Consider the following 97,493-nt stretch of genomic DNA (forward strand, 5'->3'; position numbering starts at 1 on the left):
CTACCGACTGAGCTAACGACCCATCTAAATCATTTTTTTTACAAACTGGTGGTCGTTACTGGGATCGAACCAGTGACCCCCTCCTTGTAAGGGAGGTGCTCTCCCAGCTGAGCTAAACGACCTGGGATTCTGGAAATGATGGTGGGTCGTGCTGGATTCGAACCAGCGACCAATTGATTAAAAGTCAACTGCTCTACCGACTGAGCTAACGACCCATCTAAATCATTTTTTTTACAAACTGGTGGTCGTTACTGGGATCGAACCAGTGACCCCCTCCTTGTAAGGGAGGTGCTCTCCCAGCTGAGCTAAACGACCTGGGAATTCTGGAAATGATGGTGGGTCGTGCTGGATTCGAACCAGCGACCAATTGATTAAAAGTCAACTGCTCTACCGACTGAGCTAACGACCCATCTAAATCATTTTTTTACAAACTGGTGGTCGTTACTGGGATCGAACCAGTGACCCCCTCCTTGTAAGGGAGGTGCTCTCCCAGCTGAGCTAAACGACCTGGGAATGCTTGTTGCCAAACTGGTGGGTCGTGCTGGGTTCGAACCAGCGACCAATTGATTAAGAGTCAACTGCTCTACCAACTGAGCTAACGACCCCCACCTTTGCCTGGCACTGTTCGCCTTCGGCAAACAGTTTCAACTCTACTCACAAAACTGGTGGTCGTTACTGGGATCGAACCAGTGACCCCCTCCTTGTAAGGGAGGTGCTCTCCCAGCTGAGCTAAACGACCTGGGAATTCTGTCTCCACCTAGTGGAGAAATGGTGGGTCGTGCTGGATTCGAACCAGCGACCAATTGATTAAAAGTCAACTGCTCTACCGACTGAGCTAACGACCCTCACCACGACCAGGACCGGCTGCAATACTGCTCCGGCTCTGACGGCGGCCTATATTACGGATTTATCATCCTGGCGCAATAGAAAATTCTTAAATTAAATCTGTTTGTTCACTGCGCATACAAAGCAGGGCCGTATTTACAAGATTGTTACGAAAACAGTGACCTACGGCAATGTTACAACTTGCTCAGACTCTGCTTGGCCAATTGGGCCGGCGAGGTATTGGGGTAGCCCTTGATCACCTGCTCATAGAAGGTTTTGGCTTCCGCTTTCTTGCCATCGAGTTGTGCCAGCATACCCAGTTTCAGCAGGGCATCGGCCCGCTTGGGAGACTTGCTGAACTTGTTCGCTACCGTGGAGAACTGCGCCGCGGCACCGGTCCTGTCCCCCTTGTTGAACAGCAGTTGACCGAGCCAGTAGTGGGCATTCGGCACATAGCTCGAACTCGGGTACTGCTTGATGAACCCTTCGAAGGCGGGAATGGCCTTGTCGTAGTTTTTGTCCTTGAGCACCATGTTCACGGCCGCATCGTAGGCCTGGTTCTCATCCAGATTGGCAGAGTAGTTTGCCGCAGGGGCTGCACTCGCACCGGCCGCAGGCGTGGCGGGGGCAGCAGCAGGCTTGCTGTTGGCCACCTTGTCCAGCTCTTGATAGAGCTGACGCTGACGCTCTTGCGACTGTTCCATCTGGTAGGTTTGCTGCTCCAGCTGGCCACGCAGTTCAGAGACCTCCCCTTGCAGGGAATCCACCTGTTGCTGCAATTCGGCCTGCAGACGCAGACGGGCATTGAGGGTGCGTTCCAGCAAGGCAACCCTGTCTTCCAGGCTGCCTGTGGGCATGATGGCGCCATTGTTGCCGCTGAGGGCCACGCCACCACCGCCATTGCCACTGAGGTCGCTCACAGGCGCAGCCGCCTGAGCACTCAGTGCAAATAAGACGGCCATCACAATAGTCGCTTGCTTATACACGAGCTTCATTCGGAATAAACCTTAGCGTTTAGTGCAAATAAAACGGCCATCGAAATGGCCGCTTGCTTATATACGAATTAAATTCGGATCAAACCTTAGTAAACCAGAACCGCACGGCGGTTTTTGGCAAAGGCATCCTCGGTGTGAGACAGATCCAGCGGCTTCTCTTCGCCATAGCTGACGATGGAGAGCTGCTCAGCCTGCACACCCAGGGTTTGCAGATACTTGGCAACAGCCTTGGCACGACGCTCGCCCAACGCGATGTTGTATTCCGGAGTACCGCGCTCATCGGCGTGGCCTTCGATCAACACCTTGACGGACGGACGCTCACGCAGGTAGCTGGCGTGTGCATCCAGCAGGTCGGCGTACTGACCCTGAATGTCATAACCATCAAACGGGAAGTAGATCACATTGTCACGTTGCAGTGCTTCAAACTTCTGACGCATCTGCTCTTCCGGGGACAACATACCGTTGGCGCCACCGGTTTGTACACCGCCCATGCCGTCGGTCATACCTGACTCGGCGCCAGCGGCGTCAGAATCAGAAGAGGAGCTACAAGCGGCCAGGGTGAACAGTGGCAGTGCGATGGCCAAACCCTTGAGCAGTTTATTGAGTTGCATGCTATTTCCTTAAACCTTTATAACAAAACAAAAAACAATCGAATTTTTATCAATTCAAAAAGGGCGACCAAGCTGGTGCACGAATTTCACCGCTACTGGTCGGAAGGACCGCCTTGAAACGACCATCGGTCGATACCAACGCCAGGCTCTTGCGACCTTGATAGATGGTGGCATAAATGATCATGCTGCCATTGGGAGCCACACTTGGCGACTCATCCAGAGCACTCTGGGTCAATACCAACATTGCTCCGCTTTCCATATCTTGACGAGCGATGCGATATTGTCCCTGAACCCGGGTCACCATCACCATGGACTTGCCGTCCGGCGTGACAGAGGCACCCTGGTTGGATTCTCCTTCCCAGGTCATCCGGCGAGTGACGCCAGTCGCCAAATTTACGCTATAAATCTGGGGTTTGCCACCACGTTCAGAGGTGAAAATCAAAGTTTGCCCGTCAGGCATCCAGGCCGGTTCAGTATCGATCACCCGGGTATTTGTCACCCTTGTCAGCTGCTTGCTTGCAACATCAATGACATAGATATCGGGCTGACCATCTTTGGACAGCACGATAGCCAATCGACGACCATCAGGAGACCACTTTGGCGCCCCGTTGATGCCGCGGAAACTGGAGATCAGGCTGCGCTGCTGGTTGTAGATGTCCTGCACATAGATTTCAGACTTCTGGTTCTCGAAACTCACGTAAGCCAGCTTGCTGCCATCCGGCGACCAGGCTGGCGACATCAGCGGCTCACGGGAGCGCAGCAGTGTTTTCTCGTTGTAACCGTCGTAATCGGCAATGCGCAGCTGATACGGGAATTGGGTACCATGCTCTATGGAGACATAGGCAATCCGCGTCAGGAAGGCACCACGCTCGCCCGTCAGACGCTCATAGACGATGTCGGAGATACGGTGAGCAAACTGGCGCATCTGGGCACCCGGTATGGTCGCCATCCGGCTATCCAGGATGTAACCGTTGCTCTCCCCGCCCTGAGTCTTGGCCAGCTGGCCCTTCAGTACGTCGACCAGCTCGAAGTTGATCTTGTAAGTACCGTCGCCGACCGCAGCAATGGAACCGACCACGACGGCCTCAACCCCCTGGGACGCCCAGGGTGCGAAGTTGATCTCGCCACTTGAGCTAGGGGTTTGCGGCATCTGGCCACGTGCCAGCGGTTTGAACTTGCCACTGCGCATCAGGTCGTTGGAGACCACTTCCGCGATATCCTGCGGCAACTGGCCATTGCCTTCCCACTTGAAGGGGGCAATGGCAATGGGTCGCGCACTGTCGATACCGCCAGTGATAACGATGTCCAAGGCCGCCTGAGCACTCTGGCTCAGCAACAAGCAGCCAACCAAAGCAAAAAACACTTTTCTTATCATGGCTTAAACTCTCAGTTCCAATTTGAGACTCAGTTCTCTGATCAACAACCCTTGCCAATCAAAGCAGAAACACTTTCTTAAATCATTGGCGCTAGCTGAAGGCGCAGATCCTTCATCAACTCGAACGCTGCCGGATCTTTCGGCACCGGCAACTGGTTTGCCTTCAATACGGCCGCTTTGCCGGAACGACATACTGCCGGGTCACCCTGGCCGTTATCTACCGAGATGACAAAACCAGTGCTGGCAAGCCGTACGCCGATAGTACATGTTTTGCCCCGCATGGTGGGGTCCAAAATCATATAACGCTCAACAGTGGCCTTGATGAGAGACGCATATTTGTCGACCTCACCTTGCGCTGCTGCCGATGCCGCCTGACTGCGAGCATTGGCCTCAGCCGCCAGCTGCTGCTGCATCATGTCTTCCATCTCTTTTTGCAACTTGGCTTGCTCGGCTGCTTTACGCTTGCGCTCGGCCGCTATCTTGGCCTGCTTGTCGGCTTCAGCCTTGGCTTTCTTCTCTGCGTCAGCTTTTGCCTTCTTGGCAGCTTCTTCCTTGGCCTCCTTGGCTTTCTTGTCCGCTTCCGCCTTGGCCTTTTTCTCGGCCTCTGCTTTGGCTTTCTTGTCCGCTTCGGCCTTGGCTTTCTGCTCGGCTTCCTGCTTGGCCTTCTTGTCCGCTTCTGCTTTCTTGGCAGCCTCAGCCTTGGCTTGCTTCTCCTCGGCCTCTTTCTTCTCTTGTTCCTTTTTCTTCTTCAGCGCCAGCGCCTTGCTCTCGGCTTCTGCCGCCTTGCGTTCAGCCTCGGCTTGCTTGGTTTTCTGCTCTTCCAGCTTGCGGGTTTCCTCGGCTTTCTGCGCCTTCTCTTCCGCCAGCTTCTGCTCGGCGACTTTTTTCTGCTTCTCAGCCTCGGCCTTGCGGGTCGCCTCTTCGGCTTCCTTGCGCTTGGTCTCGGCGATACGCAGCCGCTCCTGCTGCTGGGCCAGCTCACGCTTGGCGAGGTCCGTGTCTTCCTTATCCTGCTCTTTCTCTACCTTCTGGGGCTTGGGCTGAGACTTCTGCTGCTGGATCTGCTTGGCCTGTTCGTTGAGGAAGTTCTCGTCAAGCATGACGGCATTGATGATCTGCCCCTTGGACTCTGGCCGCTTCGGTTTGCTGAAGTCGACCCCGACCAGCAAAATGATGCCGACGATCAGGTGCAGCAGCAGCGACGCGATGAGATAACCGGAAATACCACGCTTCACATCCATCTCCGTCAGTTCACCGGATCTGTCATCAGGCCAACCTGAGGCACGCCCGCATTCTTGAGGGCCACCATCAGCAGTATCACCTCTTCGTAGCGCACGGACTTGTCACCCGCCACCACGACGGGGGCGTTCTGGTTGATGGCCAGATAGCCCATGGCCTTTTCGGTGATGTATTGCTGCATCGCCTCGGGCGTCCCGGCCGGCACCGGCTCATCGTCGGCCTCACCGGCCTTGATGACGTACTCGCCTTCGGTATTGACGCTGACAATGAAGGGGGGCTTGGCATCTTCCGGCAACTGCTCGGATTCTGCTTGCGGCAGGTCAACCTTGACCCCTTGCGTGATCACCGGCGTCACCGCCATGAAGATGATAAGCAGCACCAGCATGACGTCGATATAGGGAACCACGTTGATCTCGCACACCTTCTTGCGCCGGATCCGCTGATAGGTTTGCATTACTGATCACCCTGCTGCTGTGCAATTTGACGGTTCAGTATGGTGGTGAACTCGTCCATGAAGTTGGCGTAGGCGTTCTCCAGCTTCTCTACCTTGTTGGTAAACCGGTTATAGAAAATAACCGCAGGAATGGCGGCAAACAGGCCCATGGCGGTCGCGATCAGCGCTTCCGCGATACCTGGAGCCACCATCTGCAAAGTAGCCTGCTGTACCTGGCCCAGGGCGATAAAGGCGTTCATGATGCCCCATACGGTACCAAACAGGCCGATATAGGGGCTGATGGAGCCGACGGTTGCCAGCACTGGCAGGTTGGATTCCAGCTCGTCCACCGCGCGGGAAAGCGATACCCGCATGGCACGATAGGTACCGTCCATCACCGCATCCTGGCCACGGGCGCCCGCCTTGAGCAGGCGAGCATACTCCTTGAAGCCGGAATAGAAGATGTCTTCCATGCCTTCGATATCATCGCGGCGGGAGGAAGACTCCTGATAGAGGCGGTTGAGATCGACCCCGGACCAGAAGCGGTCTTCAAACTGCTCGGATGCCAGATTGGCCGCCTTGATGACCTTGGAGCGTTGAAAGATCAGCGCCCAGGAGACAACCGACATCCCCATCAGGGTCATCATGACCAGTTTTACCAACAGGCTGGCTTGCCAAAACAGGCCAATAAACGAAATTTCAGCGTGCACTTAACAGCACTCCCTTCACATTTTCTGGTATTGCAACAGGTTTCATATGCGGATGACTGACACAGGCTATCTGTACCATGGCCTGGGTGATCAGTCGTCCATCAGCCGCCAGGATCTGCTGTGAGAAGCGCATGGATGCACGTTTCACTTCAGTCACTTGCGTTATTACGGTCAACAATTCATTAAAACGGGCCGCCGAGCGGAAATCGATCTCTGTTCGACTCACCACAAACGCGAATCCGGCTTGCAGCAAGACATCCTGTTCGATGCCGCCGCTGCGCAGAAACTCGGTGCGAGCACGTTCCATAAACTTGAGATAATTGGCGTTGTAGACGATGCCCCCGGCGTCAGTGTCTTCGTAGTAGACACGTACCGGAAACTCAGAGACTTCCCCCATAAAAATCTGTGATCCATTCGACAGTCAGATGGGGGGCTATCATAGCGCAGGGCTGAATAGGAAAGAAGCAGGGGGAGACAGGGAAATCCTGCCTCCCCCCGTTTTTTATGAAAGGAAATAGCCTTGGGTCAACCAGAGCCCATACAACAAACTGGGCAAGGCGAGCCAGGGGCAAAACAGCACTCGGCCAATGAGGCTGCGGGGATGAAATCCCAGCCCGTGCATGACGCCGCAACAGACCGCCCACATCAGCCAGGGAGCGAGCAACAGCCCATGCTCACTGGTGTTGGCGGCCACCAGGTTGGGGGCCTGTAAAATAGCGACGGCCAACAGGGCCGCCGCTACCAACATCAACCCCTGCCAGGGTTGGCGCTCCAGAGGAGCGGCCAACCGGGCGAGCCGATCACTTGTCTTCATCGATCTGACGATCCATGTTCTCGCTGTGTTCCAGCCAGAGCGCATTGATGATGCCAAATGAACACGCCAGCAACAGACCCAGGATCCAGGTGAAATACCACATATCAGGGCACCTTCTTAGTAGAGCGATTGTTGGTTGTCTTCGATGTGCTTGCTGGTCACCCGACCAAACATCTTGACGTAGGTCCAGATGGTATAAGCCAGCACAATCGGTACCAAGATAGCTGCCGCCACCGTCATCACCTTCAGGGTGTTGAACGATGCGGTGGCATCCCACATGGTCAGGCTCAGTGACGGCTCGAGGCTCGAGGGCATCACGAACGGGAACATGGAGAAGCCTGCGGTCAGGATTACGCCGGCAACCGCCAATGAAGAACAGGTAAACGCCACCCAGCCTTTATTCAGCTTGGCAAACAGCGCAGTGAGCAGGCTCATGGAGAGGCCAAGTAACGGCGCGGCTATCATCCAGGGATAGAGGGCATAGTTGTTCATCCAGGCACCGGCCTGGCGCACCACTTCCTTGTTCATGGGATTGGAGACCGCATCGGTCGCAGCCGCCTTGACGACCACGTAGCCGTCCATGCCACTCACCCACCAGCCAGCCAGGCCGAACAGTACCAGAGTCAGCAGGGAGCAGATCATGGCAGCAGTGCGGGAACGCGCCAGCACCTCACCATCGGTCTTCATCATCAGCCAGGTCGCACCCTGAGTGACCAGCATGAACAGACTCACCAGACCGGCCAGAATGCCGAACGGATTGAGCAGGCCGAAGAAGTTGCCGTGATAGGTCAGCATCATGAACTGGTTGAATTCGAACGGCACGCCCTGCAGCAGGTTGCCAAAGGCCACCCCGAACACTATGGGGGGAACCGCACTACCAGCGAACAGTGCCCAGTCCCAGTTGCTGCGCCACTTGGCGTCTTCACGCAGGGAGCGATACTTGAAACCGACCGGACGGAAGAAGAGCGCCATCAGGGTCAGGATCATGGCGATGTAGAAGCCCGAGAAGGCCGCCGCATAGACCATGGGCCAGGCCGCGAACAGGGCACCGCCCGCCGTGACCAGCCATACCTGGTTGCCTTCCCAGTGCGGGCCCATGGTGTTGAGCATCACCCGACGCTCCACATCCTTCTTGCCGACGAAGGGGAGCAGTGCGCCCACCCCCATATCGAAACCGTCGGTGATGGCGAAGCCGATCAGCAAGACGCCAACCAGTACCCACCAGACCAGACGCAACATTTCGTAATCAAACATGGGTTACTCTCCTTATACCTTGCTCTGTTCGAAGTGGTACTTGCCCGTCTTCAGGCTGCTTGGGCCCAGACGCGCATACTTGAACATCAGGTACATCTCGATGATCAGCAGTACGGTATAGAACAGGAAGATCCCGATCAGGGAGAACCAGATCTCGGACGCAGGCACGTTGGATGCAGAGAGCGAGGTCGGCAGCACTTCGGCTATGGTCCAGGGTTGACGGCCATACTCGGCGACAAACCAGCCCGCCTCGATGGCGATCCAAGGCAGCGGAATACCCCACAGCAGGGCTTTGAGCAGCCACTTTCGCTCACCGATACGGTGACGAGCACTGTCATAGAAGGCCAGACCGATCAGTACCAGCATCAGCATGCCGCAGGCAACCATGATGCGGAAAGCGAAGAACAGCGGCAGAACCTGCGGGATGGAGTCATCCACGGCGGCCTTGATCTGTTCGTCGGTCGCGTCTGTCACATTGCTGGTGTAACGCTTGAGCAGCAGACCGTAGCCGAGATCCTGTTTCACTTCATCGAAGCGTGCCAGGGTATCTTCGGACTTGTCGCCGGATTGCAGCTTGGTCAGCAGATCGTAAGCGTTCATGCCGTTACGCACACGCAGCTCGTGCTCGCTCTTCAGATCCTTGAGGCCGGTCACCTGGCCGTCCAGAGAGCGGGTAGCAATGATGCCGAGCGCATAGGGGATCTTGATGGCGTAATCGGTACGCATCTCTTCCTGATTCGGAATGCCGAACAGGGTAAATGCAGCCGGTGCAGGTTCTGTGTCCCACTCGGCTTCGATGGCCGCCAACTTCACCTTCTGCACTTCACCTGTCTCGTAGCCGGACTCGTCACCCAGGATCAGCACAGAGAGGATGGAGGCCATACCGAAGGCAGCTGCGATGGCGAAGGAGCGACGGGCGAAGGCCACATCACGATTCTTCAGCAGGTAGTAAGAAGAGATACCCAGCACGAACATGGCGCCCGTGGTGTAGCCAGCCGCGACCGTATGGACAAACTTGACCTGAGCGACCGGGTTGAAGACCAACTCGGCGAAGCTCACCATCTCCATCCGCATGGACTCGAAGTTGAACTCGGCACCGACCGGGTTCTGCATCCAGCCGTTGGCCACCAGGATCCAGAGGGCGGAAAGGTTGGTCCCCAGCGCCATCAACCAGGTTGCAGCCAGATGCTGACGCTTGGTCAGGCGGTCCCAACCAAAGAAGAACATGCCGACAAAGGTGGATTCCAGGAAGAACGCCATCAGCCCTTCGATGGCCAGCGGGGCCCCGAAGATATCACCGACATAGTGGGAGTAGTAGGCCCAGTTGGTACCGAACTGAAACTCCATGGTCAGCCCTGTGGTAACCCCGAGGGCGAAGTTAATACCAAACAACTTGCCCCAGAACTTGGTCATGTCCCGGTAGACAGTGTTGTTGGTCATCACATAGACAGATTCCATGATCGCCAGAATGAAGGCCATTCCGAGCGTCAGGGGCACAAACAGGAAGTGATAAAGGGCCGTCGCAGCAAATTGGAACCGCGATAGGTCTACCACATGCTCAGCAATCATGATGTTTCCTCACCGATTATTGGCACGGCTATTTTAAGTTTTAAGGACAAAGCTTCCGTTGGAAGTCCCCGAATGATCGGTCATGTTCCAGTTTGCACTGACGACCGGTTTCGACTGCTACCAGCATTAACAACAAGGCAATATCGAGGAACAAAAAAAGCTAATGTTTAACAATTGCAAAACAATCTAGCTTGCTTTATTCCTGCCCATAATGACCGGTGTTTTATATCACCTTTATTTGATTGAAATCAATGTAAAACCACCATGAATACATGCCTTTTAAAGGCATTTTCACGCTCAATTCCATTTAATTTGGAGAGCTGTGTCACAAAAAACTGAAAATCACAAATCATTGATTTAAATCAATTTTATTATCTCGATCAATAAGTGGCAGTTCTGTTAAAAAATGACTTCCAACGTGAATTTCATTATGTTTCCCCCGCCTGCCAGCGCTGCCAACCAACTCAATTTAAAACCAGTAAAAACGCATTTTCATGCTAATTGAACAGACCAGATAAATGATTAGTTAATCTAATCTGACATGCTCAATTTTTCTTGTTTGTCCGAGTCAGACAGAGCCCCTACAATGCGCCTCGCAGTGAGGGCATCCCCTTGGATACAGGCCGGTCAATCCGGGTTCCCGGCACGTATTCGATGAACATTTCGAACCTGTCTATTGGAATTTAAGATGAAAAAGTTTGTTGCTAAAACCATCCGTTACTACAAGCTTTCGTTCGTTCAGCTCTATCAAATGAACCGACTCTGAGGCCTCGCGACGGCTCCTCTGTTTTTTCCGGTCTGTGTCCAGACGCACTCACTGTCTGTGAACATCCATCCTGAATTGTCTTTGCCCACCGCCTGTGCCGTGGGCTTTTTTATGTCCGGATAACAAAAAACCGCCCTTGATGGCGGTTTTTTTGTTCAAACAGCTGTTTTCACCTTTCATCTGGCCGTTGCAGGCCAAAATGTGCATAAGCTCTTGGTGTCGCCATCCGCCCTCTGGGTGTACGTTGCAGGTAGCCCTGCTGGATCAAATAAGGTTCCAGTACATCCTCGATAGTATCTTTTTCTTCACCTATGGCAGCCGCCAGGTTATCGAGACCCACAGGGCCCCCCATAAACTTGTCTATGACAGCCAACAATAGCTTGCGGTCCATGAAGTCGAAACCTTCATTGTCCACGTCCAGCATGTCCATGGCACGGGCCGCTATGGGTCCATCGATCCGGCCATCAGACTTGACCTGGGCAAAGTCGCGCACCCGGCGCAACAAGCGGTTAGCAATACGCGGCGTACCGCGAGAGCGACGGGCCAACTCCAGGGCGCCGTCACCTGTCATCTCCAGTCCCAGACAGCGGGCACTGCGAGAGACGATATCGGTCAGATCCTTGACGTTGTAAAACTCCAGCCGCTGGACGATGCCGAAACGATCCCGCAGCGGGCTGGTCAGGGAGCCGGCCCGGGTGGTGGCCCCGATCAGAGTAAAGGGTGGCAAGTCGAGCTTGATGGAGCGAGCGGCAGGGCCCTCCCCTATCATGATGTCGAGCTGGTAATCCTCCATCGCCGGATAGAGTACCTCCTCCACCACAGGGCTGAGACGGTGGATCTCATCGATGAACAAGACGTCGTTCGGTTCGAGGTTGGTGAGCAGAGCCGCCAGATCACCGGCTTTCTCCAGCACAGGGCCCGAGGTGGTCTTGATGTTGACCCCCATCTCGTTGGCGACTATGTTCGCAAGCGTTGTCTTGCCCAGACCCGGCGGGCCGAAGATCAACAGGTGATCGAGTGCCTCACCACGCTGGCGGGCCGCCTCGATGAAGATCTCCATCTGCTCGCAGACGGGATCCTGACCTGTGTAATCGGCCAGCATCTTTGGCCGTATGGCCCTATCGATGATCTCATCCTCACGCACGCCAGTGGCGGAAATGAGACGGTCCGCTTCAATCATTGCCTACCTCACACCAGACTACGCAGGGATTCACGGATGATATCTTCAACCGACATTCCCTCTTTGGCTATCTTGCTGACGATCTGGCTGGCCTGCTGCGGCTTGTAGCCAAGCGCCACCAGTGCACTGGCCGCCTCTTCGCTCGAATCCGGGGCACGCAGGACGCTCTCCCTGGCTGGCAGGCTGATCTCGGCCGGCGAGAAGAGATCGTGGCTGACCCAGCCCTTGAGCCTGTCCTTCATCTCCACCACCAGCCGCTCGGCGGTCTTCTTGCCCACGCCTGGCAACTTGATCAGGGAGCTTATCTCCTCACGCTCGACACTCAGCACAAACTGGGTGGCGGTCATGCCGGAGAGAATGGCCAGCGCCAGCTTGGGGCCGACGCCATTGGTTTTGATCAGCTCGCGAAACAGCGCCCGCTCCTGCTTGTGATTGAAGCCATACAGCAGCTGGGCATCTTCACGCACCACGAAGTGAGTGTGGATGGTCACTTCCTTGCCGATCTCGGGCAGATCATAGAAGCAGCTCATGGGCATCTGTACTTCATAACCCAGGCCCCCGACTTCCAGCAGCACCTCGGGGGGTTGTTTCTCAATGACTACGCCTCTCAAGCGACCAATCACGGCTCTCTCCTCGCCAAACCATCTATCTGTAAATTGGGTCATAGCATAAAGAATAACTGGATAAGTATCCAGCATAGGGCGGTGACGGATGACAGAGGATTCTCGGCATTCTGGCGCTTTCGGAGCCATGCTTGGATCGGATCTGGGCAGTAACTTTATTTTCCACCGGGAATGGCGAATCTTGGCCATTGATAGAACACTGAATTGGGTTTGTTCGGAACCAGGGAAGGTCCTGCATCATGAAAATTGTCACTACATCGAATCTTGGGCTGACTATCCTGCTCGGTTGCACACTGGGCATGGGCGCGATCGGCTGGTATGGCAGCCAGCGGCTAGCCGACTTGCTCTCCTATGTATTGGGCGCCGCCTGGCAAACCGCCGATGGCGCCATGGAGGGATCCATCGAGCTGGGCAACCAGTCTCTGTATATCCAGAAAATGCTCAGAGGCATGCCCCTTGACGAGCCCGAGCTGCAGCGAGCCAAACAGGCAGCCACCGAGGCCCTGCAACGGGTTGAGGAAGGCAAGCTCATCGATACGACGGCTATCAGTACCATGAACCAGCATGAGCAGACGTATCAGCAACAGCAGGAAAAACTGCTGACGCTCTACCGCACCTTTACCGGTATCGATCAGGCACTGCGCGCCAGTTCGGAGCGCATGTCACGCCTCTCAACCCAGCTGGAGGTGATCGGTGATGGCGCGGTCGAGAGCCTCACCCAGTCACCTGATCAGGCCATCAGCTGGAACGGCGGCCTCTCCACCCGCTGGCAGGCGGCCGACGGCGGCATGGAGGCCAACATAGGTTTCCTGCGTCAGCTCTATGCCCTGGAGAAGATGCAGAGTGAAGGCCCCACCCCCGCCATCCAGGCCGAACTGACTGAGGCAAACCGCTTCTATCAGGAAGCGGTGGACGGCATGCTGGCGACCGGCCTGTTCGATGTGCCCGGTGAAGGGGAGTTTGCCGGCCAGTCGCTTTCCACTCAGTATCGCGCCCTGCTGGCCGACAGCACGCGGCTGACAAGTGAGTGGATCGCGGCCCTGACTGATTACCAGCGTCAGCTGGCTCTTTACGAGAGCAGTGCCGAACAACTCAAACAGGCGCTGGTCGAGGTCGAGGCCCAGGGCGATGCGACAGTCGAGGATCAGGTGAACCAGCTCAATACCATCATCGGTTATACCAAAAACCTGATCCTGGGCGGTCTGGTGCTGAGCCTGCTGATTGTCACTCTGTGTGGCTTCTGGCTGGTGCGCACCATAGTCAAACCCCTGCTGCAAGTTGACCAGCGCATGCAGGATATAGCCGCGGGCGACGGGGATCTCAATGCTCGCATCAACCTCAAGCGGGACGATGAACTAGGCTCGCTGGCGGGCAGCGTGGATCGCTTCATCGAAAAGCTGCAAAAAATGATCAGCTCCACCATGGACAACAATCAGCACATCAGCGACCACGTGCACACCTCGGTCAACCGGGTCGAGGCCATCAGCCAGAGCAGCCGTCAGACCGCCGAACACGCCCAGGCGCTGCATCACGACAGCGAGCAGATGGTACAGGTCGCCACCTCCATCTCGGATAACTGCAGTCTGGCCGCACAAAATGCCAATCAGGTCCGTCAGCTGACAACGGAGAGCAGTCAGTATGTGGCCTCTGCCAGCGCAGGCATGCAGCGAGTGGTGGTGGAAGTGGGGGAATGTGCCAATGCCATCAACGCCCTCAAGGAGCAGGCCAGCCAGATTGGCCAGATCATCTCCACCATCAGCAGTATCTCGGAGCAAACCAACCTGCTGGCCCTCAACGCCGCCATCGAGGCAGCCCGGGCCGGCGAAATGGGCCGGGGCTTTGCCGTGGTGGCGGACGAGGTACGCACCCTGGCCAACCGCACCGCCGCCTCCAGCGCCGAGATAACCGAGGTGATCAACAGCATTCAGCAGCAAACCGAGAAGGCTTATTTGATGATGCAGCGCAACCTGAAAACCGTGGAATCGGGGATGGAGGACTCCGACAACACCAAGCAAATCCTGTTCAAGGTGGAGGAGGCCATCGACCATCTGGCCGACATGGTACAGCAGGTGGCGGATGCCACAGGTCAGCTCTCCCACACTCTGAGCCACACCTCGGACAAGGTCTCCGGCATCAGCCTGCAGGCCCAGACAGGGGAGCAGGAGGCGCAGGAGTGCCTGCAGCTCGCCTCCTCCCTCCATCAGGCCAGCCTGCTGCAACAGCGACTGCTGTCGCAATTTCGGGTCTGACACGGGCGGGGGCACCGCCCCCGCTTTCTCCCGCTGCGCTAAATTTAGCCCTTGGGCCACAGGGCCCTCCCTGTTAAAATTCCGCTCTTGAATTTATCCAGGGCCCCGCGGCCCGTCTTATCTAAGGTCACGAGCGATGCGTACCAGCCAATACCTGCTTTCCACTCTCAAGGAAACCCCGTCCGACGCCGAAGTCGTCAGTCATCAGCTGATGCTGCGCGCCGGCATGATCCGCAAACTGGCCTCCGGCATGTATGCCTGGCTGCCGTCCGGCCTGCGGGTACTGAAAAAGATCGAGAACATTGTTCGCGAAGAGATGAACAATGCTGGCGCCATCGAAGTCTCCATGCCGGTGGTACAACCCGCCGAGCTGTGGCAGGAGTCAGGCCGCTGGGACGACTACGGCCCCGAGCTGTGCCGCCTGACCGACCGCCACAACCGCCCCTTCGTACTGGGTCCGACCCACGAAGAGGTGATCACCTCCCTGGTCCGTTACGAGGTGAACAGCTACAAGCAGCTGCCGCTCAACCTCTACCAGATCCAGACCAAGTTCCGCGATGAAGTGCGTCCCCGTTTCGGCGTGATGCGCGGTCGCGAGTTCCTGATGAAGGACGCCTACTCCTTCCACATCGACAAGGCCTCGCTGATCGAGACCTACGAGCGGATGCACGCCGCCTACTGCGCCGCCTTTACCCGCATGGGGCTGAACTTCCGTCCTGTGCAGGCCGATACCGGCTCCATCGGCGGCACCGGCTCCCATGAATTCCAGGTACTGGCCGAGAGCGGTGAAGACTTGATTGCCTTCTCCGATACCTCAGATTACGCCGCCAACATAGAGATGGCTGAAGCGCTGGCACCCGTTGGCGCGCGTCCTGCCGCCACCGCAGCCCTGAGCAAGGTGGCCACTCCGAATGTCCACACCATCGACGAAGTAGCTGCTTTCCTGAGCGTGGCACCGACCGCCATCGCCAAGACCCTGTTGGTACTGGCCGAAGCGGATGAGCACGGCAAGCAGGCCGTCATCGCCCTGGTGCTGCGTGGCGACCACGAACTGAACGAAATTAAAGCCGAGAAGCTGGCTGGTGTCGCCAACCCGCTGACCTTCGCCAACGACGAACAGATCAAGGCTGCCGCCGGTTGCGATACGGGCTCCATCGGTCCGGTCGGCTTTGCCGGTCGCATCATTGCCGATCGCAGCGCCGCCCATCTGGCGGACTTCGTCTGCGGCGCCAACGAAACCGGCTTCCACCTGACCGGTGCCAACTGGGATCGCGATATCGCCACCTTTGACGTTGCCGACCTGCGCAACGTGGTGGAAGGCGACCCGAGCCCGTGCGGCCAGGGCAAGCTGCTGCTCAAGCGCGGTATCGAAGTGGGCCATATCTTCCAGCTGGGTACCAAGTACTCCGAAGCCATGAAGGCGAGCGTGCTGAACGAAGGCGGCAAGTCCGTCACCATGGAGATGGGTTGCTACGGTATCGGGGTTTCCCGTCTGGTGGCTGCGGCCATCGAGCAGAACAACGACCAGTACGGCATCATCTGGCCAGACGCCATAGCGCCGTTCGAAGTGGCAATCGTGCCGATGAACATGCACAAATCCGAGCGAGTGGCCGAACAGGCACAGCAGTTCTACGCCGAGCTGAAAGCGGCTGGTGTGGACGTGCTGTTCGACGACCGTAAAGAGCGCCCGGGCGTGATGTTCGCCGACATGGAGCTGCTGGGTGTGCCGCACGCCATCGTCATCGGCGATCGCGGTCTGGACAACGGCGTGGTGGAGTACAAGTGCCGCCGCTCCGGCGAGAAGCAGGAAGTGGCGATCACAGAGATCGTTGCCATGCTCAAGGCCAAGCTGGGTCGTTAATCCCACGCCGCCGCTGCTGGTATAAAAAAGCGCGCCAATCGGCGCGCTTTTTGTTTTCTGCTGGCCCTGAGCCTGACAGGCCGAAGGGCCATCAGCTCCCCCTACGACTCAGGCTCGCAGGGCCGTCATCAGCTGGGTGACGACGCCATCGAGCAGGGCGTGGTCGGGGCGACACTGGGCAAAGGTGACCAGACCCTGAATGTTGATCAGCAGGAAGGCGGTCAGGGTCGGGATATCGCGGTCGGCCATCAGCTCGCCGCGCTGCTGGGCGAGACTCAGGATATGCGCCAGATCGGCGTCCAGCTCGGCATAGATGGCCTTGAGCCGCAAGTGCAGCTCTTCGTCCTGCTCCGCCAACTCCATCAGAGTACGCGTCACCAGACAGGTGCCGCACAGGGCATCGTTCACTATCTGGCTGAGGTAGGCCTGCACCCCCGCCAGCGGACTCTGGCCGGCAAAGAAGCCACGGCGCAGCGCACTTTTTTCCTGCACATAGTGATCGACCGCCGCCAGCAGCAGGCCGCGTTTATTGCCAAACGCCGCGTAGAGGCTGCCCGGATGCAACCCGGTCGCAGCCACCAGCTCCTGCATGGTGGTCTTGGCGTAACCCTTGGCCCGAAATGCCTCCATGGCATTTCGCAAGACGTCGTCCCGGTTGAACTCGGCGCTGCGCATGGTTTCTCCGTTGAAAAAGCGATCACCGGCGCAGAGCCGATGAGGGGGAACAAAAAGGGCGGCAAGTTTACCCCAGCAGGCAGGCAAGACCAACCCATGTTGAATGCTCGTTCAAAAAAGACTTGCACACAAAACAAAAAACGTCTTGAATGCACGTTCAAGAATCAATCCCTCAGGACAGACGATCATGAATACCCTGTTTCAGCCCTATCGCCTCAACGACACCCTCACTCTCGCGAATCGCTTCATGATGGCACCGCTTACCCGTTGCATGGCCGGCCCGGGCCTGGTGCCCACCGAACAGATGGCCGCCTATTACGCCCGTCGTGCCGATATCGGCCTCATCATCTCCGAAGCCACCATCATTCGCCCAGATGGCCAGGGCTATCCCAATACCCCCGGACTCTACAGCCCGGAGCAGATCGAAGGCTGGAAAAAAGTCACCAGCGCCGTACACGCCAATGGCGGCAAAATCTTCGCCCAACTGTGGCACGTGGGTCGCCTCTCCCATCCTTTCTTCCATCATGGCGAAGTGCTGGCACCGTCTGCCGTCGCCCATGAGGGCACGGTACCGCGCATGCGCGAGCTGGAGTATCAGGTCCCCCGTCCCCTGACAGTGGCCGAGATAGGCCAGCTGGCCGAGGATTACGCCCAGGCCGCTGCCAACGCCATTGAAGCAGGTTTTGACGGGGTGGAGATCCACGGTGCCAACGGCTACCTCATCGATCAGTTCCTGCACCATTCGAGCAACCTGCGTACCGATCAGTACGGCGGCAGCCCGGAAAACATGAGTCGCTTCGCACTGGAAGTGGTGGATGCGGTCAACGCCCGCATCGGATCTGAGCGGGTGGGCCTGCGGCTCTCCCCCGGTGCCTATGTGCATCTGGAAGGTGACAAGCGGGATCGCGCCGTGTTCGATTATCTGCTGGCCGAGCTGAACCAGCGCGCCCTGGCCTATGTGCATCTGGGCATCTTCGATGACAGCCTCACCTTTGACTATCTGGATGGCCACGCCTCCGACTATCTGCGCGCCCACTACGACGGCCATCTGGTCGGAGTTGGCAACTACAGCGCCGACACAGCTCTGGATGCCATCAAAGCCAACCGGTTCGACCTCATCGCCATTGGCCGCCCGCTGATCGCCAACCCGGACTATCTCGCCAAAGTGCAGAAGGGCGAGGCACTGACCCCTTATGCCGACGCCATGCTGACAGAGCTGGTGTAAACACGCCGGTTCATGACCAACCAAGGATGGGATCCGCGCCCCCGGGCGCGGGTTTCCAATGTTTGGGCCCCTTTCGGGCCCTTTTTTATGTCCGGCCTCTCCTTGTCCGCCTCATGATCCACCACTCCCCCCCATAAAAAAGTTGCTAGATACAACTAGTTAGTTATATTGGTTGTTGAAGACAACCAAATAGGAAGCCCTGATATGGATCCCCGTCCCCTGCGCGCCCTGTCGCGCGATCTGGTTCGCGAACTCGGCATGCTCTCCCAGCAGTGTGGCGAGCTGGCGCTCACCCCGCTCGAAGCACATCTGCTAATCGAACTGGAGAGCGGCCCCGCCACCAACCAGCAACTGGCCGAGCGGCTGCGCATCGACAAGTCCAATGCCAGCCGCCCGCTGGCCCGCCTCGCCGAACGGGAGCTCATCAGCTGGCACCCCCATCCGTCCGATGGACGCAGCAAGGAGGCGCGCCTCACCATCGCCGGCCAGGCCCAACTACTGGTGCTGCATCAGGAGATGGACAGCGCCATGGAAGAGACCCTGGCCCAGCTCACCCTGAGCGAACGTGAGCAGTTGTGGGCCGGCCTGCGTCTCTACCGCAGCGCCCTCTCCCGTGCCCGCCGTCAGCAGGGCTACCGCATCCGTTCCATCACTGCCGCCGACAATCCCCATATCGCCGCTGTGGTGCGCGCCGTCTCCGCCGAATACGGCCTCACCGCCGACAAGGGCTACGGGGTGGCCGACCCTGACCTCGATCGACTGCACGAGACCTATCTGGGGGAGATGAGCCGCTACTGGGTGATCGAAGGGCCTGATGGCACCATCCTCGGCGGCGGCGGCATAGCGCCGCTGGCGGGGGAAGAGGATCAGGTCTGCGAGCTGCAGAAGATGTACTTCATGCCCTCCCTGCGCGGGTTGGGGCTGGGTCGACGGCTGGTGCTGCTGGCACTGGACGAGGCACGCACCCTCGGTTACCAGCGCTGCTATCTGGAAACCACAGAGGTGTTGCGCGAGGCGACCACGCTCTACGAATCCCTCGGCTTCGAACATCTGCCTGGGCCGCTCGGCTGTACCGGCCACGATGCCTGCGAGATCTGCATGGTGCTGGAGCTGATGCCGGCAGAGTAAATGTGAGCTCCTATCCCCCTCATCCCCAGCCCTTCTCCCGCGAGGGGAGAAGGGAGCAAACAAGTTGCCTATAAACGGTGCCCTCTGCCTCACCTAAACCCGTTGGGTGTAGTGATCAAAGGCGATGACCTTCTGATATCCCTCTGATTCGTAGAGCGATTTCGCGGGATGATTGGATACGGCTGTGGCCAGCTTTACAGTCAGCGCATCTGTCTCTTTGGCAAAACTTGCCACCCGTTTTAACAGGGCTCGCGCCACTCCCTGCTGGCGGGCTGACTCGATGACAAAGAGATCGTTGAGATACCACATCCGCTTCATGGCAATGGAAGAGAATGCCGGGTAAAGCTGGGTAAAACCGATGCTTTCACCCATCTCATTGCGAGCAAGAAAGATAACTGAATCGGCATCCTCGAGGCGATCGGCGATAAACCCGGTTGCGGCACTCTGATCCGGCGCCTGCCCATAAAACTGCCGATAGGCATCAAACAGGCAACTGATTTCTTCAAGATGATCCGGGGTGGCCTGGATAATGTGCATTCAATGTCCTTATTGCAGTTTTTCCGAAATCCCATAACCAAGAGGAACCATATATTGGCGCCGTATGGAGAAATAGTTAGATATTCGTATCAAGAGGGGAAATAGAACCAGGCTGTCTGGATAAGGCCGTCCTTCACCTCGAACACCGCCACGCTCTCGATGGGCTCAGGGGAGAGACCATAAATCAGCTCGTGATCGAACACCTTGTTGCCGAGCAGGGTTCTGGAAAGCAGCTCGGCCCGCAAGGCCGGGTTGTTGAATCTGTGCTCGGCATAGAAGCTACGGAGCGCCCCCTTGCCGACTGTGCTCGGGGTCTCGGTCGGCATGCGATAGCCTTTGAAATCCTCGGCGAAACAGGCCAGGAAGGCGTCGAGGTCGTGGGCATTGTAGGCGGCAAACTGCGCCTCGACAGGCAGAGTGACGGACATATTCATCTCCATTAATGAAATTTAAATCACTTATCCGTTATTTTTATTCACACATCAAGCCCCGGATGGGGATAGCCTCCCGAAAGCGCACATAACAAAAGACCCCGCCGAAGCGGGGTCTCTCTTGTCATCAGCCACCCGCAGGGCGCGGGCGGGGTGATCAATGCTCGCGAGTCTGGCGGAAGTGAACGTCCGGATGACGTTCCTGAGACAGACGCAGGTTGACCATGGTCGGGGCTATGTAGGTGAGGTTGTCACCGCCATCCAGCGCCAGGTTCAGCTCGTTCTTGCGCTTGAACTCTTCGAACTTCTTGGCGTCAGTCCCTTCCACCCAGCGGGCGGTGGAGACGTTGACCGCCTCGTACAGGGCTTCGACGTTGTACTCGCTCTTCAGACGCGACACCACAACGTCAAACTGCAGCACACCGACCGCACCGACGATGAGATCGTTGCTGATGAGTGGACGGAACACCTGCACAGCGCCCTCTTCGGAGAGCTGGACCAGCCCCTTGAGCAGCTGCTTCTGCTTGAGCGGGTCGCGCAAGCGGATGCGGCGGAACAGCTCGGGCGCAAAGTTCGGGATGCCGGTGAACTTGAGATCCTCACCCTGGGTGAAGGTGTCGCCTATCTGTATGGTGCCGTGGTTGTGCAGACCTATGATATCGCCCGCGACGGCCTCGATGGCCTGCTCCCGATCACCGGCCATGAAGGTGACGGCGTCTGAGATGTTCACGTCCTTGCCGATGCGCACGTGGCGCATCTTCATGCCCTTGCTGTAAGTGCCGGACACCACGCGCATGAAGGCGATACGGTCGCGGTGTTTCGGATCCATGTTCGCCTGGATCTTGAATACGAAGCCGGAGAACTTCTCCTCGGTCGCTTCAACGATGCGGCTCTCGGCCTTGCGCGGCATGGGGGCCGGCGCCCAGTCGGTCAGGCCGTCCAGCATGTGGTCGACACCGAAGTTACCCAACGCAGTACCGAAGAAGACTGGCGTCATCTCGCCCGCGATGAAGGCCTCGTGATCGAACTCGGGAGAGGCGCCCTGCACCAGCTCCAGTTCACCACGCAGCTGGGCTGCCAGATCTTCACCGATGGCGGCGTCTAGATCCGGGTTGTGCAGGCCCTTGACCACCCGCTTCTCCTGGATGGTATGGCCCTGACCGGTCTGATACAGGTAGGTCTCATCCTTATAGAGGTGATAGACACCCTTGAAGGATTTGCCGCAGCCGATGGGCCAGGTGATGGGGGCACACATGATCTTCAGCTCGCGTTCCACCTCGTCCATCACTTCCATGGGATCGCGCACTTCGCGGTCCAGCTTGTTCATGAAGGTGAGGATGGGGGTATCGCGCAGCCGGGTCACTTCCATCAGCTTGCGAGTCCGGTCTTCGACACCCTTGGCGGCATCGATGACCATCAGGCAGCAGTCGACCGCCGTCAGAGTACGGTAGGTATCTTCGGAGAAGTCCTCGTGACCCGGGGTATCGAGCAGGTTGACCAGGCAATCGGCATAGGGAAACTGCATCACAGAGGTGGTGATGGAGATACCACGCTGCTTCTCCATCTCCATCCAGTCGGATTTGGCGTGCTGGCCTGAGCCACGGCCCTTGACGGTACCGGCGCGCTGAATGGCATGTCCGAACAGCAGGACCTTTTCAGTGATGGTGGTTTTACCCGCATCCGGGTGCGAGATAATCGCAAAAGTGCGTCTCTTGGAGACTTCACTCAGAAATTCAGCTGACATAATTCAACGTTCTTCTATTGGGCGGCGGCCTTGGCCACCGTGGGAATAAATACGGGATGCCGCTCACGGCACATGTATACGCAACGAAAGCCACGCCAGCTGGCGTTTTGCCAACCCGGTGGAGAGAGGGAGGAGGGCTGCGTTACATGGGTCTTCTCGCCTGAGTCAAAGCAAAATTGCGCGACATTATACCCGCGCGAGTGAAAAATACCCAGCCCGGCTTAGAGCCGTTCGCGAAGGGTGCCAGATCGCCCTATTCGGCCCGCATTACCTGGTTGCGACCGGCCTGCTTGGCTCTGTACATGGCCTCATCGGCCCGCTTGATCAGATCCCCCAGAGTCTCATCGAGCAGGCTGCATTCGGCACAGCCGATGCTGACATGCACCGGATGGCCCTCCGGCATCTCCTCTATGTGCAACCGGGAGACCTCATGACGGATCCGCTCAGCCACCTCGAGTGCCTCCTCCATACGGGTATCAGGCAGCAGCACCAGAAACTCTTCGCCACCGTGCCGCCCGACTCTGTCCAGATGACGCATCTGGGCGCCGATGCACCTGGCCACGGCAGTCAGCACCCTGTCTCCCATGTGGTGACCCAGGGTGTCATTGACCTGCTTGAAGTGGTCTATGTCCAGGATCAGCACGCACAGTGGCTTGCCATTGTCTCTGGCCTGCCTGAACCACACCTCTCCCTTGGCCTGGATCTGGCGACGATTGTGGATGCCGGTCAGCTCGTCGGTCATGGCAAGCTGACGCAGCTTGCGGGAGCGATTTAACAGGTAGAGCGCCAGCATCCCCATGACGACCAGCAACAGTACCACCACGATATATTGCCACTGGCGCCGCTCCTGCAACTGCTTCAAACGCTCGGCCTGAACCAGCTGCCGGGTCTTGAGGGTCTGGTTCTCCAACTCCTTGCGCGCCAGATCGAATTCCAAGCGGATCTGGGCCGAACGCTGTTCGTTCAGCAAGCGATCCAGCTCGCTCTTTATCTGCACATACTGCTGGAGCGCCGCCAGCGCACCATTGACCTGACCCTGCTGCTCAAGAATTCTGGCCCTGGCCTGATAGATCCAGGCGAGAAAGCGCTGGTTCTGCTCCTGACTGAAGATGGACTCGGCCCTGGCCAGATAGTGCAGGGCCTTGTCCCACTCCTTTTTGGCATCCAGCGTCAATCCCATCACCAGTTGCCAGAGCCCCAGCGTCGCCTCGTCCGTATCTTTTTCATGTCGATACAGGACAGGTTTCGCCTGCTCCAGCTTGGTCAGCGCCTCGTCAACCCGTTTCAGATTCAACAGGCACCAGGACAACTCGACCCTGAGCCAGGCAAGATCCATCTCTCTCTGCTGCTGACGGTAATAACGCTCACCCGCTTCTAGCAGGGGCAGGGCTTGCTCGTAACGGCCCTGATCGGTATAGAGGATGGCCAGCTGGGTACCGACATCGATCAGGTTGCTCTGATCGTGCCGTTGCAGATAGGCCTGCATCAGCTCTTCAAAATACTCATGGGCTCGCGCGTATATCCCCATTCGCCGGTAGGTGTTGGCAATCTGGGCCAACACCTGCAGCCTCATCCCCTCCAGTTCCAGCGCAACATAACCGTCATAGGCGGCGAGCAGGTCTATCAAGCCCTGTGCCAATGCCCCCTGATAGGCAAACATATCGCCCCGATAACTGAGTGCATCGCTCTTCAGACGAGGATCCTCGAGAGCCTCAGCCAGTACCAGGGCGGCATCATAATCCGCCTTGGCCTGGGTCATATTGCCCAGCATCTGCTGATTGAAGCCCCGGCAGATAAAGAGCCCGGCCTCCGTCTCTCTGTCCTGCTGCTTGCGAGCCGACGCCAGCTGCTCACTGGCAAACGCAATGGTCGCCTCATATTCGCTGGTACGCTCGGAATCGCGCGCCCAGCACTGCAACCGGGCGATGCGTCCCTGCAACTGTGGTGAGTAGCTCTCCCTGTGGGCCGCCAAGGCGGCAACTCGCAGCCGGAAGACGCGAGGGGGAAGAGCATCATTTTCCAACTGGCTCAGCTCCCCGACGAGCACAGGTTCCGGCAAGGGGCCACGGGCTGCCCACACCGGCGCGGCCCACCCTGCGAGCAGGAGCAGCGGCATCAGACAAAGTGAAGCCATTTTAGGAATCATGAGAGGAAACAAGCTCATTGCGGCACAAACATGGACTTATCATATCGCTCCTTGGGTGGCTCGCCAGCAAAACCTGTCCATGCGGTACCACTCACAGGCCATCAGCCCCGGCAAGAAGCTTTGCAGAGTGCAAGACGAGAGGAGGGCTACATTATCGTTTTGTCGCACTTTACAGGCTCACAGCCAGCATCGACTATAGGCCGCAACGACCACAGGGAAGAACGAGTTCATGACATACGAGGAGCTGCAGGCCGCCTATGACAAGCTGCTGCAGGAGAATGAGCGCCTGAAGCGGGTGGCCGACGATGCGCGGGAGAAACTGGATGCCGCCATGGACGGCACTGGCCTGTGTATCTGGCAGAATCACCTTCCCACCGGCAAGCTCATCATCTTCAACCGACGCTGGGGGGCCATGCTCGGCTACCAGCCCAAGGAGCTGTCGGCCCACTTCGATGTGTGGCGTGAACACTTGCATCCGGAAGACAGGGAGCGGGTACTGCAGGCCTTCTTCGATCATCTGAGCGGCAAGAGCCCCTTCTATCAGGTGATGCACCGCATGATCGCCAAGGATGGCAAGACCACCTGGGTGCTGGACAGGGGCCGGGTGGTGGAGTGGGATGAGCAGGGCCAACCGCTGCGGGTGATGGGTACCCACATCGACATCACCCATGAGAAGGAGTACGAACAGCAGCTCGCCCAGCTCGCCCATCGGGATCCTCTCACTGGCCTGCTCAATCGCACTGCATTGCAACGCCAGTTCCCGCAGGAGTTCAGGGCCATCTGCTTCATCGATCTCGATAACTTCAAGCAGGTGAACGACAACTTGGGCCACAGGGCAGGTGATGAGCTGCTGATCGCCCTCACCCAGCGGATCAAGGCCTGTTGTGACGAAGGGGTGAAGCTGGGCCGCCTCGGCGGGGACGAGTTCGTGTTGCTGCTGCCCTGGCACAGTGACGATCCCCGCACCCATCACCTGGCCCACCAGTGCGTCAATGTCATCTCGACTCCGTTCGAGCTGCCCAACGGCGAGGCCGAGGTGGGATTGAGCATGGGGATAGCGCAGATCCGGCCACAGGATGACTTCAGCACGGCGCTGGCCAGAGCCGATCAGGCCATGTATCGAGTCAAACGCAGCGGCAAGCGGGGTTTTTATGTCTCCCAGCCCAGCGGCCAGCCCCTGCTGGATCAGGATCAGGTCAACGAGCGGGGTCTCGGCCACCAGCCCGGTGCCTGAAAAAAGTCAAATGGGCAGCGGCCCCATCACCTTGACCGCGCGAATGGCGAAGTGGCTGCTGATGTCATTGACCATGTCCTGGGACTGCAATCGTCTGATCCACTGCTCATAGGCAGGCAGATCCGGCACCACCACCTCCAGCAGATAGTCGTAATTGCCGGAGACGGTGTGGCAGCTGATCACCTCAGCCATGGCCGCCACCGCCTGCTCGAAGGCATCTACCAAGGGCTCCTTGTGCTGGCTGAGCCGCACGTTGACGAAGATGGTGATGCCAAGGCCAAGTTTCTCCCGCGCCAGCACGGCACGATACCCCTGAATGTGTCCCTCCCCCTCCAACCGCCTCAGGCGCCGCGCACAGGGGGAGGCTGACAAACCAACCTGCTCCGCCAGCTCCACTGTGGAGAGGCGACCATCCTGTTGCAGCAACCGCAGCAGATGTAAATCAATTCTGTCGAGCATCTTGGCGATATCCGGTAAAAATCCCTGCTGGATTAGCTGAAACTAGCAACTACATCCGGATTTCTCAAACAGTTTGCCCTGAAACACCCTCCCTCCTGGCCGGATAATGGCGCAGGACATTCCATGGAGGGAGCCCTTATGTCATTCACCCTGTCACCCCGTTGCAGCGGCTGGGCCGCCGCCCTCGCCACTGTGCTGCTCTGGTCCGGTTTCTTCCTCTCCCTGCGCCTTGGTGCCGAGGAGAAGCTCCCGCCACAGGCGCTGGCGCTGCTGCGATTTGGTATCCCCGCCTTGCTGCTGCTTCCCTACTACTGGCGCCACCGCCCCCGGCTGCACAGCGTTCCCCTGCGCTGGCAGCTAGCCATGCTGGCCGGGGCCGGTCTGCCCTTCTTCTGGCTCGGCGCCACCGGCATGCAGCTGGCTCCAGTCGCACAGGGCAGCGCCCTGATACCGGGCACAGCCCCCCTCATGGTCAGCCTGCTGGGCCTGCTGCTGTGGCGCGAACCTTGCCCCGCCCAACGACGCTGCGGGCTCTCCCTCATCGCCCTGGCCACGGCGACCCTGCTGCTGAGCGGGGAGCCCGGTTTATGGCAGGGGCAAGTCTGTTTTCTGGGGGCGGCCCTGCTGTGGGCCCTGTTTACCCTGGCAGTCAGGCATAGCGGACTCGCGGCACTGGATGCCGCCGCTCTGGTGGCGGTGCCCTCAGCCCTGTTGCTGCTGCCGACACTCCTGTGGAGCCCCTTGCCCACTGTGGGTCATGCCAGCATCTGGTTATGGCAGGGTTTGTTGCAGGGAATTGGGGCCGGTTTGCTGGCGGCGCTCTGTTACGCCCACGCCATTCGCACCCTGGGGGCAGAGGTCAGCTCGGCACTCGGCTCCCTGACCCCTGTGATGGCGGCCATGTTGGCCTGGTGGCTGCTGGGGGAGACCCTCTCCCAGCCGGTATGGCTGGCGCTGGGCCTCTTGTGTGTCGGCGTTGTGCTGGCCAGTCTGCCAGTATGGCGCGGATCAGGGGGGTCAATATCAGCTACGCAACCAGCGGCGCAGCAAGCGGCCGCGCAGACCGCAGTCGAGTAGCCAGCTTTTATCGAACACCCGCAGCAGGGCCGGCTTGGCGTGACGGGACATGGCAACGGCGTTGAACCGGGTGCCACGGCCACGCTGGCGGTCCATCAGCTCCACCAGCGAAGCGGGCAGACGCTGGGCAATGAAGTCGGAGATCACCAGCACATCCGCCAGCTCGAAACCGGGCGCCTGTAACTGTTGCAGGGTGGCGCTCAGGCAGGGCAGCAGATCCGTGCCGCCATTGAAGGTCATGGCCAGAAAACGCTGAGCTTCATCGAGGCCGTTGGCATCGGTCAGCTCGAAGGTCGCCACATCGGTGGAGAAGAGCATCACGAAGCAGCGCCGCTGCTCGGTCAAGGCAAGCTGCAACAGCGCCAGCGCCAGCGCCTTGGCACACTGCTCAGGGTACCCCCCCATGGAGCCGGACGTATCGATACAGACAATCACTGGCCCCATGGGCTGCAACTCCTGATCACCCCGATCCGTGGTACGAGGCAGCAACTGATGCCTCGGCAGGGTGCCTCTGGCCTGATAGCTGAGCAGGCGCCGCTCCAGATAGCGGCGGTAAAACTCCAGCTCCAGCTCGGGCACCCCCAGCATGACGGCCTCACTAGGCAGCATTCTCATCAGATCGTTGGCCGGGTGGATCCCGACCAGATCATCGGGCACATCGTCGCTTAACACCGGCTCCTGGATCAGGGTGGGCTGCGGCGGCTGGAGCCGCTGCAACTGCTCGCTATCGTGCAGACTGCGCCCCATGCTGTCTGCGATCTCCTGCAACATGGGCTCTTTGCGCAACATGGCGGCATATTGGCGGATCAGCACCAGAGAGGCAGGCTGCCAGCGTCCCTGAGCCAGGTTCCACAAGCCACCGGCCGTGCGCCGCTGGGGATCCAGCACTTGTTCCAGCACCTCGCTGGCGCCTATCTGTTCCTCCAGCTCCTGCTGCAACCTGAGCCGCTCCGCCTCGGCCAGCTCCTGCTGCAAACGCAGCAAGGCCCCTACCAGGCTGGCTCGCCACTTCTCAAACATCAGCCGCCTGGCTCCCTCGGTGGGATGATCCACCAACTGATGGGCCAGCTGTCGCCCCTCATCGGCAAAGTCGCTACCCCGCTCCAGAGCACTGAGCAGGGTAGGCAACTCGGCCACAAGGCGAGCGAGGGAAAGGGAGATAAAGTGCTGATAGAGCAGAAACTCCTGTTCCAGCACGGGAGGAACAGGAGTATGGGCTATGGTGTCGTTCACCTGATGGCGCCAGCGCTGCAGCCGCTGTTTCAGGGAACGGCCCTGTGCCTTGCCTATCCGGATGAAGCGGGAGATCTGGGTACTGGCCAGCAGGGCGACCACCATCTCGGACACCATCTCTCCCTCCGAGATCGCCAGCAAGGCGCTCATGGTGCCAATTTCGATCATTTACCCCTGCTCCCCGCACAGCAGTGGCAGGCGCTGCTGCCACTGGGCCAGTTGCTCAGCCGTTTGATCAAGTTCACGGGCCAGGGTAAAGAAGCCCTCCTCGATGGCTACCAGCCAGCGCGAGCCGATGAAATGGTGGGGTTGGTGGTCATCAAAACGATGACGCTGACGACGCAGATCGGTGCGCAAGGCCGCCAGCTGGTCACTGAGGTTGGCAAGGGTCTTGTACCAGGGGGCGCTTATCAGACCAGGCAAGGGCTCACGGCACACCAGCACCAGAGGAATGGGGTGGCGCTGGCTGTCGAGCAGATTGAGACGCTGGCTGCTGTCGAGCTCAAGCTCCAGCGTCAATCCTGTCTTGCTGCCAACGGGATGGAACATCACCTTGTCGCCACCGAACTGCCAGTGACCCAGCACCACCTTGTCACACTCCAGTGTCTCTACCAGCAGATCCGGCTCCTCCGGGCTGAGTCGGGCCGGGGTAAGCAGGTGCAGCTGGATTTGCAGGCCCCGCTCCCCCTGCTTGCGGGCCTCCTCCAGGGGTAATTGCCAGCCCTTGCTGCGCTTGCCCAGCATCCCCTTGTGGGGATCCGCCTTGAGCGCCAGCCGGATACTCATCTGCTGTTGCAACTCCTGCAAGGCCGAGGTGACGGCCATATGACGGGAAATCAATGCCTGCTGCCGGTAACAGTGCAGGCGGGCAAACTCCTCCATCAACGTCAGCAGGGCGGTGCGGCTCTCTTCGTTATGCCAGAGACAATCTTTCAGCAGCAGCAGATCCAGCGGCGCTACCTCCCGCCGGCCATGGAAGAAGGCACTGGCCTTGCACAGGCGCACCGCCTTTTTCCAGCGCCGATCCGAGACATAGCAGGGTTCGTCGCCCATGCTGTCGAGCCGCTGTCGCAGCTGATAGACAAGCTCGAATACCTCGTCGGGCAACACCACCTGCTCGATCTGCCGTTGCCACAGCAGATATTCCTCGCTTTGCACCTGCAGGGCGGGAGAGAGGTGACGGGGGGAGGCGCCATCACTGGACAACATGGCCTGGAAGTTGGATTTCTCTTGCACCCTGTCCATCCAGACGCGCACCAGCATGCGGTCATAGAGCGCATCCAGCCCGCTGTCCGGGGCGGGCAGCTCGTTGGAAGCGCTGATCAGCAGACGCATCGGAATGGGGAGTGTCTCGTCGCCGTTACGGAACTGACGCTCGTTGATGGCAGTCAGCAGGGTGTTGAGGATGGCCGGGCCCGCCTTCCAGATCTCGTCGAGAAAGACCACCTCGGCCTGGGGCAGATATCCGGCGGTCAGGCGCAGGTACTTGCCATCTTCCTTCAGGGCCTGGATAGACAGGGGGCCAAACACCTCCTCCGGCGTGCTGAAGCGGGTCATCAGGTACTCGAAATGACGGGCTTCATGGAAGGCAAGCTTGAGACGACGGGCAATCAGGCTCTTGGCAATCCCGGGGGGGCCCAGCAGAAACACGCTCTCGCCGCTCAGTGCCGCCAGCAGGCCTAGCCGCAAGGCATCCTGGCGTTCATAAAGCCCCTCGCCGAGGGCGGCCAGCAGGTTAGGCAGGCGTTCATGAATGGGCACGGCACGGGCAGAACTGTGAGCAGATAATGACATAGAGAGCATTCCGAAGCTGGGATCACGATAATTCCGGGTCACGTCATGACGATCAGATTGCCCGGGGTTGGTTTTATTATGATGTTGTCTGTTATGGTCTGCCTGCCAACCCCATCCCGACTGACCGGACTGGAAGCACAGCAGAATGGCAAAGAGTGCAGAAAAAGGCGTTCGAGTGTACCCTTCGCAGCACATTTTTCACCAACTCAGATCAAGAGTGAGTCATCATCCATGCAAGATCCCGTTCGCCAGCACATCTTGGCCAGAATCGGTATTCAAGGCTGGCAACTCAGACGCCCCCAGTTACTGGCTGGCTCTCGTGATGAGGCAGCACAGACCGGGCAGCCAGATCCCCGGCCTCATGTCGACCTGCCCACCGGCAAGCTCTGGGTGCGGGCACCGGCGCTGCCGGATACCGCTCTGCTCCACGACATCTGCCAGTTGCTGGGGATTGCCCCCCATGAGGTGAGTCTGCTGCAGGAGATGCCGGAGCAAGCTGCCCCCTCGCTGCTCTGGCTCACCGAGCCGGATCCTCGCTGGCCAGAGGCGCTGATCTGCCCGCTCTCTCCCGATGCGCCCCACAAACGGGCGCTGTGGCAACAGTTGCGCCAACGGGTGCCATCCAGCCAGGAGCAGGGCTCATTGTGATCGGCTCCGGGCCGCAATGCAGCACGGCCATCTCATCTTTACCAAACTTTACATTTGGCCGACCGGGCCAGCCGACCCCGCATTAACCGGAGTGATCATGCACCTCTTTCGCCCCCTGCTCGAATCCGACTTCGAGCTTGTCTATCCCATAGAACAAGCCGCCCACAAGGAGCCCTGGAGCCAGGCCAATCTGCTCTCCTGTTTCGGGCCGCGCTATCTCAATGGTTTGATGCTGGTGGATGGGCGGCCTGCGGGGTTCTACATCTCGGATCTGGTGGCGGGCGACAGTTCGCTGATGAACATCTGCGTGCACCCCGATTTTCAGGGCAAGGGGCTGGGACGGACACTGCTGAAGGAGTATCTCGCCCGCAGCAAGGAAAAGAGAGCCGAGGCCTGGTTTCTGGAGGTGCGCGCCAGCAACAAGACAGCCATCGGCCTCTACGAGAGTGAAGGGTTTGCCGAGTATTGCCGCCGGGTCGACTACTATGGCACCGGCAACGAGCGGGAAGATGCCGTGCTCATGTCCCGCCTGTTCGACTTCAGCTGATACGGGCTGTCATTCCAGCGGTGCATCGTTTACCGCAGGATCTTGCAACGCCAGCGTGGTGTGGACCACAGCAGCGAAAGCCGCCGGAGAGAGCGGCATGAAATAACCCCTCTGCCAAGTCACACCGGGCATCCAGATCTGCTGGATATCTGGGACTATCTTGATGGGTTTGAAAGGGCCACCACTCTCTTGCAAGTAAACGCCAGGCAAGGTGGCCGTTTTGGGGAAATAGCTCAAGACCAGTTCACTGCCATCTTTATTGTCAGCCTTGAGCCGCACCCTGACCACCTCCCCATACACCTTCGCCATGGCAGGATCACGCCACAGCAGCTTGTCCAGCAGCTCGCATCTACGGCATTTTTTACCTTCCAGAAGATAGAGCAACGGCTTGCCACTGCTTGCTGCCTGCTGTTGGGCCTGGTTATATCCCTTGATGCCGTAGTACCAGGGCGAGGTCACCTGACGATTTGCCCAGAGCCACCAGGTGACCCCAACCATCAATAATGACACCACCACCACAACCGCAACGACTATCACTACCAGCCGGCCTTTCAATACCATCATCTGCTCCTGTTAACCGGATCCTTATGGTTATCAAGCATCATGCCTCAGCTCGCTCTGGTTGGCGACTTTGTGATCCAGGACAAACAGCGAACACTTGTAAGCTGTAATGTTGGAGTTTAAACTCTAGCGCGAATTTTAGTGCCCTCGCGGGCGTACAACTGTTACTTGAGGATGTTTGACTGATGCCGAAACTCCATCTGGTTCGACTGATGCGTGAACGTATTGCCCGGCTTGGCAACAAGGCCGCCCTGCGCGTACAACAGGATGGCCAGTGGCGCGCCATCGGCTGGCGTACCCTGGGACAGGCCATGGACTACTGTGCCCAGGCGCTGATCCGCGTCGGCCACCAGCCAACCGAAATGGTCGGTCTCTACGCCCGCAACATGCCGGAGTGGACCCAGGCAGATCTCGGCATCCTCGCCGCCCGCGGCGTCAGCGTGCCCATCTACCCCACCAGCACCCTTGAGCAACTCAGGTACATAGTGCGCGATGCCAGTATCGGCCTGCTGTTTGTCGGTGAACAGCCCCAGTTCGATCAGGCGCTGACCTTGTTGAATGATGGCGAGATCCGCCAGATAGTCGCCCTCGATGGCAAGGTCAATCTGCGCGGCTGCGCCCAGGCCAGCCACTTTCAGGAATTTCTCGCTTCCGGCAACCATCAGGCCAGCGAGCAGGAGCTGCGGGTGCGGGAAAGCCAGTACCGGATGGATGACCTGCTGACCCTGATCTACACCTCGGGTACCACGGGCGAACCCAAGGGGGTCATGCTCGATTTTGCCAACATCGCCGCCTGTTTCGAGATGCACAACAGTCGCCTGGACCTCAACGAGCAGGATGTGTCGCTCTGCATGCTGCCGCTGAGCCATGTGTTCGAACGTGCCTGGACCTACTATGTGCTCTACTGCGGCGCCGAGAACGTCTACATTCGCGACCCGCAGAAGGTAATGGATGTCATCGGCGAGGTGCAGCCGACCGTGATGTGTGCCGTCCCGCGCCTCTACGAGAAGGCCTACGCCATGATCCAGGCCAGGGTAGCCCAGGCGCCGCGCCTGCGCCGCGCCCTGTTTGGCTGGGCCACCCGCGTCGGCAAGCAGATGGTGGCGACCCGTCAGGCGGGCAAATCAGCCTCTCCCCTGCTCTGTGCCCAGCTCGCGCTGGCGGAGCGACTGGTGTTTCGCAAGCTGCGCGCCCGCTTTGGCGGCCATACCCGCTTCCTGCCGGTGGCCGGCGCTCGTCTGGCCGACGACGTGAATCTCTTTTTCCAGGCCATGGGGCTCAACCTCAAGTACGGCTATGGCATGACGGAGACCACGGCCACCGTCTGCTGTTACGAAGATCAACAATTCAAGCTGGGCTCCATCGGCACCGCCCTCAACGGCATCGAAGTGAAGCTGGGTGAGAACAACGAGCTGCTGGTGCGCTCCCCCACCGTGATGCGCGGCTACTACAACAAGCCGGAAGCCACTGCCGAAGTGATGACCGCAGATGGCTTTCTCTGTACCGGTGATGCGGGCGAGCTGGACAAGGACGGCAATATCTACTTCACCGAACGGCTGAAGGAGCTGATGAAGACCTCCAACGGCAAATACGTGGCACCGCAACTGGTGGAAGGGACCATCGGCAAGGATCGCTTCATCGAGCAGATCGCCATCGTCGCCGATGCCCGCCACTTCGTCTCGGCGCTGATAGTGCCCTGCTTCGAATCGCTGGAAGAGTACGCCCGCTCCATCAACCTGCAGTACCAGTGCAAGACGGAGCTGCTGCGCCACTCCCGGGTGATGGAGTTCTTCGATGCCCGCATCCAGGATTTGCAAAAGGAGCTGGCCAAGTTCGAGCAGGTGAAGAAGTTCACCCTGCTGCCGAGCGCCTTCTCCATGGAGCTGGGAGAGATCACCCCCACCATGAAGCTGCGCCGCAAGATCATTGAATCCAAGTACCAAAGCGAGATCGAGGCCATGTACAACCATGTCTGAGTACAACCACGTCTGATCCCGCCCGCCATGAAATCAAAAAGCCGCTCATCGAGCGGCTTTTTGCTGTCTGTCTGACAAGTGATCAGGGCAGTTTGACCAGTGGCAGCTCACGCATCTCGGTGGGACGGCCCCCCTGGATCTTGTCGACCTCTGCCAGCGCCTGCTTCACCTCATCCCCATTGCGCAGCAGACGATAGGTCAGATCGAAGGTCTTGGTCTCCCCCGGCTGGATCTTGGGCACCAGCCCCAGCGGACGCTGGTACTTGGTGCTGTAGGCATAGCTGGTGCCAGGCTCGATACCCGTCACATACCCCTGGGCCCGGGTGTCGGTATTCTTCCACAGGGTCAGCACGGGCAGCTGGTGGGTGTTGTAGGCCACCGCCACACCGGCGCTGCCCTGCCGGTTGTTGAGCACAGCCAGGGTGTTGCCATCGGCATCGCTGTAAGGGACCAGGTTGAACACCATCTCGTCGAAGCCCTTGGTCGGCCCCAGATAGGTTTGCCAGCTCTTCAGGCCCGCCTTGGCGTAGTCGTTGAACGGGGAGATCTGCTTCACCGGCGTACTGACTTGCGCCCCCTCTTCCAGGATCGGCGCCCCGAAATTGCTGTGGTAGATGATCTGGTACTCGTTCTCATAATCCGCGTGGTTGGTCAACTTGTCCTGCAGGGAAAATTCCGCCTGACCGGGCACTACGCTCAGCTGGGTCCAGGTAACCAGCTCGCTCATCTTGAAGGTGCGCTCATCCACCCGACCCAGCACATGAATGGCATAGGGCGGCTCCTCATCTATGGTCACGCTGACCACGGATGCCGGTATGTTCTGCACCCGACCATGCAGGCTCTTGAGTCGGCCGTCATCGTCCACCCCGGGGTGGCCCGTCCACTCGTAACCGCAGCGCACCAGCATCTCGTTGAAGCCATCGAGCCAACCGAGACCAGCGCGGCTCTCCAGATCGATGAAGGCCGGGTTGACCACCTCCTTGACGGGAGAATCCCAGCCGAGGCGCAGATCGGCCCCCTTGACCTCCTTGATCCCCATGCCTCGGGTCGGCACCAGGGTAATCTTCATCACACCGTTGTCGACGATTAGCAGATCCACCCCCTCCTGCCGTCCGCCGTGCAGCCGCTTCTTCTCGATGGAGAAGGGGACGGGACTCTTGATACCCAGTTTGTCGCTGCTTATCTTCCAGTCCCCCACATCCAGTCCCTGCTGGGAGTCGGTCAGCAGGAATTCGGCGGCCTGGCCTGAGCTCGCGCCCAGGGCGAGCAGTACGGCGATGGAGAGTTTCTTCAACATGGATTTATCCTCGTGTCTCTTGTTCTTGTGAATGATTTTTGTGAAAGCTGAATCGTTTCAGTTACCGAGACGTTAGGCCCCCATCCCACAAGACTCAAGCTGCAAAAGGGCGAAATGTGAGCCGATTGACAATAAAAACACCACAGGCCCTGCTGAAGTGAAGGCTGACTCACACTTATTTTCGGGTACTTTTTGGACGCGTTGGCGTGCTGGCTGGAATGACAAACCGCGCAATAAAAAGCCGCTCCCGGGAGCGGCTTGCAAACAGAGAAGCAGAGGGATCAGGTCGTGGTCTGACGGATACCGAAGTAGTCGGCCAGGAAGTCATCAAACGACAGGCTGTCGCTGCGTTCACGCTCCCGCTGCTTGGCCAGGGATTCCCGCGCCTCGGCGGCGAAATAGGCTTGATCCCAGTACTGCAGCTCACCGGCCAGCATCTCTTCCCGGTAGCGGCTCGCCAGCTCGTCGCCGAAGCAGCCGTTGTCCTGGCCGCTCGAAAGCAACTGCTTGAGCAGACGGGCAGAGTAGGTCAGATCCGGGTTGAGCAGCTTCTCCCTGTGCATCGCAAGGGTCTCGCGGTAGCGATTGCGGCCACAGCAGCGATCCAGCAGCTCGGCCACCTGGGCCAGCTCGTCAAACAGCTGGAGGCCGTACTCCTTGAGGCCGATGGCGTTGCCCTGCTCGTCTTCCAGTTCCAGGCCGGGGCGACGCCCTTCCAGCACCACCTTGTTCTGGTTACGGCGATTGCGGGCAATCTCCTCGTCCCCCAGCACGGGAGACGGGCGCAGCAGACACCAGACCAGGAAGAGGTCGAAGAAGCGGATCTGATCCGCATCGATACCGAATGGCGTGAAGGGATTCACGTCCACGGTGCGCAGCTCGATATATTCGATGCCACGCTGCTCGAGCGCATCTGAGGGCTTCTCGCCGCTGCGCGGCGTGCGCTTGGGCCGGATCGGTGCGTACAGCTCGTTCTCCAGCTGCAGCACGTTGTCGTTGAGCTGACGATACTCGCCGTTTACCTTGACCCCAATCTTGGCGAAGTCGGGATCATGGGTGTTGATGGCACGACGCAGGCTGCTCACATAGTCGGGCAGGCTGTCGTGGCTTATCTTCAAGCCTGCCTGAGCGCTGTTGGTGTAGCCGAGATCGGATAACCGCAGCGCTGTGGCGTAAGGCAGATAGAGGGTGCCCTTGCCAGTTTTCTGGAACGGCAGGCTGCTCTTGCGCCCCTTGAGGAAAGAGTCACAGATGGCCGGCGAGGCGCCAAACAGATAGGGCACCAGCCAGCCGAAGCGGTAGACATTGCGAATAAGCCCCATGTACTTGTCGGAGATGAAGCGCTGGCTGCAGCAGCCCTCGCCCACCAGATCCTGCCACTCGCACCAGAAGCTGTCCGGCATGGAGAAGTTGAAGTGCACCCCGGCAATCACCTGCATCAGGCTGCCGTAACGGTTCTTCAGCCCCTGCCGGTAGAGGGTCTTCATCCGCCCTATGTTGGAGCTGCCGTACTGGGCCAGCCGTATGCTCTCCTCATCGCCGACGAAGCAGGGCATGGAAAGCGGCCAGATCCGCTCATCACCGAGATGGTGGATGGCGTGACGATGAATGTCGCCCAACTGCTCCATCAGGCTGTCGATGGAGTCGGTCGCCGGTGTGATGAACTCCAGCAGGCTCTCGGAGTAGTCGGTAGTGATGTTGGCGTGGGTCAGCGCAGAGCCCAGACTCCTGGGATGATCCGTCTGGGAGAGAGTCCCTTGCGGGGTAATGCGCAGACATTCACGTTCGATCCCGCGCCGGATCCCCTTGAGGGCCGTCAGCCGATCAGGCGAACCCAGGGCGGTCAACAACTCGGTGAGTGACAAGCTAGTCGTAGTCATATTCACGGCTCATGTGTGGCCGCCCCTCAGGGGGGCGACGCTATTTTTATGAAGCGGCCTCAGGGCAGCTGCAACGGATAGATGGGAAGATGAAGCTCCTTCAGGGGTTTTTCAAGCTTTTGCTTGTCACCCACCACCACAATCACCATGTCAGCCGGATCGAGCCAACGGGCGGCACTGGCTTTGAGCACCTCGGGTGACACCGTTTTGATCAGCTGGTTCTGGGCCTGCACATAGTCCGGCTTCAGGTCATACATGATCATCTGCAGCAGGAAACCGGCCTTCTGACCGAGGGTTTCGTAGGAGAGGGCATCCTGCTGGGAGACGGCACTGCGCATATAGGCCAGCTCCACCGGCGTCGGGCCACTGTTGCGATAGTTGTCCATCTCTTTGAGGAACTGACGGATGGCATCCACGGTCGCATCGGCCCGCACATTGGCGCCGGTGGCGAAGGTACCCACCTCGCGATTGGCGGAGAAGCCCGAGCTGGCGCCATAGGTGTAGCCCTTGTCTTCCCGCAGATTGAGGTTGATACGGCTGTTGAAGTTGCCACCCAGGTTGAAGTTCATCAGCCCGGCGGTGAAGTAATCCCCCGTGGTATCAAACGGCATGGCGCGACGGCCAATGCGGATCACCGACTGGGGAGCCCCGGGCTTGTCCACCAGATAGATACCCGGCTTTGCCTGCTCGCCCTCGGGCTTGAGGCTGCCAAGGGTTGGCGCAGCCCCCTTCCACTGGGTCAGGAAGCCAAGTTGCTCCTCCACCTGCTGCTGGGCTACGTCACCCACCACCACCACCTTGGCGTTGGTCGGGTTGTAGTAGTTCTGATAGAAGCGCTTCACATCCGCCAAAGTCAGCTTCTCGACATCGGCCAGCACGCCGTCGCCCGGTTGACCGAGGCGGTTCTCCTTGCCATAGACCAGCTCACGGAAGGCCTGGCCTGCCAGCCACTCGGGCTGCTGCTGGCTCTGCTTCATGCCTTGCAGCATCTGCGCCTTGACCCGCTCGAAGTCAGCCTCCCGCATGCCGGGGCGCTCGAATACCTCGCGTACCAGACCCAGGGTCTGGGGCAGCTTGTCGGTCAGGCTGCTGATGGTGACCAGGTTGCTGTACTGGGCACTGGAGACGCTGACGCTGGAACCGAGCTTTTGCAGCTCGTCGCTGAGCTGGGCCTCGGTCAGACGCACCGAGCCCTGACCCAGCATGCTGGCGGTGAGGCTGGCGAGTCCAAGCTCTCCCTTTCCCTCGGCACGCATACCACCCGGCAGGGCGATCATGATGGAGACGGCCGGGATCTCGTCACTCTGGGTACCTATGATTTCGATGTTCTTGTCGAGCTTGCCGTGCCAGATGGCAGGTACCTTGACGCTGACCGCCTCGCTCGCCTGGGGCTGCACGCTGCGATCGAAGTTGTCCTTGACCGGACGCAGCGCCAGCGGTTCGTCGTGCTGGCTGTAATCCGGCAACACCCGCTTGGCAGGGGTAAAGTTCGGCTTGGCCACCTGCCAATCCGTCTTGCCCTTGGGCACGACGCTCAGCACTACCGCTGGCTTGCCCAGGATGAACTTGTCGTAGGCCGCCTTGACCTGCTCAGGTGTCACTTTGCCGATGGCATCCAGGCTCCTGAACACATAGTTGGGGTCCTGGGCAAATACCTGGCCCATGGCGAGCTGGCTCACCTTGCCGGAGACGCTGTCGAGCCCCCAGATGGCGGAGGCACGGTAGCTGCTGATGGCCTTTTCCAGGTCCTCCGGTTTGAGGCCGCGACCGGCAAACTCGCCGATCACCTTGTCCACTTCCCCCTTGAGGGTCTTGAGGCTGCCATCTACCGTAGGGTTGGGATAGGCATAGACGGTCAGGGTGCAGGCCAGCTCCTCGCAGTAGTGGGAAGCGCCCACGTCTATGGCCTTGCCGGTTTTCACCAGCGACTGATAGAGCATGGAGCTGGCGGAGCCGCCGAGCACGTCGGCAAACATGTCCAGCGCCGGCTCCTGCGGGTCACCGAGCGACACGGTCGGATAGCTGATATAGAGCAGCGGCAGGTGAACCTTGTCTTCCAGCGTCACGTAGCGGGTCTCTGGCAGGGTTACGGGGGCCGGGGTCGGCTCTGCCACGTCAGGGCCACGGGGGATGGAGCCAAAGTATTGCTCAATCCAGGCCAGCGCCTGTTTGGTATCGAAGTCGCCGCCCAGGGTCAGGGTGGCATTGTTGGGGCCGTACCAGCGCAGGAAGAACTGCTTGAGGTCATCTACCCCGACCCGGTCCAGATCCTCCACATAACCGATGGGCTGCCAGGAGTAGGGATGGGTGCGCGGATAGAGCGCCTCCCCCACTTTCTCGCTCACCAGACCGTAGGGTTGGTTGTCAATGCGCTGGGCCCGCTCGTTCTTGACGGTGGCGCGCTGGATCTCGAACTTCTTCTGGCTGACCGCATCGAGCAGGAAGCCCATGCGATCCGCTTCAAGCCAGAGCACCTTTTCCAGCTGATTGGCCGGCACAGTCTCGAAATAGTTGGTTCTGTCCTTGTTGGTGGTGCCGTTCATGCTGCCACCCGCCTCGTTGATGATCCGCATATGCTCCTGATCACCGACGTGCTTCGAGCCCTGGAACATCATGTGTTCGAAGAAATGGGCGAAGCCGGATTTGCCCACCTGTTCACGGGCCGAGCCTACGTGATAGGTCACATCCAGGTGTACCAGGGGATCGGACTTGTCGGGCGCCAGGATCACGGTCAGGCCGTTGTCCAGCTTGTACATCTGATAAGGAATACCGAGCTTGCCCTCTTCCTTGACCTGCTCCGATACCAGGGTAGGTGCCGCGAGCGCCGGCAGGGTGAAGCCCAGAAGAATGCTGAATGGAATGAGTTTATTCACGGTTACCTCGTGAGTGAAAAAAAGGGCTAGAAAATATGACTGGCCAGCAGAAAAATCAGGGCATAACGCAACAATTTGCCGAGCCCGATCAGGATGAGAGAGCGCCAGAAGGAGAGGCGCAGCCAACCGGCCAGCAGACAGAGACCATCGCCGACCACGGGTGTCCAGGCCAGCAGCAGGCACCAATGACCATGCTGTTTGAGCCAGCCGAGGGCTTTTTGTTCCCCACGGCCTTGAAAATCTTCCGGTTTTTTCTTGAAGGTGGCGAGCCAGCCAAGCCACCAGGTGGTCATGGAGCCGAGGGTATTGCCCAGGGTCGCCCACAGCAGCAGGCTGGTCATGCTCCACTGCCCCTTGGCGGCCATGGCCCCCAGCAAGACCTCCGAGCTGCCAGGCAGCAGGGTGGCGGAGGTGAAGGCGCTCAAAAACAGCCAGCCCAGCCCCATCTCCATCAGGTCATTCATGTGGGATCACCATAGGCAGCAAACTGACGACGCTGGGTGGCCCAGTCGACCATCGGGCACGGCCGCCATCATGACCTTCCTATGAGGTCGTGTTCGGCCGCAGGCATGCGCAGCAGCAGCTTGCCACGAACATGGCCCTCCTCGATGGCCTGATGGGCCAGCCCGCCGTCTGCCAGTGCAAACTCGGCAGAGACGGTCACCTGTACCTGCCCCTGACGCAGCAGGATCAGTATCTTGGCCAGTTGCTCGCTGTCGGGGTGCACCAGCATGCCGAGTACCTCAACGCCAGATCCCGCCGCCGCCTCCTTGATCTGCTGGGCCGTGATGGTGGGTACAGTCACCAGTTTGCCACCGGGCTTGATGCAGGCCAGCGCCGCCTTGCCGCTCTCGCCCCCCATCAGATCCAGCACCAGATCAACCTGACCGGTGTGATCGACGATCTGGGCAACCCAGTCAGGGTCGTGATAATCCACCATCTGACTGGCTCCCAGACTATGGAGAAAACTGTGATTGTCGCGGCTGGCCGTTGCCACCACCTCGGCACCATCGGCAGCAGCAAACTGCACAGCCAGATGGCCCACGCCGCCCGCACCGGCCAGGATCAGCACTCGCTGTCCCGGCTTGAGGCCACCGTGCTCAAACAACCCTTGCCAGGCGGTGAGGCCCGCCAGCGGCAAGGCAGCCCCTTGTCCCAGGGGCACGCCATCGAGCTTGATCAGCTCCCCCTCACTCGCCACGACGGATTCGGCATAGGCGCCCCCTGCCAGCGGAAAACCCACCATGCCGCACACTAGATCACCCTCTACCAGTGAAGTGACGCCAGGGCCGACTTTCTCTATCACGCCCGCCACATCATAGCCGGGTGTCCAGGGCAACTTGTCCTTGTTTTCGGCCGCCGCCCAGCCCAGGCCGGCGCGGGTCTTGGCATCAATGGGATTGACCCCCGCAAAGCAGATGCGCACCCGGACCTCCCCTTCTGCCGGCACCTTATCGAGGGAAGGGTTGAGCTTGAGTACCGAGGGGTCGCCGAATGCGGTAATCTGTAGCTGCGTCATTGCACAATCCATCCTGTTGATTGATCAAGGGTCAACAGAATAACAGCGAGGACACCATGGCTCGAATGTTTCTTATTCCTCTGTTGCTGGCTCTGGGGTGGTGGGCCTTGCTGCTCTACTTCCGCATCCCGCTCAAACAGGGGGCCAAGGGGTTTTACTGGATCATCGGCATAGGTGGCGGACTGGCCGCTTTCCTCAGCCTGATGATGGTACTGACTCACTAGCCAGGCGCCGCTCACGTCGCAAAAGAAGGGCCACCCCGAGGTGGCCCTGATTTCAACCGGCTTGCGAGCTGAGATGGTAGTGGCGGTTGCTGCCCTGCCCCAACACCCCCTCCGCCAGCAGATGCTGGAATACCTTGTCCACCTCCTCCAGCGACAGCGAAAGGGCCTGCGCCACCGAGCGCTTGCTGCACTTGAGCTCGCCGCTCTCCAGCACGGAGCGCACCTGGGCCACCACAGCCGGCTCGGGTTCCGGCTTGCTCGCCACCATGGGCACTGTGGCCGCCAATTCGGCCTGCCGCGCAGCGGCCTGCTCCCGTGCCTGCTGCCAATGCCACATGCGGCGAAAGCGGTTCTCCTCGCCAATCAGGCTGACGAAGAAGGCGCCGAATACATCCAGCAGCACGGAGAGGAAGCAAACCAGCAGAAACTGTACCTGGCTGAGGCTCATGCCCACCCCATCCGCCAGGCTGCTCATCAGCCCCAGCATGGAGGATTGCTCGTTGACCGGCTTGGCGTCACGCTCCTGGCGCAACTCATCCTGCTGCAACCTGAGCTTGGTGTTGGCCTGCTGCAAGCCGCTGACGCCGCTGGAGATCCGCGCCATCTCTATGTACTTGCGCGCCGCCTCCTCGTTGAGCTGGATCTGGCGTTCTATGCTGGCGATCTGCTCGTCGAAACGGGCCAGCTCCCGCTCATGTCGCGCCTGCTGACTCAGCACAGTGTTGGTGGCACTGTTGATGCCGCCTATGCTGCCGCCGATGGAGATGGCCGCCAGCACGCTGTAGAACAGCAGCGACCAGAAGGCACCGCCGAGATCCCGCCGCGCCTTGCACTCGCCATATTCGTACCAGACATAAAACTTGCCCAGCTCGAAGATGATGGCCAGGCCGCCGAACAGCCACTTCATCAACGGGTTGTCATCGATGGAGAGAAACAGCAGCAGGGAGAAGACGATGGAGGCCAGAATGGCCAACCCGGTAAAACTGTACACCGTGGTCAGTGCGAACCACCCCTTGGGGTAGCGCAATACGGCAGAAGCCTGTGTGGTCATAATGAAGAGGGGATGCCGTGCAGGAAAAGTTGGCTGCCGATTATAGTCGCCGGACTCACAGAGAGAAGGGCAAACTCTTGAATTCCTTCAGATAGAGAACCAGCTGCCCAGAGTGCGACCAAATCGAACAAATCGGCAACAGAGACGCGCTACAATCGCTCCTCTGACTTAATCCCGTTATGCGGTTATATGCGGTTCCGCCCAGGTTCAGCCCGGCAGGACTACACTGATCCGCTACTGTCACTACCCGAGGCCATCATGAACAAAACGACCACTATGCTGCTGTCCCTACTGCTGGTGAGCGGTGCCCCCGCTGCGCAACAATCACAGGATAATGGCGGTTCAACCTTCTCCGTTGATGAGCTGTCATTCAATCTGGACTGGGACGACAAGCAGTTCAACTGGTCGCAAACTGACTGCCTCGATCTGGGAATGGGGGACGCGCGCGCTACCGATTGCAAACGGGTAAGGCTCAATCTGGACGATCAGGAAAACCGCAACCAGCCCCCCAGCACCAACGAGATGCCGGCCAACCAGCAGAGTGGCCAGTAACAATGGGAGTATTCTTGCCATGAATCCATTCAAGCGCTACCCCACGATTAACCGCAGCGCACTGCTGCTCTCCCTGCTCGTAGTGCAGGGCACCGCTTTTGCTGCGCCCCCCTCCAAAGGAGCCGACGGCATCAACATCTCCGGCAATGACATCAAGATCGATCTCGACTGGGATGACAAAGAGTACGACTGGTGGCAGAACCACTGCCTGGATATCGATATTGGCGATGGCCGCATCAAACTCAACTGCGACAAGATGGATGGCAAGTACCGGGATCACTACAACCGCAGCATCCACAGCGGCAACAACCCGGGACAAGGTCACGACAAGCACAAGGACAAGAACAAGGGCAACGGCAACGGCAAGAAGAACTGAAGTCCCTCTCCTGATGCAGCAGGGGCCTGATGCCCCTGTGCTCATTTCGTTACCAGTAATTCTCCGCACTGATGTTGCCGGGGGCTCGCCGCAGGTTCTTGGCCAGCCCGAGTTCCAGCAAGGTCTGCTGGGTCTCCTTCACCATGGCCGGATTGCCACAGATAAGCACCTGGCTCTGCTCGGGTGAAAATGCGAGCCCGACTCGCGCCTGCAGTCGCCCGTCGGCGATGGCCGCCGGGATCCTGCCAGCCATTGCCCCTGGCCACCCTTCGCGACTGACGAAGGGAACATAATGAAAGCGCGCCCCGTGCTGCTCGGCAAAGCTGGCGATCAGCCCCTGGTAGCTAAGCTCTTCTCCTCTTCTCACCCCATGCACCAGCATCAGGTTCTCGAAGCGGTCGAAGGCCTCGCCATCCGCCAGCATGGAGAGAAAGGGGCCTATGGCGGTACCGGTGGAGAGCAACCAGAGATCGCGACCGGACGGCACCTCGTCAAGGATCAGAAAGCCGGTGGCCTGAGACTGCACCAGCAGGGTGTCGCCCTCCTGCAGAGAACCAAGAGATGGCGTCAGCTCACCGTCCGGGATCTCGACCAGATAGAATTCGTGATAGGGGGCTGAGGGGGGATTGACGAAGGAATAGGCTCGCTGGATGCGGCGCTCGCCCTGCGCGAGGGCCAGTTTGGTAAATTGTCCTGCCTTGTAGGGGGCAAGCTCTGCCGCCACGCGCAGGGAAAACAGGGTGGGGGTCCATTCGATGCGCTCGATGACGCGGCCTTCGACCCAGGCTGCCATAGGGATCTCCTCAAGAGGAACAGAGCTTCACTCTACCCTTTGATCCCAAAATAAAAAACCCGCGCAAATGCGCGGGTTTTTTTGCAACAGCGAATCGCTATTACAGGGCAACAACCTGAACTTGTACGGTTGCTTTGACGTCAGCGTGCAGCTGAACAACAACTTCGTACTCGCCGGTGTTACGCAGAACGTTGCCCATGCGGACCTCGCTCTTGGCAACAGCAACGCCGGCAGCAGTGATGGCATCAGCCACGTCACGGGTACCGATGGAACCGAACAGCTTGCCTTCGTCGCCAGCTTTGGAGGCGATAACAACAGCAGCCAGTTCACCCAGCTTGGCAGCGCGCTCTTCAGCGGCAGCTTTACCGGCAGCCAGTTTGGCTTCCAGTTCAGCACGGCGAGCATCGAAAGTCTCGATGTTGGCCTTGGTAGCCATAACGGCTTTGCCTTGCGGGATCAGATAGTTACGGGCGTAGCCAGCTTTAACAGCGACTTGATCACCCAGACCGCCCAGTTTGGCGATTTTGTCGAGCAGGATAACTTGCATTACCTTTCCTCTATGGAAGTTGAGTTAGGCTTAAGTGCCGGGCCGATTCTTACTTGTTGTGCAGATCGGTGTACGGCAGCAGAGCCAGGTAACGAGCACGCTTGATGGCGCGTGCCAGCTGACGCTGATACTTGGCGCGGGTACCGGTGATACGGCTCGGTACGATCTTGCCAGATTCAGTGACGTAGTTTTTCAGAGTAACGATATCTTTGTAGTCGATCTCGGTAACGTTCTCGGCAGTGAAGCGGCAGAACTTACGACGACGGAAATAACGTGCCATGGCCTTTATCCTCTATTCAGTGATCCAGAATTACTCTTCGGAAGACGCTGCTTCAACAGTATCTTCGCGGCGCTCGTCGTCACGACGGACGAAGCGCTCTTCCTTGGCCTTGGCCATCGGAGAAACTTCAGTCACGGCGTGCTTGGTGCGCATGATCATGTTGCGGATAACGGCATCGTTGAAGCGGAAGTTGGTTTCCAGTTCATCGATAACGGCTTGCTCTGCTTCCACGTTCATCAGAACGTAGTGAGCTTTGTGCAGCTTGTCGATCGGGTAAGCCAGTTGACGACGGCCCCAATCTTCCATGCGATGGATAGTACCACCCGCGGTGGTGATAGCACCGGTGTAACGCTCGATCATACCGGGTACTTGCTCGCTCTGGTCCGGATGAACCATGAAGACGATTTCGTAATGACGCATTTTAGCTCCTTACGGATTAATTCAGCCTCCGCCCAGGTGCAGCCAGACCTCGGAGGCAAGGAACGTATGGTGTGTTTAGACGCTGCTTTCTAGGGCGGCGTATTGTACGAAATCACATCCCTCACTGCAACTGGCCGCCGCAGATGTTTTTATCTATGGGTATGATACAAAACATCAATTGATAACAATTATCATTTAGATCTATTCTATCTCCATAATCTTATGGAGGGTGTTTCCATGCAACCCGCGCTGACTACGGCCATCCCGGCCCGCAAATTCAAGCTTACCCTGCTCGGGCCCGCCTTTATCGCCGCCATCGGCTATATCGATCCGGGCAACTTCGCCACCAATATCCAGGCAGGCTCGACCTTCGGTTATCAGCTGCTGTGGGTGGTGGTGTGGGCCAATCTGATGGCCATGCTGGTGCAGACCCTCTCCGCCAAGCTCGGCATCGTTACCGGCAAGAACCTGGCGGAACACATACGCGACAGGCTGCCCAAACCGGCGGTCTGGGCCTACTGGGTACAGGCGGAGATCATCGCCATGGCGACCGATCTGGCCGAATTCATCGGCGCAGCGGTCGGCTTCAAGCTGCTGCTCGGCGTCACCCTGCTGGAAGGCGCCGGCATCACGGCCGTGGTGACCTGGGGCATTCTCATGCTGCAGAGCCGTGGCCAGAAGCCACTTGAGTTCGTGGTTGGCGGCCTGCTGCTGTTCGTGGCGGCGGCCTATATCGTCGAGCTGGTGTTCTCCCGCCCCCACCTGCCGAGCCTGCTGGAAGGGGCTCTCTTCCCCGGCCTGCCCAACAGCGAGGCGGTCTATCTGGCGGCCGGGGTGCTCGGTGCCACCGTGATGCCCCATGTCATCTACCTGCACTCGGCGCTGACCCAGCACACCCAGGATCAGGGCACAGTGCCTCAGCGGCTTCACACCACACGGGTAGACGTAGCCATTGCCATGACCATAGCCGGCTTCGTCAACCTGGCCATGATGGCGATGGCGGCCGCTGCCTTTCACAGTTCTGGCAACCAGCAGGTGGCCGAACTCGAATCTGCCTACCAGACTCTCACTCCCTTGCTCGGGCAGGCGGCCGCCACCCTGTTCGGCCTGTCCCTGGTGGCATCGGGCATCTCCTCCACAGTGGTAGGAACCCTGGCAGGACAAGTAGTAATGCAGGGTTTCGTGCGTTTCACCATACCGCTCTGGCTACGCCGTGCCATCACAATGGCTCCCGCCTTCGTGGTGATCGCCATGGGGCTCAATACCACCGAGATCCTGGTGCTGAGCCAGGTGGTGCTCAGTTTTGGTATAGCGCTGGCACTCATTCCGCTGCTGATCCTGACCGGCGATCGAGCGCTGATGGGAGAGTATCGCAACCATCCGGTGACTCAGGCTGTCGGTCGCCTTATCGTCGCACTGGTGATCGGCCTCAACGCCTACCTGCTGGTCGCCATGATCTAGCGCTCACGACCGGCTACGCAGGCCGGCTCATTAACCCAGGTTAATGAGCCGGCCTGCGCTTTGGCGTATGCTGCTCTCTTTTCATCTGCGATTAGCGGGAGCCATCCATGGAACATACCCGAGCCAGCTTCGTGCTGGGCCATCATCATGAACCGGCCAGCGTGGTCTTCTGCCAGAGCGGCGACACCAGCCTGCTGGTCACCGATCTCACCCCCTTTCATCCGCAAAGCCACCTCTGGCCCGATCAACCGGGGGATGTGGGCGCGGTTTGCTGGGATGGCGGTGACGCCAGTGTAGGCCCCTGCCGGATGGGCGCCATCAGCCCGGAGGGCGAACTGTTCGTGGACAAGGATATACCGGTCAAGCGGGGCGCCGAAGGGTGGGCCTTCGTGGTGGTGCATCCCCTGGCGGGCCATCACACTCTGGCCGTAGGCTCCCGGGTTGAACTGAAGGTGGATGCCGCTGCCCGCCACTCCTTAAGCCTGGGTCACAGCGGCTGCCATCTGGCGGCGCTGGCCCTCAATCGGATGCTGACCCCCTACTGGCGCAAGGAGGTGAGCGAGCGCGATGCACTCGATCAGCCCGACTTTGACCGCCTCGCCATTCAGACCTCGCGAGTCGAGCCCATGGGCTCCCGGGAGCAGTACCGCATCGGCAAGAGTCTGCGCAAGAAGGGGGTCAATAATGACGCTTTGTTGGCGGAACTGGCGCAGATAGAGACCAGCGTAAACCAGCAGCTGGCAGACTGGCTGGCGGCCGATGGCGAGATCCGCCGCAGCCGTGCTGGCGAGGCCATCATAGACTCGCGCTACTGGCACTGCATGCTTGAAGGTAAAGAGGTGACCATTCCCTGCGGTGGCACCCATGTGGCCACACTGGCCGAACTGGGCCAGGTGCGGGTAGAGCTCGCCCCCTGCGAGGAGGGCTTTACCCTGACGACTCTGGTCACCCCTTGAGTCAAACATCAGGCCGGGCGGCGCCCGGTCTGATGCAGCTAGGGATCAGGCAAGACGGATCAACAAGATACCGCAGAGGATCACCAAGGCGGCGCACAGTCGTACCCGCCCCAGTTTCTCCCCCAGCCAGCACCAGGAGAGCAGCACGGCAAACAGTACGCTGCTCTCGCGCAGCGCCGCCACCAGCCCGATGGGCGCCTGGGTCATGGCCCAGATGACGATGCCGTAGGCAAGCAGTGACAAAGCGCCGCCGAGCGCACCGGTACGCCATGCCGCGAGATCGAGCGCGCGCCAGGCGGTGCGACTCTGCCAGCGCATCAGCAGCGGCATCATCAGCGCAGTCAGGGCAAACAGCCAGAGGGTGTAGCGCACAGGCGCCCCGGCCGAGCGGGCACCCGCCCCGTCCGAGAGGGTATAGGCTGCGGTAAACAGCGCCGTGATCAGCACGGCGCTCAGGGCCCCAGACGCCAGTTTGATGCCACCGCGCCAGGCCATCAGCAGCACACCGCTCACCAGCACCAGAGCGCCTGCCACCGCCAGCACTCCCGGCACCTCCCCCAGTAACAAGGCCCCGAACAGCAACGTCACCAAGGGCGCACTGCCACGCGCCAGCGGGTAGATCTGGCCGAATTCCCCCAGCCGATAGGCCCGACCGAGAAACAGACAATAGCCACAATGCAGCAGGATGGAGAGCGCCAGCCAGGGGTATTCGGCAGGCACAGGCAGCCCGACCAGCGGCAAGAAAGGGGCGGCAAACAACCCGGAACAGAGGGAGACAAGCAGCACGCTGACACGCCCCTCGGCCTGGCGTTTGGCCAGTGCATTCCAAAGGGCGTGCAGGAGCGCGGCCAGCAGGATGGCAGCAAAGATGGTAGGGGTCACGACAGGGTTCCGATAGCAACAGGCCGCCCAGCATAGCCGGTTTACCCGGCCATGACAGAGAGCGGCCTCATAAGATGCCTGTTTTTCTCACCCATCGGCCTGCTGCCGATGGGCCTGGCCTCAGCGCAATCGGCGCTGCCAGTGAATGGCCAGCAGGATGAAGCTCACCCCGACCCAGAGGTTCCAGGCCGGGATCTCGCCAAACAGCCAGATCCCCATCAGCACCACGAACATCAGGCCTGAGTATTCGGTTGCAGCAATACGGTTGGCCTCCACCTGCCGATAGGCGTAGATGCAACTGGCATGATAGAGCAGTTGCATCACGCCGCTGCCGCCGATCAGTGCCAGCAGATGCCAGTCCACAGGTTGCCAGTGATTCACCGCCAACCCAGCCGTCAATGGCAGCGCCAGCAAGTTTGCCCAGAACAGGGTCGCCACCACAGAGATCCCCGCAGGCAGCTTGCGGCCGGTGACATTGAACAGCGCCAGAGTGAAGGCGGTCACCAGCGCGCCCAGACCCGCCAGATGGAAATCTCCCGGCTTGAGCACGAACACGACGCCAAGCAGCCCCATGCCCCCCAGCAACCAGACCCGGGAGTTGATCTTCTCCTTGAGCAACCAGGCCGCCAGCGGCAATGTCAGCAAGGGTGAGACATAGAAGATGGCGTTGGCCGTGGCCAGCGGCAGCTGGGTCAGCGCCAGCATCATGCCGCCACCACCGAGCAGGCAGAGGTGACCACGCAGCAGGTGCCATTTCCAGGCACCCAGTCCCCAGGCCGATCTCGGCACTCTCAGCATGAAGGGCAGCAACACCAGCAGGGTCAGCAGCTGGCGCAAGAACATGTATTGGAAGGGGCTGAAACCGGGGCCGATCAGCTTGACCAGCACATCGGAGAAGGCCTGGGCCAGATTGCCCAGTACCAGAGTGATGATGGCGAAGGTTTGCAGGTCCAGAGCGAACCGCTTGCGCAACAACTCCATCAGCGACAGCCACTCGAGTGACGAACGCAGATAAAATGGCTCAACGGCTTAATTGCTGAATCTTGTTTTGTATTAATGGGATAAAAAACCATTTTTAAACCTATCCATCAACGGTTGCCGATTAATCACTCAAAGGGTACCCAGTAATATGGCGTCGAGCACCCGTTTTCTTTACTACCTCAAGACATAATAATTTCATTGTTATGCTTTAAAGGTATTAAGACGAGGTCATGCCAATGTGGGGAATGCCATCTTCCAGATAGGGTTCACCCACGGCGGTGAAGCCATGGCGACCATAAAAACCCTGCAGATGGGCCTGGGCTCCCAGATAGATGCCGACCCCGGGCCACAATTGCTCGCACTCCACCAACGCCTGCTGCATCAGTCGATGACCGAGACCGTCACCTCTGGCCTCCGGCGATGTCACCACCCGGCCGATCACCACCTGGTGCGCCTTGGCCACATCAGGCGCCATCAGTCTGGCGTAGGCCACCAGCACGCCATCCTGCCAGCCGAGCAGGTGCTGCACGTCGGGACGCTTGTCGACGCCATCCAGATCGAGGAAAACGCAAGTCTGCTCCACCACGAAAACGCGGGATCTCAGCACGAGCAATTCATAAAGCTCATTGACGTCGAGTTGTTCAAAAGATTTGAGGGACCAGTTCATGGGAACTCCTTGCTCATCGAGAAAGGCAGCATAGCCAGCCGCGCGGGCGCAGGCATTAACCTTTGTTAAGATCCTTCAGCCGCTTGCGAATGCGGCTCAGGCTGATGGGGGTGATGCCCAGATAAGCGGCTATCTGGTGATCCGGCACCCTGGCATCCAGCGCGGGGAAACATTGCAGGAAGTGTTGATAACGGGCCTGGGGGCTCTCGGTCAACAGCAGCAACTCTTTCTCTTCCTTGATACGCAACTGCACCGCCAGCAAGTGGTGATACCAGGCGGACCAGCAAGGGAGCTGACGCAAATCCCTCAGGTTGAAGAGTTGCAGGCGGCATGGCTCCAGCGCCTCCACACTGTAGCGGGCGGGTTCACCACTGAGCAGATGATGGAAGTCGATAAACTCATCCCCCTCCCAATAAAACTCCTTGATGTACTCGCGGCCATCCGCCAGCACCACCTTGGCGCGCAGCAGCCCCTGCTCCACCTTGACCAGCAGGTCGGGTCTGTCGCCCGCATGCCAGAGGCAGGTACGAGGGCTCAGGGTCAAAGGCCGGGCAAAAGAGAGGAGGCGCGCGGCCTCCTGCTCATTTGTGACCTGATCCCGACTGAACGGGGGTCTGTCCATCCCGTTCCCTTAAGCGCGACGCTGACGCACGGCTTCGAACAGACAGACACCGGTCGCCACCGAGACGTTGAGACTGGATACAGCCCCCGCCATCGGAATGCTGACCAGCTCGTCGCAGTGTTCGCGAGTCAGGCGGCGCATGCCCTTGCCTTCGGCACCCATGACCAGCGCCATGGGACCGGTCAGCTTGGCCTGATAGACATCGTGATCCGCCTCACCGGCAGTACCGACGATCCAGACTCCGCGATCCTTCAACTCCCGCAGACTGCGGGCCAGATTGGTGACCTGGATAAGCGGCACCACTTCGGCGGCGCCACAGGCAACCTTGCGCACGACCGAGGTCAGGCCGCTGGCCTTGTCACGCGGCACTATCACCGCATGGACTCCGGCCGCATCGGCACTGCGCAGGCAGGCGCCGAGGTTGTGCGGATCTGTCACCCCGTCCAGCACCAGCAGGAAGGGTTGAGCCTTTTGCTCGGCCAGGTTGTCCAGCAGGCTGGCCAAGTCGTGCTCGGCCAGCTTGGGCGCCTCTATCACCTTGGCCATGATGCCCTGGTGATTGTTGCCTTCCGCTTTGTCATCAAGGGTCTTGCGGTTCACACTCTGCACCTTGAGGCCGAGAGATTCCATCTCGGCCAACAGGGGGTGCAGCCGGTCGTCATCCCGGCCCTTGAGGGCCCACACTTCGATGAAACGCTCCGGGGTGCGCTCAAGCAGCGCGGATACAGCGTGAATGCCGTAGATCAGTTCAGTACTCATTTAGTGCTCTTGGCCTTATCGTGAGCCTTTTTGCTCGGTCGTCTGTTGCTGGGCTTGGCACGGCCACCCTTGTCGGATTTGCCGATATTCTTGCCCTCTTTGCGTTTCTCGTGGCGCTGGGCGCTCTTGGCTTTCTCGCTCTTGATCTCGGCCTGCTTACGCGCCATCTCTTTGGCGTTCTTGCCGGTGGCCTGGAGCGGCTCTTCCACCATCACGAAGTCGATCTTGCGATCGTCCAGGTTCACGCCCATCACCTTGACGCGTACCTTGTCACCCAGACGGTAGCGACGGCGGAAGTTCTCGCCGATCAGCTGCATGTGCAGGGGATCAAACTGGTAGTAGTCGTTGGTCAGGGTGCTGACGTGGACCAGACCGTCGATGTGGATTTCCGCCAGACGGACGAAGAAACCAAAGCCGGTGACGCTGGCGATGACGCCGTCGAACTCGTCACCCACGTGATCCAGCATGTACTCACACTTGAGCCAGTCGGCCACGTCGCGGGTCGCATCGTCGGCACGGCGCTCGGTCATGGAGCAGTGCTCGCCCATGGGATCCACTTCTTCCAGCTGGTAGTGATAACCACCGCTCGGGGTCCACTTGTGGCGCAGGTTGGGCTGCTGCTCCTTGGCCGCCTGATACTTGATGGCACGGTGCAGGATAAGGTCGGGGTAACGACGGATCGGCGAGGTGAAGTGGGCATATGACTTCAATGCCAGACCGAAGTGGCCGATATTGTCTGCCTGATAAACAGCCTGACGCATGGAGCGCAGCAGCATGGTGGAGAGCAGCTCGGCATCCGGACGCCCTTCAAACTTGGCGGCCAGCTCAGCAAAATCTTTCGGCTCGGGCTCGAGGCCGCCCTTGAGCTCCAGACCCAGTTCGGCCAGGAAATCACGGAAACCGGTCAGGCGCTCTTCACCCGGACGGTCGTGCACCCGGAACAGGGCTGAGGCTTCGTTCTTCTCGATGTAACGGGCCGCAGCCACGTTCGCCTGGATCATGCACTCTTCGATGATCTTGTGGGCGTCGTTGCGCACCAGCGGCACTATCTGGTCGATCTTGCGCTGGGCGTTGAAGATGAAGCGGGTCTCTTCGCTCTCGAACTCCACCGCGCCACGCTGGTGACGGGCGTGCTTGAGCGCCTTGTAGAGGTTGTTGAGCTCTTCGATGTGGCCCACCAGCGGGTCATATTGCTGACGCAGCTTGGGATCCCCATCCAGAATGGCCGCGACCTTGCTGTAGGTCATGCGGGCATGGGAGTTCATCACGGCTTCGTAGAACTTGTAACCGGACATGCGACCGGCGGCGGAGATGGTCATCTCGCACACCATGCAGAGACGGTCGACCTGCGGGTTCAGGGAACACAGACCGTTGGAGAGCACCTCCGGCAGCATGGGCACTACGAACTCGGGGAAATAGACGGAGTTGCCGCGCTGATAGGCTTCAGCATCCAGTGCAGTGCCGGGCTTCACATAGGCAGAAACATCCGCAATGGCAACCCACAGACGCCAGCCGCCACCGCGCTTGGCTTCACAGAAGACGGCGTCATCGAAGTCGCGGGCATCTTCCCCATCGATAGTGACCAGCGGCAGAGCACGCAGATCGATACGACCCTCTTTGGCCTTTTCCGGCACCTGTTCGCCGAGACCGGCAACCTCTTTGGTCACCTCTTCCGGCCAGGTATGCGGGATACCGTGGGTACGCAGGGCGATTTCAATCTCCATGCCCGGCGCCATGTTCTCGCCCAGCACGTCCAGCACGGTACCGACCGCGTTGATGCGGGAGTTGGCGCGCTGGTTGATGCGCACCACCACGACCTGGCTCTGGCGAGCGCCCTTGTTTTCCCCTTCCGGGATTATGATGTCCTGGCCGATACGGCTGTCATCCGGCACCACGAAACCCACGCCATTTTCGACGAAGTAACGGCCGACGATATCCGCTTCACGAGACTTGAGCAGACGCACCAGTCGCGCTTCCTGACGACCCTTGCGATCGATCTCGGTCGGTTGCACCAGCGCATAGTCGCCATGCATCAGGCGCTGCATCTCGCGGTTGTTCAAATAAAGATCCGGTCCACCACCTTCCGGGCGCAGAAAACCGAAACCATCTTTATGGCCAAGTACATACCCTTTTACCAGATTAAGACGATCCGGCAGGGCGTAACATTGGTTGCGAGTGAATACCAGTTGCCCATCGCGCTCCATGGCGCGCAGACGACGGCGCAAGGCTTCCAACGGCTCTTCGTCGGTCAGCTTGAGGGCCTTGGCCAACTCATCACGGGTCATGGGTTTTTCATGACCCTTGATGAGCTCCAGCAGCATCTCGCGACTGGCGATGGGGTTTTCGTATTTTTCGGCCTCGCGTTGGAGGAAAGGATCTTTTTGAGACATAAGCAGGCCTTAGGGTAGGTAGTAACGCAGACATTATATCGAAGGGGGGAGCTAATGGCATCCATCGACTGCCTTTTGGCCAATCTCTCTGTCATACTATGCAAAGTTTGCAGGCATGATGAGACACGGAACTCATGAGCAAGGACTCGTTCGCGCAATCCGCCGCCTATCTTAAGCAGGCGGTTCCACTGATGATCAAGTATCAAATTCCCACGACGCCGGATAACTATACCCTTTGGTATAACTACGTGTCGGCCAGCATGCCAGAGCTCAATCAGGCCATCGATCAGGCGATCAAGCTGCAGGGCACCTGCTCACTCACCACCTGCGAGCGGCTCTATCATCAGCACCTCGCCGCCCAGGATGAGCAGCAGATGGAGGCCATGAAACTCAGTCTGGCCGCCATGGCCAACGAGCTCGGCCACACCATGCAAGACGCCATTTCCGACACCGGCATGTTTCAGGAGATGCTCGACAAGAGCTTCGATCGGTTGAGTCTCATCGACGATGAAGGGCTTAGCCTTGACGACACCATGGGCATCTTGCGGGATCTGGTGCGCGAATCCCGGGATGTTCGCATGTCGACCATGCATTTTCGCAATCAGCTCAGCAATGCAGAGAAAGAGATCAAAGAGCTGCGTGAGGCACTGAACGAAACCCGCAAGCTGGCCAACGAGGATGCCCTCACCTCCCTGCTCAATCGCCGCGCCTTCGATCTGGAGATAGACGGCCTGATCCGCAGCAAGCAGCCCTTCTCCCTCATTCTGTCGGACATCGACCGCTTCAAGAATTTCAACGATGAATATGGTCACCTGCTTGGGGATCAGGTACTGCGTGCCTTCAGCAAGCGACTGCGGGAAACGTGCAAGGAGGGCGTCACCGCCTATCGGCTCGGTGGTGAGGAGTTCGCCCTGCTGGTGCCCATGCGCAACCTGGCCCTGAGCCGCCAGATGGCCGAGAGTCTGCGCCGTGCCATAGAGAAGATGTCCATCCTGGATCGCAAGTCCGGCCGCCGCATCGACCACATCACAGCCTCGTTTGGAGTGGGTGAGTACAATGGTCAGGAAACAGGCGATGCGCTGGTCGAGCGCACCGACAAACTGCTCTACAAGGCAAAAGAGCTGGGCCGCAACCGGGTCATGCCCTTGCCGTCCTGAATCCTCCAGACAACAAAAGGCCGGTCAATAACCGGCCTTTTTCATTTTTGCCATGCACAACCTAGAGGCTTTTCAGCTTCTCTTCCGGCAGTGCCAGCTCGTCATTGTGGTTGACGCCGATACCACGCGCCAACACGTTACGAGCGATCTCATGGGCCTCCGCCAGCGAATGCATGCTGAAGGTGCCGCACTGATATTCGTTCAGCTCCGGGATCTTGGCCTGCTCCTGCACGGTCAACACATCGCTCATGGCAGCCTGCCAGGCGGCGCCCACACGGGCTTCGTCCGGTGCGCCAATCAGGCTCATGTAGAAACCGGTACGGCACCCCATGGGGGAGATGTCGATGATCTCCACACCATTGCCGTTCAGGTGATCACGCATGAAACCGGCAAAGAGGTGCTCGAGGGTGTGAATGCCGCGTTCGGAGAGGATCTCCTGGTTCGGCACACAGAAACGCAGATCGAACACGGTTATGGTGTCCTTGTTCGGGGTCTGCATAGTCTTGGCCACGCGCACTGCTGGCGCTTCCATACGGGTGTGGTCAACGGTAAAACTGTCCAATAACGGCATTTCTGACTCCTGATTTGGTTACCAGAACCAGCCCCCGCTGGAGAGCTGATCCTTGCATTGTCGATACTGGGCGCCGTAGCGCTGGGCACGCGCCTCTACCTTGCGGGAGGTCTTCATCAGCCACCCCTTGCTACGGTAGCTGCCACGCCGGTAGCCACCCCACCCTTCGTGATAGTTGAGATACTGGCCATAGGCATCCCACTTGGAAGTACCATTCAGCCGCTGGGCCTTGTTAGTGTACCAGCCCATGAAATCGATGGCGTCGGCAAAGTCGTCGCGGCTGCTCCAGCTGTTGCCGGTTTCCCGTTGGTAATCGTCCCAGGTCTCATCTTTCACCTGGGCATAACCATAGGCGGAGCTGGCTCGCCCGGTCGGAATGAAGAGGAAGTAGCCCATTGGCGGCTGGGCATCGTGTACGAAGGAGGACTCCTGATACATCATGGCCATCACAACCTGAACAGGTGTGCCCCACTTCTCATTCATCTTGAGCGCCGCCTTGTGCCAGTCGGGCTTTTCCCGAAAGATCTGGCATAGATTTTCCGGCTGGGCCGGCGGGCGGGTACTGCAGGCGGTCAGGCCAATCAGCAGGCCCGCCGCCACGAAGAGGCGCATCCATGATATCTGAAGGCTTGTCTCTTCGTTCTCCTGGTCGATACGAGGCACATCCATCACATCAAATCGCGTCTTCGTTCTCTTCGCCGGTACGGATACGAATGACACGCTCCACCTCGCAAACGAAGATCTTGCCGTCACCAATCTTGCCGGTACGGGCCGTGTTCTGGATGGCTTCGATGCAGGCATCCAGATCCTCGTCCTGCACCACCAGCTCCACCTTCACCTTAGGCAGGAAATCCACCATGTACTCGGCGCCGCGATAGAGCTCGGTATGCCCCTTCTGACGGCCGAAGCCTTTGACTTCGGATACCGTCATGCCGTTGATGCCGATCTCGGCCAGGGCCTCGCGCACATCGTCCAGCTTGAACGGTTTGATGATGGCTTCAATCTTCTTCATGGTGACTCCTTACCAGTTCTGTTTGCCGAACCCGGATGTGATGGGGTAACGACGATCCTTACCAAAGTTGCGGGCCGTGATACGGGGCCCGACGGCAGCCTGACGGCGTTTGTACTCGTTGAGATCCACCAACCGGATCACCTTGCGCACCACCGCTTCCTCGAAGCCTTCTGCCACCATGTCGGCGACAGAGGCGTCCTCTTCCACATAGCGCTTGAGGATGGCATCCAGGATGTCGTAGGGGGGCAGGCTGTCCTGGTCCACCTGATCCGGCGCCAATTCTGCCGAAGGAGGACGGTCGATGACCCGTTGCGGGATCACATAATCGACTGAATTGCGATATTCGCACAGCTTGAAGACCAGAGTCTTGGGAACGTCTTTGAGCACATCAAAACCGCCCGCCATGTCACCATACAGGGTGGCATAGCCCACGGCCATCTCGCTCTTGTTGCCCGTGGTCAGCACTATGCGACGACGCTTGTTGGAGAGCGCCATCAAGAGCACCCCACGGCAGCGTGCCTGCAGGTTCTCTTCTGTCGTATCGCGGGCAGTACCGGCAAACAGCGGCGCCAGCTGGGTCATAAAGCCTTCAAACATGGGCTCGATGGAGATGATGTCAAACTCGACCCCCATCCGCTCGGCCTGCTCCTTGGCATCCTCCACGCTCATCTGGGCGGTGTAACGGAACGGCATCATCACCGCCTGCACCTTGTCAGCCCCGATGGCGTCAGCAGCGATTGCCAAGGTCAGGGCTGAGTCGATACCACCGGAGAGGCCCAATACGGCGCCCTGGAAGCCGTTTTTGGTGATGTAGTCGTGCACCGCCAGCACCAGCGCTTGGTAAGTCTCGGCCAATGGCTCGAGCGGGGCGGCCGGTTCACGCTCTTTCACCGGTTGACCATCGGCAAAGCGCACCAGGGACAGCTCTTCGGCAAACGGGGCCAGCTTGTGGGTCAGCTCACCCTGGCTGTTGAACACCTTGGAACAGCCATCGAAGATCAGCTCGTCCTGGCCACACACCTGATTGAGGTAGACCAGCGGCAAACCGGTCTGGCTGCAACGCTCAGTCATCAGTTCACGACGGATCCAGGGTTTCTCCTGATCGTAGGGCGAGGCGTTGATGGTGAGCAGCAGCTCGGCCCCTGCCGCCTTGGCGGCCAGCGCCGGGCCCGGTTGCCATAGATCTTCGCAAATGAGCAGCCCCAGCTTATGACCACGGAACAGCACCACGCAGCTATCCGTGCCCGCAGTGAAATAGCGCTTCTCGTCAAATACGCCGTAGTTGGGCAGGTCTTGCTTGAAGTAGCGTGCGACCAGCTTGCCCTGCTCATAGAGGGAAGCGGCGTTATAGAGCGCAGCCCCTTCACGCCAGGGATGCCCCACCAGAATGGCGCAGCTGCCCTGCCAGGTCGCGATGCGAGCCAGCGCAACATCGACACGGATCATCAGGTCGCTGCGCAGCAACAGGTCTTCCGGCGGATAGCCGGTCAAGGCGAGCTCGGAGCACACCAGCAGGTCGGCGCCTTGTTGCTCGGCCTGAGCGGCCGCAGCCAGCACCTTGTCACAGTTATCTTCGATGGCGCCTACCGTCAGATTCAACTGGGCAAGCATCAGAGAGAGGGCTTTTGCCATGGCGATACATCTTAAAATCGAAAATGATGGGGAATGATAAAGAAAAGGGGGGCAATCTGCCAGTTCAAGACGGGTGTTAGCATGTGACAGCAACCACAGGGAGGGATAAGCTGTAAACAGTCACGGAACGACAGGCCCAAGTTCATATGAAACAAGCCGGATTTACCTTGCTGGAGCTGATGATTGCGATTGCCCTGGCCGTTATTCTGCTCGGCATAGGCATTCCTTCCCTCGGCAACCTGCTTCAAGATAACCGCGCCAATTATGAAAGTGAGCGCCTCATGAAACATCTGCGTTTTGCTCGCAATCAGGCGATAAGCGATCAACAGACCGTGACTGCATGCCTGGTCAACACCGGCAATCAATGTGTCACAAACAGTCCAAGCCAATTGCTGGTGTTCACTGACAGCAACAGCAACGCCAGACTGGATAATGGCGAAACCGAGCTATCCAGAACCCCCGTGTTTTCAGCCGATACCACTCTCAGTTCGACAAGAACCCGCGTCTTGTTCGCCACTGATGGCACCAGCCTTGGGACAAATATGACCATTTCAATATGCGTCAGCGGGGAACCGACCATTAACCTCGTCATTGCCGCATCAGGGCGCAGCAGCAAAACGGATACCGCCGTCATCTGCCCCTAGCCATTATCTGGGCTGTGACGCCTCCTGCTGTCTGGCTGCCTCCTGGCTGAATGGCTGTTCTGTTGGCTGGCACTCCACTACCCTCCTGACCATTAAAAGCTGCCCATCCATTTCGAACCCTTTCTTTTTAAAGGCGATTTCAGCCCTCTGGCTATCCATTATCGTCCCCTGAATAACGACATAGATACCATTCTCCAACTCGACATAGCATTTTCTATCTACTCCAGCATGAACACTGGCTGCGCTCAACAAGGCCATCAGCCACAGGATCATTTTCATTGGGGCTCATCCTCATACAGGTATATTTTCTTGGGCGTCATATCCATTTCGGCCTCATCCGATCCCTCAGAACACTCGCCCTCTCCAGTACAGCGCTCAGGCACACCCTCGCCCTCGTCTTTGAGAATGACCTCTTCACCCGGAGCGCCACCAATAATCCGTATCTTCGAATCGTCACCCGCATGGATCACCAGATCGTCAGCCACCTTGTTGTTTACCTCCACATAACGCTGAGGGGTTTCGTTACCATCCTGGTCCACCACGTATTTGAAAGACGTACCGTAATGCATGTCGACCATATACTGCCGCATGGCACCAATGGACTGGATAGTACACTCCTCAAATGACTGGACCTGCGGCAAGAAAGAAGTGAAATATAGCTTGCCTTGCAGCACAACCCCTGCCCCCATGGACTTCTCTCCTGACTCCGCCAGCCAATACTTCCAACCCGATTTACTGGTGATAGCCGCTCTCAGGCTGAGCAAGTCATTGGTCGCCGTAACACCGGCCAGAGGATCCACCGATACATCATACAAGTCCGTCATCGTGATGGGAGCAGGAGCCCCGGTGTTGTAGTTCTTGGCAACGACCCCGTAGTCACGCAGCATAAAATAGGCGTTTTGCACTGTAGACTCGGACGATGGACGGTTTCGATCACCAGAACCAATCAGGACGGCATCAAATGCCCTCTCCTTGAACGAGAAATAGTCTTCGCCACTGATCACCGTCTTGGTCACTTGCTTGTTAATGGTCCGCACCACCACCGGCTGGGTAAAGAAGCGGCGGTCATTCGCCTGCACATCGTCAGACCCCAGGCTGGCGAACTTGAAAACGCTCCAGGCGCTGGTGCTGGTTGAGGGCATATCCAAACGCCAGATATTACCGCCCGTATCCCCGGCATAAATCCGGTCGGTTCTCCCGTCACCGTCACTGTCGAGTGTGGAAACCGGCCCCGGCATACTGTCGACCATTCCAGTCACCTGCTTGTTGGTACTGGAGCCCGTTCCCGGTGTTGCACTGAATACCAGAGCGCCACTATCGGCATCGACCATGTAGAGCCCCATCCCCTTGCTGTCGGTGCTACCGATCCCAACCTTGCTCTTGTTGGCGTCGTAACCACCGGAAAACACCATCACCAGTCGCTTGTTACTCGGGGAGGCATCCCAAGGTACATAGGCTACCTCCGGCACTGACCAGGTTTCGCCGAGCAATGAGAAGCCAGTTGTCTGGCTGTTGATCACCCATTTCAAGCTGGGCGCATCAGGATTGGTGATATCGAGTGCATAGTAGCTACTGCCGCCAGCACGCAAACCGAAGAACAGCCAGACAAAGTCCCCCTCTGATGCCTTGAGGACACCATTGCTATTGGCATCCTTGATCAGCGCCACCGGAGAAGCATCAACGCCGTAGAGATGATCCGCAGACTCGGCATTGAGACGCAGAGCCTCCTGTTTTGGCAGCAGCTCGTAAGGGATCATGGCCCAGCTTTCATCAACCGTACTGCCGAGATCCTTGAACATGTGCAGGAAACCGGCGTTGGTTCCCATCAAGATACGCAAGTCAGGCGTACAAGTGCTCTGGCCCGAAGGAATGGCGCAGCCATAGTTGACCACCAATGGGCGGGAATGCAGCGGATCTCCCACTATGTATGGGCGGATAGTGGTGCTGCCATCATAATCCTCATCATCCACATCGAGCCCTTTGGTCCAGTCGATCTGGCCGTCGAGTTCGGTGGAACTGGCCAACTGCATGTAGCTGGCAAGGTTGTCGGCAGAACCGGCGATCGACACAAGGTTGGCTTTGTTAAAAGCGTCCAATCGCTTGGGTGAAGCAACTGAATTGACCACATAAAGGTTGCGATTGGTCTTCTCGGCCAACATTGCCTGCACACCGCCCTTGGCAACCAGATTGCCATCCCGCTCCGATGACCAGTAGGTCTGAGCCTGCTCCAGAATGGAACCATCCGCCTTGATGGCGGGCAGGCCGTTAACATCCGCCACATACCCATCGCCAGACAGAGTCAGCTTCTTCAAGTTGCCCTTCCAGCGCGGCCCGGTATCTGGCTCGAACATGGCGTAATAGATATTGTTGAGGCTGCGAGTCCGGTCAAAGTTGTTGGTGGTGATCGCCGGAGACACCAGAGAGGTGTTTATCCGCAAAATGGCCAGCAGGGAAGACCGCAACGCCTGCGTGAGCGCTTCAGCGCTGACCGCCGGGTAGTATTGACCGCCTCCACGCCTCGCCGTCTCTGCCAGCAGATTACCCGCCCCGGAGATGGCTTCATCACCAAATCCCACGGTAAACGTGGTCACAGTCTGCTTGCCGGGCGATGAAGTGTTCACATCCTTGTTCTTCATGTAACCGGCCATCGCCGCTAGATAGCTCTTGGAGGTGCCAGAACCATATCCCACTGTCGAGCCGTAGGCAGCCCGTTCATCTGCGCTTAGCGAGTCCGTCAACGCCTTTACTGCGCTGTCAGCAGCCGTATCGCTGGTTGGTGCACCATCGGTAACATAGATGACATAGCCGTTATTTGAACATTTGTCATAAGGCGAGGTGTAAGTACCTTCAGGGTCTTCGGCGAGCTTGTCCCGCGTACCGCCTTGTTTGCCATAGAGTACGGGTTGCCCCCCGTAGAAACGGTAGGCTTCATAGAGGGTTTCACACAGTGGCGTATTGGTAGAGGCAGACAGGCCCTCCACTGTATTGAGCAAGTTCTGCTCGGCTGTGATGGTGCCGACCATATAGTCATTGCTGAGGATGCGACGTACAACTCTGCCGCCATTGGTACTGGTACTGTTGTTGGTATTGAAGATGGCCAAACCGAAATCAACCCCGGGAGTGGAGGAGATCACAGACTTGACCGCATCCTTGGCGATGCGCAGACGTGACTCGACGGCGTAACCCGTTGGCCCGTAATACCAGCGGATATAGTTGGCCGTGTAGAGGGTTACACTGGTGTTGCTACCCGATGTTGCGTCGTTTGCGTTACCGGTGTAGTACCACTCCCCGCGCGTATTGCTGGTTTTGTCGACCGGATAACCATCACTGACCGACCCCACCTCCAGCGTCCCGCTGAAAGGATTGGCAGGAGTGCGGTTCTGAATATCCTGCTTGCAGTCGACGATGGTGATGTCATCTTCGTTCTCGCCAGAGATGGTCTCCCAATCCCCCTGACGAGGCACCCCATTGCGATAGCTTGAATAGACATAGGTCCAGACTTGGGACTGAAAGTAACCTACAGTGCCAAGAGGGGTCTTGGATGAAGCGCAAGCATTGATACTGTCGCGAAAGCGTCGATTGCTGTTGATGGCTGGCACCGCACCGTCGGTCGAGTAATAGACATAATTACGCGAGTTGCCGGTATCCGGATCCCGGTTCAACGATGGATAGACAGTGGCAGGATTGTACTTCTCTCGCTCCAGCTCCATGGTTTCCGCCATACTGCCGGAGTTGTCGAAGATGATCAGCACCTTGGGCCGATAATCCCCCGCTTTCGAGAAGTCATAGATAAACAACTCGGTATCATCCGAGTAGGCATCACTGGCGACAGCAGGCACACTCAGTGCGCACAGGGCCATCAACCACAGTTTTCCATGATGTAACATCGCTGCCGCTCCTATTCAGCCTTCTTTAACAATGGCTGTTCGACCCCAACAGTCCAGGTCATGGGACGTCCCTGTTTCCCGTACGCCTGGCTTGCCTCGAGCTCCACATAACGGCAGGCGGGTATAACGTTCTTGCTGGTTGCGTCAAATCGTCGCTTGCACACGGTTTCACTTCTATATTGCATGATGGCATTACCCATGGAGCCACTCACTGTTGACGTCGCAGTCGAAACAGAAGGCATCTGAGCAATCTGGGTAGCGAGCCCTGTTTGCTGCATGGCGCCACCTATGATGCCCTCCACCCTGTGCTCGACCTGCTGTAACGCTGCCGCCGCCCCACTGGCACGCAGATCCATGCCCCCAGATTGCATCAACACCACGGCGATCAATGTCAAAGGTGCCAGGATCACCAGCGCAACTATCAATGCCACGCCACGTGAATGCCTCATTGCCCACCTCCCGCCATCATCATGGGATTGCGTAGCACCACAGTGCTTTCCAGAAGCAGGCGGCGAAACCCATCCCCATTTCCGGCCACGCTGACATTACCCAATTGATAGACATTGTTATTGGTGTAGCGGCTGGATGCCTGCAGCGAGCGCACCAGCAAAAACACACGGACTGCTATCACCCGCCCTTCACCCCACTCTTGCGAGGTGACTGCATCTATGGCAGAAAACTTGTCGATACGACCATCCGGCACATTGCTGGTGTCGACCCCGAACAGCAGCACCATGCGCTCAATACCATCCACCAAGGCCCCTGATATCAACCAGGAGCCACCATCAGCAGTGAGCATTCGCTTGCGCAGTTCAAAACCACCGCTACCGTTAGGAGAGAGATAATAGACGTGGTGCTGGTACTCCCAAATCTGGCGCATCGGCATGGTTGTCTCGGAGGGAGCTGTCTCATTACCTCTGAACAAATGAGCCAGTTGAGTATTGGTGGCCATATAGAAGCGATTGGCGTCCAACCCTCCCGTCACCGGATTGCCAATCAGGCGCTTGATGCTGATGACGTCCGTGTTGGCCACGCGAGTAGAGGATGAAATACAGGCAAAACCGCTCATGGTGCCTGCCGTGCTGATATGGGTAACCCAGAGTGGGCGCACCGGGAAGAGGCTGGAGGGAAGGCTCCCTTCATTTCGCTCATCCAGACAATCATTTGCCACGGTAGCCCCGGAAGACAAGGTCAGCTCATCGCCCACAGTCAAAGCCCCCCCCGTGAAGTCACCCCAGAATCCGGCCCAGCGTAAATCCTGGGTGATAAGACGCATGGCAATGCGGCCGTTCTCGAGCAGCTCGCTCTGATCAAAGGACTCATTGGTAGTAGAGCGGGAGGCAACAAAAACAGCCAACACGCCACCCAGCAAAAAAACGCCGATGACCATGGCGATAAGCCATTCAACCAAAGTAAAACCGCGACTGTTCACAGGGTTGTCGTCAGAACAAACTGACGCCTCGTCAAATCCAGGCCAGCAATTCCGCAAGAAGCGGTAATGGCGGGGGCTACAGCACCGGCTGCCGCACCATCATGGGACGATTCGCGACCCGCCCAGAAGATGGAGACGGTCAACGCATTGTTTGCACCTTTGATAATGCAGCCAGTGGGATTGCGCAGGGTCGTTCCAGCCCCGGATGCCGCACTACCCAGTAGCGACTGTCGCCAGAAATAAAGGTCAAGCGCCAGCAAATCGGCATTGCTGCAACCGCTCATGGTGCCATTCTCATTGGCACAAGATGGCAAGGATGAGGTTCCGCCACTGACAATCCAGGTATTGCTGGCCTGAAGCTCCCATGCCCCACGGTTTACCTTGAGACGCTCAACCATGTCATTGGCCAGCCAGCTGGCAATAGTTCTCTGTCTTGCCTCATAACTGGAAAACTTTGCTTGTACCTGCATGGCAACCAACCCCAACAGACCAAACGAAAGCACTACCGCCGCTATCATTACTTCCAGCAGACTGAATCCAGCCAGGCAAGTTAGCCGTCTCATCACTCAATCCCAACAATCGTTGTTGGTACTGTCGCTGCTATCCAGAGCGCTTCTCGTACCATTTTGATCGATTGAAAACACCACGCAGTCGCTATCAGCCCCTTGCGCACCGGATGCTGTTGCGGACAACCGGAAAGAGTTGCCAGCGGCAGACAAAACCAGACGATAGTGGCCAGCATCCGAGCTTTCTGAAAGATTGAGGTCTGCAGCCGAGGAGGTGTATTGATTGAAATCCATGAAGTAGGTTTCCTGCCGGTTGGCAGCATCCAACAGCATCTTTTTGGCATCGACACGGTGGCTGGTCAGCAGGTACTGCTGATAAGAGGGGTAAGCGATGGTGCCAAGGATCGCAACAATGGCGACGACAATCATCAACTCAACAAGAGAAAAGCCTCGAAAGAACCCAATCATATCCCATCCTTGGTGATTGACCGCGTTATAAGTTTAACGCCGAGCCTGTCACCACGACAAACTCGGCGTCAATATCATCATACTTTATTCTTAAGCCTTTCTGGCTGCACTCAAATAATTCTAAGCTCGGGCGGTACTTCAAACTGAGTCGCCTCTACTTCCCAAGTCAGTCCCCCTTCAAGTGACCACTACAAACCCGCATACCCAGAGCTCAGGCAAAAAGGCTTCATACAAAACCAACTGAGAGGTACACTCAACCACCCTAAGGTGGTTTTTGATACGTGATATGAGGCCATAGATTTTTTGCGGCTTGCAACGACACCAGAGCGGAACCCATTGAACCGCCACCAACTCGCTAGAAAGATGTCTGAAAAAAAATCCAGACAACGTCTAATTGGGAACAGCACTTTTATACAAAGTGGCGCAGGTTGATATTGTGACGACAGAGAGGAAAGAACAGACCCACTTTCAACACATCGATGCGCTAGGTGGCGTTGACATGCTTCAGGCGCGCTATTACAAACAGCGCTTTGCCCGTCATGTCCATGACACCTTCTGCATTGGCGTTATCGATCAGGGAGCCCAGCGATTTTACCGCTCCGGGACAGAACACGTTGCACCGCGCGGAGATATCATCATAGTCAACGCAGACGACGTGCATACTGGCAGCTCCGATCTAGAGCAAGGTTGGGGCTACCGTGCCATCTACCCCCATCCAGAGATGCTGCGCAATATCCTGCGACAGACACCAGATGACACAGATTTTATCCCCTGGTTCCCCGATGCGGTGATCCACGATCCCGGTCTTTCGGAACAGCTACTGCTTACCTTCAATATGCTGGAGCAAGAAGGCAATAAGCTGCTTAAAGAGACCCTATTGCTCTCTTCACTCATGCTGCTGAGTTTGCGCTACAGTAGAACGCGTAAAACTCAGGTGGAGCGGCCAGCCGGCACACTACCTATCCTTCGAGCTAAAGAGTTGATGGATTGCTGTCCACAAGAGGAACACACACTAACACGGCTCGCGGAACTGGCAGGCCTGAGTCAGTGGCATTTTCTTAGGCAATTCAAGGTGGTAACCGGCATGACACCACACGCATATCTGGTGCAGGCACGCCTGCGCAAGGCTCGTGTTTTGCTGCGACAAGGCGTATCCATCCTTGATACAGCCATCATCTGTGGCTTTACCGATCAAAGCCATTTCCACCGCCATTTTAAAAGTTCTGTTGGTCTAACGCCCGGCGAGTTCATCAAAAGCTGACCTCTCAGGAACAAATCGAGATTATTTATCGACTAACTACAGGGTGGGTGGAAAACTGCCGACTTAAAACCATTAATGAAACGCTACTGAGAGCAGTGCTCTATCCATCTGCTGATCAACCAGAGCGCTTTATTTGTGCCCACTCATGTTTTCCACCTTAAGCAAAATCATTCAATACTGCCACCTCTGGGCCCGTTAATATTAATGGCCCATTTACCTAACCTATGAGAAAGGCAATGATTGAATCAGGCACCTGCGCCTCCCCTGAGCAGCAGTCATCTTCGCGCTCATCTTTTGTGCGTGGAGCTATCGAAATGCTACCTCTGTGTGTATCAGTGATTCCATGGGGCATACTGGCTGGCTCGATGGCTATACAGGCTGGTTTAACTTTCTGGCAGAGCGTAGGAATGTCTGCCATTGTTTTTGCCGGTGCAGCTCAGCTAGTTACCCTCGGCATGATAATGACAGGAGCAAACTTATTTGCAATTCTTGTGTCAGTATTTTTTATCACATCACAGCATTTCATATATGGTCTGACACTAAGAGAGTTTGTGTCCCATCTGAAGATTAAACTTCGTCTGCCTATTGGTTTTTTGCTAACCGATGAGCTGTTCGCCCTGAGTGAGACAAAAAATAAAAGATCGGAATTAACACCAAGTTATTTAATCGGCGCCGGGCTGACCTTCTACCTTTCTTGGAATGTTTTCAGCCTGATGGGTATTGTAATGGCATCTTCTGTACCTGACCTTGACAAATATCACCTCGATTACTCTATCGTCGCAACTTTTGTCACCATTGTTGTGCCGATGGTAAAAAAAATAAGCACCCTTATTGGGGTTGTGGTTTCCCTGCTACTCGCCATGCTTCTGAGCTATTGGCAGCTGGAGGGCGCCATTGTCATCTCCGGACTCTGCGGCATGTTCTCTGCGGTACTTGCATCTGTGCTGCTGAACGAAGAACAGTCATAAGAATGATTAAATAAGGATAAAAGATGAGTTGGTTTCTGATTTTAGCACTGGCAACAACAGTATTCTTTAATCGTTATATTTTTCTTGAACCGAATGTACCATTGAAAATACCAAAAATTATTAATAGGGCACTTAAATATTCTGCGCCATGCCTCATGACTGCAATCTGTGGCCCTATCATTCTAATGGAACATGGTGTAGTAAGAGACTTCCCTCAGAATCCGTACTTTCTGGGTGCACTTATTAGTGTCATTGTAGCATTTTACATTAAGAACATTGTCAATGCTGTTTTGTTAAGCATAGCCATATTTTACACCATTAATTACTTAATTTAGCCCAGCCATCAGAGGATAAATAATGAACCGCATGAAAAAGGACTATCATCAGTCCACAGAAATAAGAAAGAGCTATGAAATATTACCTCTCCAGGGCATCTGGAGTTGGTTGACAGGAAAAGAACAACTTGGCCGAAAACCACTTTGGGAAAGTAATTCATCTGAGTTGATTGTTTGGTCATTGCTCTGGGTAGTGATTGGCCTGTGGTTAACGAGTTTAGCAGTTTTTTATGCACAATCTCTTAGTGCATATATAGCATTGTATATCGCTGGTGCATTGTTCTCCACCGCTGGTGCACGTTATATCGTGGCAACTATTATCCACCACGGGGTACACGGTCATTTATACCAGTCGCAGAAAATGAACAAGGCTCTATGTGAGGTACTCTCGACGCTGCTCATCGTTCAGCCATACGAATCCTATCGCCAGTTTCATGTATATGAGCACCACGGTCGTGCATTCTCAACCTTTGAAGATAAAGATCTGGCGGCGATCTATCAGTTAGGATTCACGCCAGGTAAAAGCAAGACTGAGCTCTATGCGCACCTTTTCCTGACATTGATTAGCCCAAAATTTCACCTTGTGTTCTTCTATGGCAGACTGAAATCCAACCTGGTTGGGGTGCCGCCCTATCGCTTGGTTATGACACTCATCTGGTGGGCTGCGCTGGCAGGCATGAGCATTTTACTGGGCACTTCTGCCACCATCCTGATCCTGCTGCTACCGTTCGTGGTGTTTTATCAGATGACGTCACTTTTGCATCTGCTGACCGAGCACGTGTGGATTGTGCGCGGAGAGGGGGAATCTGTGAGGGAGAGCCATATCAACAACAGCTTGGCCCGCTTCTGTGGGGAGATATGTCCAAAAAGCTTCGCTCCTAAATATATTGGACACTGGGCCAAGTGGTTGGCGATGCACCTGCTGGTCCATCTGCCCTGCCGAATGCTGATTGTTCAAGGTTCCTTGGTGTGCCATGACTGGCACCATCGTTACGGCACCGTTCGTCAGTGGTACGACTATGCTAAGCTGCGCGAGATACATGCGCACAAACTCTCAATAGAGGAGCGTTACGACTATCACGATATTTGGGGTGTGCATAATGCGTTGGACTACGTTTTCAGTTCATTGAGTCGGCAAGAGAGAAGTGAACTGCAAACTGCTCGACTCACATATCGGCTGAACTGATGCAAAGCCTCTGTTGGTTGCGATCTATGCCTTTCACTGTTGGACGAAGGATATTTTTAACGTTTTGGTAATCCAGCCATCGGTGATAACAGCCTAGTTTTTATTCTGAACGCTAGCATTCTGCAGAAGGCAGAGCCAGTCATCATGGAAAGGAAATTGGCTCATTCATCGGGCAAGATAGTGACGGTCCGACAGCAAGCCTAAAGAGGCGATGCTACAGAGCAAAATGAATGCACAGATAAGAAGAGCACACACTGAGCCAACTGAACTGTCGCGACCAAGCAGCGAAAACGCACGATGACCAGAGAACGCTCTCCATGAAAAAATGCCGGCTCCAGAGCCGGCACCCTCTTCTAAAGGATCCGCAGCTCGGGCGGCACTTCAAACACCACATTCTCTTCACGACCTGGATGCTCGACGACCATATTGCCACCCAGCTCGCGCAGGCGGGCGATGACGTTCTGCACCAGCACGTCCGGTGCGGAGGCACCCGCAGTGACGCCGATCGCCTTGACACCCTCCAGCCAGCCGGTTTCGATCATGGAAGCATCGTCGATAAGATAGGCTTTGCTGCCCACCTTCTCGGCCAGCTCGCGCAGACGGTTGGAGTTGGAAGAGTTACGTGACCCGACCACCAGCATGACGTCTACCAGTCCCGCCATCTCCCGCACCGCATCCTGGCGGTTCTGGGTGGCGTAGCAGATGTCGTCCTTGCGTGGCCCCTGGATCTTGGGGAACTGCTTGCGCAGGGCGTCGATCACATCCGAGGTCTCATCGACACTCAGGGTGGTCTGGGTGACGAAGCAGAGATCATCCGGATTCTTCACCTTGAGCCTGGCAACATCGTCTGGCGTCTCCACCAGATACATGCCACCTTCGCGGTTTGCGTACTGGCCCATGGTGCCGATCACCTCGGGGTGACCCGCGTGCCCAATGAGCACGGCTTCGGAGCCCTTGCGGCTGGCACGATGGACTTCCATGTGTACCTTGGTCACCAGCGGACAGGTGGCATCGAACACCTTGAGGGCACGGGACTTGGCCATTTCGCGCACCGTCTTGGCCACGCCGTGAGCGGAGAAGATGACGATACTGTCGTCCGGCACCTCGTCCAGCTCCTCGACAAACACGGCCCCCGCCTCTTTCAGCTTGTTCACCACATAACGGTTGTGTACCACTTCATGGCGGACATAGATGGGTGCACCGAACTTCTCAAGCGCGCTCTCGACAATGCTGATGGCGCGATCAACACCGGCACAAAAGCCACGAGGATTAGCGAGCAAAATATCCATCAGATCACCTTTTCCTCGTCATCAACGCCCAGGATCTCCACCTCGAAGGTGACGGTATGGCCGGCCAGGGGATGGTTGAAATCGACCGTCACCGACATGCCTTCCACCGCCCGTATGATACCGGGCAGTTCGCTACCATTGGGTTGGTCGAACAGAATGATGGTGCCAATCTTGGGCTCCACATCGGCGCCGAACTTGGCTCTGTCCAGATGATAGATGTTGTCGGGATTGGAGAGGCCAAACGCCTGCTCAGGGGCCAGTGTGAAGCTCTTGCTCTCACCTGCACACAGCCCCAGCAGACACTGCTCGAAGCTGGCTGTCAGGCTGCCATCTCCCATCCGCAGGCGTGCCGGTTTGCCTTGCAGCGCAGTGCTGTCAGCAACTGAACCATCTTCCAGCTTGATGGCAAAGTGGAACAGCACACTGCTGTCAGCGACTATCTGCTGGCTCATGGCGCCTCCTTCTTCTTTTCGGAGCGGAAGCCTTCCAGCACTATCATGACTGCACCGATGAAGATGAAACTGTCGGCCAGGTTGAACGCCGGCCAATGGGAACGCTGCCAGTAGAAATCGAGGAAATCGACCACATGGCCCAGTACCAGTCGATCAAACACGTTGCCGAGCGCCCCACCGATGATGAGCGAATAGGCGATACCGCTCCAGCGTTGGGTGACGGATTGCTTGCGCAACCAGTGGATCAGCAAACCACAGATGGCAAACGCCAGCACGGCGAAGAACCAACGCTGCCAGCCACCTTGATCGGCCAGAAAGCTGAATGCCGCCCCCTTGTTGTAAACGTGGACCAGATTGAAAAAGGGGGTGATCTCCACCCCCGGGTAGCCAAATGGCAGCATCTTGACCACGGCGAGCTTGCTCGCCTGGTCCAGTACGAATGCCAGCACCGCCAGCCACAGCCAACGCAGGCCGCTTTTATGTTGAGTCATATTCATCAGGCAAATTGACGTGTTTCGCCGTCACCCTCGACGTTGGTGACGCAACGGCCACAGATCTCTTCGTGACCGGCAATGGTGCCAACGTCTTCCACATGGTGCCAGCAGCGGTCGCACTTGGCGGCGGCGGACTGGGCCACGCTCAGCCAGAGGTCATCGCGCTCCGTCGCAACGGAACCTTCCGGTGCGCTGTCAGCAGTGACGACCTTGGCCTTGGAGGTGAGCAGCACGAAACGCAGCTCATCGGCCAGGGCATTCAGGCATTCGGCCAACTCCGGCTTGGCGAACAGGGTCAGTTCGGCCTGCAGGGAGCCGCCGATGCGCTTCTCGCCCCGGGCCGCTTCCAGCGCCTTGTTCACTTCCCCGCGCACTGTGAGGATCTCGGCCCAGAAGGCATCGTCCATCTGCTCGCCGGCATCCAGCCCGAACAGGCCGTCATACCACTCCTCGGTGAACACGAACTCGCTGCGCTCACCGGGCAGCAAGGCCCAGATTTCATCAGCGGTAAAGCTCATGATGGGCGCCATCCAGCGCACCATGGCCTGAGCGATATGATAGAGCGCAGTCTGGCAGGAACGACGAGCCAGGCTGTCTGCCTTGGCGGTGTACTGCCTGTCTTTGATGACGTCCAGATAGAAGGAACCCATCTCGATGGAGCAGAACTGCATCAGCTTCTGGGTCACGCCGTGGAAGTTGTACTCTTCAAAGGCCGTCACTATCTCGGCTTGCGCTGCCTTGGCACGACCCACTGCCCAGCGATCTACCACCACCATGTCGGCGGCAGCCACCATGTCGGTTGCCGGATTGAAACCATTCAGGTTGGCCAGCAGGAAGCGGGCTGTGTTGCGAATGCGGCGATAAGCATCGGCAGAGCGCTTGAGGATCTCGTCGGAGACCGTCATCTCGCCGGTGTAATCGGTACTGGCGACCCACAGACGCAGTATGTCGGCTCCCAGCTTGTTCATCACATCCTGCGGACTGACCACGTTGCCGATGGACTTGGACATCTTGCGACCCTGACCATCCACGGTGAAGCCGTGTGTCAGCACCTGGTTGTAGGGAGCCTTGTCTTTCATGGCCACGCCGATCATGAGCGACGACATGAACCAGCCGCGGTGCTGGTCAGAGCCTTCCAGATAGAGGTCGGCGGAGTGGCCGTTGAACTCGGGACGAGCATCTACCACTGAGGAGTGGGTCGAGCCTGAGTCAAACCAGACGTCCAGGGTGTCAGGCACCTTGTCGTACATGTCTGCGTCGCTGCCCAGCAGCTCGGCCTTGTCCAGATCCCACCAGGCCTGGATGCCGGACTGCTCGACACGCTTGGCGACTTCGTGCATCAGGCGCACGGATTCCGGGTGAAGTTGCTGGGTCTCCTTGTGAACGAACAGGGAGATGGGCACACCCCAGGTACGCTGACGGGAGATACACCAGTCAGGGCGGTTCTCGACCATGGCCTGAATACGATTTTTACCCCAGGCCGGTACCCAGCCGCTCTGGCCATGTAGGGCAATTCCATCTTTCTCGATGCGCTCAATCTCTTCCAGCGCGCGCTTGCGCAGACCCTTCTGCTCCATGCTGATGAACCACTGCGGGGTGGCACGGAAGATGATCGGGGTCTTGTGACGCCAGCAGTGCGGGTAGGAGTGATTGAACACCATGTGGTGCAGCAGGGCGCCGCGCTCGTTTAGCACCTCGACCACGGCCGCATTAGCCTTGAACACGTGCTGGCCGGCAAACAGTTCGGTATCCGGCAGGTAAACACCGTTGCTGCCAACCGGGTTGGCTACTTCCAGACCGTACTTCTGGCCGACCACGAAGTCTTCCGGACCGTGGCCAGGGGCTGTGTGAACAGCGCCAGTACCGGCATCTAGGGTGACGTGGTCACCCAGAACAACTGGCACATCGAAGCAGTAGAAGGGGTGATTGAAGCGCAGCAGCTCGAGCGCTACGCCCTTGGTGTAACCCAGGTTATGGAATTTCTCGATACCGGCCCTGTCCATCACATCCTTGACCAGCTCGGCGGCCAGGATCAGACGCTCGGGGTGCTCACCTTCGACTTGCACCAGGGCATAGTCCAGATCGGCGTGCATGGCGATGGCGCGGTTGGCCGGCAGAGTCCAAGGAGTCGTGGTCCAGATCACCGCAGAGATCGGGCCCTTGCCGGGGTGGCCTTCAGGGCAATCAAACTTGGCGGCCACGGTCGCCTCGTCAACGGCCTTGAAGCGCACGTCGATGGAGGGGGAGTTCTTGTCGTAGTACTCCACTTCCGCTTCTGCCAGCGCAGAACCGCAATCGGTACACCAGTGCACCGGCTTGGCGCCTTTATGCAGGTGGCCATTTTCAACGATCTTGGCCATGGAACGGATGATGTTGGCTTCGGTGCCAAAGTCCATGGTCAGGTAGGGGTGTTCCCAGTCACCCAGCACACCCAGACGGATGAAGTCGGTCTTCTGCGCTTCGATCTGGGTTTTGGCATATTTGCGACACTCGGCGCGGAACTCGGCAGCGGAGACTTTCTCACCCGGCTTGCCAACCATACCTTCCACTTTCAGCTCTATGGGCAGACCGTGACAATCCCAGCCAGGCACATAGGGAGAATCGAAGCCGGAGAGGCCCTTGGACTTGATGATGACGTCTTTGAGGATCTTGTTGACCGAGTGACCGATGTGAATGCTGCCGTTCGCGTAGGGAGGGCCGTCATGCAGAATGAAGGAAGGCTTGCCCGCTTTGGCGCGGCGAATGGCGCCGTAAAGATCCTGATCGTACCAACGTTTCAGCATGTTGGGTTCGCGTTTGGCCAGATCGCCACGCATCGGAAACTCGGTTTCCGGAAGATTCAGGGTGTGTTTATAGTCGCTCATCAGTCCTGGGTTCCCTTCTTTTCTAAAAGAGTGCTGGGTAAATTGAGTAGTGGCAGCCCGAACCAGGCTCGGGCCGCCAAGGCATCTCGTTCGATCTGCTCTTTCAAGGCGGTGAAAGAGGCAAACTTCTGCTCTTCGCGCAGCTTGTGGCGAAGCAGCACCTTGACCTGCTGACCATATAGATCACCAGAAAAATCAAATAGATGTACTTCCAATCTGGCTTGTGTGCCATGTACGGTCGGCCGTACACCCACATTGGCTACGCCGGGGAAGGTCTTGCCGGAACATAACACTTCCACTGCAAACACGCCACCGACCGGGATGACCTGGCGCTTGAGTGCCAGATTGGCGGTGGGAAAACCTATGGTGCGGCCCAGCTTGTCACCGTGGGCCACCCGACCGCTGATGGTATAAGGGCGGCCGAGCATCATCTCCACCTCCGCCATCCGGCCCGCTTTCAGGGCCTCGCGTACGAGTGTGCTGCTGACCCGCTGCCGTTCGAGCTGGAAGCTCTGGGTACTGATCACCTCGAAACCGAAGCGATGGCCCGCCTCCTCCAGCAGGTGGAAGTCCCCTTCCCGCCCCTTGCCGAAGCGAAAATCATCGCCGACCACCAGATAACGCACCCCCAGTTTTTCGACCAGCAACTGCTCGATGAAGCTGTTGGGGGACTGCTCGGCGAAACGATGGTTGAAGCGCACGCAGAGCATGCGGTCTATCTGCATGCTCTTGAGCGCTTCGTATTTCTCCCGCAGCCGGCTGAGGCGAGCAGGCGCAGCCGATCCGGCAAACAGTTCCAGTGGCTGGGGCTCGAACAGCATGACGCAGGCTGGCAACTCCAGTTGAACGGCTTTTTCCTGCAAGCGCGCCAACACGGCATGATGACCCTGATGGACCCCATCAAAGTTGCCTATGGTCAATACACACCCCCGGTGACGGGGCTTGATATTGTGAATACCGCGGATAAGCTCCATCAGTGCCTTGTGCGTTGCTGCCATGGAAATCGGCGGATTATATATCAGCCAGCTGGCAGGGTCAGCCCTCATGGCCCGATTTCAGGCATCTTGCCCAGATCCCCTGCCCGCCGAGGCAATCCCGTATGGTGCAGCAGGGTCAGTCCTGCTGCTGACCTGCTTTCAGGTGTCTTGGCCGAATGCCAAGTAGCAGCAAGATGGCCCCGTACATTCCCCCTCCCAGGCAGAGCAGCATGGTCAGCTGCAAGCTGGCCTTGCCCATGCTCCAGGCAGCCCACTGGGCGAGATCCGGTGACAGATAGGCAAGCACGCCGCCCATCAGCACGGTCGCCACCAGCAACTTGAAGCAGAACAGCCCGGTATTGCGGGACGGACGGTAAACCCCTTGTTGATACAAGCCCTTGAACAACAGAGCCGCATTCAACGAGCCTGAACAGGCGGTGGATAACGCCAGCCCCACATAGCCAAGGGGGAAGATGAAGATGAGGTTGCACACCATGTTGGCGATCATGGACATCACCCCGATCCGCACTGGCGTTCTGGTGTCCTGGCGAGCGTAGTAGCCCGGTGCCAGCACCTTGATCAACATCAGCGACAACAGGCCCGTGGTGGAAGCCAGCAGACTGGCACTGGACATGCTCACCTCATGCATGCCGAACTCGCCGCGCATGAAGAGCACTCGCAGTATGGGCTCGCGCAACACGGCTATCCCCACCATGGCCGGCAGGCCGAGCAGCATCACCATCCGTACCCCCCAGTCCATGGTGCGAGAGAAGTCGGCCGGGTCCGCATCCACATGCTTCTTGGCCAACGCAGGCAAGATAACGGTACTGATGGCCACCGCAAACAGGCCGAGGGGGAACTCCAGCAGGCGATCCGAGTAATAGAGATAGCTGATGGCGCCGGTGGCAAGGAAGGATGCGAGCATGGTGTTGATCAGCAGGTTGATCTGACTGACCGACACCCCGAACAGCGCCGGGATCATCAGGGTACGGATCTTGACCACCCCTGGGTGGCGCCAACCCCACTTGGGCCACACCAGCATGTTGATCTGGCGCAGAAAGGGATACTGGAACAGGAACTGCACCAAACCACCCAGAAAGACACCGATCGCGAGAGCAATCTCGGGTCTCTCCAGCAGGGGCGCTATCCACCAGGCAGCCCCTATCATGGTGAGGTTGAGAAACACAGGGGTGAACGAGGATACAGCGAAACGGCCAAAGGTGTTGAGGATGGCCCCCGCCATGGCGGTAAAGGTGATGAACCAGAGGTAGGGGAAGGTGATTTTGAGCATCAGGCTGGCCAACTCGAACTTCTCGGCTGCGGGCCCGCCATGCAACCAGTCCCAGAACCAGCCCCAGCCGAACAGTGCCGTCAACACGCCGGAACCCAACACACCCAGCAGGGTAACGACGGTCACTATCCCCCCCAGAGTACCCGCTACCGCGGCCAGCAATTCGCGCACTTCACGCTCGTCGCCATTTTTCTTGTACTCCGTCATCACGGGAACAAAAGCCTGGTTGAAAGCACCTTCGGCGAACAAACGACGCAAAAAGTTGGGAATGCGATTGGCAAAGAAGAAGACGTCTGCGGCCACCCCGGCACCGAGCAGATTGGCGATGACTACATCGCGAACCAAGCCCATCACACGGGACACCAGCGTCATTCCGGACACTATCATGCCGGATTTGATCAATTTCTTACTCAAGACGAGGCCTCTGGAACTGTCAGAATGAAAAGAATGCTGCTAGAATCGGCCGACAGTTTAACCGCCTCCCAACTGACACACCACCGGGGGGCGGTGTTTATTTGCACAAATCATTTGACAATATGTGGTTGAGAAGGCATATTTCCGGGCCTTTTCAATACACTCGCTAAGACAGTTTTAGGAGTTTTACCTTGGCTAATATCAAATCTGCTAAGAAGCGCGCGATTCAATCAGAGAAACGTCGTCAACACAACGCCAGCCGTCGTTCAATGACCCGTACCTATCTGAAGAAAGTAATTGCTGCCATCGCTTCTGGCGACAAAGCTGCTGCCGTTGCTGCTTTTGCTACCGCTCAGCCGATCATGGATCGCATGGCTACCAAAGGCCTGATCCACAAGAACAAAGCTGCTCGTCACAAGAGCCGCCTGTCTGCCCAGATCAAAGCTATGGCTTAATCAGCTCCGGCTGAATAACGCTAAAAAAACCGGCCTTAGTGCCGGTTTTTTATTTATCTGCACTGCAATACAGTCTGTGCAGCAAACCTATCATCTCGCGTACCTCGTGGCTGCGCAGCGAATAGTAGACCGTCTGGGCCTCTTTTCGCGTCTCCACCAACTCATCCCGCCGAAGCACGGCCAAGTGCTGTGACAGGGCTGACTGACTCAATCCGAGTACCTCGTTAAGCTCCCCCACAGACAGTTCCCTGTCCAGCAGCTGGCACAGAATAAACAGTCTTCGCTCGTTGGCCAGCGCCTTGAGCAGTGCCACAGCACGGCTCGCATTCGCCTCCATCTCTTCCAGTTGCATCTCATCCCCTTTCGCTCGAGGCAAGAATCATACTCTGTGAGCCGTCGATTTAAAATGACAGGGTTGCCGGTTGAATCGTGGCAAAGTCCTCCTGGCCTGCAAACAGGAAGGAGAAGTCACTCTCGCACACCCGTTTTACCGCCGGATGCTGGATCATGCGCTCGGCAAAGATGACGTAATACTCTTCCATCAGATCCTGGGTCTCCCCAATCAGCATCACTTCTTCCCCTTCCAGGATCTCTTCCCGGTAGATGGTCGGCGCCATGAAGATGCCCTGATTGAAGAAGCCGAACGCCTTCATCAGGGCCGCATCATCGAACTCGCCGAGAATGCTGGGGGAGATCCCCTGCTGCTCGAACCACTGGGTCAGCTGGCGACCCATGGCGGTGCGGCGACCCGGGATCAGCAACTTGCGTTCTTCCAGACAGGCCGGGAAGGCCTTCTCCGGCAAGGGCGCCTTGCAGAAGAAGCTGACGCCACAACCGCCGAGTCGCTTGGAGAGCAGGCCCGCATGCTGGCTGGAGTCAACCGGACAGTCGGAGAGGATCATGTCGAGCTTGTGCTCGCTCAACTGCTCCAGCAAGAGCTCATGGGTTGATTCGAAGCAGCGCAGGTGGATGGAGCCATCGTTGGGAATGACAGAGAGCAATACCCGGCTGGCGAGGCGCTTGGAGAGTGCATCGGCGATGCCGACGTCAAACAGGATCTGGCTCTCCTTGCGGTAGTTGACGATATCCAGCATCTCGTAGGAGAGGCTGAACATCTTGTCTGCGTAGCGAAACACCAACTGGCCGAGCTCGGTAGCTTCCAGGGATCGCCCCTTTCGCTTCAACAGCTTGCCGCCAAGACGTTGCTCCAGCAGTTTGATCTGACCGGTCACTGTCTGCGGCGTCAAAAAAAGGGCCTCTGCCGCCTGAGTGACAGTGCCCTTCTTCTGAGTCATCCAAAAATAGTAGAGGTGATTGTAGTTAAGGTGTGACATGGTGCCGCAATCCCGTAAGAATCAACATAGCAAAGGGCTATAAAGGATGTGAATGGAGAATAATCTTAAACTACGCCGACACTTTGTCGCCACGACTCCAACGGGTTTAATCGGGCAGCCTCTTCCAAATGATCAGGGGCAAAGTGGGCATAGCGCATCGTATCTCTGATGTTCGCATGACCCAGTATCTTCTGCAGCACCAGAATGTTGCCGCCATTCATCATGAAGTGACTGGCGAACGTATGGCGCAGCACATGGGTAAGCTGCCCCTCTGGTAACTCAATTCCCGTCGTCTTCAACGCTCGCCCGAAATCCAGATAGCAGGGAGTAAACAAACGCCCCCCTTTTTCACTGGTCATCAGCTCATCGAAAAGCACCGGGCTGATCGGCACCGTCCGGTTTTTATTGCCCTTGGTGTTGGTATAGGTGATCCGGTACGGGGTGACCTGAGAGGTGGTGAGCGCCTCAGCCTCTCGCCAACGAGCCCCGGTCGCCAGACAGATCTTGATGATGAGTGCCAAGTCAGGGTTTGGGTACTGCTGGGCAGCATGGAGCAGTTCAGCAATCTGGCCCGGCTGCAAGAAGGTCATCTCTGAGTCGGGCGTCTTGATAGTTGTCGTCATTTGCAACGGGTGTGCATGTTGCCACTCACCCAGTCGGATCAGCTCCCCAAACACGGCCTTGAGAAACGCCAGTTCCTGATTGACCGTTCTGGCGGTGATCGCCTTCTTGGCGCCCACGTTCCAGCCGTTGTCTATCTCTCCGGCCATTCGCTTGGCCCGATAGTGCGCCCACATCGAGGGAGTGATGTCGGTCGCCTTGGGGTTGCCCATGCCGTTGCAGATGATCTGCAACTTGGCCAGGCGAACCTCACTGCGTTTGAGGGTCTGGCCGTGCAACTTGTACCAGAGGTCGATCAGCTCCTGCAGGGTACGCTGCTCCTTCGCGTCCTTCCCCAGCCAAGGCTTGGCTTGGTGTTCATCCAGGATGAAGCGCTCCCAGGCTATCGCCTCTCCCTTGGTGACGAAACGCTTGCGCTTACGGGGGCCAGTACGACCTTGGGGATAGACTTCAGCCAACCAAGGGTTGTTTGATCCATCAGCTAGTTTGCGAACTGTCATCAGTACAAACGGGTTTTGCCGAGCAAGTAGGTGTCACTCTCGGCACCGGTGAGTTTACCCATTTCGGTGCAAGTTGAGATTACCTCCTCAACCACATAGCCCTGCTTGCCAAATTGATTGAGCAAGGCCACCTCAGTAACCCCTTTCAGATCACCCGCTTTCCCTTCCCACACAACAGGGCAGAGCCCCATTGTTATGACTGACTTGTAGAGGCCATCTGTGATCTTGGCTTGTGGCAGTACTATTTGCAGCACATCGCCATTTTGCTGTATTTGCGATGGGGACCAGGGTTTCAATGCAGAGTCCAATGCGGTGCCAGCATGGCTAAAGAAGGATACGAAAAGCAGACAGGCCAGATACTTCTTCATCATTGCTCCTTATGATTTAAAACTTCTTACCAGCCCAAACAACACGTCCAACCACATGAAGGTCGGCCCGTTGTTCCTTGGTGAATTCCCATGATTGATAGTTGGCGTTATCGCTGACCACTTTCACATCCCCCAAGGGGGAGAATTGCAGTCGCTTCACGAACAACCCGCCTTCCATCAGGATGACATGCAGCCCATCCCTCGGCGCTTCGCCGTTGGCCAGGTGCAACAAGATGATGTCGTTGTCAGAAATGGTGGGTTCCATGCTGTCGCCCTTCGCCCGGATCACTGCCAGCCGTTCCGGCTTCAATCCTTCCTTTCTTAGCCACTCCGTTCTGAACGCCATCGCATCGGACTTCTGCTCATCGTTCACAAACTGGCCGTGTCCGGCCGATGCAAACACCTGGTAACTGTCAATAAAGGTGAAATCGTCATTGGCCCCCACCAGTGGGCTGGGTGCTATGTCAACACTTGGTGTCAGAGCTTGATAGTTCGCCGCCATTTCTTGGGCTTCTAGAGCGGATTGCCCTGATGAGGGAATGGCTGTCGCACCAGACAGAATTCGCTCCCAATCATCACCGCAGGCCAACCATCTGAGGTCCACTCCGGAAGCCACTGCCATAGCGATAAATCGCTCCACGTTCGGCAAAGCCTCAAGACGCTCGTACTTCAGAATGGACGTGTCAGACATTCCAGCCCTAATGGCAAAAGAGCGCCGGGACTCCTTGCCTCGAATCTGGATGAGCCTTTCAGCAAACGCCTTTGCATCAAATGAATGCTGGTTAAGCTCGTCCATTCGTTACCACCCTTATAGGTAATGATGGGAAATAACCCATATTCATTGTTGACATAGCACTGCACTCCGTTCATATTCTGCTTACCAATGTTGGCAACCGTCGAAGTTCTCCAATCATTGTTAGCAATAAAAAGGGCTAATTAGGGCCAATAATCATCAATGTAAGCGATGAGGCGTCATCATGACACAAATGCAACCAGCATTCACCTTTCCGGTCTGCTCCAAGGAGAAGTTCGCCGAGATGACCGGTTTCACCGAGGACTATGTCCAATCGATGATCGAGGCAGGGCGCCTGCCTATCCTGCCGAAAACCGGTCTGCGGCAAAAAGTGCTCATCAACCTCGAAGCGCTGCGGATGGAATGCCATCAAGCAGCACTTGTCTCTCGTTGAGTCTCGTTTATTCAAAGGGGTTCGACCATGTTTGAACAGACCGCAACCAAACAGCCACACCTTAACGCCGCATGCGCACTTTTTGCAGCGCGTTACTCCATCGCGGATGTCGCAAGAGAAGCGGGCATCGGTGACCAGATGCTGCGCAACAAGCTGAATCCAGACCAACCGCATCAGCTGACCGTGCGTGATTTGGTGGCCCTCTACCACGCCACCGGTGACGACACCCTGTTTGATGGCCTGCTGTTTGATTGCGGCCTGACTGCCGTTCGCCTGCCCGCCGCTGCTACCGCCGCCCCAGAGGCTCGCGCCCAGCAGGCGCTCAACGCCAGCGCCCAGATCATGGGCGTCACAGCCCAGGCGACCACCATCCTCGCCGGTGACCGCGTCACCAAATCCCACAGAAACACCGTCGTCGGCGGCTTGTGGGCTGGTATCGAGCACCTTGTGCTGCTGGCAACCGAGATCGAAGACCGCTTTCACGCCGTCCCTAGTCTTGCGTGTGCTGCCGACATGGCCCGCGCAGCCCTGGGCGCATAGGAGACTAAACCATGAGATTTCCGTGCCCACATTGTGGTTCACGAAGTGCGATTCGCAGCACCAACCGCATGAGCCCCCTCACTGGGATCCTGCGCTGCCGCTGCAACAACGATGATTGCGGGTTTGTATTTCAGGTCGGCGTAGAGGTGACGGGGTACTACGTTGCCAGCGCTACCCCCAACCCAGCCATCAACCTGCCAAAGCTCAATGGCGTCGGTCGCCACTGGGAACCGGGGGTGAACTTCAAGGATGTAGCCCCGTTCCGTTCAACCATCCACCCCTTCAAAGCGGTAGAGGAAGAACGCAACAAGACCAAGGAGAAAGCATGAACAAACTTCGCGCCGAGCAGCCGGGGCTGATCCCGCTGCCGTTCCTGTTGTTCACCCGCGCCACTGTCGTGAGCGATTGCGACGAGCCTGTGATGCGCAACACCACCCGATTCGATGGCAGTTATTTGGAAGATTGCCAGGGCCGCCGTGGCGCCCTGCGCTTTACGCCTCGCCAACAACCCCGCCCGCACTGGCTGACCAAGCTGCTGCAGGCATAAGAGAGGGCCACCCCATGAACACAGCACAGGTAATCGAGCTCGTTCAGCAACCCAGCGCCCGCGAAAAGGCACTGGCAGATATGCGCGCCCAGTTCGGCCGCAATGGGGCGGCCAGCCGCTGGTCACGCCTGCCAACCAGAGCCCGTTCGGTCATTTGCTATGCGGCCGGTATATCAACCACCGCCGCCGGGCAGGAGCTGGACCAGCTCGACTTTGAACAACAAGAGGCGATCCGCCTCGCCCTGGGCGACCTGCTGGCCACCCTGCGGGAATTCGACGGGTCAGTGCTGCACCGCCGCGAATGGCACCGCACCACCCGCCGCATTGAAGGGCCAAGCCGTAGCGAGCTGGAACAGGCAGAGCACGAAGACAAGCGCCGGGCCGAGCTCAACGAGAAGGCCAGCATTTTGGAAAGCCGCAGAGCGGTAATGAAGAAGGTGGCCGGAAACGGCCAATAAGGAGACAGACATGCACGGTAACCAGCAACCAACCATTGGCGATATCGCCAGCCGTTTCGAGAAAACCCTTATCAGTACGCCGAGTAGTCAGCGGGAAGTGCGAGCAAAAGAGCTGGCGGCAGAGGCAAACAAACAGGCCAGTGCGGCAGGCTTTGAGATCGACTTCGGCCTCTACATCCCCAAGGTACTGGCGGCCATTGAGCGGTATGAAGGGATGAGAGACGCAAAAGAGCTGCAATAAAAAACCCCGCAAAGGTGGTGGAACACCGCGGGGTTTCACAAACAAAACTGAGGGTTAACTCATGAACAATAGTACAGCAGAACAGGCGATCCGCAAAGTCGCCAACTCCTTGATAAATACCCACCGCCCCCAGCTGGGGGCATGCCACAGCGTGGCGGTCGAATCCAGCCTTGAAGCCCTGGCCGAACTGGCCGACGAGCTGGGCCTGCTCGACATCTACGCCGAGCTGACCAAGCGCCTCGAGATCCTGCGCGGTGGCCAGCGGCCCCACATCATCGGCGTTGATATGGCCAGCGGCCCAGATAGCACCGCTGTATTCCAGCCGCCCTTTGCCCATGAGCTGAAAGGGACCATCAGTAACCAGGCAGAAGCCGAGGCCCTGCTGGACGTGATGTGCATCCTGTCTGGCTACGAAGAAGAAAAAGGCGGTGCCCAATGATCGCCATCACCAGCAAGCACACCGCCCAATCCCCTGCCGATGCAGTCGCCTACCTGGTGCGCCACGGCTACATCAAGGTGCGCGGCCACTGGCTCAGAGGCCAGCGCCACGCCGCCCGTATCGAACCCCTGGCCTCTGGCCGCGCCTGTGTACTGGAAGGAGTAGCAGCATGAGCAACATGAAATGTGAACAGTGCGGACGCTACCGCCTGCCAGACCCCGCCGCCTTTCGCTGCGGGGACAAGGTGACCTTCAAGCGGGTGATCCAGCGCGCCAGAACCACCCAGCTCAAAGCGGTCGATGGGGTCATCGTCGAGGAAGGTGTCGCCACTGTGACAATCCGGGTTCTGGGTGGTGACAGGGTCCAAGTCAATCGCACCGGCATCACCATGCAGGGCGCCCCTGGTCCACTGACCTATGAAATGTTCGGCATCTGCCGTTGCAACGGAGGTGCCCTGTGACTGACAACCTGTTTGAGCTTGAAGCCCCGCAAGATGCTCTGGGCACCACAGAGGCGGGTCCCGCCCATATGCAGCCACCGGCGCCGGTCAGCCCACTGACCAAGCACTGGCAAACCGCACAGGCTGAATTCACCTGCGCATTAGTCGACAGCGATTCCTTGCGCAACCGTCAAGTGACCAGGGAACTGTTGGCGCTGGGCGCCATTCGCGCCGTGTACTGGCTTGCCGTCGGCAGCGCCGAACTGGCACTGGCTAAAGAGATCGCCGAGTGGTGGGCCGACTGCGAACCACTCCACGGACTGGGGGAGACCATCAAATGAGCCACCAACAAATCATTGACCAGTGGGTCACCAAAATGCTGTCCGCAGAGGCCAGCCTGCACGGCCTGCAGCTCGACCTGCTGGACCTGCGCAAAGACGGCCCCCATGGCCAGCGCACTCCGGCCAGAACCCATCTGACCTTGTGCCGCCAAGCCCGCACTGCCGCCCGCGTGGCTTCACGCCAAATCAAGTCCCTCTATACCGGAGGTGCGGCATGAAGCTGACCATCGAGCTCACACCGGAAATGCGCGTCCGGCTGATGTATGCGGAGACTGTTAAAATTGATGTGCCGGTTTCTTGTGTAGTGCCGGAAGGCTGGAAACTGGTTCCTTCCGAGCCAACTATAGAAATGTGTGATGCTGGCGCGATTTACGACCAGCGCATGCAGCTTGATGACATTGGCCCGACATTCGCTGGTTGCTACCGCTCCATGATCGCCGCAGCCCCTCAACCAGAAGAGGGCGCCATCTAATGACTCACCAAAAACCAGCCGGGCTTGCCCCGGCTTTGGGCGTCGTGCGCCCTGCAAACAGCCTTTCCGCCGTACAAATGGTCACCCTGGAGCCCTGCACCAAGTGCAAGCAGACCGCCGTGTGCATGCCGGTAGCTGGCCGCCACGGTCGCAGCTCTTACCCCTACTGCGTCGAACATTGCTGGCCGCTGGCCCGCGCCGCCAGTGAAACCGTAGTAAAGGCCGCCCCTGCTGCCCGCCCCTCGATGCTCTGCAGCTGCTGCGGCGATTTCAGCCATGTGCGCCCGGTCATACTGTCCGGCAACCGCATGACCAGCCTGTTTTTCTGCGAAACCACCTGCTGGTCTGATCGGCTGGCCACCCTCGACATGGTACCGACCTGCACCCAATGCGGCCGCTACCTGCAACCGAACGAATACACAGCTGAAAAATGCGGGGTGTGTAAATGAAAAAGCATAACTTCAACTTGTTAAGCGAGATCGTGGTCGACAACTTTGCCGGTGGCGGCGGTGCCTCTACCGGGATCGAAATGGCGCTGGGCCGTAGCCCTGAAATCGCCATCAACCACGACCCTGATGCGATCGCCATGCACACCGTCAACCACCCCAGCACGGAGCACTATTGCGAATCGGTGTGGGACATCGTGCCGCGTGACGTGGTAGCTGGTCGACCTGTCGGGCTGGTCTGGCTGTCGCCTGACTGCAAGCACTTCTCCAAGGCCAAGGGCTCAACCCCGGTCAGCAAGAAGATCCGGGGCTTGGCATGGGTTGCCCTGCGCTGGGCTGCCCAGGTTCGCCCCCGGGTGATCATGCTGGAAAACGTCGAAGAGTTTCAGACCTGGGGACCGTTGCTGATTGACTCAGAAGGTAACGCCCGCCCAGACCCCGCCAAGAAGGGCCGCACCTTCAACAGTTTCATCAATGCGCTGCGCCGCCAGGGATACAAGGTGGAGTGGCGCGAGCTGCGCGCCTGTGACTATGGCACCCCCACTATCCGCAAGCGCCTGTTCCTGATTGCCCGCCGGGATGGCGCCGCCATCGTATGGCCCAAGCCAACCCATGGCGCGCCAGACAGTGCCGAGGTGAAGGCCGGCAAGCTGCTGCCATGGCATACGGCCGCAGACATCATCGACTGGTCGATCCCGTGCCCCTCAATTTTTGAGCGCAAACGCCCGTTGGCAGAGAACACACTGCGCCGGATTGCCAAGGGGCTGGATCGGTTTGTCATCAATGCCGCCGAGCCGTTCATAGTGAAGTGCAACCACACCAGCACCCGTACTGCGTATGACTGTTTCAGAGGTCAGGGGATCAATGAGCCTCTACAGACCATCACCCAATCTCCTGGCTTTGCCGTTGTTCAGCCAACATTTGCCCCCTTCATCACTGAGCATGCCAACGCCAGCCATCAGCGCAACATGCCAGCCGATGAACCCCTGCGCACCATCTGTGCCCAGGTAAAGGGTGGCCACTTCGCGCTGGTATCGCCGGTCATCGCCCGTCAGTTTGGCCGCTCTGTTGGCCAATCCGTTGATGAGCCACTGGGCACAGTCATGGCCAAGGCTGACAAGAGCCAGCTGGTAACCGCCTTTCTGGCCAAGCATTACACCGGCGTTGTTGGCGCAGAGCTGACCAAGCCGCTGCCAACCGTGACCACCGTTGATCACAACGCGCTGGTCACCAGCCACTTGGTGAAGCTGCGCGGCACTTGCCAGCACGGCCAGCCGGTGACCGAGCCCATGCCGACCGTCACCGCTGGCGGGCTGCATATCGGCGAGGTGCGGGCCTTCCTGCTCAAATATTACGGCAACGACTCCACCATCCCCTGCTCCGAACCCCTGCATACAGTGACCACCCGGGACCGCTTCGGTCTGGTGACCGTGCGCGGCGAGGATTATCAGATCGTCGATATCGGCATGCGGATGCTCGAGCCTCATGAGCTGTTCGCAGCTCAGGGTTTCCCGGCCGACTACGTGATCGCCCACGATGCCAACGGCAATAAGTTCACCAAAACAGCGCAGGTAGCCCGCTGCGGCAATGCCGTATGCCCGCCACTGGCTGCCGCCCTGGTGCGCGCCAACCTGCCAGAGATGTGCGCCGATGCGCAGGAGGTAGCAGCATGAATTCACTTAGCCCAGCACTACACATCACTGACATCAGCACCAAGATCGCCGAAGTTGAAAAGGCTTATCGCGAGTATTGCGATGAGTTCGGTATCACCGACCATCAGGTCATCGTCAACAACTCCGGCGGCAAGGATAGCGGTGCCACCGAACTGCTGGCCCGCGCCATCTTCGGCGCCAACTATCGCTCTGTGGCGGCAGATACCGGCAATGAGCACCCCACCACCATTGAACACCTGAAAACCCTGCACCTGCAGCGCGGCGGTGCGCCTGTCGAAATCGTCTCTGCCGACTACCCGGAAGAGATGTTTCAAACAAGACGAGAGACCATATCCAAGGCGTGGATGGGTAAGCAGCGCGTAATGGCTGGCGCTTACCGCGGCATCGTCATGCCATCTCTCGGCCGAGCAGACACTGAGTTTGCAGAGCTGTGGCGCAACCGCGCCAAAGCTCTCTGCTGGGGGGAGTTCGACACCCCGCTTGATGCAGCTCTATCTGCACTCCACCGTTCCGGCAATCCGTTTCTGGATATGGCGCTGATCCACGGTGGTTTCCCGCTTGGCCGTCAGCGCTTTTGCACTGACGAGCTAAAGCTGCAGGTTGTTTTCGATAAAGTGCTAACCCCACTCCTTGATGCTGATCGCGATGTTGTCCAATGGTCAGGCGTTAGGGCCGAAGAGTCAGATAAGCGCGCTGGCTATGAGCGCTTTTCTGAAGACGCCCGCGACGAATCAGGCCATCTGTTTAACTTCCTGCCGATCCATCAGTGGTCTGCGGCAGATGTATTCGCCCTATATCGCTACTTTGGAATCAAGCCAAACCCACTCTACTCGCAGGGGATGGGCCGGGTCGGTTGCATGCCATGCATATTGGTGGAAAAGGACGAATTGGCTCAAGTGGCGGTTCGCTGGCCTGAAGAGATCGAACGGGTTGCAAGGTGGGAGCAGCAGGTTGCCATGGTGTCTCGCTGGATTCACTGGATGGTCATTGGCCACATCAACCGTAGAAGGTTCAAGCCGATCATTACCCAGCTTGACGTTCCTCAGTTTGAGGTTGGAAGCCAAATGGCTGTCCGCCGCAAGAAGGCTGGGCTTTCATGGTCAGATAAGGATGACAAAAAAGGGGTCATCAGCAAGGTAATCAGGAAAACCCCCTTCAAGCTGAGTATCAATGGAAGGTTGCCGCACCGCTCTTTCGTGGTGGATGTCGAGGCATACAAGGGAACCTGCATGCTCGGCCCGCGCGGCAACGTCATTGGTGGGTCCATCTATGACGCTGTCGAATGGTCACGTACCGGCAGAGGTGGCAAAACCTACGACCTGGTCACCAAGGCGATCGACGTTGAAGTATGCAGTTCCAAATACGGCCTGTGTGGTTGAGGTGATGAGCATGAACGAACCCATCAACAACCTGCAGGGTATCCAGCTACCCCAGCACTACCTGGTCAGCCACCATGCCATCAATATGGCAGGCGCTGCCGAGCAACTAGCCCGCGTCGAGTGGCACGTTGCCAAGCCGCTGGCCAAGACTTACCTGCACCGCTACCCGGCCAACCCGAAAACCGCCAATGTCTGGCTGCGCCGCATCGTTGACGTGTGCGAAGCTGCGGCGGCCCGCTTCCCGATCCCGGTGGTCGACCTGCGCAACGACATGCGCCGCGAGCTGGTCGCCGCCGAGTGGGCCCGCCGCTGCCAGCAACTGCTGAACACCGGCGCCAACGAGCGCACCGCCACCGAACTGCTGGCTGACCTTGGCTCTCAGGCACAGGCGTGGCACTTCTGCCCCACCTTGCCGGTTCACCCCCGCACCCGCGCCGAACGCCTGCTGGAAAGACCACTGACCGACGCAGAGCGGGACAATCTGGCCCCTGCCGTGGACAAGTTCGAGGGCGATGCCGCCAGCCTGCTGGTTCGCTTGCTCGATGAGTCCTGGTGGCTGCGCAAGATTAATCGCGCCTGGGCCATCTATTGCGAGCTGATCGCCATCCTCACCGGGCAGGTGCGCAAGGGGGTCAGCCCCTACGCCAGCGCCCACGCAGTGCGCGAGTTCACCCAGCGCAAAGCGGCCCAGCGGGCATGGATGGAGAGCATGAGCGCCGTCAATGAGGAGTTGGGGCAAGAGATCGATCTGACTGACGCCATCATGGCATCCGTGGCCAACCCCGAGATCCGCCGTCATGAGCTGATGGTGCGCATGCGCGGCTTTGAAGACATGGCACAGGAACAGGGCAAGCTGGGCCTGTTCCTGACCTTGACCGCCCCATCCAGCTATCACGCTTGGCGGGTGGGCAAACAAGACAAGGCCAAGACCTACCAGAACGAAGACTTCAACAACGCGACCCCGACCGAAACCAACCGCCTGCTGTGCAAACAGTGGGCCCGCTTTCGTGCCGCGCTGGCGCGGGAAAAGGTCGGGGCCTTTGGCTTTCGGGTTGTGGAGCCGCATCACGACGCCACCCCGCACTGGCACTGCCTGCTGTTCATCAACCCGGAACATCAGCACGTCTTTCTGACCCTGCTGGCCTTCCACTTCACCGCGGCCGAACGGGACGAGCTGAAAATGCCCAACGGTGCCGAGCTGAACGCGTTGGCCCAGTCGCGCATCCGTAACAAGTTGCCGCACATCAAGAGCCTGCTCGACATCACTGACAAGGAGACCATCAAGGCCATCAACCCCAGGGTGAACTGGAAAGAGATCGACCCGACCAAGGGTAGCGCCACCGGCTACATCGCCAAATATATCGCCAAGAACATCGACGGCCATGCCGTGGGGATGGATTACGAGGCCGAGGCCCCCGTTGACCACACCACCATCGCCGTGGCCGCTTGGGCCAGCTGCTGGCGCATCCGCCAGTTTCAGCAGATCGGCGGCCCTGCCGTGAGTGTGTGGCGCGAACTGCGCCGCCTGGGTGACGACGTGATCGAATGGGACTGTGTGCTGGAACTAGCCCGCCACGCGGCCAGAAACGCCCGCTGGGGCGACTTCATCAACGCCATGGGCGGCATAGATGCCCCTCGCAAAGAGCACCTGATCCGCCTCTCCAAGCGCATGGACGAAGCCGCCAACAAATACGGCGAGGACGTGATCAAGCTGCTGGGGGTGATCTCTGACGTGGGGCAGACCACCGCCACCACCCGCACAGAAGGCTGGCAGATAGTGCGCAAGGGGGCAGCGGTGCAGGGTTTGGGCGAGCAGCGCGAGCATGCAGTGGGCGAGCGCAGCGAGTTGCCTTTGAGCAGCGGCAGCTGCGCCCCTTGGAGTTCTTTCAATAACTGTACGGAAGGATCCAAATCAGGGGGTAAAGGATCCACTCTGGCTAAAGAGTTGATCCGTATGGGTCTTGATGCGAGCAACGCCGCCCTGCTGCAACACGGCAGCATCATCAATGCCGGCGGCCAGTACGTGCGCCTGGTCAGCGATCGGCTGATTGTGACCCGTCACTGGCCTGGTGCTGGCGATGCGGTCGCCAATCAGCTGACCGCCGAGGTCGAGGCAGAACTGGCCAACCGCCGCGCCGCCAGCAGCGCCGAGCTGAAAGAGCAGGCTCGAGAGCTGATCCACACCAGCGGCAGCGTCACCGACTGGCTGGCCGCCATGCCGCTGGCGCAGGCCGAAGAGGCGATCGCCATCTTCACCCGCCTGCTGGATGACGAAGAAGACCGGGGCCGCTACCAGCCCACCGAACAGGAGCAAGCCCGCGTCGCGAGCATGCAAGCCGACAACGAACGCCATCAGGCGGAGATTGCCAAGGCGCGGGCGCGCCTTGGCATTAACTGAGGAAATCACGATGACCGGAGCTTTGAAATTGCCCTCCCATGAGATTGAAGAGCAGTCGGTGGCCACCGCCGTGAAAACGGCTGGCAAGCCGGTGCTGGACGCCTGCTGTGGTAGCCGGATGATGTGGTTCGATAAACAGAATTCGCTCGCCATCTTTGCCGACAAGCGCCACGAGACGTTGACTGTCACGGACAGAACGCACCGGGAGGACGGCACCCGCACCCTGCGCATCGAGCCTGATTGCCTGATGGATTTCCGCAACATGCCGTTTGCTGATGGTGCATTCAAGCTGGTCGCCTTCGATCCGCCGCACCTTGAACGTGCTGGCCCCAAAAGCTGGCTGGCTGCCAAGTACGGCAAGCTGTCTGGCGATTGGCGCTCAGACCTTCGCGCTGGCTTTGCCGAGTGCTTCCGGGTGCTGGAGCCCGAGGGCGTCCTGGTGTTCAAGTGGAACGAGGTGCAAGTAAAGGTCAGCGAGGTGCTGGCGCTGACTCCGCATAAACCGCTGTTCGGCCAGGTATCTGGGCGATCCGGCATGACTCATTGGCTGGTATTCATGAAACCAGGGTTGGAAGAAGTGGTAGGGGGCGAGGCATGAGCCTATTTCAATGTGAGCACTGCGGTTGCTGCGAGAACACCGCGCTATCCAGCCAGGGATTCGTCAATGGAATGGAGCGTTTTTATGACTGGTCGTATGCACCAGAACGAAAAGGATTGAGGCTGTGTAGCGCATGCGGCCCGACCAACTTCGCATCTGGCAAGCCAACTGAATACGGAAAGTGGCATGGTCGCTTCCCCAGAACGTTCCTGCCAATGGGTATGTTTCACACCAACCGCGTCGGCAACTTGGCTCACAACGAGACCGGCAACGAGAATTTTCGAGAGTTTGAGATAGCCAAAAAAGTGGAGGGCCACAGCGCATGACTGACTCCATCACTCGCGCCGACGTCGATCGCTTGCAGCCGCATTGCCTGCGGCTCTGGCCCATCATCCAGCAGCACCCGCCGGGATCGGCGGGTCGCACGGCCGTCACCCACGAACTCAATGGCCTGCCGGCCGCCGATCGCCACATCTGCGATCTGTTGCTCGACCGGATGGAACGGGTAATCAGCTTCAAGGATGCCTGGTTCCCCTTCTACCTGGGCGAGGTCGACACCCTGACCCCGCCGGTGAAGGCCAAGCGGGTGCTGCCAACCGGCCCCACCGCCAAGCAGGTATGGAAGGACACCCGGGCGCGGCAAGGTGCGTTTGCCAGAGGGATCACAAGATGAGCAAACCAAAGGACTCGAAAACCAGAAAGCAGGCGCAGCGATCAAGAGACGCTGCGCTCGGTATCCAGCGGGTTGAGGTGCGGCTCTCCATCCGAGAACGCGAACAACTGGAAACCCTGCGCAGTGCTCGCGCCGGATCCGGTGAACCCTACAGCGCCGACGAGTACATCAGTACCCTGCTGCGCCGCGACTGGGAACGCTGGCAGAAGCAACAAGCAGAGCTGGCCGCGCAGACCTGCCCAAACTGTGAATGTGCTCTGCCTGCTGGATGCGGCGGTGCATTCAAAGGGCAGTCCGAGTGCTGGCACACCCAGGGCGACAAGACGATCGCCCTGTAAGGAGGCAACATGCAACAGATGCAACAAGTTGAGCCAGCCGTCGGCGGGCGCTACCGGGTGATCCGTCCCGCCGAGTCGGTCGAAGACATCGACGGAAGCCTAGTCCACTTCGAACAGGTCGAATTCGTGGCCGAGGTGCTGAAAAAGCCGGAGAAAGTCATCGCTTTTGACGGGTATAAAAAGGAAGTCGAGCCCCTGCCGGAACACCTGAAAGCACCCGAATGGTTGCTGATCCGAAAACTCCGCACCGGCAGAACGCAGTGGTTACACCGAGAAACCTGTCAGCTGGTGCCATTACCTTAAAAATCGCTCGTTGTGTCCGGTCACAAAACCCAAAACGTGACCGGACACATCGCAGCGATTACCATGTCGGCACAACCAAGCGAGGTACCCAATGAGTTTTAACCTGTGTGACCTGCCGCCAGAAGAAAAGGCCCTGATCGAAGTCGACAAAGCCGCAGCCTATGCAGTGTGGAAGGAACGCAACGGCAAGCTGGCCACGGCAGAGCTGGACAGTTCAGCTTTCTCTGGCCATCAGCTTGAGGTGTTCACCAAAGCCCTGGCTAAGTACCGGACAAAGCCATAACCACCGATTGCCAATCAGTTTAAAGCCCCTCATGCAGGGGCTTTTTAATATTATTCGAATATGCTTTTAATATTTGAAAAGCCGAATGACAAACCCGCCCACACTTTTAAATAACCATGCCGACCTTTAAATAACCGGCCCAATCATTAAACAACTGCACCACTTTTAAAATAACTGCACCATCATCAAAAAAGTCATGATGAAACATGCTAGCGCACCAAGCCTTTAAATCTGTAAAGGATGTTTAAAGGGGGTTTAAATGGCGTTTAAAGATTGGCGCTCAAACATCGACCAACACCAGCTACAGAAAGGGCTTTGCTCAATCCACTAGCGTCTAGCGATCAATTCACTAGCTTATTTCATTTAAATTGGCGTGTAACCTAGACATATTTGTCTAGTAGCGCGAGCTGATTTTTTCGTATAGCTTAATAAAAAATAACAGGTAAGTGTTATTGGTGAGAAAGATGTTTGACTTGCAATAATCAACCTGTCTATGATGCGGCAAAAGTTGAAAGTGAAAACAAAAATCCGGTCATGCGGGAGGGCCTTATTTTGTCTGTTAAAAATATAAGTGTGTCAGCGATAGACTTTGACCGCCCCAGACCACACCGACAGCAGCCAATCAATTTCAGCATCGCTCATGCTGAGAAATATCGCCCGCTGGTCATGCCTGGATTCCGACAGCGAAAGCCAAGCCGGTGCTGGCAGCATCTGCTGAACACTGATCCCAAGGTGCAGGCACAGCAGAACGGCGTCTTCCAGGTTGATGAATCCGCCATGCTCATCATCAACCCAGCGCGACACCGTGCTGGGATTGACCCCAATCAAACGGGCCGCATCTGAGTATGAGAGGTGGGAGTTGTCGAGCAGCGTCCGCAGTCTGGCCTTGGAATCAAGGAGGTACTGCCGAGCGATCACTGGTAACGGTCTTTTTCGCTTCATCCTGGGCTGTCTCCAACGTACTGGACCGCCCGCGCTCTGGTTTTTATATGAACTACACCTGTCAGAAGTGACAGTAAAAAACACTCATTTATGCAAAAGCTAGTCGGTGATCGCTGAGATATGCAACGAAGTCCTGAATAAAATGGACTGGCCAAACCAGTGAGCAACGATAAGCCACAGGGTAAAATCAACAGGGAGCCAAAACCATGCAAGTACCAGAAGTTGATGTCGTTCTTGAAGACATACATTTCGTGTCTGGGATGATTACTGAGTCCATATCCCCTGACCACCATGGCCGCCTTGAGTCCATCATCAAGACCCTGACATGGGCAGGGACCAAGGCATACACGGAGCAGACGAAACCACATCTTGCACACACAGTTACCAACTGATCCTGTGCATAACTTGAACAACGGGGGCCACTGGCTCCCGTTGCTTTTTACGTGGGCCGAAACTGAAAGGATCTGACGGAAAGTGAAGGATCGCAAAAAGGATCTGGTGGGTCGCGCGCGCCCAGTGCTGGCGCGGGGAGCAGCCACCCGGCCACAGTCTTTCACCCGCATGATTTCCCACACATGAAGCGCGCAGGCGAGGCGGGGTCCCGATTGCGCGCCAGCGGTGCTGGCAGGGGGCGGCAGGCTGCGCCAGTCGCTCCGGGTGCTCGCCTAAGGATCCGCGAGGGTGCGAGGGTGACCCGCATCAGTGATGCAGCAGCGGGCCGCTGATGCGCTCAGGTAAAGGGCAAAAGAAAACCCCGCCAGGTGGCGGGGTGGTCGGGATGCGCCGGCCAGGTCAGCGCAGCTGATCGCCCTGGCTGGCCGGTTCGGTACCGGCGGCAAGCTTGTACGGATTGAACCTGATGATCTCCTCCCCTGCCCAGTCGTTCATCGCCAGCAGGCTGGCCTTGATGCTGTCGATCTCGTTGACGTCGAACACCTGGGCGGCCTCAGTCACATTGCCAAACCCGCCTGTGCTGTTCGGCATCACCCCCATCAGCTGGGGCGGTACCCGGTGGGTAGCCAGCTGGTCATCGCGGCTCACGTTCTTGATGGAAAGGAAATCATCCTTGGCCGCCACCTCGGCCACCGGGATCAGCTGCACCCCGTCTTTCTTCCCACCGGGGGTATAGAGCAGTAGGTTACGGAAGTTGCCGGGCCCCTTGCTCTGGCGCAGCGCCTCCTTGAGCTTGGCGATGTCTCCCTCGTTCTGCACCGCGTCAGTGATGTGCATGATGAAACCGGCATGGCTGCCGTTCTCATAGTACCGGCGACGAAACAGGGTGGCCGACTCGTTCAGCAAGGTCGAATTCAATCCGCCCACATAGTCAGGGATGCCGTAGATCTCCTGGTTGATATCGCTCTCCATCACATGGCCCACCCGCCCGGCGGGCAGCTCCTGCTCCTGCCCTGGCTGGGCAATCCACCAATAGGTGGCCATATCCAGCCCGCGCCGGGTGTACTTGGCACGCAGATGGTCATAGCGCAGCACCCCACCGATCCGGTTCTGCACCGCCTGCAGGTAGCCGTTGCCAAAAATCAGATAGTCCAGCGCCAACCCGGTGAAGCCCGCCAGACTCAGTTTCGGATGAGGGATGAAGCACGAGCGCAAGATGTTCCGCTTAACCTGAATGGCAGAGGCATGATGCACACCGGCCCGATAGACCCGCGACAGCCCATTGAGGGAGAGCGGCGGCTCATACCAGCGGCCGTTGTGCATCGCTTCCAGGTAGTCGAACACCTCCCGCTGCGATAAGACCGGCACCGGCTCACCGAAGCTGAACGCCTCGATGGCCTCGCCTCCGGATGGCTGGGTCGCCGTCACCGGCAGCGTAGGGGTTGAAGAGGGGCGACGATTGCGACGTTTGCTCATTAGAAAAACTCCATAGAACCGGTATTGGTACCGTTGGCGCCTGCCAGCGGCTCATGTAACAGGGCCTGCATGGTTGCCCAGGCAATATCGGCGTGACTGGTCTCTTCTGACCGGCTGGCCTCAAAGGTCGGCATCTTGCCGGCGGTCACCCCCCGGCGGATGCTCATAAAGGCGGCGGCCAAATCATTCCAACCGCTGTCGAACTCAAGCCGCCCCTTGTCGATCACATCCATTGCCTTCATCACCATGCGGATCTTGATGCTCGGGTTGTACTGAATCTCGGTCACGGCGGGATAGAACTGGCGTACCAGCTGCAATACCCCCTCCCCGATCCCCGTCGAGTCGATGCCGATATAGGCCGCGTTGTAACGGATAGTCATCTGGCGGATGGCCTCTGCCTGGGCGGCAAAGTCCATCCCGCTCCAACGGTGGCGCTCAAGCACCCGGAACTTGCCACCGGGTACCGCCGGCGGGGCCAGAACGGCGCAGCCAGCGCTATCACCCTTGCCGCCCTTGGCTGGGTCATAGCCGATCCACACTGGCCGACTGCCGAGCGGGCGCAACGCAAACGGCTTGTAGTCTTCCCACAGCTCCCAGCTGTCAACCATGCAGCGCTGCAGGCTGGCGAGCGGGAACACGCTGGCCGTGTCGTCCATAAATTCGCACATCAGCAGGTTGCGATATTCATCCTCTGAATACTCTCCGCGCAGTTCGTCCAGGTCGAACAGGTCGCAGCCCCCGCGCACCGCATCCTCGACCGTGACAATCTGCCGCCACTGGCGATCGGCGCACAGCTTGCCGCCGGCCAGATTGGTGTGGCTCAGGTCAATTTCAACCCGGTCGGCTTTGGCCTTGCCCCGGTTGAAGTTGGCACCAGACCAGAACGCATAGGCAGGATGGGATAGGCTGGAAGGGGTGGAAATGTAGGTCTGGCGCCACTTCTTGTGCATCGCCATACCAGAGGCCACCTTGCGGAACTCAAGAAAGCCATGGATCCAGAAATACTCATCCATGTAGATGTTGCCGTGATAGCTCTGGGCGGTGCGGGCGTTGGTACCAAGAAAATACATGTGCGCCCCGTTCGGCAACACCATGGGGTCGCCTTTCAGCTCAACCCCCTCCTCCTTGGCAAACTGGATGATGTACTGCTTGAACACATGGGCCTGCGCCTTGCTGGCAGACAAGAAAATCTGATTACGCCCAGTCACCAGGGCATCAATGAACGCCTCGAAGGCAAAGAAGTAAGTGGCCCCAATCTGGCGCGACTTGAGCAGGTCGCGGATCCGGTGCAGCTTGCCCGCCTCGTACCAGGTGCGTTGATAGCCAAACATGGTCGACTCGAACCGCTCGATTAACCGCT

Annotated in this window: 105 protein-coding genes and 8 tRNA genes; 43 read left to right on the top strand and 70 right to left on the bottom strand. The window is 58.1% G+C overall.

Annotated features, from left to right (window positions below):
• Positions 1-46: 46 nt before the first annotated feature.
• From GWQ31_RS17310 to ruvA, 21 genes are all read right to left on the bottom strand, one after another.
• Positions 47-122, bottom strand: a tRNA-Val gene (locus GWQ31_RS17310).
• A 17-nt stretch (positions 123-139) separates the two neighbouring features.
• Positions 140-215 (bottom strand) — tRNA-Lys (locus GWQ31_RS17315).
• A 24-nt stretch (positions 216-239) separates the two neighbouring features.
• Positions 240-315, bottom strand: a tRNA-Val gene (locus tag GWQ31_RS17320).
• An 18-nt stretch (positions 316-333) separates the two neighbouring features.
• A tRNA-Lys gene (locus GWQ31_RS17325) sits at positions 334-409 on the bottom strand.
• Between the two features lie 23 nt (positions 410-432).
• Positions 433-508 (bottom strand) — tRNA-Val (locus GWQ31_RS17330).
• 21 nt (positions 509-529) lie between these two features.
• Positions 530-605 (bottom strand) — tRNA-Lys (locus GWQ31_RS17335).
• 58 nt (positions 606-663) lie between these two features.
• Positions 664-739, bottom strand: a tRNA-Val gene (locus GWQ31_RS17340).
• Positions 740-769: 30 nt separating this feature from the next.
• A tRNA-Lys gene (locus GWQ31_RS17345) sits at positions 770-845 on the bottom strand.
• 174 nt (positions 846-1,019) lie between these two features.
• The gene (gene ybgF / locus GWQ31_RS17350; RefSeq protein ID WP_017412184.1) at positions 1,020-1,820 is read right to left on the bottom strand and encodes a tol-pal system protein YbgF; all 801 of its coding nucleotides are present in this window, start codon (positions 1,818-1,820) and stop codon (positions 1,020-1,022) included.
• A gap of 86 nt (positions 1,821-1,906) precedes the next feature.
• Positions 1,907-2,431 carry a peptidoglycan-associated lipoprotein Pal gene (pal, locus tag GWQ31_RS17355; protein ID WP_005313284.1) on the bottom strand — a complete coding sequence of 175 codons (525 nt, stop codon included), beginning with the start codon at positions 2,429-2,431 and terminating at the stop codon, positions 1,907-1,909.
• Between the two features lie 49 nt (positions 2,432-2,480).
• Positions 2,481-3,806, bottom strand: a complete 1,326-nt coding sequence (tolB, locus tag GWQ31_RS17360; protein WP_096119680.1) for a Tol-Pal system beta propeller repeat protein TolB — start codon at positions 3,804-3,806, stop codon at positions 2,481-2,483.
• Between the two features lie 77 nt (positions 3,807-3,883).
• Positions 3,884-5,047 (bottom strand): cell envelope integrity protein TolA, encoded by a 1,164-nt coding sequence (tolA, locus tag GWQ31_RS17365; RefSeq protein WP_275909894.1) that lies wholly within the window; start codon positions 5,045-5,047, stop codon positions 3,884-3,886.
• Between the two features lie 5 nt (positions 5,048-5,052).
• On the bottom strand, positions 5,053-5,499 hold the full coding sequence (gene tolR / locus GWQ31_RS17370) for a protein TolR (RefSeq protein ID WP_005313291.1): 447 nt from the start codon (positions 5,497-5,499) through the stop codon (positions 5,053-5,055).
• Positions 5,499-6,188, bottom strand: coding sequence for a protein TolQ (tolQ, locus tag GWQ31_RS17375; protein ID WP_005313294.1), 690 nt, complete (start codon positions 6,186-6,188; stop codon positions 5,499-5,501). The genes tolR and tolQ overlap by 1 nt, the downstream gene beginning before the upstream one ends.
• On the bottom strand, positions 6,178-6,585 hold the full coding sequence (gene ybgC, locus GWQ31_RS17380) for a tol-pal system-associated acyl-CoA thioesterase (protein ID WP_005313296.1): 408 nt from the start codon (positions 6,583-6,585) through the stop codon (positions 6,178-6,180). The genes tolQ and ybgC overlap by 11 nt, the downstream gene beginning before the upstream one ends.
• Before the next feature lie 105 nt (positions 6,586-6,690).
• The gene (locus tag GWQ31_RS17385; RefSeq protein WP_005313299.1) at positions 6,691-7,002 is read right to left on the bottom strand and encodes a cyd operon YbgE family protein; all 312 of its coding nucleotides are present in this window, start codon (positions 7,000-7,002) and stop codon (positions 6,691-6,693) included.
• A complete protein-coding gene (cydX, locus tag GWQ31_RS17390) occupies positions 6,989-7,105 on the bottom strand; it encodes a cytochrome bd-I oxidase subunit CydX (protein WP_005313303.1) in 117 nt (38 codons plus the stop codon). Before cydX ends, GWQ31_RS17385 begins: the two co-directional genes overlap by 14 nt.
• A 14-nt stretch (positions 7,106-7,119) precedes the next feature.
• On the bottom strand, positions 7,120-8,256 hold the full coding sequence (gene cydB, locus GWQ31_RS17395) for a cytochrome d ubiquinol oxidase subunit II (RefSeq protein ID WP_099991635.1): 1,137 nt from the start codon (positions 8,254-8,256) through the stop codon (positions 7,120-7,122).
• 12 nt (positions 8,257-8,268) lie between these two features.
• Positions 8,269-9,825, bottom strand: coding sequence for a cytochrome ubiquinol oxidase subunit I (locus tag GWQ31_RS17400; RefSeq protein ID WP_005313307.1), 1,557 nt, complete (start codon positions 9,823-9,825; stop codon positions 8,269-8,271).
• A 935-nt stretch (positions 9,826-10,760) separates the two neighbouring features.
• Positions 10,761-11,771, bottom strand: coding sequence for a Holliday junction branch migration DNA helicase RuvB (gene ruvB, locus GWQ31_RS17405; protein WP_005313309.1), 1,011 nt, complete (start codon positions 11,769-11,771; stop codon positions 10,761-10,763).
• A gap of 8 nt (positions 11,772-11,779) precedes the next feature.
• The gene (gene ruvA / locus GWQ31_RS17410; RefSeq protein WP_005313314.1) at positions 11,780-12,394 is read right to left on the bottom strand and encodes a Holliday junction branch migration protein RuvA; all 615 of its coding nucleotides are present in this window, start codon (positions 12,392-12,394) and stop codon (positions 11,780-11,782) included.
• Between the two features lie 239 nt (positions 12,395-12,633).
• On the opposite strand from ruvA, the gene GWQ31_RS17415 reads away from it, so the two are divergent.
• Together GWQ31_RS17415 and GWQ31_RS17420 are read left to right on the top strand one after the other, a co-directional pair.
• Entirely contained in the window at positions 12,634-14,643 is a 2,010-nt protein-coding gene (locus GWQ31_RS17415) for a methyl-accepting chemotaxis protein (protein ID WP_275909895.1), read from the top strand.
• 136 nt (positions 14,644-14,779) lie between these two features.
• Positions 14,780-16,504: a proline--tRNA ligase gene (locus GWQ31_RS17420; protein WP_275909896.1), complete on the top strand. Its 1,725-nt coding sequence runs from the start codon at positions 14,780-14,782 to the stop codon at positions 16,502-16,504.
• A gap of 108 nt (positions 16,505-16,612) precedes the next feature.
• Here the strand turns inward: GWQ31_RS17420 and GWQ31_RS17425 are convergent, their stop codons facing one another.
• Positions 16,613-17,179 (bottom strand): TetR/AcrR family transcriptional regulator, encoded by a 567-nt coding sequence (locus tag GWQ31_RS17425; protein WP_275909897.1) that lies wholly within the window; start codon positions 17,177-17,179, stop codon positions 16,613-16,615.
• A gap of 187 nt (positions 17,180-17,366) precedes the next feature.
• On the opposite strand from GWQ31_RS17425, the gene GWQ31_RS17430 reads away from it, so the two are divergent.
• Both GWQ31_RS17430 and GWQ31_RS17435 read left to right on the top strand, forming a co-directional pair.
• Complete coding sequence (locus GWQ31_RS17430) at positions 17,367-18,404, top strand: alkene reductase (RefSeq protein ID WP_192896352.1); 1,038 nt, start codon at positions 17,367-17,369, stop codon at positions 18,402-18,404.
• A 204-nt stretch (positions 18,405-18,608) separates the two neighbouring features.
• Positions 18,609-19,532, top strand: coding sequence for a GNAT family N-acetyltransferase (locus tag GWQ31_RS17435; RefSeq protein WP_275909898.1), 924 nt, complete (start codon positions 18,609-18,611; stop codon positions 19,530-19,532).
• A gap of 93 nt (positions 19,533-19,625) precedes the next feature.
• On the opposite strand, the gene GWQ31_RS17440 is transcribed toward GWQ31_RS17435, so the two are convergent.
• From GWQ31_RS17440 to GWQ31_RS17455, 4 genes are all read right to left on the bottom strand, one after another.
• On the bottom strand, positions 19,626-20,069 hold the full coding sequence (locus tag GWQ31_RS17440; RefSeq protein ID WP_219598379.1) for a GNAT family N-acetyltransferase: 444 nt from the start codon (positions 20,067-20,069) through the stop codon (positions 19,626-19,628).
• An 89-nt stretch (positions 20,070-20,158) separates the two neighbouring features.
• A complete protein-coding gene (locus GWQ31_RS17445) occupies positions 20,159-20,497 on the bottom strand; it encodes a nuclear transport factor 2 family protein (protein ID WP_058394971.1) in 339 nt (112 codons plus the stop codon).
• 160 nt (positions 20,498-20,657) lie between these two features.
• Complete coding sequence (gene prfC, locus GWQ31_RS17450; RefSeq protein ID WP_265422237.1) at positions 20,658-22,247, bottom strand: peptide chain release factor 3; 1,590 nt, start codon at positions 22,245-22,247, stop codon at positions 20,658-20,660.
• 250 nt (positions 22,248-22,497) lie between these two features.
• Positions 22,498-24,378 (bottom strand): GGDEF domain-containing protein, encoded by a 1,881-nt coding sequence (locus GWQ31_RS17455; protein WP_275909899.1) that lies wholly within the window; start codon positions 24,376-24,378, stop codon positions 22,498-22,500.
• A gap of 241 nt (positions 24,379-24,619) precedes the next feature.
• Between GWQ31_RS17455 and GWQ31_RS17460 the strand changes: the two genes are divergently transcribed.
• A complete protein-coding gene (locus GWQ31_RS17460) occupies positions 24,620-25,624 on the top strand; it encodes a sensor domain-containing diguanylate cyclase (protein ID WP_021138621.1) in 1,005 nt (334 codons plus the stop codon).
• Between the two features lie 6 nt (positions 25,625-25,630).
• Here GWQ31_RS17460 and GWQ31_RS17465 read toward each other — a convergent pair whose 3' ends face one another.
• Entirely contained in the window at positions 25,631-26,083 is a 453-nt protein-coding gene (locus GWQ31_RS17465; protein WP_021138620.1) for an Lrp/AsnC family transcriptional regulator, read from the bottom strand.
• Positions 26,084-26,221: 138 nt separating this feature from the next.
• Here GWQ31_RS17465 and GWQ31_RS17470 point away from each other — a divergent pair, with 138 nt between their 5' ends.
• Positions 26,222-27,160, top strand: a complete 939-nt coding sequence (locus tag GWQ31_RS17470) for a DMT family transporter (protein WP_275909900.1) — start codon at positions 26,222-26,224, stop codon at positions 27,158-27,160.
• On the opposite strand, the gene viaA is transcribed toward GWQ31_RS17470, so the two are convergent.
• Together viaA and GWQ31_RS17480 are read right to left on the bottom strand one after the other, a co-directional pair.
• Complete coding sequence (viaA, locus tag GWQ31_RS17475) at positions 27,107-28,561, bottom strand: ATPase RavA stimulator ViaA (protein ID WP_275909901.1); 1,455 nt, start codon at positions 28,559-28,561, stop codon at positions 27,107-27,109. The two genes, GWQ31_RS17470 and viaA, sit on opposite strands and share 54 nt — an antisense overlap.
• Positions 28,562-30,187, bottom strand: a complete 1,626-nt coding sequence (locus tag GWQ31_RS17480; RefSeq protein WP_275909902.1) for an ATPase RavA domain-containing protein — start codon at positions 30,185-30,187, stop codon at positions 28,562-28,564.
• 231 nt (positions 30,188-30,418) lie between these two features.
• Here GWQ31_RS17480 and GWQ31_RS17485 point away from each other — a divergent pair, with 231 nt between their 5' ends.
• Positions 30,419-30,835 carry a hypothetical protein gene (locus tag GWQ31_RS17485; RefSeq protein ID WP_275909903.1) on the top strand — a complete coding sequence of 139 codons (417 nt, stop codon included), beginning with the start codon at positions 30,419-30,421 and terminating at the stop codon, positions 30,833-30,835.
• A 97-nt stretch (positions 30,836-30,932) separates the two neighbouring features.
• On the top strand, positions 30,933-31,382 hold the full coding sequence (gene rimI, locus GWQ31_RS17490; protein WP_265422224.1) for a ribosomal protein S18-alanine N-acetyltransferase: 450 nt from the start codon (positions 30,933-30,935) through the stop codon (positions 31,380-31,382).
• A 9-nt stretch (positions 31,383-31,391) separates the two neighbouring features.
• Here rimI and GWQ31_RS17495 read toward each other — a convergent pair whose 3' ends face one another.
• Complete coding sequence (locus GWQ31_RS17495; RefSeq protein ID WP_321167829.1) at positions 31,392-31,880, bottom strand: thioredoxin family protein; 489 nt, start codon at positions 31,878-31,880, stop codon at positions 31,392-31,394.
• A gap of 248 nt (positions 31,881-32,128) precedes the next feature.
• On the opposite strand from GWQ31_RS17495, the gene GWQ31_RS17500 reads away from it, so the two are divergent.
• A complete protein-coding gene (locus GWQ31_RS17500; RefSeq protein ID WP_265451827.1) occupies positions 32,129-33,919 on the top strand; it encodes a long-chain fatty acid--CoA ligase in 1,791 nt (596 codons plus the stop codon).
• 82 nt (positions 33,920-34,001) lie between these two features.
• On the opposite strand, the gene GWQ31_RS17505 is transcribed toward GWQ31_RS17500, so the two are convergent.
• The 5 genes from GWQ31_RS17505 to GWQ31_RS17525 form a co-directional block, all read right to left on the bottom strand.
• On the bottom strand, positions 34,002-35,216 hold the full coding sequence (locus GWQ31_RS17505; protein ID WP_021138612.1) for an aldose 1-epimerase family protein: 1,215 nt from the start codon (positions 35,214-35,216) through the stop codon (positions 34,002-34,004).
• A gap of 281 nt (positions 35,217-35,497) precedes the next feature.
• Positions 35,498-37,096: a glutamate--cysteine ligase gene (gene gshA / locus GWQ31_RS17510; protein WP_021138611.1), complete on the bottom strand. Its 1,599-nt coding sequence runs from the start codon at positions 37,094-37,096 to the stop codon at positions 35,498-35,500.
• A 59-nt stretch (positions 37,097-37,155) separates the two neighbouring features.
• A complete protein-coding gene (locus GWQ31_RS17515) occupies positions 37,156-39,969 on the bottom strand; it encodes a pitrilysin family protein (RefSeq protein WP_275909904.1) in 2,814 nt (937 codons plus the stop codon).
• A gap of 26 nt (positions 39,970-39,995) precedes the next feature.
• Positions 39,996-40,433, bottom strand: coding sequence for a VTT domain-containing protein (locus GWQ31_RS17520; RefSeq protein ID WP_021138609.1), 438 nt, complete (start codon positions 40,431-40,433; stop codon positions 39,996-39,998).
• 68 nt (positions 40,434-40,501) lie between these two features.
• Positions 40,502-41,500, bottom strand: coding sequence for an NADP-dependent oxidoreductase (locus GWQ31_RS17525; protein ID WP_155602295.1), 999 nt, complete (start codon positions 41,498-41,500; stop codon positions 40,502-40,504).
• Positions 41,501-41,544: 44 nt separating this feature from the next.
• On the opposite strand from GWQ31_RS17525, the gene GWQ31_RS17530 reads away from it, so the two are divergent.
• The gene (locus GWQ31_RS17530) at positions 41,545-41,712 is read left to right on the top strand and encodes a hypothetical protein (RefSeq protein WP_162265158.1); all 168 of its coding nucleotides are present in this window, start codon (positions 41,545-41,547) and stop codon (positions 41,710-41,712) included.
• Between the two features lie 52 nt (positions 41,713-41,764).
• On the opposite strand, the gene GWQ31_RS17535 is transcribed toward GWQ31_RS17530, so the two are convergent.
• The gene (locus tag GWQ31_RS17535) at positions 41,765-42,763 is read right to left on the bottom strand and encodes a Preprotein translocase subunit SecY (protein WP_275909905.1); all 999 of its coding nucleotides are present in this window, start codon (positions 42,761-42,763) and stop codon (positions 41,765-41,767) included.
• A gap of 258 nt (positions 42,764-43,021) precedes the next feature.
• Here GWQ31_RS17535 and GWQ31_RS17540 point away from each other — a divergent pair, with 258 nt between their 5' ends.
• Positions 43,022-43,315, top strand: coding sequence for a hypothetical protein (locus GWQ31_RS17540; protein ID WP_238583092.1), 294 nt, complete (start codon positions 43,022-43,024; stop codon positions 43,313-43,315).
• Positions 43,316-43,334: 19 nt separating this feature from the next.
• Complete coding sequence (locus GWQ31_RS17545) at positions 43,335-43,691, top strand: hypothetical protein (RefSeq protein ID WP_275909906.1); 357 nt, start codon at positions 43,335-43,337, stop codon at positions 43,689-43,691.
• A 49-nt stretch (positions 43,692-43,740) separates the two neighbouring features.
• Here GWQ31_RS17545 and GWQ31_RS17550 read toward each other — a convergent pair whose 3' ends face one another.
• The 4 genes from GWQ31_RS17550 to rpsF form a co-directional block, all read right to left on the bottom strand.
• The gene (locus GWQ31_RS17550) at positions 43,741-44,484 is read right to left on the bottom strand and encodes a ferredoxin--NADP reductase (RefSeq protein ID WP_265461893.1); all 744 of its coding nucleotides are present in this window, start codon (positions 44,482-44,484) and stop codon (positions 43,741-43,743) included.
• A gap of 100 nt (positions 44,485-44,584) precedes the next feature.
• Positions 44,585-45,031, bottom strand: coding sequence for a 50S ribosomal protein L9 (gene rplI / locus GWQ31_RS17555; RefSeq protein ID WP_005313386.1), 447 nt, complete (start codon positions 45,029-45,031; stop codon positions 44,585-44,587).
• A 49-nt stretch (positions 45,032-45,080) separates the two neighbouring features.
• A complete protein-coding gene (gene rpsR, locus GWQ31_RS17560) occupies positions 45,081-45,311 on the bottom strand; it encodes a 30S ribosomal protein S18 (RefSeq protein ID WP_005313392.1) in 231 nt (76 codons plus the stop codon).
• Positions 45,312-45,341: 30 nt separating this feature from the next.
• Complete coding sequence (gene rpsF, locus GWQ31_RS17565; protein WP_005313395.1) at positions 45,342-45,731, bottom strand: 30S ribosomal protein S6; 390 nt, start codon at positions 45,729-45,731, stop codon at positions 45,342-45,344.
• Positions 45,732-45,968: 237 nt separating this feature from the next.
• Here rpsF and GWQ31_RS17570 point away from each other — a divergent pair, with 237 nt between their 5' ends.
• Complete coding sequence (locus GWQ31_RS17570) at positions 45,969-47,192, top strand: Nramp family divalent metal transporter (protein WP_017411976.1); 1,224 nt, start codon at positions 45,969-45,971, stop codon at positions 47,190-47,192.
• A gap of 107 nt (positions 47,193-47,299) precedes the next feature.
• Entirely contained in the window at positions 47,300-48,148 is an 849-nt protein-coding gene (locus tag GWQ31_RS17575) for a hypothetical protein (protein ID WP_275909907.1), read from the top strand.
• A 45-nt stretch (positions 48,149-48,193) separates the two neighbouring features.
• On the opposite strand, the gene GWQ31_RS17580 is transcribed toward GWQ31_RS17575, so the two are convergent.
• The 6 genes from GWQ31_RS17580 to rnr form a co-directional block, all read right to left on the bottom strand.
• Positions 48,194-49,030 (bottom strand): DMT family transporter, encoded by an 837-nt coding sequence (locus GWQ31_RS17580; protein WP_059111718.1) that lies wholly within the window; start codon positions 49,028-49,030, stop codon positions 48,194-48,196.
• A 120-nt stretch (positions 49,031-49,150) separates the two neighbouring features.
• Positions 49,151-50,011, bottom strand: a complete 861-nt coding sequence (locus tag GWQ31_RS17585; protein ID WP_275909908.1) for a DMT family transporter — start codon at positions 50,009-50,011, stop codon at positions 49,151-49,153.
• A gap of 217 nt (positions 50,012-50,228) precedes the next feature.
• Positions 50,229-50,678 carry a GNAT family N-acetyltransferase gene (locus GWQ31_RS17590; RefSeq protein WP_275909909.1) on the bottom strand — a complete coding sequence of 150 codons (450 nt, stop codon included), beginning with the start codon at positions 50,676-50,678 and terminating at the stop codon, positions 50,229-50,231.
• Between the two features lie 55 nt (positions 50,679-50,733).
• Positions 50,734-51,300 (bottom strand): Crp/Fnr family transcriptional regulator, encoded by a 567-nt coding sequence (locus GWQ31_RS17595; protein ID WP_265461896.1) that lies wholly within the window; start codon positions 51,298-51,300, stop codon positions 50,734-50,736.
• Positions 51,301-51,309: 9 nt separating this feature from the next.
• Positions 51,310-52,059 (bottom strand): 23S rRNA (guanosine(2251)-2'-O)-methyltransferase RlmB, encoded by a 750-nt coding sequence (rlmB, locus tag GWQ31_RS17600; protein WP_005313416.1) that lies wholly within the window; start codon positions 52,057-52,059, stop codon positions 51,310-51,312.
• On the bottom strand, positions 52,056-54,449 hold the full coding sequence (gene rnr, locus GWQ31_RS17605) for a ribonuclease R (protein WP_111587996.1): 2,394 nt from the start codon (positions 54,447-54,449) through the stop codon (positions 52,056-52,058). The genes rlmB and rnr overlap by 4 nt, the downstream gene beginning before the upstream one ends.
• A 134-nt stretch (positions 54,450-54,583) precedes the next feature.
• Between rnr and GWQ31_RS17610 the strand changes: the two genes are divergently transcribed.
• On the top strand, positions 54,584-55,606 hold the full coding sequence (locus GWQ31_RS17610) for a GGDEF domain-containing protein (protein WP_201302785.1): 1,023 nt from the start codon (positions 54,584-54,586) through the stop codon (positions 55,604-55,606).
• Positions 55,607-55,667: 61 nt separating this feature from the next.
• Here the strand turns inward: GWQ31_RS17610 and luxS are convergent, their stop codons facing one another.
• The 4 genes from luxS to GWQ31_RS17630 form a co-directional block, all read right to left on the bottom strand.
• Entirely contained in the window at positions 55,668-56,177 is a 510-nt protein-coding gene (luxS, locus tag GWQ31_RS17615; RefSeq protein WP_275909910.1) for an S-ribosylhomocysteine lyase, read from the bottom strand.
• An 18-nt stretch (positions 56,178-56,195) separates the two neighbouring features.
• A complete protein-coding gene (locus GWQ31_RS17620; protein ID WP_005313426.1) occupies positions 56,196-56,789 on the bottom strand; it encodes a transglycosylase SLT domain-containing protein in 594 nt (197 codons plus the stop codon).
• Between the two features lie 61 nt (positions 56,790-56,850).
• Positions 56,851-57,189, bottom strand: coding sequence for a nitrogen regulatory protein P-II (glnB, locus tag GWQ31_RS17625; RefSeq protein ID WP_005313429.1), 339 nt, complete (start codon positions 57,187-57,189; stop codon positions 56,851-56,853).
• Positions 57,190-57,198: 9 nt separating this feature from the next.
• Positions 57,199-58,821, bottom strand: coding sequence for an NAD+ synthase (locus tag GWQ31_RS17630; RefSeq protein WP_275909911.1), 1,623 nt, complete (start codon positions 58,819-58,821; stop codon positions 57,199-57,201).
• A gap of 146 nt (positions 58,822-58,967) precedes the next feature.
• Here GWQ31_RS17630 and tppE point away from each other — a divergent pair, with 146 nt between their 5' ends.
• A complete protein-coding gene (gene tppE, locus GWQ31_RS17635) occupies positions 58,968-59,465 on the top strand; it encodes a type IVa pilus pseudopilin TppE (protein WP_219615122.1) in 498 nt (165 codons plus the stop codon).
• Between the two features lie 3 nt (positions 59,466-59,468).
• Here the strand turns inward: tppE and tapY2 are convergent, their stop codons facing one another.
• The 6 genes from tapY2 to tppA are packed head-to-tail and all read right to left on the bottom strand — an operon-like array spanning position 59,469 to position 65,758.
• The gene (gene tapY2, locus GWQ31_RS17640; protein WP_275909912.1) at positions 59,469-59,744 is read right to left on the bottom strand and encodes a type IVa secretion system protein TapY2; all 276 of its coding nucleotides are present in this window, start codon (positions 59,742-59,744) and stop codon (positions 59,469-59,471) included.
• A complete protein-coding gene (locus GWQ31_RS17645) occupies positions 59,741-63,352 on the bottom strand; it encodes a PilC/PilY family type IV pilus protein (RefSeq protein ID WP_275909913.1) in 3,612 nt (1,203 codons plus the stop codon). The genes tapY2 and GWQ31_RS17645 overlap by 4 nt, the downstream gene beginning before the upstream one ends.
• A gap of 11 nt (positions 63,353-63,363) precedes the next feature.
• Entirely contained in the window at positions 63,364-63,801 is a 438-nt protein-coding gene (gene tppD / locus GWQ31_RS17650; RefSeq protein WP_219598366.1) for a type IVa pilus pseudopilin TppD, read from the bottom strand.
• Entirely contained in the window at positions 63,798-64,784 is a 987-nt protein-coding gene (gene tppC, locus GWQ31_RS17655; protein WP_275909914.1) for a type IVa pilus pseudopilin TppC, read from the bottom strand. Before tppC ends, tppD begins: the two co-directional genes overlap by 4 nt.
• Positions 64,781-65,347, bottom strand: a complete 567-nt coding sequence (tppB, locus tag GWQ31_RS17660) for a type IVa pilus pseudopilin TppB (protein WP_219615117.1) — start codon at positions 65,345-65,347, stop codon at positions 64,781-64,783. Before tppB ends, tppC begins: the two co-directional genes overlap by 4 nt.
• 3 nt (positions 65,348-65,350) lie before the next feature.
• Positions 65,351-65,758, bottom strand: a complete 408-nt coding sequence (tppA, locus tag GWQ31_RS17665; protein WP_219615116.1) for a type IVa pilus pseudopilin TppA — start codon at positions 65,756-65,758, stop codon at positions 65,351-65,353.
• Positions 65,759-66,152: 394 nt separating this feature from the next.
• Between tppA and GWQ31_RS17670 the strand changes: the two genes are divergently transcribed.
• The 4 genes from GWQ31_RS17670 (at position 66,153) to GWQ31_RS17685 (ending at position 69,508) form a co-directional block, all read left to right on the top strand.
• Positions 66,153-67,019, top strand: coding sequence for an AraC family transcriptional regulator (locus GWQ31_RS17670; protein WP_234593084.1), 867 nt, complete (start codon positions 66,153-66,155; stop codon positions 67,017-67,019).
• 236 nt (positions 67,020-67,255) lie between these two features.
• Entirely contained in the window at positions 67,256-67,987 is a 732-nt protein-coding gene (locus GWQ31_RS17675; protein WP_265422206.1) for an AzlC family ABC transporter permease, read from the top strand.
• Positions 67,988-68,010: 23 nt separating this feature from the next.
• On the top strand, positions 68,011-68,322 hold the full coding sequence (locus GWQ31_RS17680) for an AzlD domain-containing protein (protein ID WP_099991605.1): 312 nt from the start codon (positions 68,011-68,013) through the stop codon (positions 68,320-68,322).
• Positions 68,323-68,344: 22 nt separating this feature from the next.
• Positions 68,345-69,508, top strand: a complete 1,164-nt coding sequence (locus GWQ31_RS17685) for a hypothetical protein (protein WP_275909915.1) — start codon at positions 68,345-68,347, stop codon at positions 69,506-69,508.
• Between the two features lie 353 nt (positions 69,509-69,861).
• Here the strand turns inward: GWQ31_RS17685 and ispH are convergent, their stop codons facing one another.
• The 6 genes from ispH to murJ form a co-directional block, all read right to left on the bottom strand.
• Positions 69,862-70,797 carry a 4-hydroxy-3-methylbut-2-enyl diphosphate reductase gene (gene ispH, locus GWQ31_RS17690; RefSeq protein WP_275909916.1) on the bottom strand — a complete coding sequence of 312 codons (936 nt, stop codon included), beginning with the start codon at positions 70,795-70,797 and terminating at the stop codon, positions 69,862-69,864.
• Positions 70,797-71,249, bottom strand: a complete 453-nt coding sequence (fkpB, locus tag GWQ31_RS17695) for an FKBP-type peptidyl-prolyl cis-trans isomerase (protein ID WP_275909917.1) — start codon at positions 71,247-71,249, stop codon at positions 70,797-70,799. Before fkpB ends, ispH begins: the two co-directional genes overlap by 1 nt.
• On the bottom strand, positions 71,246-71,746 hold the full coding sequence (gene lspA, locus GWQ31_RS17700; protein WP_096119710.1) for a signal peptidase II: 501 nt from the start codon (positions 71,744-71,746) through the stop codon (positions 71,246-71,248). Before lspA ends, fkpB begins: the two co-directional genes overlap by 4 nt.
• Positions 71,746-74,607, bottom strand: a complete 2,862-nt coding sequence (gene ileS, locus GWQ31_RS17705; RefSeq protein ID WP_275909918.1) for an isoleucine--tRNA ligase — start codon at positions 74,605-74,607, stop codon at positions 71,746-71,748. The genes lspA and ileS overlap by 1 nt, the downstream gene beginning before the upstream one ends.
• Positions 74,607-75,581: a bifunctional riboflavin kinase/FAD synthetase gene (gene ribF / locus GWQ31_RS17710; RefSeq protein ID WP_275909940.1), complete on the bottom strand. Its 975-nt coding sequence runs from the start codon at positions 75,579-75,581 to the stop codon at positions 74,607-74,609. The genes ileS and ribF overlap by 1 nt, the downstream gene beginning before the upstream one ends.
• Positions 75,582-75,720: 139 nt before the next feature.
• A complete protein-coding gene (gene murJ / locus GWQ31_RS17715) occupies positions 75,721-77,289 on the bottom strand; it encodes a murein biosynthesis integral membrane protein MurJ (protein WP_265422200.1) in 1,569 nt (522 codons plus the stop codon).
• Positions 77,290-77,480: 191 nt separating this feature from the next.
• Between murJ and rpsT the strand changes: the two genes are divergently transcribed.
• A complete protein-coding gene (rpsT, locus tag GWQ31_RS17720; RefSeq protein ID WP_005892298.1) occupies positions 77,481-77,744 on the top strand; it encodes a 30S ribosomal protein S20 in 264 nt (87 codons plus the stop codon).
• 49 nt (positions 77,745-77,793) lie between these two features.
• Here the strand turns inward: rpsT and GWQ31_RS17725 are convergent, their stop codons facing one another.
• The 5 genes from GWQ31_RS17725 to GWQ31_RS17745 form a co-directional block, all read right to left on the bottom strand.
• On the bottom strand, positions 77,794-78,096 hold the full coding sequence (locus GWQ31_RS17725) for a metalloregulator ArsR/SmtB family transcription factor (RefSeq protein WP_005313481.1): 303 nt from the start codon (positions 78,094-78,096) through the stop codon (positions 77,794-77,796).
• Positions 78,097-78,145: 49 nt separating this feature from the next.
• Positions 78,146-79,078: a transcriptional activator NhaR gene (gene nhaR / locus GWQ31_RS17730; RefSeq protein WP_021138578.1), complete on the bottom strand. Its 933-nt coding sequence runs from the start codon at positions 79,076-79,078 to the stop codon at positions 78,146-78,148.
• A 65-nt stretch (positions 79,079-79,143) separates the two neighbouring features.
• Positions 79,144-80,199, bottom strand: a complete 1,056-nt coding sequence (locus GWQ31_RS17735; protein WP_275909919.1) for a tyrosine-type recombinase/integrase — start codon at positions 80,197-80,199, stop codon at positions 79,144-79,146.
• Positions 80,199-80,567 carry a hypothetical protein gene (locus tag GWQ31_RS17740; protein WP_275909920.1) on the bottom strand — a complete coding sequence of 123 codons (369 nt, stop codon included), beginning with the start codon at positions 80,565-80,567 and terminating at the stop codon, positions 80,199-80,201. Before GWQ31_RS17740 ends, GWQ31_RS17735 begins: the two co-directional genes overlap by 1 nt.
• A gap of 16 nt (positions 80,568-80,583) precedes the next feature.
• Entirely contained in the window at positions 80,584-81,363 is a 780-nt protein-coding gene (locus tag GWQ31_RS17745; protein ID WP_275909921.1) for a LexA family transcriptional regulator, read from the bottom strand.
• A gap of 181 nt (positions 81,364-81,544) precedes the next feature.
• On the opposite strand from GWQ31_RS17745, the gene GWQ31_RS17750 reads away from it, so the two are divergent.
• From GWQ31_RS17750 to GWQ31_RS17855, 22 genes are all read left to right on the top strand, one after another.
• A complete protein-coding gene (locus tag GWQ31_RS17750; protein WP_271774233.1) occupies positions 81,545-81,754 on the top strand; it encodes a Cro/Cl family transcriptional regulator in 210 nt (69 codons plus the stop codon).
• Between the two features lie 27 nt (positions 81,755-81,781).
• Positions 81,782-82,294 (top strand): phage regulatory CII family protein, encoded by a 513-nt coding sequence (locus GWQ31_RS17755; protein WP_275909922.1) that lies wholly within the window; start codon positions 81,782-81,784, stop codon positions 82,292-82,294.
• A gap of 11 nt (positions 82,295-82,305) precedes the next feature.
• Complete coding sequence (locus GWQ31_RS17760) at positions 82,306-82,623, top strand: ogr/Delta-like zinc finger family protein (RefSeq protein ID WP_024943570.1); 318 nt, start codon at positions 82,306-82,308, stop codon at positions 82,621-82,623.
• Positions 82,620-82,841, top strand: coding sequence for a hypothetical protein (locus GWQ31_RS17765; protein WP_024943569.1), 222 nt, complete (start codon positions 82,620-82,622; stop codon positions 82,839-82,841). Before GWQ31_RS17760 ends, GWQ31_RS17765 begins: the two co-directional genes overlap by 4 nt.
• A gap of 14 nt (positions 82,842-82,855) precedes the next feature.
• A complete protein-coding gene (locus tag GWQ31_RS17770; RefSeq protein ID WP_275909923.1) occupies positions 82,856-83,299 on the top strand; it encodes a hypothetical protein in 444 nt (147 codons plus the stop codon).
• Between the two features lie 10 nt (positions 83,300-83,309).
• On the top strand, positions 83,310-83,540 hold the full coding sequence (locus tag GWQ31_RS17775; protein ID WP_275909924.1) for a hypothetical protein: 231 nt from the start codon (positions 83,310-83,312) through the stop codon (positions 83,538-83,540).
• A gap of 61 nt (positions 83,541-83,601) precedes the next feature.
• The gene (locus GWQ31_RS17780) at positions 83,602-83,979 is read left to right on the top strand and encodes a hypothetical protein (RefSeq protein ID WP_275909925.1); all 378 of its coding nucleotides are present in this window, start codon (positions 83,602-83,604) and stop codon (positions 83,977-83,979) included.
• Positions 83,976-84,152, top strand: a complete 177-nt coding sequence (locus GWQ31_RS17785) for a hypothetical protein (RefSeq protein WP_275909926.1) — start codon at positions 83,976-83,978, stop codon at positions 84,150-84,152. The genes GWQ31_RS17780 and GWQ31_RS17785 overlap by 4 nt, the downstream gene beginning before the upstream one ends.
• Positions 84,149-84,439 (top strand): hypothetical protein, encoded by a 291-nt coding sequence (locus tag GWQ31_RS17790; RefSeq protein WP_275909927.1) that lies wholly within the window; start codon positions 84,149-84,151, stop codon positions 84,437-84,439. The genes GWQ31_RS17785 and GWQ31_RS17790 overlap by 4 nt, the downstream gene beginning before the upstream one ends.
• Entirely contained in the window at positions 84,436-84,759 is a 324-nt protein-coding gene (locus GWQ31_RS17795) for a hypothetical protein (protein WP_275909928.1), read from the top strand. The genes GWQ31_RS17790 and GWQ31_RS17795 overlap by 4 nt, the downstream gene beginning before the upstream one ends.
• Positions 84,756-84,977 carry a hypothetical protein gene (locus tag GWQ31_RS17800; protein WP_275909929.1) on the top strand — a complete coding sequence of 74 codons (222 nt, stop codon included), beginning with the start codon at positions 84,756-84,758 and terminating at the stop codon, positions 84,975-84,977. Before GWQ31_RS17795 ends, GWQ31_RS17800 begins: the two co-directional genes overlap by 4 nt.
• Positions 84,974-85,231, top strand: coding sequence for a hypothetical protein (locus GWQ31_RS17805; protein WP_215281134.1), 258 nt, complete (start codon positions 84,974-84,976; stop codon positions 85,229-85,231). The genes GWQ31_RS17800 and GWQ31_RS17805 overlap by 4 nt, the downstream gene beginning before the upstream one ends.
• Entirely contained in the window at positions 85,231-85,680 is a 450-nt protein-coding gene (locus tag GWQ31_RS17810; RefSeq protein WP_275909930.1) for a hypothetical protein, read from the top strand. The genes GWQ31_RS17805 and GWQ31_RS17810 overlap by 1 nt, the downstream gene beginning before the upstream one ends.
• Positions 85,677-87,350, top strand: coding sequence for a DNA cytosine methyltransferase (locus tag GWQ31_RS17815; RefSeq protein ID WP_275909931.1), 1,674 nt, complete (start codon positions 85,677-85,679; stop codon positions 87,348-87,350). The genes GWQ31_RS17810 and GWQ31_RS17815 overlap by 4 nt, the downstream gene beginning before the upstream one ends.
• The gene (locus tag GWQ31_RS17820) at positions 87,347-88,729 is read left to right on the top strand and encodes a phosphoadenosine phosphosulfate reductase family protein (protein ID WP_275909932.1); all 1,383 of its coding nucleotides are present in this window, start codon (positions 87,347-87,349) and stop codon (positions 88,727-88,729) included. The genes GWQ31_RS17815 and GWQ31_RS17820 overlap by 4 nt, the downstream gene beginning before the upstream one ends.
• A 10-nt stretch (positions 88,730-88,739) precedes the next feature.
• On the top strand, positions 88,740-91,127 hold the full coding sequence (locus tag GWQ31_RS17825) for a replication endonuclease (protein WP_275909933.1): 2,388 nt from the start codon (positions 88,740-88,742) through the stop codon (positions 91,125-91,127).
• A 10-nt stretch (positions 91,128-91,137) separates the two neighbouring features.
• On the top strand, positions 91,138-91,725 hold the full coding sequence (locus GWQ31_RS17830; protein ID WP_275909934.1) for a class I SAM-dependent methyltransferase: 588 nt from the start codon (positions 91,138-91,140) through the stop codon (positions 91,723-91,725).
• The gene (locus GWQ31_RS17835; RefSeq protein WP_275909935.1) at positions 91,722-92,051 is read left to right on the top strand and encodes a hypothetical protein; all 330 of its coding nucleotides are present in this window, start codon (positions 91,722-91,724) and stop codon (positions 92,049-92,051) included. Before GWQ31_RS17830 ends, GWQ31_RS17835 begins: the two co-directional genes overlap by 4 nt.
• On the top strand, positions 92,048-92,398 hold the full coding sequence (locus GWQ31_RS17840) for a hypothetical protein (protein ID WP_275909936.1): 351 nt from the start codon (positions 92,048-92,050) through the stop codon (positions 92,396-92,398). The genes GWQ31_RS17835 and GWQ31_RS17840 overlap by 4 nt, the downstream gene beginning before the upstream one ends.
• On the top strand, positions 92,395-92,736 hold the full coding sequence (locus GWQ31_RS17845; RefSeq protein WP_271774216.1) for a hypothetical protein: 342 nt from the start codon (positions 92,395-92,397) through the stop codon (positions 92,734-92,736). Before GWQ31_RS17840 ends, GWQ31_RS17845 begins: the two co-directional genes overlap by 4 nt.
• A gap of 9 nt (positions 92,737-92,745) precedes the next feature.
• Positions 92,746-93,039 (top strand): hypothetical protein, encoded by a 294-nt coding sequence (locus GWQ31_RS17850; protein ID WP_275909937.1) that lies wholly within the window; start codon positions 92,746-92,748, stop codon positions 93,037-93,039.
• A 91-nt stretch (positions 93,040-93,130) separates the two neighbouring features.
• Positions 93,131-93,322, top strand: coding sequence for a DUF3283 family protein (locus GWQ31_RS17855; RefSeq protein ID WP_125598664.1), 192 nt, complete (start codon positions 93,131-93,133; stop codon positions 93,320-93,322).
• A gap of 576 nt (positions 93,323-93,898) precedes the next feature.
• On the opposite strand, the gene GWQ31_RS17860 is transcribed toward GWQ31_RS17855, so the two are convergent.
• The 3 genes from GWQ31_RS17860 to GWQ31_RS17870 form a co-directional block, all read right to left on the bottom strand.
• Entirely contained in the window at positions 93,899-94,264 is a 366-nt protein-coding gene (locus GWQ31_RS17860; protein WP_139804921.1) for a helix-turn-helix transcriptional regulator, read from the bottom strand.
• A 792-nt stretch (positions 94,265-95,056) separates the two neighbouring features.
• Positions 95,057-96,133, bottom strand: a complete 1,077-nt coding sequence (locus tag GWQ31_RS17865; RefSeq protein WP_275909938.1) for a phage portal protein — start codon at positions 96,131-96,133, stop codon at positions 95,057-95,059.
• Positions 96,133-97,493: terminase family protein (locus GWQ31_RS17870; protein WP_275909939.1), on the bottom strand; the 1,361-nt coding region annotated here is incomplete at its 5' end. The genes GWQ31_RS17870 and GWQ31_RS17865, both read right to left, overlap by 1 nt.

The sequence above is a fragment of the Aeromonas sp. 2MA4 genome, assembly GCF_029237305.1.
Taxonomy (GTDB): domain Bacteria; phylum Pseudomonadota; class Gammaproteobacteria; order Enterobacterales; family Aeromonadaceae; genus Aeromonas; species Aeromonas salmonicida.

Bases quoted from the DNA above. Each gene is read 5' to 3' on its own strand.
- luxS (WP_275909910.1), bottom strand. From the start codon at position 56,177: ATGCCGTTATTGGACAGTTTTACCGTTGACCACACCCGTATGGAAGCG.
- rpsR (WP_005313392.1), bottom strand. From the start codon at position 45,311: ATGGCACGTTATTTCCGTCGTCGTAAGTTCTGCCGCTTCACTGCCGAG.
- GWQ31_RS17575 (WP_275909907.1), top strand. From the start codon at position 47,300: ATGGAACATACCCGAGCCAGCTTCGTGCTGGGCCATCATCATGAACCG.
- GWQ31_RS17545 (WP_275909906.1), top strand. From the start codon at position 43,335: ATGAATCCATTCAAGCGCTACCCCACGATTAACCGCAGCGCACTGCTG.
- tppA (WP_219615116.1), bottom strand. From the start codon at position 65,758: ATGATTGGGTTCTTTCGAGGCTTTTCTCTTGTTGAGTTGATGATTGTC.
- rlmB (WP_005313416.1), bottom strand. From the start codon at position 52,059: ATGAGTACTGAACTGATCTACGGCATTCACGCTGTATCCGCGCTGCTT.
- GWQ31_RS17550 (WP_265461893.1), bottom strand. From the start codon at position 44,484: ATGGCAGCCTGGGTCGAAGGCCGCGTCATCGAGCGCATCGAATGGACC.
- GWQ31_RS17460 (WP_021138621.1), top strand. From the start codon at position 24,620: ATGACATACGAGGAGCTGCAGGCCGCCTATGACAAGCTGCTGCAGGAG.
- pal (WP_005313284.1), bottom strand. From the start codon at position 2,431: ATGCAACTCAATAAACTGCTCAAGGGTTTGGCCATCGCACTGCCACTG.
- GWQ31_RS17595 (WP_265461896.1), bottom strand. From the start codon at position 51,300: ATGGACAGACCCCCGTTCAGTCGGGATCAGGTCACAAATGAGCAGGAG.
- GWQ31_RS17535 (WP_275909905.1), bottom strand. From the start codon at position 42,763: ATGACCACACAGGCTTCTGCCGTATTGCGCTACCCCAAGGGGTGGTTC.
- tppB (WP_219615117.1), bottom strand. From the start codon at position 65,347: ATGAGACGGCTAACTTGCCTGGCTGGATTCAGTCTGCTGGAAGTAATG.
- viaA (WP_275909901.1), bottom strand. From the start codon at position 28,561: ATGATCGAAATTGGCACCATGAGCGCCTTGCTGGCGATCTCGGAGGGA.
- GWQ31_RS17740 (WP_275909920.1), bottom strand. From the start codon at position 80,567: ATGAAGAAGTATCTGGCCTGTCTGCTTTTCGTATCCTTCTTTAGCCAT.
- ybgF (WP_017412184.1), bottom strand. From the start codon at position 1,820: ATGAAGCTCGTGTATAAGCAAGCGACTATTGTGATGGCCGTCTTATTT.
- GWQ31_RS17800 (WP_275909929.1), top strand. From the start codon at position 84,756: ATGAGCCACCAACAAATCATTGACCAGTGGGTCACCAAAATGCTGTCC.
- GWQ31_RS17425 (WP_275909897.1), bottom strand. From the start codon at position 17,179: ATGCGCAGCGCCGAGTTCAACCGGGACGACGTCTTGCGAAATGCCATG.
- ybgC (WP_005313296.1), bottom strand. From the start codon at position 6,585: ATGGGGGAAGTCTCTGAGTTTCCGGTACGTGTCTACTACGAAGACACT.
- tolR (WP_005313291.1), bottom strand. From the start codon at position 5,499: ATGCAAACCTATCAGCGGATCCGGCGCAAGAAGGTGTGCGAGATCAAC.
- GWQ31_RS17675 (WP_265422206.1), top strand. From the start codon at position 67,256: ATGATTGAATCAGGCACCTGCGCCTCCCCTGAGCAGCAGTCATCTTCG.
- GWQ31_RS17435 (WP_275909898.1), top strand. From the start codon at position 18,609: ATGGATCCCCGTCCCCTGCGCGCCCTGTCGCGCGATCTGGTTCGCGAA.
- lspA (WP_096119710.1), bottom strand. From the start codon at position 71,746: ATGAATATGACTCAACATAAAAGCGGCCTGCGTTGGCTGTGGCTGGCG.
- cydB (WP_099991635.1), bottom strand. From the start codon at position 8,256: ATGTTTGATTACGAAATGTTGCGTCTGGTCTGGTGGGTACTGGTTGGC.
- ruvB (WP_005313309.1), bottom strand. From the start codon at position 11,771: ATGATTGAAGCGGACCGTCTCATTTCCGCCACTGGCGTGCGTGAGGAT.
- GWQ31_RS17840 (WP_275909936.1), top strand. From the start codon at position 92,048: ATGACTGACTCCATCACTCGCGCCGACGTCGATCGCTTGCAGCCGCAT.
- GWQ31_RS17480 (WP_275909902.1), bottom strand. From the start codon at position 30,187: ATGTCATTATCTGCTCACAGTTCTGCCCGTGCCGTGCCCATTCATGAA.
- GWQ31_RS17485 (WP_275909903.1), top strand. From the start codon at position 30,419: ATGCAAGATCCCGTTCGCCAGCACATCTTGGCCAGAATCGGTATTCAA.
- tolB (WP_096119680.1), bottom strand. From the start codon at position 3,806: ATGATAAGAAAAGTGTTTTTTGCTTTGGTTGGCTGCTTGTTGCTGAGC.
- cydX (WP_005313303.1), bottom strand. From the start codon at position 7,105: ATGTGGTATTTCACCTGGATCCTGGGTCTGTTGCTGGCGTGTTCATTT.
- GWQ31_RS17815 (WP_275909931.1), top strand. From the start codon at position 85,677: ATGAAAAAGCATAACTTCAACTTGTTAAGCGAGATCGTGGTCGACAAC.
- GWQ31_RS17825 (WP_275909933.1), top strand. From the start codon at position 88,740: ATGAACGAACCCATCAACAACCTGCAGGGTATCCAGCTACCCCAGCAC.
- GWQ31_RS17465 (WP_021138620.1), bottom strand. From the start codon at position 26,083: ATGCTCGACAGAATTGATTTACATCTGCTGCGGTTGCTGCAACAGGAT.
- GWQ31_RS17835 (WP_275909935.1), top strand. From the start codon at position 91,722: ATGAGCCTATTTCAATGTGAGCACTGCGGTTGCTGCGAGAACACCGCG.
- tppE (WP_219615122.1), top strand. From the start codon at position 58,968: ATGAAACAAGCCGGATTTACCTTGCTGGAGCTGATGATTGCGATTGCC.
- GWQ31_RS17780 (WP_275909925.1), top strand. From the start codon at position 83,602: ATGAACAATAGTACAGCAGAACAGGCGATCCGCAAAGTCGCCAACTCC.
- GWQ31_RS17430 (WP_192896352.1), top strand. From the start codon at position 17,367: ATGAATACCCTGTTTCAGCCCTATCGCCTCAACGACACCCTCACTCTC.
- GWQ31_RS17455 (WP_275909899.1), bottom strand. From the start codon at position 24,378: ATGGCTTCACTTTGTCTGATGCCGCTGCTCCTGCTCGCAGGGTGGGCC.
- GWQ31_RS17810 (WP_275909930.1), top strand. From the start codon at position 85,231: ATGACTCACCAAAAACCAGCCGGGCTTGCCCCGGCTTTGGGCGTCGTG.
- GWQ31_RS17440 (WP_219598379.1), bottom strand. From the start codon at position 20,069: ATGCACATTATCCAGGCCACCCCGGATCATCTTGAAGAAATCAGTTGC.
- rplI (WP_005313386.1), bottom strand. From the start codon at position 45,031: ATGCAAGTTATCCTGCTCGACAAAATCGCCAAACTGGGCGGTCTGGGT.
- fkpB (WP_275909917.1), bottom strand. From the start codon at position 71,249: ATGAGCCAGCAGATAGTCGCTGACAGCAGTGTGCTGTTCCACTTTGCC.
- GWQ31_RS17750 (WP_271774233.1), top strand. From the start codon at position 81,545: ATGACACAAATGCAACCAGCATTCACCTTTCCGGTCTGCTCCAAGGAG.
- GWQ31_RS17540 (WP_238583092.1), top strand. From the start codon at position 43,022: ATGAACAAAACGACCACTATGCTGCTGTCCCTACTGCTGGTGAGCGGT.
- ileS (WP_275909918.1), bottom strand. From the start codon at position 74,607: ATGAGCGACTATAAACACACCCTGAATCTTCCGGAAACCGAGTTTCCG.
- GWQ31_RS17445 (WP_058394971.1), bottom strand. From the start codon at position 20,497: ATGTCCGTCACTCTGCCTGTCGAGGCGCAGTTTGCCGCCTACAATGCC.
- GWQ31_RS17630 (WP_275909911.1), bottom strand. From the start codon at position 58,821: ATGGCAAAAGCCCTCTCTCTGATGCTTGCCCAGTTGAATCTGACGGTA.
- GWQ31_RS17790 (WP_275909927.1), top strand. From the start codon at position 84,149: ATGAGCAACATGAAATGTGAACAGTGCGGACGCTACCGCCTGCCAGAC.
- tolA (WP_275909894.1), bottom strand. From the start codon at position 5,047: ATGGATGTGAAGCGTGGTATTTCCGGTTATCTCATCGCGTCGCTGCTG.
- gshA (WP_021138611.1), bottom strand. From the start codon at position 37,096: ATGACTACGACTAGCTTGTCACTCACCGAGTTGTTGACCGCCCTGGGT.
- GWQ31_RS17850 (WP_275909937.1), top strand. From the start codon at position 92,746: ATGCAACAGATGCAACAAGTTGAGCCAGCCGTCGGCGGGCGCTACCGG.
- GWQ31_RS17725 (WP_005313481.1), bottom strand. From the start codon at position 78,096: ATGCAACTGGAAGAGATGGAGGCGAATGCGAGCCGTGCTGTGGCACTG.
- GWQ31_RS17530 (WP_162265158.1), top strand. From the start codon at position 41,545: ATGGCTCGAATGTTTCTTATTCCTCTGTTGCTGGCTCTGGGGTGGTGG.
- GWQ31_RS17745 (WP_275909921.1), bottom strand. From the start codon at position 81,363: ATGGACGAGCTTAACCAGCATTCATTTGATGCAAAGGCGTTTGCTGAA.
- GWQ31_RS17735 (WP_275909919.1), bottom strand. From the start codon at position 80,199: ATGACAGTTCGCAAACTAGCTGATGGATCAAACAACCCTTGGTTGGCT.
- rimI (WP_265422224.1), top strand. From the start codon at position 30,933: ATGCACCTCTTTCGCCCCCTGCTCGAATCCGACTTCGAGCTTGTCTAT.
- GWQ31_RS17775 (WP_275909924.1), top strand. From the start codon at position 83,310: ATGCACGGTAACCAGCAACCAACCATTGGCGATATCGCCAGCCGTTTC.
- GWQ31_RS17645 (WP_275909913.1), bottom strand. From the start codon at position 63,352: ATGTTACATCATGGAAAACTGTGGTTGATGGCCCTGTGCGCACTGAGT.
- GWQ31_RS17680 (WP_099991605.1), top strand. From the start codon at position 68,011: ATGAGTTGGTTTCTGATTTTAGCACTGGCAACAACAGTATTCTTTAAT.
- tapY2 (WP_275909912.1), bottom strand. From the start codon at position 59,744: ATGAAAATGATCCTGTGGCTGATGGCCTTGTTGAGCGCAGCCAGTGTT.
- GWQ31_RS17495 (WP_321167829.1), bottom strand. From the start codon at position 31,880: ATGGTTGGGGTCACCTGGTGGCTCTGGGCAAATCGTCAGGTGACCTCG.
- GWQ31_RS17760 (WP_024943570.1), top strand. From the start codon at position 82,306: ATGAGATTTCCGTGCCCACATTGTGGTTCACGAAGTGCGATTCGCAGC.
- GWQ31_RS17685 (WP_275909915.1), top strand. From the start codon at position 68,345: ATGAACCGCATGAAAAAGGACTATCATCAGTCCACAGAAATAAGAAAG.
- GWQ31_RS17400 (WP_005313307.1), bottom strand. From the start codon at position 9,825: ATGATTGCTGAGCATGTGGTAGACCTATCGCGGTTCCAATTTGCTGCG.
- rnr (WP_111587996.1), bottom strand. From the start codon at position 54,449: ATGTCTCAAAAAGATCCTTTCCTCCAACGCGAGGCCGAAAAATACGAA.
- GWQ31_RS17770 (WP_275909923.1), top strand. From the start codon at position 82,856: ATGAACACAGCACAGGTAATCGAGCTCGTTCAGCAACCCAGCGCCCGC.
- GWQ31_RS17785 (WP_275909926.1), top strand. From the start codon at position 83,976: ATGATCGCCATCACCAGCAAGCACACCGCCCAATCCCCTGCCGATGCA.
- GWQ31_RS17385 (WP_005313299.1), bottom strand. From the start codon at position 7,002: ATGAAGACAAGTGATCGGCTCGCCCGGTTGGCCGCTCCTCTGGAGCGC.
- GWQ31_RS17765 (WP_024943569.1), top strand. From the start codon at position 82,620: ATGAACAAACTTCGCGCCGAGCAGCCGGGGCTGATCCCGCTGCCGTTC.
- nhaR (WP_021138578.1), bottom strand. From the start codon at position 79,078: ATGTCACACCTTAACTACAATCACCTCTACTATTTTTGGATGACTCAG.
- GWQ31_RS17805 (WP_215281134.1), top strand. From the start codon at position 84,974: ATGAAGCTGACCATCGAGCTCACACCGGAAATGCGCGTCCGGCTGATG.
- GWQ31_RS17415 (WP_275909895.1), top strand. From the start codon at position 12,634: ATGAAAATTGTCACTACATCGAATCTTGGGCTGACTATCCTGCTCGGT.
- GWQ31_RS17590 (WP_275909909.1), bottom strand. From the start codon at position 50,678: ATGAACTGGTCCCTCAAATCTTTTGAACAACTCGACGTCAATGAGCTT.
- GWQ31_RS17620 (WP_005313426.1), bottom strand. From the start codon at position 56,789: ATGCGCCTCTTCGTGGCGGCGGGCCTGCTGATTGGCCTGACCGCCTGC.
- GWQ31_RS17420 (WP_275909896.1), top strand. From the start codon at position 14,780: ATGCGTACCAGCCAATACCTGCTTTCCACTCTCAAGGAAACCCCGTCC.
- GWQ31_RS17525 (WP_155602295.1), bottom strand. From the start codon at position 41,500: ATGGATTGTGCAATGACGCAGCTACAGATTACCGCATTCGGCGACCCC.
- GWQ31_RS17585 (WP_275909908.1), bottom strand. From the start codon at position 50,011: ATGGAGTTGTTGCGCAAGCGGTTCGCTCTGGACCTGCAAACCTTCGCC.
- rpsF (WP_005313395.1), bottom strand. From the start codon at position 45,731: ATGCGTCATTACGAAATCGTCTTCATGGTTCATCCGGACCAGAGCGAG.
- GWQ31_RS17865 (WP_275909938.1), bottom strand. From the start codon at position 96,133: ATGAGCAAACGTCGCAATCGTCGCCCCTCTTCAACCCCTACGCTGCCG.
- GWQ31_RS17830 (WP_275909934.1), top strand. From the start codon at position 91,138: ATGACCGGAGCTTTGAAATTGCCCTCCCATGAGATTGAAGAGCAGTCG.
- GWQ31_RS17755 (WP_275909922.1), top strand. From the start codon at position 81,782: ATGTTTGAACAGACCGCAACCAAACAGCCACACCTTAACGCCGCATGC.
- GWQ31_RS17520 (WP_021138609.1), bottom strand. From the start codon at position 40,433: ATGAATGACCTGATGGAGATGGGGCTGGGCTGGCTGTTTTTGAGCGCC.
- ispH (WP_275909916.1), bottom strand. From the start codon at position 70,797: ATGGATATTTTGCTCGCTAATCCTCGTGGCTTTTGTGCCGGTGTTGAT.
- GWQ31_RS17610 (WP_201302785.1), top strand. From the start codon at position 54,584: ATGAGCAAGGACTCGTTCGCGCAATCCGCCGCCTATCTTAAGCAGGCG.
- tppD (WP_219598366.1), bottom strand. From the start codon at position 63,801: ATGAGGCATTCACGTGGCGTGGCATTGATAGTTGCGCTGGTGATCCTG.
- GWQ31_RS17860 (WP_139804921.1), bottom strand. From the start codon at position 94,264: ATGAAGCGAAAAAGACCGTTACCAGTGATCGCTCGGCAGTACCTCCTT.
- GWQ31_RS17845 (WP_271774216.1), top strand. From the start codon at position 92,395: ATGAGCAAACCAAAGGACTCGAAAACCAGAAAGCAGGCGCAGCGATCA.
- GWQ31_RS17505 (WP_021138612.1), bottom strand. From the start codon at position 35,216: ATGTTGAAGAAACTCTCCATCGCCGTACTGCTCGCCCTGGGCGCGAGC.
- GWQ31_RS17470 (WP_275909900.1), top strand. From the start codon at position 26,222: ATGTCATTCACCCTGTCACCCCGTTGCAGCGGCTGGGCCGCCGCCCTC.
- ribF (WP_275909940.1), bottom strand. From the start codon at position 75,581: ATGGAGCTTATCCGCGGTATTCACAATATCAAGCCCCGTCACCGGGGG.
- GWQ31_RS17500 (WP_265451827.1), top strand. From the start codon at position 32,129: ATGCCGAAACTCCATCTGGTTCGACTGATGCGTGAACGTATTGCCCGG.
- GWQ31_RS17570 (WP_017411976.1), top strand. From the start codon at position 45,969: ATGCAACCCGCGCTGACTACGGCCATCCCGGCCCGCAAATTCAAGCTT.
- GWQ31_RS17855 (WP_125598664.1), top strand. From the start codon at position 93,131: ATGAGTTTTAACCTGTGTGACCTGCCGCCAGAAGAAAAGGCCCTGATC.
- glnB (WP_005313429.1), bottom strand. From the start codon at position 57,189: ATGAAGAAGATTGAAGCCATCATCAAACCGTTCAAGCTGGACGATGTG.
- GWQ31_RS17820 (WP_275909932.1), top strand. From the start codon at position 87,347: ATGAATTCACTTAGCCCAGCACTACACATCACTGACATCAGCACCAAG.